Source organism: Sphingomonas liriopis (assembly GCF_024211255.1).
Taxonomy (GTDB): domain Bacteria; phylum Pseudomonadota; class Alphaproteobacteria; order Sphingomonadales; family Sphingomonadaceae; genus Sphingomonas; species Sphingomonas liriopis.
Map to the genome: position 1 here is coordinate 54,651 of NZ_JAMLDY010000009.1, position 110,508 is coordinate 165,158.

At 68.7% G+C, this 110,508-nt stretch carries 115 protein-coding genes, 1 tRNA gene and 1 pseudogene (2 of these 117 running past the window's edge); 76 read left to right on the top strand and 41 right to left on the bottom strand.

Features of this window, described 5'->3' with window-relative positions; genetic code table 11:
* The 3 genes in view from fliF to M9979_RS08920 are tightly spaced (at most 3 nt apart) and all read right to left on the bottom strand, a layout consistent with a single transcriptional unit that may run on beyond the window.
* A protein-coding gene (fliF, locus tag M9979_RS08910; RefSeq protein WP_254289002.1) for a flagellar basal-body MS-ring/collar protein FliF crosses the window boundary here: on the bottom strand, positions 1 to 100 show its 5' portion. Its footprint begins 1,589 nt before the window's first position; the window shows 100 of its 1,689 coding nt (coding positions 1-100); it begins with the start codon at positions 98 to 100; the stop codon falls past the left edge of the window.
* Positions 101 to 103: 3 nt separating this feature from the next.
* On the bottom strand, positions 104 to 472 hold the full coding sequence (fliE, locus tag M9979_RS08915) for a flagellar hook-basal body complex protein FliE (RefSeq protein WP_254289003.1): 369 nt from the start codon (positions 470 to 472) through the stop codon (positions 104 to 106).
* Positions 469 to 1,779, bottom strand: a complete 1,311-nt coding sequence (locus M9979_RS08920) for a sigma-54 interaction domain-containing protein (protein WP_254289004.1) — start codon at positions 1,777 to 1,779, stop codon at positions 469 to 471. Before M9979_RS08920 ends, fliE begins: the two co-directional genes overlap by 4 nt.
* A 274-nt stretch (positions 1,780 to 2,053) precedes the next feature.
* On the opposite strand from M9979_RS08920, the gene M9979_RS08925 reads away from it, so the two are divergent.
* The 3 genes from M9979_RS08925 to M9979_RS08935 all read left to right on the top strand — a co-directional run bounded on the left by M9979_RS08925 (position 2,054) and on the right by M9979_RS08935 (position 4,859).
* Positions 2,054 to 2,905 carry a flagellin N-terminal helical domain-containing protein gene (locus M9979_RS08925; RefSeq protein ID WP_254289005.1) on the top strand — a complete coding sequence of 284 codons (852 nt, stop codon included), beginning with the start codon at positions 2,054 to 2,056 and terminating at the stop codon, positions 2,903 to 2,905.
* A gap of 156 nt (positions 2,906 to 3,061) precedes the next feature.
* A complete protein-coding gene (locus M9979_RS08930) occupies positions 3,062 to 3,925 on the top strand; it encodes a flagellin N-terminal helical domain-containing protein (RefSeq protein WP_254289006.1) in 864 nt (287 codons plus the stop codon).
* 70 nt (positions 3,926 to 3,995) lie between these two features.
* Positions 3,996 to 4,859, top strand: a complete 864-nt coding sequence (locus M9979_RS08935) for a flagellin N-terminal helical domain-containing protein (RefSeq protein ID WP_254289007.1) — start codon at positions 3,996 to 3,998, stop codon at positions 4,857 to 4,859.
* Positions 4,860 to 5,133: 274 nt separating this feature from the next.
* Here M9979_RS08935 and M9979_RS08940 read toward each other — a convergent pair whose 3' ends face one another.
* Positions 5,134 to 6,057, bottom strand: coding sequence for an L-threonylcarbamoyladenylate synthase (locus tag M9979_RS08940; protein ID WP_254289008.1), 924 nt, complete (start codon positions 6,055 to 6,057; stop codon positions 5,134 to 5,136).
* Between the two features lie 36 nt (positions 6,058 to 6,093).
* On the opposite strand from M9979_RS08940, the gene M9979_RS08945 reads away from it, so the two are divergent.
* Both M9979_RS08945 and M9979_RS08950 read left to right on the top strand, forming a co-directional pair.
* Entirely contained in the window at positions 6,094 to 7,812 is a 1,719-nt protein-coding gene (locus M9979_RS08945; RefSeq protein ID WP_422921819.1) for an acyl-CoA dehydrogenase family protein, read from the top strand.
* A gap of 157 nt (positions 7,813 to 7,969) precedes the next feature.
* Entirely contained in the window at positions 7,970 to 8,788 is an 819-nt protein-coding gene (locus M9979_RS08950; protein WP_254289009.1) for an arylamine N-acetyltransferase family protein, read from the top strand.
* Between the two features lie 137 nt (positions 8,789 to 8,925).
* On the opposite strand, the gene M9979_RS08955 is transcribed toward M9979_RS08950, so the two are convergent.
* Together M9979_RS08955 and M9979_RS08960 are read right to left on the bottom strand one after the other, a co-directional pair.
* Positions 8,926 to 9,282: a GntR family transcriptional regulator gene (locus tag M9979_RS08955; RefSeq protein ID WP_254289010.1), complete on the bottom strand. Its 357-nt coding sequence runs from the start codon at positions 9,280 to 9,282 to the stop codon at positions 8,926 to 8,928.
* A 61-nt stretch (positions 9,283 to 9,343) separates the two neighbouring features.
* Positions 9,344 to 9,913 carry a nitroreductase family protein gene (locus tag M9979_RS08960; protein ID WP_254289011.1) on the bottom strand — a complete coding sequence of 190 codons (570 nt, stop codon included), beginning with the start codon at positions 9,911 to 9,913 and terminating at the stop codon, positions 9,344 to 9,346.
* A 116-nt stretch (positions 9,914 to 10,029) separates the two neighbouring features.
* Here M9979_RS08960 and M9979_RS08965 point away from each other — a divergent pair, with 116 nt between their 5' ends.
* Positions 10,030 to 11,622, top strand: coding sequence for a peptide MFS transporter (locus M9979_RS08965; protein ID WP_254289012.1), 1,593 nt, complete (start codon positions 10,030 to 10,032; stop codon positions 11,620 to 11,622).
* 132 nt (positions 11,623 to 11,754) lie between these two features.
* Here the strand turns inward: M9979_RS08965 and M9979_RS08970 are convergent.
* Positions 11,755 to 12,972: pseudogene (locus M9979_RS08970) on the bottom strand (dicarboxylate/amino acid:cation symporter); the annotation flags it as partial.
* Between the two features lie 58 nt (positions 12,973 to 13,030).
* Between M9979_RS08970 and glmM the strand changes: the two are divergent.
* From glmM to M9979_RS09005, 7 genes are all read left to right on the top strand, one after another.
* On the top strand, positions 13,031 to 14,371 hold the full coding sequence (glmM, locus tag M9979_RS08975) for a phosphoglucosamine mutase (protein ID WP_254289014.1): 1,341 nt from the start codon (positions 13,031 to 13,033) through the stop codon (positions 14,369 to 14,371).
* Entirely contained in the window at positions 14,371 to 14,595 is a 225-nt protein-coding gene (locus tag M9979_RS08980; RefSeq protein ID WP_254289015.1) for a DUF1272 domain-containing protein, read from the top strand. The genes glmM and M9979_RS08980 overlap by 1 nt, the downstream gene beginning before the upstream one ends.
* A 308-nt stretch (positions 14,596 to 14,903) precedes the next feature.
* Entirely contained in the window at positions 14,904 to 15,683 is a 780-nt protein-coding gene (gene thiD, locus M9979_RS08985; protein ID WP_277998477.1) for a bifunctional hydroxymethylpyrimidine kinase/phosphomethylpyrimidine kinase, read from the top strand.
* On the top strand, positions 15,671 to 16,339 hold the full coding sequence (locus M9979_RS08990) for a ribonuclease HII (RefSeq protein ID WP_254289016.1): 669 nt from the start codon (positions 15,671 to 15,673) through the stop codon (positions 16,337 to 16,339). The genes thiD and M9979_RS08990 overlap by 13 nt, the downstream gene beginning before the upstream one ends.
* Positions 16,340 to 16,514: 175 nt before the next feature.
* A complete protein-coding gene (locus M9979_RS08995) occupies positions 16,515 to 17,645 on the top strand; it encodes a site-specific DNA-methyltransferase (protein WP_277998486.1) in 1,131 nt (376 codons plus the stop codon).
* 141 nt (positions 17,646 to 17,786) lie between these two features.
* On the top strand, positions 17,787 to 18,836 hold the full coding sequence (gene folP, locus M9979_RS09000; protein ID WP_254289017.1) for a dihydropteroate synthase: 1,050 nt from the start codon (positions 17,787 to 17,789) through the stop codon (positions 18,834 to 18,836).
* A gap of 71 nt (positions 18,837 to 18,907) precedes the next feature.
* Positions 18,908 to 19,792, top strand: coding sequence for a bestrophin family protein (locus M9979_RS09005; RefSeq protein WP_254289018.1), 885 nt, complete (start codon positions 18,908 to 18,910; stop codon positions 19,790 to 19,792).
* A 1-nt stretch (position 19,793) separates the two neighbouring features.
* Here M9979_RS09005 and M9979_RS09010 read toward each other — a convergent pair whose 3' ends face one another.
* A complete protein-coding gene (locus M9979_RS09010; RefSeq protein ID WP_254289019.1) occupies positions 19,794 to 20,537 on the bottom strand; it encodes an SDR family NAD(P)-dependent oxidoreductase in 744 nt (247 codons plus the stop codon).
* Between the two features lie 114 nt (positions 20,538 to 20,651).
* Between M9979_RS09010 and M9979_RS09015 the strand changes: the two genes are divergently transcribed.
* On the top strand, positions 20,652 to 20,987 hold the full coding sequence (locus M9979_RS09015; RefSeq protein WP_254289020.1) for a PilZ domain-containing protein: 336 nt from the start codon (positions 20,652 to 20,654) through the stop codon (positions 20,985 to 20,987).
* 4 nt (positions 20,988 to 20,991) lie between these two features.
* On the opposite strand, the gene M9979_RS09020 is transcribed toward M9979_RS09015, so the two are convergent.
* Positions 20,992 to 22,410 (bottom strand): sigma-54-dependent transcriptional regulator, encoded by a 1,419-nt coding sequence (locus M9979_RS09020; protein WP_254289021.1) that lies wholly within the window; start codon positions 22,408 to 22,410, stop codon positions 20,992 to 20,994.
* A 152-nt stretch (positions 22,411 to 22,562) separates the two neighbouring features.
* Here M9979_RS09020 and M9979_RS09025 point away from each other — a divergent pair, with 152 nt between their 5' ends.
* From M9979_RS09025 to M9979_RS09060, 8 genes are all read left to right on the top strand, one after another.
* A complete protein-coding gene (locus M9979_RS09025; protein ID WP_254289022.1) occupies positions 22,563 to 22,688 on the top strand; it encodes an aa3-type cytochrome c oxidase subunit IV in 126 nt (41 codons plus the stop codon).
* 13 nt (positions 22,689 to 22,701) lie between these two features.
* Positions 22,702 to 23,823: an NAD(P) transhydrogenase subunit alpha gene (locus M9979_RS09030; protein WP_254289023.1), complete on the top strand. Its 1,122-nt coding sequence runs from the start codon at positions 22,702 to 22,704 to the stop codon at positions 23,821 to 23,823.
* A 2-nt stretch (positions 23,824 to 23,825) separates the two neighbouring features.
* Positions 23,826 to 24,071 carry a type II toxin-antitoxin system HicA family toxin gene (locus M9979_RS09035; RefSeq protein ID WP_254289024.1) on the top strand — a complete coding sequence of 82 codons (246 nt, stop codon included), beginning with the start codon at positions 23,826 to 23,828 and terminating at the stop codon, positions 24,069 to 24,071.
* A complete protein-coding gene (locus tag M9979_RS09040; RefSeq protein ID WP_254289025.1) occupies positions 24,068 to 24,283 on the top strand; it encodes a type II toxin-antitoxin system HicB family antitoxin in 216 nt (71 codons plus the stop codon). Before M9979_RS09035 ends, M9979_RS09040 begins: the two co-directional genes overlap by 4 nt.
* An 11-nt stretch (positions 24,284 to 24,294) precedes the next feature.
* Complete coding sequence (locus M9979_RS09045) at positions 24,295 to 24,594, top strand: NAD(P) transhydrogenase subunit alpha part 2 (RefSeq protein ID WP_254289026.1); 300 nt, start codon at positions 24,295 to 24,297, stop codon at positions 24,592 to 24,594.
* A gap of 39 nt (positions 24,595 to 24,633) precedes the next feature.
* Positions 24,634 to 26,151, top strand: coding sequence for an NAD(P)(+) transhydrogenase (Re/Si-specific) subunit beta (locus M9979_RS09050; protein ID WP_254289027.1), 1,518 nt, complete (start codon positions 24,634 to 24,636; stop codon positions 26,149 to 26,151).
* 136 nt (positions 26,152 to 26,287) lie between these two features.
* The gene (locus tag M9979_RS09055) at positions 26,288 to 27,304 is read left to right on the top strand and encodes a MarR family winged helix-turn-helix transcriptional regulator (RefSeq protein ID WP_254289028.1); all 1,017 of its coding nucleotides are present in this window, start codon (positions 26,288 to 26,290) and stop codon (positions 27,302 to 27,304) included.
* 53 nt (positions 27,305 to 27,357) lie between these two features.
* Positions 27,358 to 27,433, top strand: a tRNA-Val gene (locus M9979_RS09060).
* Positions 27,434 to 27,446: 13 nt separating this feature from the next.
* On the opposite strand, the gene M9979_RS09065 is transcribed toward M9979_RS09060, so the two are convergent.
* Both M9979_RS09065 and M9979_RS09070 read right to left on the bottom strand, forming a co-directional pair.
* A complete protein-coding gene (locus M9979_RS09065; RefSeq protein WP_254289029.1) occupies positions 27,447 to 28,175 on the bottom strand; it encodes a hypothetical protein in 729 nt (242 codons plus the stop codon).
* Positions 28,176 to 28,179: 4 nt separating this feature from the next.
* Positions 28,180 to 29,391 carry a toxic anion resistance protein gene (locus M9979_RS09070; protein ID WP_254289030.1) on the bottom strand — a complete coding sequence of 404 codons (1,212 nt, stop codon included), beginning with the start codon at positions 29,389 to 29,391 and terminating at the stop codon, positions 28,180 to 28,182.
* Positions 29,392 to 29,525: 134 nt separating this feature from the next.
* Here M9979_RS09070 and M9979_RS09075 point away from each other — a divergent pair, with 134 nt between their 5' ends.
* The 3 genes from M9979_RS09075 (at position 29,526) to typA (ending at position 32,023) form a co-directional block, all read left to right on the top strand.
* Complete coding sequence (locus M9979_RS09075; protein WP_254289031.1) at positions 29,526 to 29,816, top strand: antitoxin; 291 nt, start codon at positions 29,526 to 29,528, stop codon at positions 29,814 to 29,816.
* A gap of 5 nt (positions 29,817 to 29,821) precedes the next feature.
* Positions 29,822 to 30,109 carry a type II toxin-antitoxin system RelE/ParE family toxin gene (locus M9979_RS09080; RefSeq protein ID WP_340689060.1) on the top strand — a complete coding sequence of 96 codons (288 nt, stop codon included), beginning with the start codon at positions 29,822 to 29,824 and terminating at the stop codon, positions 30,107 to 30,109.
* A 69-nt stretch (positions 30,110 to 30,178) separates the two neighbouring features.
* Entirely contained in the window at positions 30,179 to 32,023 is a 1,845-nt protein-coding gene (typA, locus tag M9979_RS09085; RefSeq protein WP_254289033.1) for a translational GTPase TypA, read from the top strand.
* Between the two features lie 432 nt (positions 32,024 to 32,455).
* Here the strand turns inward: typA and M9979_RS09090 are convergent, their stop codons facing one another.
* Positions 32,456 to 34,771 carry a TonB-dependent receptor gene (locus tag M9979_RS09090; RefSeq protein ID WP_254289114.1) on the bottom strand — a complete coding sequence of 772 codons (2,316 nt, stop codon included), beginning with the start codon at positions 34,769 to 34,771 and terminating at the stop codon, positions 32,456 to 32,458.
* A 485-nt stretch (positions 34,772 to 35,256) separates the two neighbouring features.
* Here M9979_RS09090 and M9979_RS09095 point away from each other — a divergent pair, with 485 nt between their 5' ends.
* Entirely contained in the window at positions 35,257 to 35,610 is a 354-nt protein-coding gene (locus M9979_RS09095) for a hypothetical protein (RefSeq protein ID WP_422921829.1), read from the top strand.
* Positions 35,611 to 35,706: 96 nt separating this feature from the next.
* Positions 35,707 to 35,982, top strand: a complete 276-nt coding sequence (locus M9979_RS09100; protein WP_254289035.1) for a DUF3297 family protein — start codon at positions 35,707 to 35,709, stop codon at positions 35,980 to 35,982.
* 355 nt (positions 35,983 to 36,337) lie between these two features.
* Here M9979_RS09100 and M9979_RS09105 read toward each other — a convergent pair whose 3' ends face one another.
* From M9979_RS09105 to M9979_RS09125, 5 genes are all read right to left on the bottom strand, one after another.
* Positions 36,338 to 37,144, bottom strand: a complete 807-nt coding sequence (locus M9979_RS09105) for a hypothetical protein (protein ID WP_254289036.1) — start codon at positions 37,142 to 37,144, stop codon at positions 36,338 to 36,340.
* Complete coding sequence (locus M9979_RS09110) at positions 37,141 to 37,890, bottom strand: hypothetical protein (protein ID WP_254289037.1); 750 nt, start codon at positions 37,888 to 37,890, stop codon at positions 37,141 to 37,143. The genes M9979_RS09105 and M9979_RS09110 overlap by 4 nt, the downstream gene beginning before the upstream one ends.
* A gap of 20 nt (positions 37,891 to 37,910) precedes the next feature.
* Positions 37,911 to 38,324, bottom strand: coding sequence for an ArsR/SmtB family transcription factor (locus M9979_RS09115; RefSeq protein ID WP_254289038.1), 414 nt, complete (start codon positions 38,322 to 38,324; stop codon positions 37,911 to 37,913).
* 416 nt (positions 38,325 to 38,740) lie between these two features.
* Entirely contained in the window at positions 38,741 to 40,597 is a 1,857-nt protein-coding gene (locus M9979_RS09120; RefSeq protein WP_254289039.1) for an ABC-F family ATP-binding cassette domain-containing protein, read from the bottom strand.
* Positions 40,598 to 40,799: 202 nt separating this feature from the next.
* The gene (locus tag M9979_RS09125; RefSeq protein ID WP_254289040.1) at positions 40,800 to 41,363 is read right to left on the bottom strand and encodes a helix-turn-helix domain-containing protein; all 564 of its coding nucleotides are present in this window, start codon (positions 41,361 to 41,363) and stop codon (positions 40,800 to 40,802) included.
* An 85-nt stretch (positions 41,364 to 41,448) separates the two neighbouring features.
* Here M9979_RS09125 and M9979_RS09130 point away from each other — a divergent pair, with 85 nt between their 5' ends.
* From M9979_RS09130 to M9979_RS09145, 4 genes are all read left to right on the top strand, one after another.
* Positions 41,449 to 41,880, top strand: a complete 432-nt coding sequence (locus tag M9979_RS09130) for a DUF6456 domain-containing protein (RefSeq protein WP_254289041.1) — start codon at positions 41,449 to 41,451, stop codon at positions 41,878 to 41,880.
* A 35-nt stretch (positions 41,881 to 41,915) separates the two neighbouring features.
* The gene (gene dapF / locus M9979_RS09135; RefSeq protein WP_254289042.1) at positions 41,916 to 42,860 is read left to right on the top strand and encodes a diaminopimelate epimerase; all 945 of its coding nucleotides are present in this window, start codon (positions 41,916 to 41,918) and stop codon (positions 42,858 to 42,860) included.
* 85 nt (positions 42,861 to 42,945) lie between these two features.
* Positions 42,946 to 43,146 carry a hypothetical protein gene (locus M9979_RS09140; protein ID WP_254289043.1) on the top strand — a complete coding sequence of 67 codons (201 nt, stop codon included), beginning with the start codon at positions 42,946 to 42,948 and terminating at the stop codon, positions 43,144 to 43,146.
* 49 nt (positions 43,147 to 43,195) lie between these two features.
* Entirely contained in the window at positions 43,196 to 43,486 is a 291-nt protein-coding gene (locus M9979_RS09145) for a hypothetical protein (protein ID WP_254289044.1), read from the top strand.
* 342 nt (positions 43,487 to 43,828) lie between these two features.
* Here the strand turns inward: M9979_RS09145 and M9979_RS09150 are convergent, their stop codons facing one another.
* Positions 43,829 to 44,527, bottom strand: a complete 699-nt coding sequence (locus M9979_RS09150; protein ID WP_254289045.1) for a PAS domain-containing protein — start codon at positions 44,525 to 44,527, stop codon at positions 43,829 to 43,831.
* Positions 44,528 to 44,903: 376 nt separating this feature from the next.
* On the opposite strand from M9979_RS09150, the gene M9979_RS09155 reads away from it, so the two are divergent.
* The 19 genes from M9979_RS09155 (at position 44,904) to M9979_RS09245 (ending at position 62,878) form a co-directional block, all read left to right on the top strand.
* A complete protein-coding gene (locus M9979_RS09155) occupies positions 44,904 to 45,458 on the top strand; it encodes a hypothetical protein (RefSeq protein WP_254289046.1) in 555 nt (184 codons plus the stop codon).
* Entirely contained in the window at positions 45,455 to 46,783 is a 1,329-nt protein-coding gene (locus M9979_RS09160) for a DNA-packaging protein (RefSeq protein WP_254289047.1), read from the top strand. Before M9979_RS09155 ends, M9979_RS09160 begins: the two co-directional genes overlap by 4 nt.
* Before the next feature lie 582 nt (positions 46,784 to 47,365).
* On the top strand, positions 47,366 to 48,469 hold the full coding sequence (locus M9979_RS09165; RefSeq protein WP_254289048.1) for a phage portal protein: 1,104 nt from the start codon (positions 47,366 to 47,368) through the stop codon (positions 48,467 to 48,469).
* Complete coding sequence (locus M9979_RS09170) at positions 48,466 to 48,783, top strand: DUF6127 family protein (protein ID WP_254289049.1); 318 nt, start codon at positions 48,466 to 48,468, stop codon at positions 48,781 to 48,783. Before M9979_RS09165 ends, M9979_RS09170 begins: the two co-directional genes overlap by 4 nt.
* Complete coding sequence (locus M9979_RS09175) at positions 48,780 to 49,139, top strand: HK97 family phage prohead protease (RefSeq protein ID WP_254289115.1); 360 nt, start codon at positions 48,780 to 48,782, stop codon at positions 49,137 to 49,139. The genes M9979_RS09170 and M9979_RS09175 overlap by 4 nt, the downstream gene beginning before the upstream one ends.
* A 102-nt stretch (positions 49,140 to 49,241) precedes the next feature.
* Positions 49,242 to 50,249 carry a phage major capsid protein gene (locus tag M9979_RS09180; protein ID WP_254289050.1) on the top strand — a complete coding sequence of 336 codons (1,008 nt, stop codon included), beginning with the start codon at positions 49,242 to 49,244 and terminating at the stop codon, positions 50,247 to 50,249.
* Between the two features lie 64 nt (positions 50,250 to 50,313).
* Positions 50,314 to 50,805 (top strand): head-tail connector protein, encoded by a 492-nt coding sequence (locus M9979_RS09185; RefSeq protein ID WP_254289051.1) that lies wholly within the window; start codon positions 50,314 to 50,316, stop codon positions 50,803 to 50,805.
* The gene (gp17, locus tag M9979_RS09190; RefSeq protein ID WP_254289052.1) at positions 50,802 to 51,185 is read left to right on the top strand and encodes a tail completion protein gp17; all 384 of its coding nucleotides are present in this window, start codon (positions 50,802 to 50,804) and stop codon (positions 51,183 to 51,185) included. The genes M9979_RS09185 and gp17 overlap by 4 nt, the downstream gene beginning before the upstream one ends.
* 13 nt (positions 51,186 to 51,198) lie before the next feature.
* The gene (locus tag M9979_RS09195; RefSeq protein ID WP_254289053.1) at positions 51,199 to 51,606 is read left to right on the top strand and encodes a phage major tail protein, TP901-1 family; all 408 of its coding nucleotides are present in this window, start codon (positions 51,199 to 51,201) and stop codon (positions 51,604 to 51,606) included.
* Positions 51,603 to 51,917, top strand: coding sequence for a gene transfer agent family protein (locus M9979_RS09200; RefSeq protein ID WP_254289054.1), 315 nt, complete (start codon positions 51,603 to 51,605; stop codon positions 51,915 to 51,917). The genes M9979_RS09195 and M9979_RS09200 overlap by 4 nt, the downstream gene beginning before the upstream one ends.
* Positions 51,914 to 52,117, top strand: coding sequence for a phage tail assembly chaperone (locus M9979_RS09205; protein ID WP_254289055.1), 204 nt, complete (start codon positions 51,914 to 51,916; stop codon positions 52,115 to 52,117). Before M9979_RS09200 ends, M9979_RS09205 begins: the two co-directional genes overlap by 4 nt.
* Positions 52,110 to 52,655: a tail tape measure protein gene (locus M9979_RS09210; protein ID WP_254289056.1), complete on the top strand. Its 546-nt coding sequence runs from the start codon at positions 52,110 to 52,112 to the stop codon at positions 52,653 to 52,655. Before M9979_RS09205 ends, M9979_RS09210 begins: the two co-directional genes overlap by 8 nt.
* Positions 52,656 to 53,632: 977 nt before the next feature.
* Complete coding sequence (locus M9979_RS09215; RefSeq protein WP_254289057.1) at positions 53,633 to 55,897, top strand: DUF2460 domain-containing protein; 2,265 nt, start codon at positions 53,633 to 53,635, stop codon at positions 55,895 to 55,897.
* Positions 55,894 to 56,691: a DUF2163 domain-containing protein gene (locus M9979_RS09220; RefSeq protein ID WP_254289058.1), complete on the top strand. Its 798-nt coding sequence runs from the start codon at positions 55,894 to 55,896 to the stop codon at positions 56,689 to 56,691. The genes M9979_RS09215 and M9979_RS09220 overlap by 4 nt, the downstream gene beginning before the upstream one ends.
* 103 nt (positions 56,692 to 56,794) lie before the next feature.
* Positions 56,795 to 57,178, top strand: a complete 384-nt coding sequence (locus M9979_RS09225) for a peptidoglycan endopeptidase (protein WP_254289059.1) — start codon at positions 56,795 to 56,797, stop codon at positions 57,176 to 57,178.
* Positions 57,178 to 59,292, top strand: coding sequence for a phage tail protein (locus tag M9979_RS09230; protein WP_254289060.1), 2,115 nt, complete (start codon positions 57,178 to 57,180; stop codon positions 59,290 to 59,292). Before M9979_RS09225 ends, M9979_RS09230 begins: the two co-directional genes overlap by 1 nt.
* Positions 59,293 to 59,306: 14 nt before the next feature.
* Entirely contained in the window at positions 59,307 to 59,810 is a 504-nt protein-coding gene (locus M9979_RS09235; protein WP_254289061.1) for a DUF2793 domain-containing protein, read from the top strand.
* A gap of 110 nt (positions 59,811 to 59,920) precedes the next feature.
* Positions 59,921 to 61,042, top strand: coding sequence for an OmpA family protein (locus M9979_RS09240; protein WP_254289062.1), 1,122 nt, complete (start codon positions 59,921 to 59,923; stop codon positions 61,040 to 61,042).
* A gap of 531 nt (positions 61,043 to 61,573) precedes the next feature.
* The gene (locus M9979_RS09245; RefSeq protein ID WP_254289063.1) at positions 61,574 to 62,878 is read left to right on the top strand and encodes a UDP-glucose dehydrogenase family protein; all 1,305 of its coding nucleotides are present in this window, start codon (positions 61,574 to 61,576) and stop codon (positions 62,876 to 62,878) included.
* Here the strand turns inward: M9979_RS09245 and ygfZ are convergent.
* Positions 62,857 to 63,585 (bottom strand): CAF17-like 4Fe-4S cluster assembly/insertion protein YgfZ, encoded by a 729-nt coding sequence (gene ygfZ, locus M9979_RS09250; protein WP_254289064.1) that lies wholly within the window; start codon positions 63,583 to 63,585, stop codon positions 62,857 to 62,859. The genes M9979_RS09245 and ygfZ overlap by 22 nt on opposite strands.
* 74 nt (positions 63,586 to 63,659) lie before the next feature.
* On the opposite strand from ygfZ, the gene pyrC reads away from it, so the two are divergent.
* Positions 63,660 to 64,697: a dihydroorotase gene (pyrC, locus tag M9979_RS09255; protein ID WP_254289065.1), complete on the top strand. Its 1,038-nt coding sequence runs from the start codon at positions 63,660 to 63,662 to the stop codon at positions 64,695 to 64,697.
* Between the two features lies 1 nt (position 64,698).
* On the opposite strand, the gene M9979_RS09260 is transcribed toward pyrC, so the two are convergent.
* A complete protein-coding gene (locus tag M9979_RS09260; RefSeq protein WP_254289066.1) occupies positions 64,699 to 66,288 on the bottom strand; it encodes a cisplatin damage response ATP-dependent DNA ligase in 1,590 nt (529 codons plus the stop codon).
* A 50-nt stretch (positions 66,289 to 66,338) separates the two neighbouring features.
* On the opposite strand from M9979_RS09260, the gene M9979_RS09265 reads away from it, so the two are divergent.
* The gene (locus M9979_RS09265) at positions 66,339 to 67,214 is read left to right on the top strand and encodes a metallophosphoesterase (RefSeq protein WP_254289067.1); all 876 of its coding nucleotides are present in this window, start codon (positions 66,339 to 66,341) and stop codon (positions 67,212 to 67,214) included.
* Here the strand turns inward: M9979_RS09265 and M9979_RS09270 are convergent.
* From M9979_RS09270 to M9979_RS09285, 4 genes are all read right to left on the bottom strand, one after another.
* Positions 67,195 to 67,380 (bottom strand): DUF1328 family protein, encoded by a 186-nt coding sequence (locus tag M9979_RS09270; protein ID WP_254289068.1) that lies wholly within the window; start codon positions 67,378 to 67,380, stop codon positions 67,195 to 67,197. The genes M9979_RS09265 and M9979_RS09270 overlap by 20 nt on opposite strands.
* A gap of 59 nt (positions 67,381 to 67,439) precedes the next feature.
* The gene (locus M9979_RS09275) at positions 67,440 to 67,931 is read right to left on the bottom strand and encodes a Dps family protein (protein ID WP_254289069.1); all 492 of its coding nucleotides are present in this window, start codon (positions 67,929 to 67,931) and stop codon (positions 67,440 to 67,442) included.
* Positions 67,932 to 68,028: 97 nt separating this feature from the next.
* Positions 68,029 to 68,595 carry a TMEM165/GDT1 family protein gene (locus M9979_RS09280; RefSeq protein WP_254289070.1) on the bottom strand — a complete coding sequence of 189 codons (567 nt, stop codon included), beginning with the start codon at positions 68,593 to 68,595 and terminating at the stop codon, positions 68,029 to 68,031.
* 537 nt (positions 68,596 to 69,132) lie between these two features.
* Positions 69,133 to 69,468, bottom strand: coding sequence for a hypothetical protein (locus tag M9979_RS09285; protein ID WP_254289071.1), 336 nt, complete (start codon positions 69,466 to 69,468; stop codon positions 69,133 to 69,135).
* Between the two features lie 178 nt (positions 69,469 to 69,646).
* Here M9979_RS09285 and rpmG point away from each other — a divergent pair, with 178 nt between their 5' ends.
* Complete coding sequence (gene rpmG, locus M9979_RS09290; RefSeq protein WP_254289072.1) at positions 69,647 to 69,814, top strand: 50S ribosomal protein L33; 168 nt, start codon at positions 69,647 to 69,649, stop codon at positions 69,812 to 69,814.
* Between the two features lie 332 nt (positions 69,815 to 70,146).
* Positions 70,147 to 70,857, top strand: a complete 711-nt coding sequence (locus M9979_RS17230) for a methyl-accepting chemotaxis protein (protein WP_277998478.1) — start codon at positions 70,147 to 70,149, stop codon at positions 70,855 to 70,857.
* A 367-nt stretch (positions 70,858 to 71,224) separates the two neighbouring features.
* Here M9979_RS17230 and M9979_RS09305 read toward each other — a convergent pair whose 3' ends face one another.
* On the bottom strand, positions 71,225 to 71,587 hold the full coding sequence (locus M9979_RS09305; protein WP_254289116.1) for a response regulator: 363 nt from the start codon (positions 71,585 to 71,587) through the stop codon (positions 71,225 to 71,227).
* A 39-nt stretch (positions 71,588 to 71,626) separates the two neighbouring features.
* Between M9979_RS09305 and M9979_RS09310 the strand changes: the two genes are divergently transcribed.
* The 4 genes from M9979_RS09310 (at position 71,627) to M9979_RS09325 (ending at position 74,469) form a co-directional block, all read left to right on the top strand.
* A complete protein-coding gene (locus M9979_RS09310) occupies positions 71,627 to 71,902 on the top strand; it encodes a DUF3572 domain-containing protein (RefSeq protein ID WP_254289073.1) in 276 nt (91 codons plus the stop codon).
* Positions 71,899 to 72,522, top strand: a complete 624-nt coding sequence (locus M9979_RS09315) for an HAD family hydrolase (protein WP_254289074.1) — start codon at positions 71,899 to 71,901, stop codon at positions 72,520 to 72,522. The genes M9979_RS09310 and M9979_RS09315 overlap by 4 nt, the downstream gene beginning before the upstream one ends.
* 110 nt (positions 72,523 to 72,632) lie before the next feature.
* Complete coding sequence (locus tag M9979_RS09320; RefSeq protein ID WP_254289075.1) at positions 72,633 to 73,097, top strand: RidA family protein; 465 nt, start codon at positions 72,633 to 72,635, stop codon at positions 73,095 to 73,097.
* A 235-nt stretch (positions 73,098 to 73,332) separates the two neighbouring features.
* On the top strand, positions 73,333 to 74,469 hold the full coding sequence (locus tag M9979_RS09325) for a GNAT family N-acetyltransferase (protein WP_254289076.1): 1,137 nt from the start codon (positions 73,333 to 73,335) through the stop codon (positions 74,467 to 74,469).
* Here M9979_RS09325 and M9979_RS09330 read toward each other — a convergent pair.
* Entirely contained in the window at positions 74,450 to 76,066 is a 1,617-nt protein-coding gene (locus M9979_RS09330; RefSeq protein ID WP_254289077.1) for a hypothetical protein, read from the bottom strand. The genes M9979_RS09325 and M9979_RS09330 overlap by 20 nt on opposite strands.
* 229 nt (positions 76,067 to 76,295) lie before the next feature.
* Positions 76,296 to 77,513 carry an argininosuccinate synthase gene (locus M9979_RS09335; RefSeq protein ID WP_179507859.1) on the bottom strand — a complete coding sequence of 406 codons (1,218 nt, stop codon included), beginning with the start codon at positions 77,511 to 77,513 and terminating at the stop codon, positions 76,296 to 76,298.
* 151 nt (positions 77,514 to 77,664) lie between these two features.
* Between M9979_RS09335 and M9979_RS09340 the strand changes: the two genes are divergently transcribed.
* The gene (locus M9979_RS09340) at positions 77,665 to 78,066 is read left to right on the top strand and encodes an EF-hand domain-containing protein (RefSeq protein WP_254289078.1); all 402 of its coding nucleotides are present in this window, start codon (positions 77,665 to 77,667) and stop codon (positions 78,064 to 78,066) included.
* Positions 78,067 to 78,279: 213 nt separating this feature from the next.
* On the opposite strand, the gene M9979_RS09345 is transcribed toward M9979_RS09340, so the two are convergent.
* From M9979_RS09345 to M9979_RS09355, 3 genes are read right to left on the bottom strand one after another with little or no spacing between them, the layout of a single operon-like run.
* Entirely contained in the window at positions 78,280 to 79,509 is a 1,230-nt protein-coding gene (locus M9979_RS09345; RefSeq protein ID WP_254289079.1) for an SAM-dependent methyltransferase, read from the bottom strand.
* A 17-nt stretch (positions 79,510 to 79,526) separates the two neighbouring features.
* The gene (locus M9979_RS09350; protein ID WP_254289080.1) at positions 79,527 to 80,273 is read right to left on the bottom strand and encodes a molybdopterin-dependent oxidoreductase; all 747 of its coding nucleotides are present in this window, start codon (positions 80,271 to 80,273) and stop codon (positions 79,527 to 79,529) included.
* Positions 80,270 to 80,977 carry a cytochrome b/b6 domain-containing protein gene (locus M9979_RS09355; protein ID WP_254289081.1) on the bottom strand — a complete coding sequence of 236 codons (708 nt, stop codon included), beginning with the start codon at positions 80,975 to 80,977 and terminating at the stop codon, positions 80,270 to 80,272. The genes M9979_RS09350 and M9979_RS09355 overlap by 4 nt, the downstream gene beginning before the upstream one ends.
* Before the next feature lie 26 nt (positions 80,978 to 81,003).
* Here M9979_RS09355 and M9979_RS09360 point away from each other — a divergent pair, with 26 nt between their 5' ends.
* Together M9979_RS09360 and M9979_RS09365 are read left to right on the top strand one after the other, a co-directional pair.
* Entirely contained in the window at positions 81,004 to 81,621 is a 618-nt protein-coding gene (locus tag M9979_RS09360; protein ID WP_254289082.1) for a flavin reductase family protein, read from the top strand.
* Positions 81,622 to 81,697: 76 nt separating this feature from the next.
* Complete coding sequence (locus M9979_RS09365; protein ID WP_254289083.1) at positions 81,698 to 82,405, top strand: FadR/GntR family transcriptional regulator; 708 nt, start codon at positions 81,698 to 81,700, stop codon at positions 82,403 to 82,405.
* Between the two features lie 11 nt (positions 82,406 to 82,416).
* Here M9979_RS09365 and M9979_RS09370 read toward each other — a convergent pair whose 3' ends face one another.
* A complete protein-coding gene (locus M9979_RS09370; RefSeq protein ID WP_254289084.1) occupies positions 82,417 to 84,558 on the bottom strand; it encodes an AsmA family protein in 2,142 nt (713 codons plus the stop codon).
* Positions 84,559 to 84,718: 160 nt separating this feature from the next.
* On the opposite strand from M9979_RS09370, the gene rpmI reads away from it, so the two are divergent.
* The 5 genes from rpmI (at position 84,719) to pheT (ending at position 89,602) form a co-directional block, all read left to right on the top strand.
* Positions 84,719 to 84,922 (top strand): 50S ribosomal protein L35, encoded by a 204-nt coding sequence (gene rpmI, locus M9979_RS09375; RefSeq protein ID WP_017977259.1) that lies wholly within the window; start codon positions 84,719 to 84,721, stop codon positions 84,920 to 84,922.
* 12 nt (positions 84,923 to 84,934) lie between these two features.
* Positions 84,935 to 85,300: a 50S ribosomal protein L20 gene (rplT, locus tag M9979_RS09380; protein ID WP_037532450.1), complete on the top strand. Its 366-nt coding sequence runs from the start codon at positions 84,935 to 84,937 to the stop codon at positions 85,298 to 85,300.
* A gap of 266 nt (positions 85,301 to 85,566) precedes the next feature.
* Positions 85,567 to 85,875 (top strand): GIY-YIG nuclease family protein, encoded by a 309-nt coding sequence (locus tag M9979_RS09385; protein WP_254289085.1) that lies wholly within the window; start codon positions 85,567 to 85,569, stop codon positions 85,873 to 85,875.
* Between the two features lie 13 nt (positions 85,876 to 85,888).
* The gene (gene pheS / locus M9979_RS09390) at positions 85,889 to 87,007 is read left to right on the top strand and encodes a phenylalanine--tRNA ligase subunit alpha (protein ID WP_254289086.1); all 1,119 of its coding nucleotides are present in this window, start codon (positions 85,889 to 85,891) and stop codon (positions 87,005 to 87,007) included.
* A gap of 141 nt (positions 87,008 to 87,148) precedes the next feature.
* Positions 87,149 to 89,602 carry a phenylalanine--tRNA ligase subunit beta gene (gene pheT / locus M9979_RS09395; protein ID WP_254289087.1) on the top strand — a complete coding sequence of 818 codons (2,454 nt, stop codon included), beginning with the start codon at positions 87,149 to 87,151 and terminating at the stop codon, positions 89,600 to 89,602.
* Between the two features lie 139 nt (positions 89,603 to 89,741).
* Here the strand turns inward: pheT and M9979_RS09400 are convergent, their stop codons facing one another.
* Entirely contained in the window at positions 89,742 to 90,452 is a 711-nt protein-coding gene (locus tag M9979_RS09400; RefSeq protein WP_254289088.1) for a murein L,D-transpeptidase catalytic domain family protein, read from the bottom strand.
* 208 nt (positions 90,453 to 90,660) lie between these two features.
* On the opposite strand from M9979_RS09400, the gene M9979_RS09405 reads away from it, so the two are divergent.
* The 3 genes from M9979_RS09405 (at position 90,661) to M9979_RS09415 (ending at position 93,931) form a co-directional block, all read left to right on the top strand.
* Positions 90,661 to 91,251: a L,D-transpeptidase family protein gene (locus M9979_RS09405; protein ID WP_254289089.1), complete on the top strand. Its 591-nt coding sequence runs from the start codon at positions 90,661 to 90,663 to the stop codon at positions 91,249 to 91,251.
* 40 nt (positions 91,252 to 91,291) lie between these two features.
* A complete protein-coding gene (locus tag M9979_RS09410; RefSeq protein ID WP_254289117.1) occupies positions 91,292 to 92,167 on the top strand; it encodes an aldose 1-epimerase family protein in 876 nt (291 codons plus the stop codon).
* Positions 92,168 to 92,404: 237 nt separating this feature from the next.
* Positions 92,405 to 93,931 carry a peptide chain release factor 3 gene (locus M9979_RS09415; protein WP_254289090.1) on the top strand — a complete coding sequence of 509 codons (1,527 nt, stop codon included), beginning with the start codon at positions 92,405 to 92,407 and terminating at the stop codon, positions 93,929 to 93,931.
* Between the two features lie 276 nt (positions 93,932 to 94,207).
* On the opposite strand, the gene M9979_RS09420 is transcribed toward M9979_RS09415, so the two are convergent.
* Complete coding sequence (locus tag M9979_RS09420) at positions 94,208 to 95,470, bottom strand: spinster family MFS transporter (protein WP_254289091.1); 1,263 nt, start codon at positions 95,468 to 95,470, stop codon at positions 94,208 to 94,210.
* 190 nt (positions 95,471 to 95,660) lie between these two features.
* On the bottom strand, positions 95,661 to 98,036 hold the full coding sequence (locus M9979_RS09425) for a TonB-dependent receptor (RefSeq protein ID WP_254289092.1): 2,376 nt from the start codon (positions 98,034 to 98,036) through the stop codon (positions 95,661 to 95,663).
* A gap of 114 nt (positions 98,037 to 98,150) precedes the next feature.
* On the opposite strand from M9979_RS09425, the gene M9979_RS09430 reads away from it, so the two are divergent.
* The gene (locus M9979_RS09430) at positions 98,151 to 98,795 is read left to right on the top strand and encodes a TetR/AcrR family transcriptional regulator (protein WP_254289093.1); all 645 of its coding nucleotides are present in this window, start codon (positions 98,151 to 98,153) and stop codon (positions 98,793 to 98,795) included.
* Between the two features lie 260 nt (positions 98,796 to 99,055).
* On the opposite strand, the gene M9979_RS09435 is transcribed toward M9979_RS09430, so the two are convergent.
* The 5 genes from M9979_RS09435 to rpmF all read right to left on the bottom strand — a co-directional run bounded on the left by M9979_RS09435 (position 99,056) and on the right by rpmF (position 102,048).
* A complete protein-coding gene (locus M9979_RS09435; RefSeq protein WP_254289094.1) occupies positions 99,056 to 99,397 on the bottom strand; it encodes a MerR family transcriptional regulator in 342 nt (113 codons plus the stop codon).
* 5 nt (positions 99,398 to 99,402) lie between these two features.
* Positions 99,403 to 99,705 (bottom strand): integration host factor subunit alpha, encoded by a 303-nt coding sequence (locus M9979_RS09440; protein ID WP_254289095.1) that lies wholly within the window; start codon positions 99,703 to 99,705, stop codon positions 99,403 to 99,405.
* Positions 99,706 to 99,840: 135 nt separating this feature from the next.
* Positions 99,841 to 100,809, bottom strand: a complete 969-nt coding sequence (locus M9979_RS09445; protein ID WP_254289096.1) for a beta-ketoacyl-ACP synthase III — start codon at positions 100,807 to 100,809, stop codon at positions 99,841 to 99,843.
* On the bottom strand, positions 100,806 to 101,837 hold the full coding sequence (gene plsX, locus M9979_RS09450; protein WP_254289097.1) for a phosphate acyltransferase PlsX: 1,032 nt from the start codon (positions 101,835 to 101,837) through the stop codon (positions 100,806 to 100,808). The genes M9979_RS09445 and plsX overlap by 4 nt, the downstream gene beginning before the upstream one ends.
* 31 nt (positions 101,838 to 101,868) lie before the next feature.
* Complete coding sequence (gene rpmF / locus M9979_RS09455) at positions 101,869 to 102,048, bottom strand: 50S ribosomal protein L32 (RefSeq protein WP_254289098.1); 180 nt, start codon at positions 102,046 to 102,048, stop codon at positions 101,869 to 101,871.
* Between the two features lie 203 nt (positions 102,049 to 102,251).
* Between rpmF and M9979_RS09460 the strand changes: the two genes are divergently transcribed.
* Positions 102,252 to 102,692 carry an MAPEG family protein gene (locus M9979_RS09460; protein WP_254289099.1) on the top strand — a complete coding sequence of 147 codons (441 nt, stop codon included), beginning with the start codon at positions 102,252 to 102,254 and terminating at the stop codon, positions 102,690 to 102,692.
* Positions 102,693 to 102,748: 56 nt separating this feature from the next.
* On the opposite strand, the gene M9979_RS09465 is transcribed toward M9979_RS09460, so the two are convergent.
* Entirely contained in the window at positions 102,749 to 103,423 is a 675-nt protein-coding gene (locus M9979_RS09465; protein WP_277998479.1) for an MBL fold metallo-hydrolase, read from the bottom strand.
* Positions 103,424 to 103,503: 80 nt separating this feature from the next.
* Here M9979_RS09465 and pabB point away from each other — a divergent pair, with 80 nt between their 5' ends.
* The 4 genes from pabB to msrA all read left to right on the top strand — a co-directional run bounded on the left by pabB (position 103,504) and on the right by msrA (position 107,664).
* Positions 103,504 to 105,297, top strand: coding sequence for an aminodeoxychorismate synthase component I (gene pabB / locus M9979_RS09470; RefSeq protein ID WP_254289100.1), 1,794 nt, complete (start codon positions 103,504 to 103,506; stop codon positions 105,295 to 105,297).
* Between the two features lie 37 nt (positions 105,298 to 105,334).
* Entirely contained in the window at positions 105,335 to 106,534 is a 1,200-nt protein-coding gene (locus tag M9979_RS09475; RefSeq protein ID WP_254289101.1) for a pyridoxal phosphate-dependent aminotransferase, read from the top strand.
* Positions 106,535 to 106,825: 291 nt separating this feature from the next.
* On the top strand, positions 106,826 to 106,972 hold the full coding sequence (locus M9979_RS09480; protein WP_254289102.1) for a hypothetical protein: 147 nt from the start codon (positions 106,826 to 106,828) through the stop codon (positions 106,970 to 106,972).
* Between the two features lie 38 nt (positions 106,973 to 107,010).
* A complete protein-coding gene (msrA, locus tag M9979_RS09485) occupies positions 107,011 to 107,664 on the top strand; it encodes a peptide-methionine (S)-S-oxide reductase MsrA (protein ID WP_254289103.1) in 654 nt (217 codons plus the stop codon).
* A 189-nt stretch (positions 107,665 to 107,853) separates the two neighbouring features.
* Here msrA and pdeM read toward each other — a convergent pair whose 3' ends face one another.
* A complete protein-coding gene (gene pdeM / locus M9979_RS09490) occupies positions 107,854 to 108,516 on the bottom strand; it encodes a ligase-associated DNA damage response endonuclease PdeM (protein ID WP_254289119.1) in 663 nt (220 codons plus the stop codon).
* A gap of 150 nt (positions 108,517 to 108,666) precedes the next feature.
* Here pdeM and M9979_RS09495 point away from each other — a divergent pair, with 150 nt between their 5' ends.
* On the top strand, positions 108,667 to 110,508 hold the 5' portion of the coding sequence (locus M9979_RS09495; RefSeq protein ID WP_254289104.1) for a potassium transporter Kup. It continues 93 nt past the right edge of the window; the window shows 1,842 of its 1,935 coding nt (coding positions 1-1,842); its start codon is at positions 108,667 to 108,669; its stop codon lies beyond the right edge, outside the window.

Sequence of the window (110,508 nt, forward strand, 5' to 3'; positions counted from 1 at the left end):
GCACCGCGGGCTGCGCGAGGACGCCCTTGATCTGGAGCAGCGGGTTGGCGAACTTCTCGGGGAGGGCCGAGGGCGATGTGGTGGCGAGGGCGGTGCTCATCGATTATACCGGCATGCTCATGATGTCCTTGTAGGCGGACAGCAATTTGTTGCGGACCTGCAGCGTCGCTTCGAACCCGACACTGGCCTGCTGGCGGGCCAGCATGACCTTGGCGATATCGACCGTCTCGCCGCGTTCGTAGCTCTCGGACAAGGCGGAGGCCTTGTTCTGGCTGGAATTGACGTCCTTCAGCGCGTCCTGCAGCGTATCGGCGAAGCTGGTCGGCTTCGTCGTGCCGGTCGCGTTGGTCGCGGCGGCGCCGTCGCTGGCACCGGCACGGGCGAGCGACTGGTTGCGTTCGAGGATCTGGGCGCGCAGCTGCATCACCCGGTCGACGCTCATCGCGCCGCCGACGCCGGAGACGCCGCTCATGCCGAGGCTACCATGCTAAACGGGCGGGCGAGATCGTCGCCCTGCTCGCGTGCCTTGGCGAGGCGATAGCGCAGCGTGCGCTCCGAGATGCCGAGGCGGCGCGCGGTCTCGACGCGGCTGCCACCGCACGCGGCGAGCGTTTCGCGGATCGCCTGGAATTCGCTCATCTGCACGACGTTGCCCAAGGTGGCGGGCTCGGTCGCGGCAGGGGCCGCCTGCGGAAACAGCGGCGTCACCGGTGCGCTCTCGCGGGCGAAGGTGAAGCTGATCGGGCGATCGAAGACGATGTGGCTCGCCTCGATCGTCTCGCCACCGGCGAACAGCAGCGCGCGCTGGATGACGTTTTCGAGCTCGCGGACGTTGCCCGGCCAGTCGTGGCGCATCAGCTGATCGACCGCCTCGACCGTCGGCCACGGCACCACCGCACGCGTGCCGGCATGGCGCAGGATCATCGTCGCGGCGAGCGCGGGGATATCCTGCGGACGCTCGGCGAGCGGCTTGGTGCTGAGCGGGAAGACCGACAGGCGGTAGTAAAGATCGGCGCGGAAGCGGCCCGCGGCGACTTCGCCCTGCAGGTCGCGGTTGGCGCAGGCGACGACGCGGACGTCGATCTTCTGCGGCACGGATGCGCCGATCGGCACGACCTCGCGCTCCTGCAGCACGCGCAGCAGCTTGGCCTGCAGTTGCAGCGGCATCTCGGCGATCTCGTCGAGCAGGATGGTGCCGCCGTCGGCGGCGCGGAAGAAGCCTTCGCCCCCCGAGGAGGCACCAGTGAACGCGCCCTTCTGGTGACCGAACAGCAGCGCCTCGAGCATCGTCTCGGGCAGCGCGGCGCAGTTGATCGCGACGAACGGGCCGTTCCGTCGCGGCGAATTGTTGTGGATCGCGCGCGCCAGCACCTCCTTGCCGGTGCCGGTCGGCCCGTTGATGAGCACGGTGATGTCCGCCTGCGCGACGCGCTCGGCGAGCGCCAGCAGCGCGAGGGACTCGGGGTCGGCCGCGGTCGGCATGTCGGGACCGGCGACGAGCGCGCGGGCGAAGCCGTTGCCGACTGCCGCATCCTCGGGCCCGAAGGCGATGCGCGCCGGGTTGCCGCCCTGCGACGGCACGACGTGGCGCCCTTCGCTGCCGATGATGACGGTGCGTGCGGGCGCCGGCGGCGCCTCGCCCTCGGCGACGAGGAACAGGTCCGCTGGGCTGGGCTGGCCCGTCTCGAACGAGCCGACGCCGAAGCCCTGGGCACGAAGCCCCGACACGAGCGCATATTTGCGCTGCACGACCGCAGCGGAAGGAAAAATCGAACGCATGGCTATCCCCCAAGGATGAGCCTGGAATGCGGCAACAACGGTAAACGCGGCGTTAAAACGGTTGCCGCCCGGCAAAATATTTCCGGGCGCCCGCTCCCACGCGGATCGCGCGCGCGCGGGTCCGCCCGTGCTCCCGTGCGAGGGGCGGGGGACAAGCCGGGCCGAAACGAACTTTTTGTCCTAAAGCTGTTCCGGCGGCGGCCGTTACTCCTCCTGACGGCTCGGCCTTCCTCCACGGGGGCGGCGGGATGGCCGTAGCTTTTTGGAGGAACCCATGACTGTCATCGGCACCAATGTCGCATCGCTGCGCGCCGCCAATGCATCCAACTCGGCGAATGCCGCGCTCTCGACATCGATGCAGCGCCTGTCGACCGGCAGCCGCATCAACTCCGCCAAGGACGATGCCGCCGGCCTCGCCATCTCGGACACGATGACCGCGCAGATCCGCGGCATGAACCAGGGCATCCGCAACGCCAACGACGGCATCGCGATGGCGCAGACGGCCGAAGGCGCGCTGGGCGAAGTCAACAACATGCTGCAGCGCGTCCGCGAACTGACCGTGCAGGCGACCAGCGGCACCTACAGCGCCGACAACAAGACCAACCTGCAGGCCGAAGTGACCGCGCTCAAGACGCAGATCACCTCGACGCTCGCCAACACGCAGTTCAACGGCAACAAGCTGTTCGACGGCAGCGCCGGCGCCGCCGGCGTGGTGAAGATCCAGGCGGGCGCCAACGCCGCCGACTCGATCAACCTGACGCTGACCAAGCTGACCGACAATGCGACGATCACCGCGGTCGCCGGTGCCGCGGGCCCGCCCGCGATCACCGGCATCGACCTCACCGCCAACGACAACTCGGCGCTGGCCGTGGTCGATGCGGCGCTGAAGACGGTCAGCAACACCCGCGCCAGCCTGGGTGCGGCGCAGAACCAGCTGCAGTCGGCGGTCAACAACCTGACCACCAACTCGACCAACCTCACCTCGGCGAAGAGCCAGATCATGGACGCCGATTTCTCGGCCGAAACGACCGCGCTCGCCAAGTCGCAGATCCTGAGCCAGGCCTCGACCGCGATGCTCGCCCAGGCGAACCAGAGCCAGCAGGGCGTCCTGAAGCTGCTCCAGTAATCCGCGTGAACCGGCGGCGCCCCGGAAGGGCGCTGCCGGGAACGACCCGACGTTTCGGCTAAAGCCGGGCGCCTTCCGGTCGTTTCAACATCTGGCGGCTCGGCCTTTCGCCCAGGGGGGCGGCGGTGAGGTGCCATAACATCAAAGGAAACCAACATGACTGTTATCGGCACCAACGTCGCATCGCTGCGTGCAGCCAATGCGTCCACCTCCGCCAATCAGGCGCTGTCCACGTCGATGGAGCGCCTGTCGACCGGCAGCCGCATCAACTCCGCGAAGGACGACGCCGCCGGGCTCGCCATTTCGGACACGATGACCGCGCAGATCCGCGGCATGAACCAGGGCATCCGCAACGCCAACGACGGCATCGCGATGGCGCAGACGGCCGAAGGCGCGCTGGGCGAAGTCAACAACATGCTGCAGCGCGTCCGCGAGCTGACCGTGCAGGCGACCAGCGGCACCTACAGCGCCGACAACAAGACCAACCTGCAGGCCGAAGTGACCGCGCTCAGCGCGCAGATCACCTCGACGCTCGCCAATACGCAGTTCAACGGCAACAAGCTGTTCGACGCGTCGGCCGGCACCGTCACCGCCGCCGTCGCCGGCCCGCCCGCGGTCGCCGCCTACAGCACGATCAAGATCCAGGCGGGCGCCAATGCCGCCGATACGATCAACCTCAAGCTCAACAAGCTGACCGACGATGCGACGATCACGGCCGCGACCGGGATCGACCTGACGACCGCGACCAACACCGCGCTCGGCACCGTCGATGCCGCGCTGAAGACGGTCAGCAACTATCGCGCCGGCCTCGGTGCGGCGCAGAACCAGATGCAGTCGGCGGTCAACAACCTGACCACCAACGCGACCAACCTCACCTCGGCGAAGAGCCAGATCATGGACGCCGATTTCTCGGCCGAAACGACCGCGCTCGCCAAGGCACAGATCCTGAGCCAGGCCTCGACCGCGATGCTCGCCCAGGCGAACCAGAGCCAGCAGGGCGTCCTGAAGCTCCTCCAGTAATCCGCCACCTCGCGTCCCGCCGTCCGACGGCGACGGGACGCGGCCTTCCCCAGCCTCGAAGGAACCCATCATGACTGTCATCGGCACCAACGTCTCGTCGCTGCGGGCGGCCAACGCCTCCACCTCGGCCAACATGGCCCTGTCCACCTCGATGGAGCGCCTGTCGACCGGCAGCCGCATCAACTCGGCCAAGGACGACGCCGCCGGCCTCGCCATCTCGGACACGATGACCGCGCAGATCCGCGGCATGAACCAGGGCATCCGCAACGCCAACGACGGCATCGCGATGGCGCAGACGGCCGAAGGCGCGCTGGGCGAAGTCAACAACATGCTGCAGCGTGTCCGCGAGCTGACCGTGCAGGCGACCAGCGGAACCTACAGTGCCGACAACAAGACCAACCTGCAGGCGGAAGTCGCGGCACTGACGTCGCAGATCACCTCGACGCTCGCCAACACGCAGTTCAACGGCAACAAGCTGTTCGACGCCACCGCCGGCACCGTCACCGCCGCCGTCGCCGGCCCGCCTGCGGTCGCCGCCTACAGCACGATCAAGATCCAGGCCGGCGCCAACGCGACCGACACGATCAACCTCAAGCTCAACAAGCTGACCGACGATTCGACGATCACCGCCGCGACCGCGATCGACCTGACCAGCGCGACCAACACCGCGCTCGGGACCGTCGATGCGGCGCTGAAGACGGTCAGCACCTATCGCGCCAACCTCGGCGCGTCGCAGAACCAGATGCAGTCGGCGGTCAACAATTTGACCACCAACGCCACCAACCTGACCGCCGCGAAGAGCCAGATCATGGACGCCGATTTCTCGGCCGAAACGACCGCGCTCGCCAAGGCACAGATCCTGAGCCAGGCGTCGACCGCAATGCTCGCCCAGGCGAACCAGAGCCAGCAGGGCGTCCTGAAGCTCCTCCAGTAACCGCTTTCTCAAGACCGGTGTCGGCACCGCCCCCCCAAGGGTGCCGGCATCCAGCTCTTCCCCCAAGGTCGAGCGCAACCGAGCCCCGGTGGTCGAAAGACCGCCGGGGCTTTTTGTTGGGTCCGCCCGGAAGCCGTGGAAGGGCAGGGCGCCCCCACCCCCCACCACCGTTCGCCCTGAGCCTGTCGAAGGGCAGAGTGCCACCCGCATAGCGCTCGCCCGTGGAACGCGGTGCTTCGACAGGCTCAGCGCGAACGGCCGAATGATACCCGCCCTACCGATGCGCCGCGCGGCGCAGTCGGTCGTTGATCGCCTCGCCCAGCCCCACGTCGGGGATCGGCGCCACCGCGATCCGCGCGCGGTCGCTGGCATCGGCGCGATGCAGCGCATCGAACACTCGCGCCGCCGCCTCGCGCAGGTCGCCCGACGCCGACAGCATGTCGTCCCCCGTTATCGGGCCATGACCGATCAGCCATTCGTCGCCCTGCGCCGCGGTCGCGTTCAGCCGCAGCGGCTTGGCGGGCGCATAATGCGTCGCCAACTGCCCCGGTGCGGTGATCGCGGACTCCTTTATATGGGGCACCGTCGCGAACGGCAGCTCGGCCGCGGTGATCGGCCCCGGCCGCAGGATCGTCCGCCCCGCCACGATCGTCGATTCGAGTCCCGCATCGGTCGCGCCATCGTCGATGATGAGCGGCACCCGTATGCCAAGACTGGAGGCGACATGCCAGGCTCGCGTCGGACTGATCCCGTTGCTCGCATTCGCGGACGGCGCCGCGAGCGGCCGCCCGACCGCGGCAAGCAGCGCCTGCATCGCGCGATGCCGCGGCACGCGCAGCGCGACCGTCGCCAGCCCGGCGGTGACCAGCGACGCGATTCCTGCGTCGTCGCGCAATGGCAGCACCAGCGTCAGCGGCCCCGGCCAGAAGCGCGCCGCCAGCACCCGCGCATCGTCGTCGAACATCGCCAGTGCCTCGGCAGCGGCGGCATCGGCGACATGGACGATCAGGGGGTTGAAGCTCGGCCGCCCCTTCGCCGCGTAGATTCCCGCCACCGCGTCGGCGTTGCCGGCGTCGGCGGCAAGGCCATAGACCGTCTCGGTCGGCACCGCGACGCATTCGCCGCGGGTGATTCGCATCGCCGCCTCGGCGATCGCGGCCATGCCGTAGGGTAAGATGCGCGGGTTTGGATCGGCCATCCGAACGGCCTATATCGCAACCAGTTTCAGGAGAGAATGATGCCCTTCACCGCCGCCGTGGCCGACCAGCGTTTCGTGCTCGAACATGTCGTCCGCATCGACGAACTCGCTGCGACCGATCGCTTCGCCGCCGCCAGTCCCGACGTGATCGATGCGGTGCTCGACGGCGTCGGCCAGTTCGCATCGGGCGAATGGGCGCCGCTCAACCGCGAGGGCGACACCGTCGGCGCGAAATGGTCGCCGGACGGCGTCCATATGCCGGCAAGCTTTATCAAGGCGTACAAGGATTACGTCGAGGGCGGCTGGGGCACGATCGGCGTGCCGGAGGATTTCGGCGGCCAGGGCCTGCCCTTCGCGATCCAGACCGCGGTGCTCGATACGCTGGGCAGCGCCAACATGGGCTTCGCGCTCTGCCCGACGCTGACCGTCGGCGCGATCGAGGCACTGATCCATCACGGCACCCCCGAACAGCAGGCGCAATATCTGCCGCATCTCGCCACCGGCGCGTGGACGGGCACGATGAACCTCACCGAGCCGCAGGCGGGCAGCGACGTCGGCGCGCTCCGCGCCACCGCCAAGCCGCTGGGCGACGGGAAGTGGTCGATCAAGGGCACGAAGATCTACATTTCGTTCGGCGATCACGACATGGCGGACAATATCGTCCACCTCGTCCTCGCGCGCACCCCCGACGCGCCGGCCGGCACGCGCGGCATCAGCCTGTTCCTGGTCCCGAAGTTCCGCCTGAACGCCGACGGCACGCCGGGCGACTTCAACGATGTCCGCGTCGTGTCGATCGAGCACAAGATGGGCCTCCACGCCTCGCCGACCTGCGTGCTGAGCTTCGGCGACCACGACGATTGCGTCGGCGAACTGATCGGCGCCGAACATGGCGGCATGCGCGCGATGTTCACGATGATGAACAACGCCCGCCTCAACGTCGGGCTGCAGGGCGTGCAGATCGCCGAGGGCGCGACGCAGCAGGCGGTCGGCTATGCGCTCGAACGCGTTCAGTCGGCGCGCGCCGGCTCGCCCGACAAGGAGCCGGTGCGCATCGTCGATCACCCCGACGTCCGTCGCATGCTGCTACGGATGAAGGCACAGACGCAGGCGGCGCGCGCGCTCGTCTATTACGCCGCGGGGCAGGTCGATCGCGCCGGCCTCGGCGACGGCGCGGCGAAGAACCGGCTCGAGGTCGTGACCCCGCTCGCCAAGGCGCACGGCACCGACATCGGCAACGAAGTCGCCAGCCTCGGCATCCAGGTCCACGGCGGCATGGGGTACGTCGAGGAAACCGGCGCCGCCCAGTACTTCCGCGACGCGCGCATCACCCCGATCTACGAAGGCACCAACGGCATCCAGGCCGCCGACCTCGTCGGCCGCAAGCTGTCCCTCGACAACGGCGGCGCCTTCGCTGCCTTGGTCGCCGACATGCGCGCCGAGGCGGCGCATCCCGACCTCGTCGCGCTGATCGACACGGTCGACGCGATCGCCCACCGCCTCGCCACCGCGGACGCCGACGACAGGCTCGCGGCGAGCTATCCGTTCCTGACGATGACCTCGGTCGCGGTCTGCGGCTGGCTGATGGAACGCGAGGGCCGCTATGCGACGGGCGACGAGACGTTCGCGGTGGTCAAGCGCGCCGCGGTACGCTTCTACCTCGACCAGATCGTGCCCGAAGCGCTCGGGCTGAAGGCGGCAGCGACCGCCAGCGCCGAGGTGCTGTACGCGGTGCCGGCAGAGGCATTCGCGGCATAAATTCCTCCCCGGCACGGGGAGGGGGACCGCCAGCCGCAGGCTGGTGGTGGAGGGGGGCTTTCCCAAATGGTATGCTATGGGGAAGCCCCCCTCCGTCACCGCTGCGCGGTGCCACCTCCCCGTCCCGGGGAGGAGTTTTGCCTCCCAAGGACCCACGATGTTCGACCTCGACGCCTATCTCGCCCGTATCGGCCTGCCCGCGCGCGTCACGCCCGACGCGGAGGGGCTCGGCCGGCTCCAGCGCGAACATCGCCTGTCGATCCCGTTCGAGAACCTCGACGTTCGCCTCGGCCGCGGCATCGCCATCGATTCGGCGGGCGTCTTCGCCAAGCTCGTCGTCGCACGGCGCGGCGGCTATTGCTTCGAACACAACCGATTGTTCCTCGACGCGCTGGCCGCGCTCGGGTTTCAGGCGCGGCCGCTGCTCGCGCGCGTCTGGCTCGGCGCGACGACGGTGCCGCCGCTCACCCATACGTTCAGCCTGGTGACGATCGACGGACAGGAATGGATCGCCGATGCGGGTTTCGGCGCCAGCTATGCCCCCGTCCTGCCGCTCGTCGAGGGTGCCGAAGCGCAGGCGCCCGACGGCGCCCGCTTTCGCTTGCGCCGCGATGCGGACCACGGCTGGATGCTCGAACGCGACGGCGATGCCGGTTCGACCGACGGGCGCGGCGCGGGCGCCGGCTGGCAACCGCAATACAGTTTCCACGAGACGCCGGTGTTCGACGCCGACCTCGCGCTGTCCAATCACTGGACCTCCACCGCGCCCGACAGCCGCTTCACGCAGCTGACCATCGCCAGCATCGTCCTGCCGCACGGCCTCGCCGGCCTCACCGACCGCCGCTACCACCGCCGTGCCGGCGACGCGACGACGGTCGCGGAGATCACCGATCCGCGCGTCTATCGCATGCGCCTGTCGCTGATGTTCGGCATCGACCTCACCGCAGACGAGATCGCGACACTGGGCCTGTTCTAGGGCGGAATGCCCCGCTTCCACCCGTTCGCCCCGAGCCTGTCGAAGGGCAGGTGAGACTCACTCGTACTTCGACAGGCTCAGCGCGAACGGAATGGATAAGTCTTTACCGTAGAAGAAGATTGGTCCGCGTGAAAACCTTACGCCCGCTCGCGCTCCAGCAGGTCGGCGGCGTCGAGGCCGAGCAGCTCGATATACCCCCGGATGCGCGGCCATTGCGTCTCGACGAAGTTCGCCCGTTCCGCCGCGCGCAGCTTTTCGGACGCGCCGGGCAGCACGAACATGCCGACGCCGCGTCGCACCTCGACATAGCCGTCGTCCTGAAAGCTCTGGTACGCCTTGGCGACGGTCAGCGGGTTGGCGCCGTGTTCCGCCGCGAAGGCGCGCACCGAGGGAAGCTGGTCGCCCGCGCGGTAATCGCCGCGCAGGATGCCGGCGGCGATGGTGCCACGCAGCCGGATATAGACCGGGCTGTCCTCGGTGCTCAATGCTGTCATGCTGGTTTAATACAGCAACGGACGAAAAGGTCCATGGCCTGACGAACGGTCGATCTCCGACTTAGGGCCAATACGAGACGATCCGTGCCATGTCCGGGCGGGGCCGTTCGTCGAGCGGCCGGCCGGGGGTGCCGAGAAACATGAAACCGGCGATCCGCTCGGGCGCCGCGCCGAACGAATCGCGCACCGTTTCCGAAAAGGCGGGCCAGCCGGTCAGCCAGCCGCCCGCGAACCCCATCGCATGCGCGGCGTGGAGCAGGTTCATTGCCGCCGCGCCCACCGACAATTCCTGTTCCCACAGCGGGATATGGCTGGTCGTCACCGGCGAGGACAGCACGACGACCAGCGCCGGCGCCTGCCGCGCGAACTGGTCGAGCGAGTCGATCTCGGCGCGCGCCGCCTGCGGCCGTTCGGCGCGATAGGCATCGACGATCAGCTGCGACAGCCGATCGCGGTCGTCGACCACGACGAAGCGCCACGGCGCGAGCTTGCCGTGATCGGGGGTGCGCGCGGCGATCCCCAGCATCTGCGCCAGCTGGTCCGCATCGGGTCCCGGCGCGACCAGATCGCGCGGCTTGCCCGAGCGGCGCGTGGCGAGCAGCGAAAGCGGCGTGGTGGTGTCGTTGAACATGGACGCGCACATAGGCGGCGTGCGCCGATATTTACAGCCGGGGATGAGCCGCTACGGTGCCCGGCATCCGCCGCCCGACGGGTGTGCGACATAATCGGCTGGAGAGAAAAAACCTTATGGCCAATGTATCGGCGAGCGGAGGCGGCGTACCGGCCCACGCGCGCACCGTCCTCGGACACCCGCTAGGGCTGTTCATGCTGTTCTTTGCGGAGATGTGGGAGCGGTTTTCCTATTACGGGATGCGCGCCATCCTGGTCTTCTACCTCACCAAGCATTTCCTGTTCGGCGAACAGCCCGCCTTCGCGATCTACGGCGCCTATACCTCGCTCGTCTACATCACGCCGATCATCGGCGGCTATATCGCCGACCGCTATCTGGGACCGCGCAAAGCGGTGCTGGCGGGCGGCGTGTTGATCACCATCGGCCATCTGCTGATCGCCGCGGTCGAGGCGCCGCAGGGCGTGCAGGGCAGCGCCCTGAACGGCTTCTACCTCGCACTCGCCTTCATCATCGTCGGCACCGGGTTCCTGAAGGCCAATATCTCGGTGCTGGTCGGCAAGCTCTACCGCCGCGACGACACCCGTCGCGACGGCGCCTTCTCGATCTTCTACATGGGGATCAATACCGGCGCGTTCCTCGGCCCGCTGCTGATCGGCTATCTCGGCGAGCGGATGGGCTGGTCGTACGGCTTCGGCGCCGCCGGGATCGGCATGGCGCTCGGCCTCGTCGTCTTCGTGCTGTTCCGGCGCGAGCTGTACGACGTCGGCGAACCGCCGGTGCCCGCGACGCTCAAGGCGCGCACGCCGATCGGCCTGCCGGTCGAATGGGCGATCTATGCCGGCGCGGGCGTGATGATCCTGCTGTCGTGGTGGCTGGTGCGCAACCAGGGCGCGGTCGGCACGCTGCTGATCGCCGGGTCGGCGCTGACCATCGGCTATATCCTGATGACCGCCTTCCGCCGCCTGCCCAGGGTCGAGCGGCACCGCATCTTCGCCGCCCTGTTCCTGATCGCGTTGTCGCCCTTGTTCTGGGCCTTGTTCGAACAGGCGGGCTCGTCGCTCAACCTCTACACCGACCAGTCGGTCGACCGCAGCGTCTTCGGCTGGGTGATGCCGGCATCGTGGTTCCAGTCGGTCAATTCCTTCTTCATCATCACGCTGGCGCCGCTGTTCGGCCTGCTGTGGACCGCGATGGGCAAGCGCGGGATCGAACCGTCGGCGCCGTTCAAGTTCGGCATCGGCCTCGTCCTCGTCGGTGCGGGCTTCTTCGCGCTGATCCTCGGCGCGCCGGCCACCGGGCTGACCCCGGCGATCTTCGTCATCCTGCTCTACATGCTGCATTCGATGGGCGAATTGTGCTTCTCGCCGATCGGCCTGTCGTCGATGACGCGCCTGTCGGTGGCGAGCATGACCGGGCTGATGATGGGCACCTGGTTCCTCGCCACCGCGGCGGGCAATTTCATCGCTAGCCTGATCGCGCAGGCTACGGGGGGCGAAGGTGCTGGCCCGGCGCAGGTACTCGCGGTCTACGGCCGGATCGGCTGGTTCGCGATGGGCGTCGGGGTCGTCGTGCTGGTGCTCGCGCCGTTCGTCACGAAGCTGATGCACCTCGACACGATCGGCGAACCCGACCACGCGCTGGCGGGGGAGCATGCGATCGGCGAGCCTGCGGCGGCGGGTGTGGACACGCGAAGCGAGCGCAGACCCTAAACTCCTCCCCGGCACGGGGAGGTGGCAGCCGCAGGCTGACGGAGGGGGGCTTCCACGCAATGCATCGCCTGAGGAAGCCCCCCTCCACCACCGCTGCGCGGCGGTCCCCCTCCCCGTGCCGGGGAGGATCTAGTCCCGCCGTCCCACCACGCTGGTCACCGCGACGTCCATCGTTACATTCCCCACCGTCCGGAACAGGTCCGGCACCGTCTCCACCGCGACCAGCAGCCCCAGCGCCTCGATCGGCACGCCCATCGCGAACGCCACCGGCGCGACGCTGGCGAAGAAGCTGATCGTGCCGGGCAGCGACACCGACCCCATCGTCGTGATCGCCGCGGTCGCCACGCCGGCCGCGAGCTGCCCCGGCCCGATCGGCACCCCCAGCCAGTGCGCGACGTACAGTGCCACGGCGAGGTTCATCGCTGGGCTCGTCGCGCGAAAGATCGCCACCGCCACCGGCAGCACGATCCCCGCGGTCGCCGGCGCGACGCCGATCTCGCCCGATCCCTTGAGCATCGCCGGCAAGGACGCGAGCGACGACTGCGTGCTGATCGCCACCGCCTGCGCCGGCGCCACCGCCTTCGCGAATTTGCGCAGCGGCACCCCGCCCGCGAACCGCGCCACCGGATAACCCGCCAGCAGCACGATGAAGCCGATCGCCGACACCATCACGATATAGTGGACGAGCGCCCCGAACGCCGCCGCTCCGGTGCGCGCGCCGACCCCGTATGCCAGCGCGAAGATCCCGATCGGCGCGAGCTTCAGCACCCAGCCGATGATGACCAGCATCGCATCGACGATCGCCTGGAACAGGTCGGTCAGCCGTTTGCGCGGCGCCTCCTCCAGCCGCGTGATCGCAAAGGCGAAGGCGAGCGTGAACACGGTCAGCGGCAGGAACGCATCCCCCGCCGCCGCGCCGACGACGTTGGTCGGCACGATCGAATTGAAGAAATCGGCGAGCGTCGGCACCTTGCCCAGCGGCGCCGCCCCAGTCAGCGCCCCGCGCAACGCCGCCGACCAGTCCGCGGGCAGCGGCCACAGGTCGAGGAGCAGCGGCATCACCGCCGCCGACATCAGCGTCGTGCACCACAGTACCACGACGAACAGCACGACGGCGCGCCCCGCGATCCGCCCGGCGCGCGCGGCCTCCGCGGTCGCGGCGATGCCGGTGACCAGCAGCCCGACGATCAGCGGCACGATCACCATCTGCAACCCGTGCAGCCACGCCTCGCCGATCGGCTGCGTCACGCTGGTCGCCGCCAGCGCCCAATCCTTGTCCGCGGCCACCGCCACGATGCCCAATGCGATGCCGACGACGAGCGCCAGCAGAATACGTGTGGCTTGCGACATCGGGTTCCTTGCGCCAACGAACGGGGACGAGGCGGCATAGCGGAACGGAACGCGCGCGATGGCAAGGAAATATTTCGGCACCGACGGGATTCGCGGCGCGACCAACGCGGGTGCGATGACCGCGAGCATGGCGATGAAGGTCGGCATGGCGGCCGGCGCCTATTTCCAGCGCGGCGACCACAAGCACCGCGTGCTGATCGGCAAGGACACGCGCCTGTCGGGCTATATGCTCGAATCGGCGCTGGTCGCGGGCTTCACCAGCGTCGGCATGGACGTCATCATGGTCGGCCCGCTGCCGACCCCGGCGATCGCGATGCTGACCCAGTCGATGCGCGCAGACATCGGCGTGATGATCTCCGCCAGCCACAATCCCTTCGCCGACAACGGCATCAAATTGTTCGGTCCCGACGGCTACAAACTGTCCGACGAGGCCGAGCTGACGATCGAGCAATTGATCGAAAGCGACGTCCCGCTCGCCCCCTCGGCGCAGATCGGCCGCGCGCGCCGCATCGACGACGCGCAGGGTCGCTACATCCACTTCGCCAAGGCGACCTTCCCCGAAAACCTGCGCCTCGACGGCCTGCGCGTGGTGATCGATTGCGCCAACGGCGCCGCGTACAAGGTCGCGCCCTCCGCTTTGTGGGAACTCGGCGCCGACGTCGTCGCGATCGGCGTCACGCCGAACGGCACCAACATCAACGACGGCGTCGGCTCGACCGCGCCGCAGACGCTGTCGGAAACGGTCGTCGCGGCGGGTGCCGATATCGGCATCGCGCTCGATGGCGACGCCGACCGGCTCATCATCGTCGACGAACAGGGCAAGGTGGTCGACGGCGACCAGCTGATGGCGACGATCGCCGCCGGCTGGGCGCGCGCCGGGCGGCTGGCGGGCGGCGGGCTGGTCGCGACGGTCATGTCCAACCTCGGCCTCGAACGCCATCTGTCGGCGCAGGGGCTGGGCCTTGTCCGCACCGCGGTCGGCGACCGCTACGTCCTCGAAAAGATGCGCAGCTCGGGCTACAACGTCGGTGGCGAACAGTCGGGGCATATCATTCTGTCCGACTATGGCACTACCGGCGACGGCCTCGTCGCCGCGCTGCAGGTGCTCGCCGAGCTGAAGCGCGCCGGCGCGCCGGCGAGCGAGGTGCTCCACCGCTTCGAGCCGCTGCCGCAACTGCTCAAGAACGTCCGCTTCGCCGGCGGCGAGCCGCTGGAACACGAGGCGGTCAAGGCGACGATCGCCGCGGCCGAGGCGGAGCTGTCGGGCACCGGCCGCCTCGTCATCCGCCCGTCGGGCACCGAACCGGTGATCCGCGTGATGGCCGAAGGCGACGACGCGCGCCAGGTCGAGACCCTGGTCGATCGCATCTGCGACGCCGTGCGCCAGGCCGCCGCCTGATGCTGGAGATGCGCCCCGACTGCGAGCGCTGCGGCGCCGACCTTCCCGCCGACGCGCCCGGCGCGTTCATCTGCAGCCACGAATGCACCTTCTGCGCGGAATGCGCCGACGCGCTCGACGAACGCTGCCCCAATTGCGCCGGCGAACTCCTCGACCGCCCGACACGCGTGGGCAAGACGCTGAAGGCGAACCCCGCCTCGACGGAGCGGCGATTCCAGAGCTGAAGAAGAATATTCGCGCGAAGACGCGAAGACGCAAAGATGGCGCGCCTGCGGCAGCTTTATATCTCCCAACAAGCCGTCTCCGATGCGGCACGAGGAGAGAGCTGCCGCAGCCACGAACGAAACCTCTTCGCGTCGTCGCGCCTTCGCGTGAATCAACCTTCTGTCCTACACCCCCCGATCTATGGCATGGCCGCAAGCATGGCGTCCAAGACCAGCCACCCCCACCGCACCATCGAAACCGCACCCCCGCACACGGGGCGTTTCCGAACGCGACGTACCGTCCACTTCGTCCACTTCCGGCGCGAATCATGATCCCCCGCGTGCTCATCGTCGCCGGGTCCGATTCGGGCGGCGGCGCCGGGATCCAGGCGGATATCAAGACCGTCACGATGCTCGGCGGCCACGCCATGACCGCGGTCACCGCGATCACCGCGCAGAACACGCTCGGCGTGCAGGCGGTGCATCCCGTCCCTACCGACATCGTCGTCGCGCAGATGCGCTCCTGCATCGATGATATCGGCGTCGACGCGGTTAAGATCGGCATGATCGGCTCGGCCGAAACCGCGCAGGCGGTCGCCGACGTGCTCGATACGCTCGACGTGCCGGTCGTCTTCGATCCGGTGATGGTCGCCACCAGCGGCTCCGTCCTCGCCGACGCCGCGACGATCGCCGCGTTCGAACGGCTCATCCGCCGCGCCACGCTGGTCACGCCAAATCTGCCCGAACTCGCCGCGCTCGGCGGCGAGGCGGCGCTGCGGGCGAGCGGCGCGGCGCTGCTGGTCAAGGGCGGCCATGCCGAGGGCGATGTCGTCGAGGACCGGCTGGTCGCCGACGACGGCGCCATCACGATCTGGACGCATCCGCGCATCGTCACCCGCCACAGCCACGGCACCGGCTGTACGCTCGCCAGCGGGATCGCCACCGGCCTCGCCGCCGGCCTGCCGCTCGCCGACGCGGTCGGGCGGGCCATCGCCTATGTGCAGGCGGCGCTTGCCGTCGCCCCCGGCCTGGGGGCAGGGCACGGGCCGATGGGGCATGCGCTCGGCCGCGTGCCGTTCGCCGATGGGAAGGCCGCATGCCCGGACTGAAGCACGAGAAAGCCTGCCTGCCCCCCGTCGCCGGGGTGGACGAGGCCGGCCGCGGCCCCCTCGCCGGGCCGGTGGTCGCCGCCGCGGTGGTGCTGCCGGCCAAGGGCACGCCGCGCGGCATCGACGATTCGAAGAAGCTCTCGGCGTCCGAACGCGCGCGCCTGTGCGGACTGATCCAAAGCCGCGCCGTCTTCGGCATCGGCATCGTCGAGGCCGCGGAGATCGACACGCTCAACATCCATTGGGCGACGATGAAGGCGATGACGCTCGCGGTCGATGCACTGGTGGCGAAGCTCGGCTGCGATCCCGGCCATGTGCTGGTCGACGGCAACCGCCTGCCACGCTGGTCCTATCCGGCGACCGCGATCGTCAGCGGCGACGCGCACAGCCTGTCGATCGCCGCCGCCTCGGTCGTCGCCAAGCATACCCGCGATACGCTGATGCTCGACCACGCCGCGGTCCATCCGCAATACCATTGGCATTCGAACAAGGGCTATGGCTGCAGGCACCATCTCGCCGCGCTGCTCGAGCACGGCCCGACCCCGATTCACCGGCGCAGCTTTGCCCCCGTCGCCGCCGCCTTCGCCCGAATCACGCCCGCCGCCGCCGATGGACCGCTGTTCGCGGCGGCCGACGTTCACCATTTTCGCGGATGAGTCTTTCGCGCCACACCCCCAGCGCTGGGGGAGGCAGGTGAATCCGCCTCCCCATATCTTGCGCGCGACTCGTCCCGTCGCACGGCGTTAACCCGATGTTGAGGCTTATCGTTAACCAATGCACGCTTGACGCGAGTCCGGTGTTTCGCGCGAATAAGCGGGCAAGGGGGACATGATGCCAGTTATCGACAAGGTCAGACCGCGATCCGCGGTGCGCGCGACGATGCCGGCGGCGCTGCCGCTCGACAGCATCATCCGCGGCGACTGCATCGCGGCGATGCGTGCGCTGCCCGACAAGTCGGTCGACATGGTCTTCGCCGACCCGCCCTATAACCTGCAACTGGGCGGCGAACTGTTCCGTCCCGACGGCAGCCACGTCGACGCGGTCACCGACGATTGGGACAAGTTCGACACCTTCGCTGCCTACGACGCCTTCACCCGCGCCTGGCTGGCGGAGGCGCACCGTATCCTGAAGGACGACGGCACGATCTGGGTGATCGGCAGCTATCACAACATCTTCCGCGTCGGCGCGGCGGTGCAGGACCTAGGCTATTGGATCCTCAACGACATCGTCTGGCGCAAGGCCAATCCGATGCCCAATTTCCGCGGCACCCGCTTCACCAACGCGCACGAGACGCTGATCTGGGCGTCGAAGGGCGAGGGCGCGAAATACACGTTCAATTATCGCTCGATGAAGACGCTCAACGACGAATTGCAGATGCGATCGGATTGGGAATTCCCGATCTGCGGCGGCGGTGAGCGGTTGAAGAAGGGCGGCATCAAGGTCCATCCGACGCAGAAGCCCGAGGCGTTGCTGTACCGCATCCTGCTCGCCTGCACCAAGCCGGGCGACGTCGTGGTCGATCCCTTCTTCGGCACCGGCACCACCGGCGCGGTGGCGAAGCGGCTCGGCCGCCGCTGGATCGGCATCGAGCGCGAGGGCGATTACATCGACGCCGCGGAAGAGCGCATCGCCGCGGCGCTGCCGCTCGACGAATCGGCGCTGTCGACGATGCAGTCGCCCCGCCAGCAGCCCAAGGTCGCGTTCGGCGTGCTGGTCGAGAACGGCTACCTCACCCCCGGCGCGGTGCTGACCGACACCAAGCGCCGCTTCCGCGTCACGGTGCGCGCCGACGGCAGCCTGCTGTCCGACTGCGGCGCGACAGGGTCGATCCACAAACTGGGCGCCAGCCTGCAGGGTGCGCCAGCGTGCAACGGCTGGACCTTCTGGCACCACGAGGCGGCGGGGAAATTGCAGCCAATCGACACGCTGCGCCAGACGTACCTGCTCGCGACGCAACCGTAACCGCTCCCCTCCCTGCAAGGGAGGGGCCGGGGGTGGGTGGCGTGCTCGCGATACGGTTGGTCTTTCGTCAATGGGCGCCGTACCACCCGGCCTCCACCCACCCCCAGCCCCTCCCTTGCAGGGAGGGGGGAAGAGCCGTCGATGCACCTCCGCCCCGTCCAGTTCGTCGACACCCCCGTCACCCACCCCGACGACACCGTCGCGCGGCTCGCCGGCGGCCTGCAATGGTTCGCTGCCTATGAGGTGATCGAGGACGGCCACCGCCACACCATCCCCGTCACCGACGTCGCCACCCTCGGCGACCGTGCCGTTCGCCTCCACGCCGCGATCACCGCCCCCCGGCCGGCGCTCCAGCTCGGCGAGCGGACGCTCCGCCTCGACCAGCCACTGGTCGCGGGCATCCTCAACGTCACGCCGGACAGCTTTTCCGATGGCGGCCAACACAGCGACGACCCGGCCGCCGCCGCGGCGGCCGGCGTCGACATGGCCGCGGCCGGCGCGGCGCTGATCGACCTCGGTGGCGAATCGACCCGCCCCGGCGCGGCGCAGGTATGGGAGGGCGACGAGATCGCCCGGGTCGTCCCCGTCATCGAACGCCTTGCGCGCAGCGGCACGCCCGTCTCGATCGACACCCGCAAGGCGGCGGTGATGGAGGCGGCGCACGCCGCCGGCGCGCATGTCGTCAACGACGTCTCGGCGCTGCTGTGGGACGATCGCGCGCTCGACGTGATGGCCAGGGCGCGCTGCCCCGTCATCCTGATGCACTCGCCCGATCCGAAGGAGGGCGGCCATGCCCGCACCGGCTATCGCGACGTGCTGACCGAGGTGTTCGACTGGCTGGAGGCGCGTATCGCCGCGGTCGTCGCAGCAGGCGTCGATCGCAGCCGCATCGTCGTCGATCCCGGCATCGGCTTCGGCAAATCGCTTGCCGAGAACCTCGCGCTCGTCAACGGCCTCGCACTCTTCCACGGCCTCGGCTGCCCGATCATGCTCGGCGCCAGCCGCAAGCGGATGATCGGCGCGCTCGACAACGAGGCGCCGGTGACGGCACGGCTCGGCGGCAGCCTGGCGCTGGCGCTGAAGGGCGCGGAAGCCGGCGTGCAATTGCTGCGCGTCCACGACGTCGCCGCCACCGTTCAGGCGATGAAGGTCTGGCGCGGCCTGCGCGATCGCGCGCTGGTCGGTGGCTGACGCGTAACATTGCGTTGCAGCATTTCGATAAGTGATGCGTTCGGTCCGCTTCGACCCCATCTGGACACGCTATGATCGTCGCATCCACCCCCCGCCTCACCCGCATCGTCTCGGAAGTCTGGAAGCCGCTGCTGATCCTGTTCATCTGGGACGTGATCGTCACGGTCACCTACTATCTGCTGCCGTTCAAGGCGCCGTCGTTGCCGCTGACGCTGTTCGGCACGGTGCTGGCGCTGCTGATCGGCTTCCGCGACAATTCCGCGTATCAGCGCTGGTGGGAAGGGCGCGTGCTGTGGGGCGCGATGATCAACGCCTCGCGCAGCCTCAGCCGCGAAGCGCGCAACTTCCTGCCCGTGGGTGAGGCGCACGACCTTCGGCGCACGATCGTGCTGCGCCAGATCGCCTATGTGAATGCGCTGCGCTGTCAGTTGCGCCGCCAGCCGGTCGACGAGCCGGTGCTGCACTATCTGTCGCGCGGCGAGGCGGAGCCGGCGTTGTCGCGGACCAATATCGCCAACGGCCTGCTCGACGGCACCGGCCGGCGCATCGACGATGCGCGCCGTGCCGGCTGGATCGACACCATCCTGCAATCGCGGATGGAATCGACGATGGTGGATATCGCCAACGCGCAAGGCGGGATGGAGCGGCTCAAGAACACGCCGCTGCCCAACCAGTACCGCTTCTTCCCGACGCTGTTCACCCACATCTTCTGCATCCTGCTACCGATCGGGCTGGTCGAGACGCTGGGCTTCGCGACGCCGCTCGGTTCGACGATGGCGGGGCTGATGTTCCTGGCGGTGCTGCAGATCGGCGACGATCTGGTCGATCCCTTTGCCAACACCGTCCACGACGTGCCGCTGACCGCGATGTGCCGGACGATCGAGATCGACCTGCTCCAGTCGATCGGCGATGCCGCACCGGACCCCGTCGTCCCGCACAAGGGCGTGCTGTGGTAGGCTAGAGCGTGTAGCCGCCGTCGCTGACGAGGCAGGCGCCGGTGACCAGCGCCGCGGCGTCGGACAGCAGAAAGGCGATCTGCGCCGCGATTTCGTCCGCCTTGGCATAGCGGCCGAGCGGTGTCGCCAGCGCGGCGAGTTCGACGAAGGCCGCATCGCGGCCGATCGCAGCGGCGCGGTCGGCGAACATCGGGACGGCATCCCAGACCGGTGTCTCCACCCCGGCCGGCGCGATCGCGTTGACGCGGATGCGGCGCGCCGCGGCCTCCTTCGCGGCGACCTTGACGAGGTGGATCAGCGCCGCCTTCGACGCGCCATAGGCCGCGACGCCCGCCTCCGGCTTGATCCCCGCCGCCGAAGCGGTCGCGACGATCGCGCCGCCGTCCGCCATCGCCCGCAGCGCGGCGCGCAGCGTCAGGAACGCGCCGTCGAGGTTGATCGACAGGATGCGCCGCCATTGCGCGAACGGCAGGTCGGCGATCGGCCCCGCGCCCGCCACCCCGGCATTGATCACCGCGCCGTTCAGCCCGGCGAGGAACGACGCCGCGCCCTCCCAGAACGCCTCGTCGGAAACGTCGCCGGGCAGCAGGTCGAGCGTGCACGGCAAGGCGATCCGCGCCAGCGCCGCCGCATCGCAATCGACCAGCACCAGCCGCGTCGCGCCGCGTTCGGCCAGATGCGTGGCGGTGGCGAGGCCGATGCCGGACGCGGCACCGGTGACGAGGATGTGGCGGTCGGTGAACATGACGCCCGGCAATAGCACGCCGTCGCGTGGTTAACGATCCGTTGGCGTCGAATGCGATGGAACGACGACAGCCCTTCCACCCTTTTACCCGGCAAATCCAGATCGGGAGGATGCATGCCGGATCGTTATGGGAAGGGCAGGGCGTCGCGCCGCGACGGCGTACGGCACAAGGTGTTCGTACCGACGACGATGACGGTCCACCTCGCCCGCGAACGCGTCCATCTGCTCGATCTGTCGGCGCATGGCGCGCTGATCCATGCCGCCGCGCCCCCTCCCAAAGGAATGTCGATCCGGATCGAATGCGCCGGCCGGCTGCGGCGGGCGCGGGTGATGTGGGCGGGGGCGACGCGCTTCGGCGTGGCGTTCACGCTGTCGCTGAGCGACGATCAGCTCGCCGCGGCGCTGGCCGAACAACAGCGTGCTGCTTCGGCGCACGGCACCGCCGCCTGACCGCTCAGGCGGCGTTGTCGATGCCGAGCTCGCCCAGCTTGCGATAGAGCGTCGAACGGCCGATCCCCAGCCGTCGCGCGACCTCGGTCATCCGGCCGCGGTAATGACCGATGGCGAGGCGGATGACGTCGGCCTCGATATCGTCGAGCGGGCGCAGATTGCCGTCGGGGCGGAACAGCGTGATGCCGCCGCCCGACGCCGCGGGCGATCCGGTCGGCCCGGTGCGCCGGTCGCCCAGCGCCGCGATCTGCGGGAAATCGGCACGGGTCAGCGCCGCGCCCTCGCACAGCACCGCCGCGCGGAAGAGTGCGTTCTGCAGCTGGCGGACGTTGCCCGGCCAATCGTATTGCACCAGCAACGCCAGCGCATCGTCGGTGATCCCGAGCGGCCTGAGGCCCGGCTGCTGCGCGATCCGCGCCAGCAGATGACGGGCGAGCGCGGGCACGTCGCCGAGGCGCTCGCGCAGCGGCGGGATCGTCACCTGCACGACGTTCAATCGGTAATAGAGGTCCTCGCGGAACCGCCCGGCCTCGACCTCCTCGAGCAGTTTCTTGTTGGTCGCGGCGATGACGCGCACGTCCACCTCGCGGGCATGGCGCGCGCCGATCGGCTGGATCTCGCCCGATTGCAGCACGCGCAGCAATTTGACCTGCGTCTCGAGCGGCATTTCGCCGATCTCGTCGAGCAGGATGGTGCCGCCGTCGGCGTCGGCGAAACGCCCGATCTTCCGTTCGAACGCGCCGGTGAACGCGCCCTTTTCATGCCCGAACAGTTCGGATTCGACGAGGTTCGCAGGGATCGCGCCGCAATTGACGGTGACCATCGCCTTCTTGGAACGGGGGCTGGCGGCATGGATCGCATCGGCGACCACTTCCTTGCCGACGCCGCTCTCGCCCTCGACCAGCACCGGCACGCGCGCGCGCGCCGCCTTGGCCGCGATGGCGAGCGCGGCGCGAAAATCGGGCGACGATCCGACGATCTCGTCGAACGCGAGCAGCGCCGGGATCTTCTCGGTCAGGGGCCGCAATTCCCCCACCGCGGTGCCCGCGACCGCCGCTTCCAGCGCGGCAAGCAGCCGTTCGGGGGCGAGCGGCTTGACCAGGAAATCGGTGGCGCCGGCGCGCATCGCGGCGACCGCATGCACGACCGATCCGTTGGCGGTGAGCATCAGGATGGGCAGCGCCGGGCGGCGTTCGCGCAGCTCGGCGATCAGCGGCGCGGCATCGGCATCGGGCGCCCAATGGTCGAGCAGGATCGCATCCAGCTGCATCCCGTCCTGCGTGCCCAGTTGCGCCAGCGCCATCTCGCCATCGGCGGCGAAGATCGATCGCCAGCCGGCGCGCGCGGCGAGAGCCGACACCAGCCGGCGCTGCGCAGGTTCGTCGTCGATCAGCAGAAGCAGGCGCTGGCCGTTGCGCGTCATGGTGTTTCCCGTCCCGGTTCGGGGCACCTGATACAGTGCGCCGGTAAAGGCAGGCTTAAGCGCACCCCCACGTCGCCTGCCTTGACGGATGCGACGCTTTACGGGCAGGTATCCCGCGCAAGGGGCGCCATGCGCCATGGGCAAGGGGTTGGATGATGGCCGGCAACGGTGACTTGAAGGCGCACGAGGCGACCTATACGAGCGTCACGAAGATGCTGTTCTGGGGCGCGATCGCCTGCGCGGTGATCGCCGCGCTGGTGATCTGGCTGATCGCCTGAGCCCGCCCGTCCGATGAAGATCGCCGTCCTCAAGGAACATGCAGACGGCGAGCGGCGCGTGGCCGCCACGCCGGAAACCGCCAGGAAATTCATCGCGCTCGGCGCGACCGTCGCGGTCGAAGCGGGGGCGGGCCTCGCCGCCACCTATGCCGACCAGGCCTATGCCGATGCCGGCGCGAGCGTCGCGGATCGTGCGACGACGCTGGCGGGCGCGGACATCGTGCTCGGCGTGCAGGGCCCTGATCCCGCCAGCCTGACCGGTGCGGCATCCGGCGCGTGGATCGTCGCCGGCCTCAACCCCTTCGGGGATCGCGCCCGCGTCGATGCCTATGCCGCCGCCGGTTACGAGGCGCTGGCGATGGAGTTCATGCCGCGCATCACCCGCGCGCAGTCGATGGATATCCTGTCGTCGCAGTCGAACCTCGCCGGTTACAAGGCGGTGCTCGACGCGGCATCCGAATATGGCCGCGCCTTCCCGATGATGATGACCGCGGCGGGTACGGTCAGCGCCGCCAAGGCGTTCGTGATGGGCGTCGGCGTCGCCGGGCTGCAGGCGATCGCCACCGCGCGGCGTCTCGGCGCACAGGTCTCCGCCACCGACGTGCGCTCGGCGACCAAGGAGCAGATCCAGAGCCTCGGCGCCAAGCCGATCTTCGTCGAGAATGTCGCCGGCATCGAGGGCGAAGGCTCGGGCGGCTACGCCGGCGAGATGAGCGACGAATACAAGGCGGCGCAGGCCGAGCTGGTGTCGGCGCATATCGCCAAGCAGGACATCGTCATCACCACCGCGCTGATCCCCGGCCGCCCCGCACCGCGTCTCATCAGCGACGCGCAGGTCGCCAGCATGAAGCCGGGCAGCGTCATCATCGACCTCGCGGTCGAACAGGGCGGCAACGTCGAGGGCGCGGTCGCGGGCGAGATCGTCGAGCGCCACGGCGTCAAGATCGTCGGCCACCGCAACGTCGCCAGCCGCCTCCCCGCCGACGCCTCCGCGCTGTTCAGCCGCAACCTCTACAATTTCCTGTCGACCTTCTGGGACAAGGACGCCGGCCGCCCGGTGCTCGACGAAGAGATCGGCGACGCGGTGCGGCTGACCCAGGGCGGGCAGGTCGTCAACACCCGGCTGCTCGGATAAGAGTGGATGCCGATGCGCTTCTCGAACGCATGCGGCAGGTGCCGCGCGACTGGCGCATCGCCGATATCGAGAGGCTGTGTCGCGCCTTCGGCATCGCTTGCACGCCGCCTCGTCAGGGATCACATTACAAAGTGAAGCATCCGGCGATCCCGTTGATCCTGACGATTCCCGCGCATCGGCCGATCAAGCCGGTCTATGTTCGGGAGCTGGTGAAGTTCGTCGATGCGGTTCGGGAGCAGCAGCCATGAACCCGCATGATTACGAGGTCGATATCGTTCCGTTGAGCGACGACGACGGCGGTGGGTTCGCGGCCGTGGTTCCCGAATTGCCGGGATGCCGCTCTGATGGCGACACGCCGCAGCAGGCGCTCGACAACGCTTATGATGCGGTGCGTTGCTGGCTCGAAGCGGCGGAAGAGATGGGGCGTCCCGCTCCGCAACCGCGACGCCTGGCCGCCTGAAGGGAAAACTGATGGACTTCGTTGCGATCCTGTCGATCTTCGTGATGGCGTGTTTCGTCGGCTATTACGTCGTCTGGTCGGTGACGCCGGCGCTGCATACGCCGCTGATGGCGGTGACCAACGCGATCTCGTCGGTCATCATCGTCGGCGCGCTGATCGCCGGCGCGGCGGCGGGAAGCGCCTCATCGAAATGGCTCGGCCTGCTCGGCGTGGTGCTTGCCAGCATCAACATCTTCGGCGGGTTTGCGGTCACCAGCCGGATGCTCGCGATGTACAAGAAGAAGGACCGGCCGGCGCCGGCGAAGCACTGACGCGCGCGCTGCGCCGTCGCACGTTGATCTGGGGGTAGGATGGAACACGCAACCGCAGGCAGCTCGTTCGCTGCGCTTGCCTATCTGGTCGCCGGGGTGTGCTTCATCCTCGCGCTGCGCGGCCTGTCGTCGCCGACGTTGAGCCAGCGCGGCAACCGCTTCGGCATGATCGGCATGACGATCGCGGTGGTGACGACGCTGGTGACGCATGTGCCGATGCAGGCCGTGGGTCTGGTGCTGACCGGCCCGTCCGGCGTCGTCTCCGCGACCGGGCCGTTGTTCGCGCGCATCGACTTCGTCACCGTTCTCGAAATCCTCGCCGCGATCGGTATCGGCGCGGTGATCGGCATCACCACCGCGCGCCGCATCGCGATGACCGACATGCCGCAGCTCGTTGCGGCGTTCCACAGCCTCGTCGGCCTCGCCGCGGTTCTGGTCGCCTGCGCCGCCTTCCTCAATCCGATCGCCTTCGGCATCGCCGACATGGTGATCCCGATGATCGGCCAGCCGTTCGCCGCGATCCATGGCGTCAGCCGGATCGAGATGGGCCTCGGCGTCGCGATCGGCGCGATCACCTTTTCCGGCAGCGTCATCGCCTTCCTGAAGCTCAACGGCAACATGGGCGGCAAGCCGATCATGCTGCCCGGGCGCCACGTCATCAACCTCGCGGTGCTCGCCGCGATCCTGCTGCTGATCGCCTATTTCACGCAGGACCAGTCGGCGTGGATCTTCTGGACGATCACGATCCTCAGCTTCGCGATCGGCTTCCTGCTCATCATCCCGATCGGCGGCGCGGACATGCCGGTCGTGGTCAGCATGCTGAACAGCTATTCGGGCTGGGCGGCGGCGGCGATGGGGTTCACGTTGCACAATTCGGCGATGATTATCACCGGCGCATTGGTCGGCTCGTCGGGCGCCATCCTTAGCTACATCATGTGCCGCGCGATGAATCGCAGCTTCATCAGCGTCATCGCCGGCGGCTTCGGCGCGGTCGCCGATACCAGCGGCGGCGGCGACAAGATCGACCGCCCGTGGAAGCGCGGCAGCGCGGAGGACGCCGCCTTCCTGATGAGCCAGGCCGAACAGGTCGTCATCGTGCCGGGCTACGGCATGGCGGTCGCACAGGCGCAGCATGTGCTGCGCGAGATGGCCGACAAGCTGAAAGAGCACGGCGTCCGCGTCAAATATGCGATCCACCCCGTCGCTGGCCGCATGCCGGGGCATATGAACGTGCTGCTCGCCGAAGCGAACGTGCCGTATGACGAGGTGTTCGAGCTGGAGGACATCAATTCCGAATTCGCGCAGACCGACGTCGCCTTCGTCATCGGCGCCAACGACGTCACCAATCCCGCGGCGAAGACCGACAAGACCTCGCCGATCTACGGCATGCCGGTGCTCGACGTCGAAAAGGCGAAGACGGTACTGTTCATCAAGCGATCGATGGGCGGTGTCGGCTATGCCGGCGTCGACAACGACGTCTTCTACATGGACAATACGATGATGCTGCTCGCCGATGCCAAGAAGATGGTCGAGGACATCGTCAAGTCGCTGGATTGATCGCGCATGCCGGGCACGCGCGAATACCTCCATTGCGGAGGTAATATGGTCCGCCAGCCGCCCAAACCGTCGCGGATGCCGCGGAAATGGAGGTGACTGGACGCGATCTGGCGGGCCGTCCGCTTATCCTGCGGCCATGGGGAATGCGACGTTTACCGATCATGGGGCCGACCGCGGCGGGCGCCGCTGTTATGCCACGCCGGGCCATGCAATGCTGTTGATCGCCGATCCGGGCGCCGCGCCCGATGCCGAACGGGCGATCGCCGAAGCTGGCGGGCGGTTGTTGCAGCGGATCGCGTGGCGCGAGGCGGCGGCGCTGTTGCCGCAGGTGGCGACGTCTCCCGTCGTGCTGATCGACACGACCGCCGTCGCGATCCCGACGCTGGACGCGGTGTTGCCGGCGATCCGGCGTTTCCTCGTCCAGGCGGATGCGGCGGCGGTGGTGCTGTTGACCCCCGACCGGATCGATATCGTCGCCGGCTATCTGATCGACGGACAGGCCGACCTATTGTGCGAACCGACTTCGGCGCAGGTGACCGCGGCGCTGGCCTCCGCGGCCGCGCGGAACCGGCCGCCGACGCTGCACGACAGCGTGTCCGAACGGGTCCAGACCGAGCGCGAACCGTTCCGCCATCCGGGGCACGACAGCGACGAGGAGCGCCTGCGCCGGCTGATCGAGGGGATGGCGCAGATCTCGCGCTATGCCGCCGACCTGACGCGTGGCGGCACGGTCTCCGGGTCGCACGACCTGGCGGATCGCCGCCGCGCCTTCCACGGCGAGCCCGCCGCGTCGGGCCATGGCGTGACCGCGCCGGAAGTCCGCCGGCTGATCCACCTGCGCCAGCTGCGCGGCAAGTTCTTCGGCCAGTTCATCGGTGAGGGGCTGTTCGAGGATCCCGCATGGGACATGCTGCTCGACCTGTTCGCCGCCGAGCTGGAGGGGATCCGCGTCAGCGTCTCCAGCCTCTGCATCGCCGCCGCCGTCGCGCCGACCACCGCGCTGCGCTGGATCACGCGGATGACCGAGATGGGGCTGTTCATCCGTCACCCCGATCCCGTCGATCGCCGCCGCGCCTTCATGGCGCTGTCGCCCCGCGCCAGCGAGGCGATGCGCGCCTATATGCTCGCCGCGCGCAAGACGGAGGCGGGATGACCCCCCTTGCGGAAGGCCGCGCGCTTTGGCAGGGCAGTCGGCATCCCGAGAGGGGGCGCTTAGCTCAGCTGGTAGAGCGGCTCGTTTACACCGAGTAGGTCGGCGGTTCGAACCCGTCAGCGCCCACCACATCGACGCTGCGTCAGCGGTCGCCCGTCTCGTCGCGGTACTTCATTTCCAGGAACCGTCCGCGCGTCGACAGGCTGTCGAGGTCGTTCTGCGCCAGCCGCGCGGTCATGTCGGCGATCTCCTGTTCGATCAGCTGCAAGCCGGCGACCAGTTCCGCATCGGGGGTACGGCCGTTGCGCTCAACGCGGCGCAGCGGTTCGGGAACGCGCGCATAATCGTTGACGAACGCGGGCAGCTGCTCGCCGATCAGGCGGCGGACCTCATACGCCTCTTCCTCGCGCCCCTCCAGCCGGCCGAGCTGCGGCGACAGCGTCTCCAACCGCGTGCCGATCCGGTCGACCATCCCGCGTGCCGGCGCGGGGAGGGCGGGGCGCTGCGCCTCGAGCCAGCGTTCGGTCTTGGCGGGCAGCGACTTGATATCGACCTCGCGCAGCGCCTTTTCGCTCGGTGCGCGCGCCGCGGGGGCGATGGCGATCGCGATCGTCACCGCCGCCATCAGCAACAGCACGGCGAGCCCGCCGAACAGCCCGAGCGGGATCACCATGCCCGCGACGCCCGCGGCGATCAGGATGATCGCATTGACCGCGAAGATGAAGGCGAGGCGGGCGCCGACGCTGGTCGCCTTGCGCTTCAGCCGTTTGCCGTGCGCGCGATACTGCGCGCCCATCTGCCCACGGTAATCCTCGCTGATCCGCGCCATCGTGGCACGCGCGCGTTCGATCTGCTGGTCGACCTCGGTCATGCGCTCACACCGATTCCAGGCGATACTGGTCGCCGCTAGGACCCTTCAGCGCGCCCTGCGCGGAGCCTTCGGCGCGCGCGATATAGCCCTTCGACTTCTCGACCTCGTTTCCCAGCGTGGTGACGGTCGTCTTCATCGAATCGAGCGCCTTCAGCTTGAACGTGTCGATCGCGTCCATCGTGTCGTAGATGTTCTGAAACGCGCGCTGCAGCGTCTCCAGCGGAATAGTCGAAGCAGCGGCCTGTTCGTGGATCGCCGCGGTGTTCGAACGCAGCAGCTTGCCGGTCGAATCGATGATGTTGGCGGTCGTCGTGTTGAGCTGGGTGATGCTTTCGAGCACCAATTTCTGGTTGGTCAGCGCCTGCGCGACGGTGACGGCGGTACGCAGCGCCGCGACCGTGGTGGTGCTGGCGCGATCGACACCCTTCACCAGCTCGACGTTGTTCTTCTTGACCAGATCCAGCGCGAGGTAGCCCTGCACCGTCACCGCCATCTGCGTCAGCAGATCCTGCGTGCGCTGGCGGGTATAGAACAGCGCGGTCTCGCGGATCGCCTTCGCCTTGGCGGGGTCGGTATGGTCGAGTTCGTTGGCCTTGTCTTCGAGGCGTGCGTCCATCGCCTTGCTGAGATGGATCATCTGTTCGAGCCGCCCCATCGCGCTCCACAGATTGGCGCGCTCGGTATCGATCGCGGCATTGTCCATCAGCAGCTCGTCCTTGCCGCCGGCCAGGTTCTTAAGGATCGAGCTGATATGCGTCTGCGACGACTGATAGCTGTCGAAATAGTCGCGCATCTTCGACCCGAAGGGGATGATGCCGAAGATCTTCTTTGGCCCCGACAGCGCACCCTTGCGACCGGGATCGAGGTCCTCGATCACCCGGCGCAGCTGCGCGAGGTCGGCGCCGACGCCGGTATCCTTGTCCATCGCGCGGATCGGGCGGTCGAGGAAACGGTTCGACTGGCCCGCCGCCTCGCGGATTTCCTTCGCTCCCATCGCGGTGATCGCATCGACGCGGCGCCCGAATTCGGGACTGTTGACGTCCTCCGCCACCAGCTCGGCGACGAACGTGTCGACGCGGCTTTCGAGCTGCGTCTTCTTGGCGTCGTCGATCGGCACGAGTCCGGCCGCCTTGGTCGGCGCCACCGTCGGCACGGGGTCGGGCGGCGTGAGCACCAGATCCTTCTCGGGCGTCAGCGTCGGGGCGGAAGTGGCCATGGTCGTTCCTCTTGCAACGGCGTCAGTGTGGCGAGGATGCGGGCGCCGTTCAACTGTCTTGTGCATATAAGACAGTGGCGATCGGTGACAATGGCGGGCCGACTTGCTATGTCCGTCGTGGACGGAGACGCAGCATGAACGACATGGCGAAGGGGATGTGGGCAAAGGTGACCTCGTCGGCCCTCGGCCAATCGGTCGAACTGCCAGAGGGTTTCCGCTTCGACGGTGACGAAGTCCGCATCACGCGGGAAGGCGACCGTATCGTGCTGGAACCGGCCGAGGATATGGCGATCGAATGGTCCGACGAAGAGCTCCATCGTCTGGCGCAAGCGGGTCTGGACAGTGGCTCCGACGCACCGTGGGACGGTGAGGCGATCAAGCGCGCGGGACGCCAACGCTTGCTGACGCGAAGGAACGGCCACTGAGTCGGATCGTCCGCACTCCCCAAGCGCGGCGCGACCTGGACGTCATGTACGATTATATCGCCGATCGCGACCCGGTGGCGGCAGATGCGCTGGTCGATCGGATCGAGCGGAAGCTCGGCCTGCTCGCCGACAATCCCCGGCTCGGCCCATCTCGCATCGGCGCAGTCGGCGGTCTTCGAACCTTCACCGTTCCGCCGTATCTTTTGCTCTATCAGCCGATTCGCAGCGGGATCCGGCTCGTCCGCGTGCTTCATGGCGCGCGTGATATCGGTGCTGCGCTCGACGCGGACTGAACCCTTCCCGCGGCGCAACATTTCGGCTATGGGGCGCGCAATCCAAGCTCCATCTTATCAGGAATTCCCATGAGCCTCCGCAACGTGGCGATCATCGCGCACGTCGACCACGGCAAGACCACGCTCGTCGACCAGCTGTTCCGCCAGTCCGGCACGTTCCGCGACAACCAGCGCGTCGAAGAGCGTGCGATGGATTCGAACGACCTCGAGAAGGAGCGCGGGATCACCATTCTCGCCAAGCCGACCTCGGTCGATTGGACGCCCCCGGGCAGCAACGAGAGCATCCGCATCAACATCGTCGATACGCCGGGCCACGCCGACTTCGGCGGCGAGGTGGAGCGGATCCTGAGCATGGTCGACGGCGTCGTCCTGCTGGTCGATTCGTCGGAAGGCGCGATGCCACAGACGAAGTTCGTGACCGGCAAGGCGCTGGCGCTGGGCCTGAAGCCGATCGTCGTCGTCAACAAGGTCGATCGCCCCGACGCGCGCATCCAAGAGGTGCTCGACGAGGTGTTCGACCTGTTCGTGTCGCTGGACGCCAACGACGAACAGCTCGATTTTCCGGTGCTCTATGCGAGCGGTAGGAACGGCTATGCCTCGACCGACATGGACGCGCGCGAAGGCACGCTGATCCCGATGTTCGAGACGATCGTCAGCCACGTGCCGGCACCCAAGGTCGAAGTGGAGGACGTGCCGTTCACCTTCCTCGTCACGCTGCTCGACCGCGACAACTTCCTCGGCCGCATCCTGACCGGCCGCGTCAATTCGGGCACGGTGCGGACCAACCAGCCGATCCACGCGCTCGACAACGACGGCAACATCGTCGAGACGGGCCGCGCGTCCAAGATCATGTCGTTCCGCGGCCTCGACCGCGTGCCGGTCGATGAGGCCAAGGCGGGCGACATCATCAGCCTCGCCGGCCTGACCATCGCCACCGTCGCCAACACGATCGCCGACACCACGGTCAGCGAGCCGCTGCACGCGCAGCCGATCGATCCGCCGACGCTGTCGATGCGCTTCGCGGTCAACGATTCGCCGATGGCGGGGCGCGAGGGCACCAAGGTGACCAGCCGCATGATCCGCGACCGCCTGTTCCGCGAAGCCGAATCGAACGTCGCCGTGAAGGTGACCGAGGCGTCGGACCGCGACAGCTTCGAAGTCGCGGGCCGAGGCGAATTGCAGCTCGGCGTGCTGATCGAGACGATGCGCCGCGAGGGGTTCGAGCTGGGCATCAGCCGCCCGCGCGTGCTGTTCGGCGAGGACGAGAACGGCAACAAGACCGAGCCCTATGAAACCGTCATCATCGACGTCGACGACGAGCATTCGGGCACGGTTGTCGAGAAGATGAACCTGCGCAAGGCCGAACTGACCGACATGCGTCCGTCGACCGGCGGCAAGACGCGCATCACCTTCTCCGCGCCGTCGCGCGGCATGATCGGCTATCATGGCGAGTTCCTGTCGGACACGCGCGGTACCGGCATCATGAACCGCCTGTTCGAGAAGTACGGCCCCCACAAGGGCAAGATCGAAGGCCGCAAGAACGGCGTGCTGATCTCGAACGGCGCCGGTGAAGCCAACAGCTATGCGCTGGGTCCGCTGGAAGAGCGCGGCATCCTGTTCGTCGGCCATGGCGAGGCGCTGTACGAGGGCATGATCGTCGGCGAGAACGCCAAGCCGGACGACCTCGAGGTCAATCCGATGAAGACCAAGGCGCTGACCAACTTCCGCGCCAGCGGCGGCAAGGACGATCAGGTCCGCCTGACCCCGCCGAAGCGTGCGACGCTGGAGCAGGCGATCGCCTATATCGACGACGACGAGATGGTCGAAGTAACGCCGAAGTCGATCCGCCTGCGCAAGCGCCACCTCGATCCGCACGAGCGCAAGAAGGCGTCGCGGGCTAAGATGGCTGCGTAAGCCACCGGTTCACGGTTGGGAGGGGCGTCCGAGCGATCGGGCGCCCCTTTTTCGTGCGTGGCGTCGGAGGGCGTGCTTTGTTCTCTCGTCCGTCATTGCGAGCGTAAGCGAAGCAATCCAGGGCGTCCTGATCCGACTCCGAATTGCTTCGCTGCGCTCGCAATGGCGAAGACCGCATAGGATGGCCTACTGCGCAAGTGATTGATTTAATCTAATAAAACGGCATGGGCTTTCCTATCGCCCTCCGCCGTATTACGCCGCAACTGCATCACTCGCTCTTTCTCATTGTCGCCTAAATCGAAACGATCACTCTCGATGGTTTTCATCAAGGTGTCTATGTTGTCCATCTTCGGGCGTGGTGGATCGCGCAGACGAAAAGGGCGGCATCATCGCTGACGCCGCCCCATCGTGTAACCGATCGCTCGAACCCCCTTAGCGGAAGCGACCGCTCAGCGAGACGCCGATGATCCGTGGTTCGTTGAAGACGGCGGCCGTGTAGTTTTCGATGACGCCCTTCAGGTTCTTTTCGTTGGTGATGTTGCGGGCGAAGGCCGCCACTTCGTAGGCGTCGTCGGGACTGGTGTAGCCGATTTTCAGGCCCCCTTCGAAATTGCCGTCGGCGTAGAATTCGCGCGTCTTGTAGAGCACGAAATTGGTGTAGCCCTGCACGTTCCAGTCGGTCGCGGCGAAGACCTTGCCACCGTTCGCCAGCGGTACGTCGTAGCGCGCGGTGGCATCGAGGTTCCAGCGCGGCGCGTTGGGCAGCGGGTTGCCGTCGATCTGCGCGAACAGACCGCCGCGGATCGTCGGGTCCTGTACGGTGCAGACCACGACCCCATTCAGCGCGCAGACCTGCGCATAGACGCGCGTGTCCTTGATCTTCGACGCCAGCGCGCTCGCGCCCAGGATCAAAGTCAGGTTGCGGACGGGACGGAACTCGCTGTCGATCTCGACGCCCCAGGCGCGCGCCTTGTCGGCGTTGAACAGCACGCCGTTGCCGTTGACGTCGTTGCCGTTCAGCTGGATGTCCTTCACCGTATAGGTGAACAGCGACGAATTGAGGCGCAGGCGGCCGTCGAGGAAGATGCCCTTGGCACCGATCTCGTACGAGGTGATCGTCTCGCTGTCGGCGGTGGTGAAGGGCGAGTTGAACACCGCCGAGCGCCCCTGGATCGTCGGCCCGCGGAAACCGCGCGCGACGCGGGCGTAGACGCTGTTCGAGGGATCGATCGTGTAGAGCGCCGAGACGTCCCAGCTCGGCTCCTTGCCCTCGAGCCGCACCGACGTGGGGGCGGTGGCAGGGTTGGGGTTGAGCCGGCGAAACTGGTCGACCGTGCCGGTGACGTCGAAGACGGGCTTGACCAGCGTCGTCCGCTTGATGTCCTGCGTATAGCGCGCGCCGCCGGTGATGGTGAAGTCCGGCGTGACCTTGAAGCTCGCCTGACCGAATGCCGCCCAGCTGGTGTTGATGTCGCGCAGGCGCACCCAGTTGTTCGGGTTGCGCGCCGCGGTGGTCAGGAAATAGGAGCGCTGGTAGAATTCGGTGGTGTCGTTCTGGCGGAAATAGAAGCCGCCGACCTGCCATGTGAAACGCTGGTCCGCGGCCGAGGCGAGGCGGACTTCCTGCGTATACTGGCCGAGCGCGCGGATGTTGCCCTGGCTCTGGCCGAAGCCGTTGGCGACGCCGTTCACCGGGAAGTAGGCACCGGCACCGCCGTCGGTATCGCCGCGGCTGTAGCCCGAGGTCGTCTCGTACGCGTTGATCGAGGTGAGCGTGACCGGGCCGAAGTCGTAGGCGGCGTTCACCGAGCCGCCGTAGGTGTCGTAATCCTGCGGGTTGTCGTTGCCCTCGTCGAGCGCGATGGCGTCGCGCGGTTCGGCGGAGACCGAATTGGAGCCCTTCTTGAGCGCGGCGCGGTGGAAGATCGTCGAGGTGCCGTGATAGCCGCGGGCATGGGCGGAGACGTTGACCGAAAACGCCTCGGTCGGGGTCAGCAGCAGCTGCACGCGCGCGTCGCGCTCGTCGAAGCCGCCCATCGCGTTCTTCTGCGGCGTGCGGGTGCCGTCCTGGCTGGTCCCGGCGAAGCGGTTGTCGACCCAGTCGTTGCGATGCTGGATCAGCCCCGACAGGCGGATCGCGACCTTGTCCTGCACCAGCGGGCCGCCGACGCCGGCGTCATAGGTGAAGGTGCCGAGCTCGCCCGCCGACGCGGCGACGCGACCCTGCCAGGTCTGGCTCGGGCGGATCGTGTCGAACTTGATGATGCCGGCGGTCGTGTTGCGGCCGAACAAGGAACCCTGCGGCCCGCGCAAGACCTCGACCTGATTGACGTCATAGACGGGATTGGACTTCAGGACCACATGTTCGAGGACGACGTCGTCCTGGATGATCGATACTGGCTGGCTGGCGCCCAGGTAGAAGTCGATGTTGCCCAGACCGCGGATGTAGAAGCGCGGGAAGATGCGGCCGGTGGTGGTCTCGACATAGAGGCCGGGGACGCGGCCGGAGAGTGCGAGGATGTCCTCGCCGCCCGCCTGGAAGGCGCGCAGGTCGCTGCCGCCGACGACGGCGACCGACAGCGGCACGCGCTGGAGATTTTCCGAGCGACGTTCGGCGGTGACGACGATGTCGCCGAGATCGGCGGCGTCGTCCTGCGGCGCGGTGGCGGCGGGCGCCGCGTCGGTCGCGGGCGTGGCGGTTTGGGCGAAGGCCGGCGCGGCGAGGCCGGTGGCGCCGAGCAGCAGCATGGTCTTGAACAGGCGAGTGGTCACGGATGTCCCCTTTGGATGACGCATGGGGAACGGCCGCCGGGACGGACGCGCGGGCATTCCCGTGCACGATCCGCCGGTCGCATGATGACCGCCCCCCGGCGAACCGGCCGATAGCCGCGGATTGTGTCTGATTCGTGAATGGATTGCGGCGGGGTGGGGGGGCTCGGACCCTCCCTTCGTCACCCCGGACTTGTTCCGGGGTCCACTCCGCGGCGGGGCAAATGGCTTATGCGGATAGCGATACGCCTGCGGCGCGGTGGACCCCGGAACAAGTCCGGGGTGACGAAGGGGGTGGGGAGAGGGGGGACATCATCGCGGCGTCGTGCACGGCTAAACACCTGATGAACGTCGCATTCCGCATCGGTTCAGAGCGAATCGCCTATTCCGCATGCAACACGCTTGGAATGTCGTGCGTTTTGCCCGGGCGTTGTGATGAGGAGTTCGGCGTCATGAATGCGTTGATGAAGAAGGCAGGTCTGGGAATTGCCCTCGCCGCCACCGCGCTGACCGCGGCGGCGCCGGCGGAGGCGCAGCGCTGGGGCGGCTATCGCCACCATCGCGGCGGCGGCGACGTCGCGGCGGGCGCGCTGCTCGGCGGGATCGTCGGGCTGGGGATCGGAGCGGCGGTCGCGAGCAGCAACCGCGACCGTTACTACGACCGCGGCTATTATTACGATGCGCCGCCGCCGCGCGTCGTCTATCGCGACCGCTATTACGCGCCGCCGCCCCCGCCGCCGCGGGTGGTCGTGCGCGAGCGTTATTACGATTACGGATCGCGCTACGGCGACGGTTACGGATATGGCTACGGCTACTGAGCCGTCGGACAGTTTCGTCGGGAAGGCGGCGTGGGGCTTCGGCTCCGCGCCGCTTTTTCGTAGCGGGGCGGGAGCGTTGGCGTTAAGCGCAGCGGCATGACCGATACGCCCCCCGACCGCCTGTCGACCGATCCCGCCAGCCCCTATTTCGACCAGCCCGCGCTGGAACGCGGCATCGGCATCCGCTTCAAGGGCGTCGAGCGCAAGGACGTCGAGGAATACGACCGTCCCGCGGGCTGGATCCGCGTCGCGCTGGGCAAGAAGGTCGATCGCCATGGCCGGCCGCTGACGCTGAAGCTGTCGGGTGAGGTCGAGGCGTGGTTCGAACGGCCGGCCGCCGGTGCGGCGGGCGAGGACGACGCCGAGGGTTGAGGGTCGGCCCTTCAGCTGCTGCCCAGCCGGGCGACCCCCGCAGACGTTAGCAATTGACAAAGCAATGTCGTGGCATCACATATCCATCGTGATCGGGCTCTGCCGGATACGCCGAAGCTCCCTCACCAGGGTTTTGGTCCCGGCTCGTGTCGTCAGCAGCCACCATACAGCCCTCACGGGTCTGTCTCGGGTGGCTTCGGCCTCGGTTAGCTGCCGGGTTTTGAGCGACGGAGATCGCAAGGCTAATCAACCTTTTGATAGGTTGGCTTGCAGAGATCATGCAATGGCGGTGACCACTCATATATGACTATGTACGGTGAAGCGGGAACGACAAGCTGTTCCCGCTTCATTGTCCTCACCCTTCCTTGAAGTCGTCGTTGATCCTCATATTGAGGTGAGTCGCCTGCGGGCTTACCACCTGTGTGCTGCCGTCGCAGAGGTGGAACAGCTTTGTCGCAAGACCATTGTCGGCCGTCAGGTCGAATTCAAACCGGGCGGCGACGGGCGCGCCGAACCGGAATGCGGCCTTGAGATCGCACGAGTAGGTGTCGGTGCAGCGCCGCACCGGATGCCGGTCGCTATTCACCGTCGGCACGAATTGCAGATTGTGGACCTTCAGGCCGCGTCCACCGCGCTGCACCGTCACCTCCTTGTCGACCTTGGCGCCGAGATCGCTCGCGTCGCGATGGTAGATCTGCCGGAAGCGTGCGGCGAGGGCCTTGCTCGGCGTGTTGCGGGGCGGCAGCAGGAGCCTGCGTTCGCGGCAGGCCGCCAATCCCCGCGTGAAGCAGCGGGACGCCTCGTCGCGGAAATAATCCTGGACCAGCGTTGCCATGGGTTTGGCGGCGGCCGTGTTGTTGCGCCATTCCGAGGGAACCGGGACGCGGCGCAGCGCGGGGAAGAACGCCTCCGTTTCCAACTCCGCCGCGTCGGCGTCGAGGGCACTGATCAGCACCGAGGTCAGCCGCACCTGACCGCGGGCCGTTGCCCGGTTCGCCGCGCACAGCGTCTGTCGGGCGAGGCGTTCGAAATAGCCGGCGGTCACCGTGTCGTCGGGCTTCACGACGACGGCATCGATGCCGGTCGAGCGCAGCGTCGGCGCAAGCCGATCGACGACCTTGGGGTGGATGCCGCTGAAGACGGCGAGGCCGCGATCGATCACCGCGCCCCTGAACGTTCCAGCATGGCAAGGACGAGGTCGGCGGGAATGCTGATCCTGGCCAGTTCGTCACGACTGAGCAGATCGATGCCCTGCATGAAGGACGGACGATCACCGGAACGGGTGGCGGGACGGCGTGACGGCTCGCCGGATGGATCGAGCCGCCCGGCCGGAGCGGGAGCGGCGCGATCGAACGTCAGCCGCTCGACGGCGACGCCCGTGCGCCGACACCAGTTCTGGATCGCGTGATAGACCGCGGCACGCGAGGGGCGCGGTTCCCCCGATGGAGCCAGCGCCAGGTCGTCGGGCTCGATCGGCCAGGCGCCTGCGGGGGGCGGCGTATCGTGGCGCACGTCCCGCACTTCGGGATTGCCCGCCGCATTGAACACGACGTACCGGACATCCCCCTCGGCCAGCGCCGTCTGGAATCCCCGCCAGATGTCGCCCCAGAATTGCGGGACGTCGATCCGGTGGGAGCCGGCGTCGGTGCGGTCGTCATAGGACGTCTCGAGCTCGTCGTCGGCAATACCCACGGTCCTGTCCACCGGTGCGGCGCCGCCGCCCCGCCCCTTCATCGGCACGAGGCGAACCGAACCGCCCAGATGGCGCTGGATATAGCGTTTGAGGCCCAGCCCGCTTTCGTTCAGCACGGCCTTGGTGTCCGGCGTCAGCCGCATGCCGAGACGCGAGATGAGCAGCGGACGCCTGGCGCTGTCCCATTCGGCCAGCACTTCGCGCTCGATCTCCATGTTGGCGTCCTGTTGCGAAGTCATCCCGTCGCCTTGCCCCCGTGCGCCGTCCGATGCGCCGGACCGCTGTCGCTACTGTCGCGCAAATCGGCGGAAGGGCAAGGGTCTTTGCCGCAGGGATCCGATCCGCCGGCGTCCGTCCGCCCCACCGCTCCCCAGCGGCCGGCGATGGCGTCGAGATAGCGACCGGCGGCATCGAGCGAGCCCGGGCGGTAGGTGTAATGGGTTTCGCGGCCGGTGCGGGTGACGGTGACGAGGCCGGCGTCTTCGAGGATGCGCAGATGCTTGGTGACGGCCTGGCGGGTCATGCCGGCGTTGGCGGACAGGCGCGCGATCGGGCGGGCGGTGCCGCTGCGCAGGGTGACGAGCAGCGCGAGCCGGGTGGGGTCGGCGAGGGCGGCGAACAAATGCGCGGCCTGGACGGGTTTGGGCATCGGTGGCGTCGGGGGCATCGGGTGGCAACTCCGGGGTTGCGTTTGTGGCAACCGAATGGTTGCGTGGTGGGCAACCGGAATGTTGCTTATCCCAACGGACAAGGGAATTGGCAACTGTTGAGTTGCCGGGGCGTTTTTTGCGCTGTTCGTCATGCCGGACTCGTTCCGGCATCCACGGCGCCGCGTATCCCCTCGGCCGTTGGGTATGCCGCGGGGTGGACCCCGGAACAAGTCCGGGGTGACGGAGGAGTTGGATCAATGGCAACCCCGCTTCCACCGTCGTCACCCCAGCGAACGCTGGGGTCTTGTGTTTGGGAAGCGTGATGCGCGCCGCGAAAAGACCCCAGCGTTCGCTGGGGTGACGTGTGTTGTGGAAGGGCAGGCGGAAGGAGACGTCAGGGCGCGATTTGCCCCCCTTACGCCGCCTCCAGCGCCTCGGTCGCCTCGAGCCATGTCGCCTCCGCCGCTTCGATCTGCGCCTGCACGTCGGCGCGGCGTTTCATCAGGTCGCTCATCGCCAGCTTCGCGTAGCGGGGTTCGGCGGTCTTTGGGTCGAACATGGCGCGGTCGATGGCGTTGCGGTCGGTGGTGAGTCTGGCGATCTCCGCTTCGCACTCGCGGATCGCCTTGCGGCGGGCCTTGTCGGCGTCGCGGTCGATCGGCTTGGCCTTGTCCTTCTTGGCTGCCGATTTGCCCTTTGCCTCGGGCTGTTTGTCGCCGGCGAGGACGAAGGCGATGTAATCGTCGAGGCTGCCGTCGAACTCCTTCGCGGTGCCGTTGTCGACCAGCACGAGGCGGTCGGCGGTCATCTCCAGCATGTGGCGGTCGTGGCTGACGAGCACGACGGCACCGGTGTAGGAATTGAGCGCCTGGATCAAAGCCTCGCGCGCGTCGACGTCGAGGTGGTTGGTCGGTTCGTCGAGGATCAGCATGTGCGGCGCGTCGCGGGTGATGAGCGCCAGCGCGAGGCGTGCCTTTTCGCCGCCCGACATCTTGCCGACCTTGCCGACCGCCTTGTCGCCCGAGAAGCCGAAGCGGCCGAGCTGCGCGCGCACCGCGGCGGGGCTGGCGCCGCGCATGATGCGGGTCATGTGTTCCAAGGGCGTGTCGTCGGCGTCGAGCTCTTCCACCTGATATTGGGTGAAATAGCCGACCTTCATTTTACCGGATGCGTTCATTTCGCCGTCGAGCGGCGCCAGCTGCGCGGCGAGCAGGCGGGCGAGCGTGGTCTTGCCGTTGCCGTTGCGGCCCAGCAGCGCGACGCGGTCGTCGGGGTCGAGGCGCATGTTGAGACGCTTGAGGATCGGCGTTTCGCTATAGCCGACGCTCGCCATGTCGAGGGTGATGAGCGGCGGGCGCAGTTCCGACGGGTCCGGGAAGTCGAACGACAGCGAGGGATCGTTGGCGAGTTCGGCGATCGGCTGCATCTTCGCCAGCATCTTCTGCCGGCTCTGCGCCTGTTTGGCGGTCGAGGCGCGCGCCGAATTGCGCGCGACGTAATCCTGCAGCTTGGCGCGCTGGATATCCTGGTTCGCCTTGGCGGCGGCGAGCTGCGCCATGCGTTCGGCGCGCTGGCGTTCGAAGCTGTCGTAGCCGCCCGGGTACAGCGTGATCTTGCCGTTCTGGAGGTGGAGGATGTGGTCGACGACGTTGTTGAGGAAGTCGCGTTCGTGGCTGACGACGACGATCGTCGCCTTGTAACTCACGAGGAAATCCTCGAGCCACATCACGGCTTCGAGATCGAGGTGGTTCGAGGGTTCGTCGAGGAGCAGCAGGTCGGGCTGCGAGAAGAGCAGCGCGGCGAGCGCGACGCGCATCTTCCAGCCGCCCGAGAAGCTGTCGAGGGGGCGCTGCTGCATGTCCTCGTCGAAGCCGAGGCCCAAGAGGATCTGCGCGGCGCGCATCGGGGCGGTGTAGGCGTCGATCGCGATGAGGCGTTCGTAGACGTCGCCGAGGCGGTCGTGGTCCTCGGTGGTTTCCGATTCGAGCATCAGCGCGGCGCGTTCGGTGTCGGCGGCGAGCACGGTGTCGAAGGGGGTGGCGGTGCCGGAGGGGGCTTCCTGCGCGATATAGCCGAGGCGGGCGCCGCGCGGCATGTCGGCGGTGCCGTCGTCGGGTTCGAGCATGCCGGCGATGACGCGGACGAGCGTCGACTTGCCGGCGCCGTTGCGGCCGATCAGCCCGACGCGGCTGCCGGGGGGCAGCGCCGCGGATGCGCCGTCGAGGATCGTGCGGCCGCCGAGGCGCACGGTGATGCCGTTGAGGTTGAGCATGCGCGGGCCTGTAGCAGATGTTGCGGTGCAGCTAAAGCGGGGGGTGTTTGGGGGGGCGTCGTTCCGAAGAAGGGTGATTCACGCGAAGGCGCGAAGGCGCGAAGAGGTTGGCCCGGGCGGCGCCGTTTTTGCGCTTTTCGGAGGAGCGCCGACGATCGCCTGCGGCGCTGTCCTCTTCGCGTCTTCGCGTCTTTGCGTGAATCTACAACGTGCGGATCAAACGGGACGTCTGCGCTAACCAGGGCGGTGAGACGACGGAGGTCGGGCGGGCGCCGGGGATGAGCGGCAGCAGGAGGAGGGTGTCGCCGTCGAGGCCGATGAGGCGGGCGAAGAGGAAGCGGCCGGCGGGGACGGGGAGGAGGACGTCGCGGTTGAGCGCCTGCGCGAAGGTGCTGGGCGTGCGCAGGTCGCACCAGATCGCGTCGCCGGCGCGATAGTCGCCGACGCTGCCGGTGACGGTGATCGCGATGCCGCCCGCGGTCGGTTGCGGCGGGACCAGCGTCAGCGCCGCGCGCGGGGCGTGCGCGCCGTCGGCGTCGAGCGTCGCGGCGACGGGCAGCGTGGCGCGGTCGGGGAGGGTGACGAGGTCGGCGGGGGCGACCTCCAGCGCGGCGGCGATGCGGTTGAGCCAGGCGACCGAGACGGTGCGCGTGCCCGTCTCCAGCCGGCCAATCGTCTGCGCGGTCGTCGGGGGGACGCAGCGTAACGCGACGTCTTCGAGGGTGAGGCGCTTGGCGCGGCGTACTTCGCGGATGGCGGTTATCATCGGGGTGTCCTAACCGGTGCGGTTATTTCTCTGTCCTACACCCGTGACGTTATGGCAAGCCCCCTGCCGAATCGAGGAGGGTGGCATGCGCGAACTGGTGGAACGGAAGACGGGCGTCGGGCGGAGCGTGACGGTGAACGTGGGCGAGTCGCCCTTAGGGTGGCTGCGCGCGCGCGGGCTGGTCGATGCGCGGCAGTTCGAGGCGGGGGAGCGGCTGCGCGGCGATTACGAGACGGCGTCGCTGGGGCCGCGGGTGACGATGCGCTGGGCGGCGCGGGTCGACGGCGGGGCGGGCGAGGGGCTCGACCCGACGACCGCGCAGATCGCGGCGAAGCGGCGCTTCGATGCGGCGCTGGGCGCGGCAGGGAGCGGGCTCGCCGATATCGCGTGGCGGGTGATCTGCGCGGGCGAGGGGCTGCCGGTGGCGGAGAAGGGGCTGGGCTGGCCGGCGCGCGCAGGAAAGCTGGTGCTGACGCTGGCGCTCGACCGGCTGGCGGATCATTATCGTTTGCCCTAGGGACGGGAACATAAGCGGTCCAAGAGGCGGGTGACGTGCGGTTCGATTTCGTGAAATGCCATGGGTCGGGCAACGACTTTCCGCTGATCGACGCGCGCGGGCTCGATCTCGCCGAGGCGCAATGGGCGGTGGTGGCGCGGGCGCTGGCCGACCGGCGCGGGCCGGTGGGGGGCGACGGGTTGCTGCTGCTCGGGCGGGGCACGGACGGTGCCGCGTTTTCGATGGCGATGTACAATTCGGATGGCAGCCAGGCGGAGACGTGCCTCAACGGCTTGCGCTGCGTCGCGCGGATGGGGTTCGAGGCGCTGGGGATCGACGCGGCGCGGGTACGGCTGAAGACGTCGTTCGCCGACGTGGTGCGCGATGGCGAGGTGGCGCCGGGGATCTATACGGTGCGCGAGACGGCGGGGCCGGCTGGGCTCGACGTCGCCGCCTGGCCGCTGCACGGCGCGGGGGAACGGATCGTCGAGGCGGTGGTGGCGCCGCTCGGCAGCGCGCGGGCGTTCACCGCGGTGGCGATGCCCAATCCGCATCTGGTGACCTTCGTCGATAGCGTCGACGAGGCGGAGCTGGTGGCGATCGGCGAGGCGTGCGAGGCGGCGCCGGACTGGTTGCCGAACCGCGCCAACGTGTCGTTCGCCGAGGTGCGTGGGGACGATCTGTTCGTGCGGACGTTCGAGCGCGGGGTGGGGCTGACCGACAGCTGCGGGAGCGCGATGGCGGCGTCGAGCTTCGCCGCCTGCCTGACCGGGCGGCTGGCGTATGACGCGCCGATCACCGTGTTCAACAAGGGCGGGCTGGTACGTGCGCGGGTGAGCCAAGACGCGATGGTCAGCCTGTCGGGCAATGCGACGTGGGAGTGGCATGGCTCGGTCGCGGTCGATCTGGAGACGGGGATGGCGGGCGACCTGATCGTCGCAGCCCACGCCGATGCCGAGATCGCCGCCTGGGCGCGGCTGGCGGAGGCGGCGAGCCGCTAGCGACCAGCGCAGGCCGAACCCATATCACATGCGAGGGCGGCCGGTCGGCCGTATCCTCCGGTACGCTTTTTCGGACAATGACGACATGCGCGACGACACCAGCTATTTCTACGACCGGGCGGAAACCGAGCTCGAGCTGGCGCAGCGCGCCGTTCATCCGCTGGCGGTGCGCGCGCATTACATCATCGCCAACCATTATCTCGACCGTTGCTACGGCAGCGCGGAAGAGGGCGTCGGCGCTCCCGAGGCTCCGCCCGCCGCGGACGATGCCGGGTCCACCGGCTGAGGTGAACCGTTGCCCGACCCGTTCGTTGACGCGACGGACGAGGGCCAGAATGACGGACACGGTCGGCACCAACGGCTGGAGCGGCGACGAGGCCGACCTGGAGGGTCGGCAGGGCGCGAAACTGTATCCGGTCGGCAAGGCGCTGCGCGCGACCTACGACGCCGACAATCACGCGACGCTGGGCAAGGACGTGACCGTCCTGATGCTCGATCTGGCGCAGGTGCCGTTCGAACCGCATGAGTTCGAACCGATCCTCCCGCCGCTGCGCCCGCCGCCGCGGCCGGGGTGGCTGGCGCGGATGCGGTTGGCGATCCGGCGGTCGCGGCGGGCTGGGGGGTGAGGGCTGGGCGGTTGCGTGTTTAGCGCCGTGAGTCTCACCTGCCCTTCGACAGGCTCGGGGCGAACGGTGGGGAGAGGGCGGCCTTTGAGGGCGGATCGACGAAGAGAAGGGTGTTTCGCGCGGAGGCGCGGAGGACGCGGAGATGGCGTGCCTGTTGCGGCAGCTGTATTCTCTATCGGGCCGTGGCGATGACAGGACCACGCTTGCCTCACGCGAGACACCTCCGCGTCCTCCGCGCCTCTGCGCGAACATCTTTTCTTTTTAAAAGGCAGGCTGGTGCCGTGAGAATCACCTGCCCTTCGACAGGCTCAGGGCGAACGGTGGGTGGGGGCGGCCTTTGCGTCAGGCGATGACGCGGGTGTCCTGGACGATGGTGACGAGGGCGCCGAAGATCGCCTCGATCATCGCCAGTGCGCGCGGCGAGAGGCGGATGGGGGTGGCGGGCTGGATCGGGCCGTCGATCTCGCTTTCGACGAAGCCGGCGGTGACCAGCGCGAGCAGCCAGCGACGGGTGAGCGGCCAGGCGACGTCGATGCCGAGCGCGATCTGACCGGCGGTCAGCGCGCGCGCCTCCGCCTCGGCGACATAGGTGCGCAGCAGGATCTCGGTCGCGGGATTGCCGATCAGCGAATCGCCGAAAGCGCGCTTGCCGCCGTCGAGCGCCTGGATCAGCAGCCGCGCCATCTGCCAGTGCGCCTTGACCGTCGAGGGTTCTTCGCCCTGCGGCAACGGGCGGCAGGTGACGACGAGGCGGGTGCAGTCGCCCGCGCCGAGCCGCGAGACGTGCAGGTTGACCCAGATCGCGCGGCCCTGCGCGTCGCGATGGCGGATCGTCGCGGCCTTCATGTCGCCGCTGTCCCACGCGCCGGTCAGGAAGGCGGCAAGCGCGGCGCGATCGGCGGGATGGGTGACGTCGGCAACCGGGCGTCCGCGCGCCGCATCGCGCGGCATGCCGAGCAGCGCCGCATAGGCCGCGTCGATATCCGCGATCCGGCCGTCGCGTCCGATCAGGCCGTGGGCGGTCGGTCCTGCTATGGGCATGGCGTTCGACATCCGTGACAAGCGTTGCAGCCGGCGCCCCGACCGATCCGCCGGAGGGGACCGGGCGATACATCGATCCGTCCCGATCGATCGATAGCTGTCCACGGCATCCGACGTGTCGTTACGCGACCGCAAAAGTCATGTGGTGGGGACCGGCGATTGTCCACCGGTTTACACGCATGCAGTCCGAATAGCATGCGACAGCAACGAACGGGCAACGAAGATAACCCATATGGTACAAAACGCTTGACAGCGTGACACTGTTTGGGTACATAACGGGAACGCTGAAGAATTGCGAGTCGGGCCGGGGGCGGTCGGGGTGAAGGCCCTGGTCGCTGCCGGCCCGCGGTGTCTGGGGCAGCAGCAGGGGGCGGGGATGAGCGAGGATGGGGCCAAAGGCGTTGGAGACGATCGTGCCGCCAGCGTGGCCTATATCGATCCGGGAACACCCGACCGGCACGAGCCGAAGAAGTGGGTGCGGTGGAATGCCGCCATGCGCGACGAATTCTTCGACCATCTCGCCGGCAGCTGCAACGTGGCGGCATCGGCGGCGGCGATCGGGCTGCGCCCGTCGCAGGTGCATCACCGTCGCCGCACCAACAAGGCGTTCGCCGAGATGTGGGAGGCGGCGATCGAGGCCGGCTACCAGCTGCTCGAGACGCGGCTGATCGGTTATGTGCTGGCGGGTGGCGGGGATACGATCGCGCCGGACGATGCCCATGCGCTGGGGCCGCTGCACTGGGAAGGCGCGATCAAGCTGTTCACCATCCACAAGGCGCGGCGCGAGGGGCGGGGGCGTCCCTGCGGGCCCGTGCCGGGCGTGGCGACGCGCGAACAGGCCGACAAGGTGATCCTCGCCAAACTCGCGGCGCTGGCGGCCCGGGGGCGGGTGGCGGCGATCACCGACCAGCGTGAGGGAGGCGACGCATGACGGGACGCCGCATCGACGTGATCGCGGCGCTGGCCGCGTTGCCCGAAGCCGAGCGCGGCCGGTTCATCCGATCGTTGAAGCCCCCGGTGCAGCGGGAGCTGGCCGAGCGCTGGGACGGTGGCTGGGCGCAGGCGGGGCAGGTGGCGCCGGCGGGCGAGGCGTGGCGGGTGTGGCTGATCCGAGCCGGGCGCGGCTTCGGCAAGACGCGCGCTGGCGCCGAATGGGTGACGGCGATCGCCGCCGCGCAAAAAGATGCACAGATCGCGCTGGTCGGCGCGACCGAGGCCGACGTGCGGCGGGTGATGATCGAGGGGCCGAGCGGGCTGCGCGCGGTCGCCAAGACGGGGCAGACGCCGCGCTATACGACGAGCCGCGGCGAGGTGCGCTGGCCCAATGGCGCGGTGGCGCGGGTCTATTCGGCGGACGTGCCCGACCAGCTGCGCGGGCCCGAGCATGACGCCGCCTGGTGCGACGAGCTGGCCAAGTGGCGGCGCGGCGACGCGGCATGGGACAATCTGATGATGGGGCTGCGCCGGGGTGCGCATCCGCGCGTGCTGGTGACGACGACGCCGCGGCCGACCAACCTGATGAAGCGGGTGATGCGGATGCGCGGGCTGGTCGAGACGCGCGGGCGGACGCGCGACAATCCGTTCCTGCCGGCGATGTTCGTCGACGATGTCGAGGATAGCTATGGCGGCACCGCGCTGGGGCGGCAGGAGCTGGAGGGCGAGCTGATCGAGGATCTGGCGGGCGCCCTGTGGTCGCGCGCGTTGCTGGAGGCGTGCCGGGGCGACGTGCCCGACGATCTGGTGCGGGTGGTGGTCGGGGTCGATCCGCCGGCCGGGACGATCGACGGCGAGGGCGGCGATGCGTGCGGGATCGTCGCGGTCGGGCTGGACGGCGACGGTATCGCGCATGTGCTGGCGGATGCGAGCGTCGCGGCGGTGTCGCCCGAGGGCTGGGCGAAGGCGGTCGCGAATTGCGCCGCGCACCATCGCGCCGATCGCGTGGTGGCGGAGGCCAACCAGGGCGGCGCGATGGTGCGATCGGTGCTGCTGGCGGCGGACGTGACGCTGCCGGTGACGCTGGTGCGCGCGAGCCGCGGCAAGGTGGCGCGCGCCGAACCGGTGGCGACGCTCTACGCGCGGGGGCGGGTGCGGCATGCCGGGCGCTTCGTCGCGCTGGAGGACGAGATGTGCGGGCTGGTTGCCGGCGGGGCGTATCAGGGGCCGGGGCGGTCTCCCGATCGGGCGGATGCCTTGGTCTGGGCGCTGAGCGAGCTGATGCTCGGGCGGCGGGGGAAGGCCGGGGTGCGGGGGTTGTAAGCCGGTTTTTCGCGTGGGTTTGAAGAAGGTTGTTTCGCGCGGAGGCGCGGAGAAGAAGGGTTTTATCGCGCGAAGGCGCGAAGACGCGAAGGTGTCGTGCTGTTTGGTCGGTGGTTCGCGTTCCTCCTGATTTCGTCATCCCGGCGAACGCCGGGACCCATGGATTCGAGGCGTTCGCGTTGGCGCTGCATCGGGCGTCGGGCGTCCATGGGTCCCGGCGTTCGCCGGGATGACGGATGGGGGATGACGGATGGGGGTGGCGGGGGGTGACCTCTTCGCGTCTTCGCGTCTTCGCGTGAATCAAATCGGCGGTAGAGCGTCCCCTGGCGGTTTCGCGTGGGTCATATCGGCGGGACGGCGTGGGGCGGCGTCCCCTCCCTTACCGTTCGTCATCCCCGCGGAGGCGGGGATCCATAATCACGGCGCGGGCGGCGCCATCCCATCATGTGGCGACTATGGATCCCCGCCTTCGCGGGGATGACGAGGCACTGGTGGGGAGGGCGGGGGTCACGGCGCGGGGGCGTCGCGCCCATCGGGGTGCGCAGGGCTGGACCCGCGGCGCGTTATCATCGGGAGAGCATCATGCGGTTGTTTGGGTGGAAGGCGCCGCGCGAGGGCGGGCGGCCGGCGTTGTCGCGTGGCGGGGCGGGCGTCGCGCTGGGGGAGTGGCCGCGGTCGTACGAGGCGCAGGTGCGCGACGGCTTTGCGGGCAATGCGATCGCGCAGCGCGCGGTGAAGCTGGTCGCGGAGAGCGTCGCGGGCGCGCCGGTCAGCGCCAGCGCGCCGGGGCTCGCGGCGCTGGTCGCGGCGCGGTCGGGCGGGCAGGTGCTGCTGGAAAGCGTGGCAGCGCAGCTGCTGTTGCATGGCAATGCCTATGTGCAGGTGCTGCGCGATGCGGAGGGGGGCGTGGGGGCGCTGTATGCCTTGCGGCCCGAGCGGGTGAGCGTCGAGGTGGATGCGGGCGGGTGGCCGACGGCGTACCTGTACCGCGTCGGCGAGCGGCGGACGCGGCTGGATGCCGAGGGGCCGCGGCCCGACGTGGTGCATATCCGCAGCTTCAATCCGGTCGACGACCATTATGGCATGGGCTGCCTCGGCGCGGCATCGGGGGCGGTCGCGGTCCACAATGCCGCCGGGCGCTGGAACAAGGCGCTGCTCGACAATGCGGCGCGGCCGTCGGGGGCGCTGGTCTACGATCCCGGCGATGGCGCGGCGCTGAGCGCGGAGCAGTTCGAGCGGCTGAAGGCGGAGATGGAGGCGGGATTCGCGGGTGCGGGCAATGCCGGGCGGCCGATGCTGCTGGAGGGCGGGCTCAGGTGGCAGGCGCTCTCGCTCAGCCCCGCCGACATGGACTTCGTCGGGCTGAAGGCGGCGGCGGCGCGCGAGATCGCGCTGGCGTTCGGCGTGCCGCCGATGCTGCTCGGGCTGCCCGGGGATGCGACCTATGCCAATTATCGCGAGGCGAACCGGGCGTTGTGGCGGCTGACCGTGCTGCCGCTGGCGGGGGCGATCCTGACCGCGTTGGCGCAGGGGTTGGGCGGGTGGTTCGAGGGCGCGGCGCTGTCGGTCGATCTCGATCGGGTGCCGGCGCTCGCCGAGGATCGTGAGCGATTGTGGGCGAGCGTGGCGGCGGCGGACTTCCTGTCGGTCGAGGAGAAGCGCGCGAGGATGGGGATCGGGGCATGAGCGGGCCGGAGAACAGCGGCGTCCTGGCGGAGCTGATGGCGCAGGCGGCGCGCGAGGGGGCGGACCTGGCGACGATGCGCGCGGTGGCGGAGGAGGCGGGCGAGCTGTCGGCGACGCGGGCGCTGACCCGGCTGGGGCTGGCCGACGAGGACGCGCGGGCGGACCTCGCCGAACTGCGCGAGCTGCTGGGGGCGTGGCGCGATGCCAAGCGATCGGTGTGGAAGGCGGCGGCAGGGTGGGTCGTGCGGCTGGCGGGGGCGCTGCTGTTGACCGGCTTGGCGGTGAAGCTGGGGTTCGGCGCGTGGCTGAAGTGAGGTTCGCCGGTTACGCCGCGCTGTTCGACCGGGTCGACCGGGCGGGGGACGTGATCCGCGCGGGGGCTTTTGCCGGGGCGGGCGCGGTGGCGTTGCTGTGGCAGCATCGCGGGGCGGCGGTCGGGCGGGTATCGGTGGCCGAGGACCGCCACGGCTTGCGGGTCGAAGGCGTGGTCGACGATCCGCGGGTCGCGGCGCTGGTGGCGGCGCGGGCGCTCGATGGACTGTCGGTGGGGTATCGGCCGCTGGTGGTGCGGCAGGGGGCGCGGCGGGAGTTGCTGCGCGTGGCGCTGGTCGAGGTCAGCCTGGTGAGCGTGCCGATGCAGCCGCTGGCGCGGATCGAGCGGCTGGGGTGAGTGGGGGCTTCCACGCAGGACACCGCCTGCGGAAGCCCCCCTCCGTCAGCGCTGCGCGCTGCCACCTCCCCGTGCCGGGGAGGATCTTTTTCAACGAGGAGAATGGGTGTGGACGTGATCGAACGGCCGGCGCTGGATGGCGCGCGTGGGGAAAAGACCGACGGGGCCTTTGCGGGTTTCGTGCGGGCGGGGACGACGCTGGAGATGAAGGCGTTCACCGGCGTCAGCGGCGATGCGGGCGGCTATGCGGTGCCGCGCGAGATCGATGCGACGATTTCGCGCGTGCTGACCGGGCTGTCGCCGATCCGCAGCATCGCGCAGGTGGTGAAAGTGGGGTCGGCGGGGTATCGCAAGCTCATCACCACGGGTGGAACGCCGTCGGGCTGGGCAGCGGAGACGGCGGCGCGGCCGGAGACCGCGAGCCCGGTGTTCGCCGAGCTGGTGCCGCCGATGGGCGAGCTCTACGCCAATCCGTCGGCGAGCCAGGCGATGCTCGACGATGCGGCGTTCGATGTCGAGGAATGGCTGGCAGGCGAGATCGCGGCCGAGTTCGCCAAGGCGGAAGGCGCGGCGTTCGTCGGTGGCAACGGGGTGAATCGCCCGAAGGGGTTCCTGAGCGGGCCGGTGTCGACCGCGAAGGACGGGACGCGGGCGCTGGGGACGCTGCAATATCTGCCCTCCGGCGCGGCGAGCGATTTCGGAGCCGCGCCGGACGAGCGGCTGCTCGATCTGGTGCATTCCCTGCGCGCGCCGTACCGGCAGGGGGCGTGCTTCGTGATGAACTCCGCCACGCTGGCGCGGATCCGCAAGTTCAAGAGCAATGACGGCATGCCGCTGTGGCAGCCGAGCCTCGCGGCGGGGCAGCCGGCGACCCTGCTCGGCTATCCGGTGGTCGAGGCGGAGGACATGCCCGATATCGCCGCCAATGCGCTCGGCATCGCCTTCGGCAATTTCACCGCGGGCTATCTGATCGCCGAGCGTGCCGAGACCGCGATCCTGCGCGATCCGTACAGCAACAAGCCGTTCGTCGGCTTCTACGCAACCAAGCGGATCGGCGGGTGCGTCGCCGACAGCGAGGCGATCAAGCTGATGAAGTTCGCCACCGCGTGATGGCGCGGCGCCCCCGCCGGGCGGGCGGCGGGGGCGCCCTTTCTCTTCTCGAAAGGACATGCGGATGGATGGGGCGGCGATGCCGGCCGCGGCGATCGCCGGGGCGGCGGGGGCGGCGGCGACATATCTGCGGATGGCGGCGGCGGACGCGGTGCTGGCACGAGCGGCGGGCGCCGCGCTGGCGCTGGCGGAGGCGTTCTGCGGCCAGTGGCTGATCGTGCGCGAGACCGAGGAGGTCGTCGCGGGAACGCGGGGGTGGCAGCGGCTGGCGGTGGTGCCGGTGCGCAGCATCGTCGCGCCGGCGGGCGATCTGGCGGTCGATATCACCGCCGACGGGATCGGCTGGGTGCGCGGCGCCGGGGCGGTGACGGTGCGGTACAGCGCGGGGGTGGCGGCGACGTGGGAGGCGCTGCCGGCGCCGGTCGCGCAGGGCGTGGTGCTGCTCGCGGCGCATCTATTCGAGCATCGCGAGGGCGGGGCGTCGCCGCCGGCAGCGGTCGCGGCGCTGTGGCGACCGTATCGGCGGATGCGGCTGAGCCCCGAGGTGCGGACATGAGCGCGGGGGAGGTGTTGCGCGCCGCGCTGCTGGCGCATCTGGGTGGCGTCGTACGGGTATTCGATGCGCCGCCGCTGCGCGCGTCGATGCCGCAGGTGGTGCTGGACGATCCGGTGCTGGCGGCGGCGGATGCGGCGGGGGTGCGCGGGCGGGTGGGGACGATCGCGGTCGGCTATGCCGATGACGGCGAGAGCCCCGTCCGACTGCGCGCGCTGATCGCGGTGGTCGAGGCGGCGATGGATGGCGTGCCCGCCGATCTGGGCGGCGGCGGGTGGCGGCTGGCGACGCTGCGGCTGACGCGCAGCCGCTTGTGGCGCGGCAAGAGCGATCGCTGGGTGGCGATGAGCGAGTTCGCGGTGCGGATGTACCGCATCAATTAGGGGAGACACGGGCATGGCGGTGGAACGGGGCAGCGCATTCCTGCTCAAGGTCGGCGACGGCGCGCAGGTGCCGGCGTTCGCGACGGTGGCGGGGCTGCGCACGACGCAATTGAGCGTCAAGGGCGAGGCGGTGGTGGTGACCACCAAGGATTCGGGCGGCTGGCGGCAGTTGCTGTCGGGTGCGGGGGTGCGCAGCGTCAGCGTGTCGGGGGCGGGGGTATTCACCGGCTCCGCCGCGGAGGCGCGGATCAAGGGAAACGCGCTGTCGGGCGTTCTCGACGATTACCGGCTGAGCTTCGAGAGCGGCGACAGCATGACCGGGCGGTTCCTGGTGACGCGACTGGACTATGCCGGCGATTTCAACGGGGAGCGGTCGTACACGTTGAGCCTGGAGAGTTCCGGGCCGGTGGTGGCGGCGTGAGCGGCGCGGCGAATCCCGCACGGGGCGAGTGCGCGCTGCGGGTCGACGGGTGCGAGCTCGTGCTGCGGCCGTCGTTCCAGGCGCTCGTCGCGGCGGAGCAGGAGCTGGGGTCGCTGTTCGACCTCGTCGCGCGGGCGGCGGAGGGGAAGCTGGGGCTGGGCGAGCTGGCGGCGCTGTTCTGGCATTGCCTGCGCGACATCCCTGAGGGGATGACGCGCGAGACGCTGGGCGAGGCACTGATCGGGGTGGGGCTGGCGAAGCTGACGCCGGTGCTGCGCGGGGTGCTGCAGCAGATCCTGGCGGGGCGGTGAGCGGCTTTGCCGAGGGCGCGGTGCGGCTGGCGGGGTTCGCAGGGGCGGTGCTGGGGTGGAGCCCCGACGCCTTCTGGCGGGCGACGCCGGCCGAGCTGGCGGCGGTGGTGGGGGCGGCGAGCGACGGCGGTGTGGGGGCGGTGACGCCGCCCGATGCCGCGACGCTGGCGGCGATGCGGGAGGCGTTTCCGGATGGATGAGGTGGAGCGGATGGTGGTCGGCGTGCGCGCCGACACCGCGGGGTTCGCGCGCGAGGTCGAAACGATGCGCGCGACGCTGGAAGGGGGCCTCGGCGCCGGGGCGGAGCGGGCGGCGCGGTCGATCGAGGGGGCGCTACTGCGCGCGGTGCGGACGGGCAAGTTCGGCTTTGACGATCTGAAGGCGGTGGCGCTGGGGGTACTGGCGGATATCGCCAAGGCGGCGGTGCATGCCGGCGTCGGCGCGGTGACCGGCGGGGGCGGGTCGCTGAGCGGGGCGCTCGCCGGGCTGGTCGGGCTGCCGGGGCGGGCGACCGGCGGGCCGGTGGCGCCGGGGCGCGGCTATGTCGTCGGCGAGCGCGGGCCGGAGCTGTTCGTGCCGACCGCGAGCGGGCGGGTCGAGACGGGCGTGCCGGCGGCGGGGGCGCGGGACGTGCGGGTGTCGATCACCGTGCATGCCGGGGCGGGGGAAGCGCCGGCGGCGATGGAGCGGTCGAGCCGGCAGGTCGCGCGCGCGGTGCGGGCGGCGCTGGAGGGGTAGGTCTGCGGGGGCTTGGAGCGAGATCGCGCGAAGGCCGCGACGAAGAAGGTGTTTTTCGCGCGAAGACGCGAAGGCGCAAAGAGGTTGGGGCGAGAGGTGGCCTTCATCCTCTTCGTCATGCCGGACTTGTTCCGGCATCCACCGTTCCGCGGGCGTTGGGGTTTTGCGGCCCGGTTGATCCCGGAAGACGCCGGCGTTTATCTTGCCTAGGCCGGATCGACATTCAGCGGTGTAGAGACGTTCCGCCCGCTTTGGCGGGCAGGGCTATTGCATATGAGTGACGGGTCGGCGGCTCCCCAATTCCTTCGTCACCCCGGACGTGTTCCGGGGTCCATGGTTCGGCGAACTCGTCGTTTCGAGGCTCTTTTTCCACGCTTGCGGCACGGTGGACCCCGGAACAAGTCCGGGGTGACGAACTATTCCAGGCTACCGGTTCGTCACGCGGCCATATGCGATAGCCCTGTCGTGGCGGGGGGAGGACGTATCGTCGTTCACCCGTCTGAATGTCGATCGATCCCAGGCTAGCAAGCTCGTGTTCCCGCGCAGGGAGGAACCCAGGGTCAAGCAGAACCACGTGTGATTGTCCGCGAAACCCTGGGCTCCCGCCTGCGCGGGAGCACGACCCGGGGTGACGGGCGGCTCGTGGTGGTGGCGTGAGCCTCGCTGACGGGGCGGGATGAGGAGCGTGCGTGAAGACGTGATGCTTGTTTTTATCCGTCATCCCGACGGAAGTCGGGACCGATGGTGTCGGTGTGGTCGATGGCGGGAGCCAACGCGGCGTTGCGAGTCCATGGGTCCCGACTTTCGTCGGGATGACGAAGGGGGAGCGTCGTGCCTCTTCTTTGCGTCTTCGCGTCTTCGCGTGAGCAATCATTTTCTGCTTCGGCCGGCTCTTCGCTGGCGGCGGGTGTGGGGAAGCCCTCCTCCGCCGGCTTCGCCGGTCCCCTCCCTTGCCGGAGCGTTTCTGGAGAAACATCATGGCGCATTGGTTGTGTTCGCGGCGCGAGCAGCAGGAGGCGGGGGTCGTCTCGCGGTTCGATCCGCGGTTCTGGACGGTCAATTTTCCGCGGCCGATGATGGCGGCGGTGACCAATCCGGCGGCCGATGCGCTGCGGGTCGATGCCGTCTTCTACAAGCATGACGATCTGGCCGGGCTGATCTGGGAGGCGGAGGACCGGTTCGATCATCCGTTGCTCAAGTATGAAACGGCGCGGGATTTTCGCGACTGCCGGTTGCGGTTTCGCTGGCGGTCGGCGGGGGTGAAGCCGCTGGATGCGGTCAACGGGCCGACGCTGACGATCGAGGGGCGCGATGCCGCCGGCGCCGCGCGCGCCTGGTACGTGCGATTGTGGAATTATGCGGTCGGCACGCCGGAGGATGCGGTGGTGACGCTGGACTTTGCGGCGCTGGCGGGCGGGTTCCTGTTGCCGGGAGAGGCGGACCCGGTGTGGGCGGGGGACGTCGACCGGATGTTCGTGTCGCTGGTCGCGCCGGACTATGACGGCAGCGCCGCGCCCCTGCCGGCCGCGCGGGAGGGGTGGGTCGAGCTGACCGGCGTCGCCTGCAACGGGCCGGGATCGGTGATCGGGATCGGCGATGCGGTGCTGCCCGAGCACGGCTTCGCCATCGCGAGCGGCTATGACGACAGCTACAATCTGACGCCGGCGCGGTTGCTGCGCAACGCGCTGCACCTGGGGTATCGCGGCGCGATCACGCATTACGTGGGGATGAGCCATTATTTCCGGCTCGATGCGCTGTACGGTGGGTTCTACGTGGGCCTCACCGGCGGCGTGCTCAACGTCGCGTGCGTGGCGTGGCATCGCGACTTCGCGGGGCGGGCGCGGAGCCTCGGCTATGACGTCATCTGGTCGCTGAGCTACGAATTGTTCGACGCGCATTGCTGGAACGACTGGAAGCAGCGTGCCGCCGATGGCGCGCCGGCGCAGACCGGGTGGGAACCGCCATCGACCTTGCTGTCGCCGTGTCATGACGGGGCGATGGGGTATCTGAGACAGGTCGCCGCCGCGTTCGTCGGGATCGGGGTGGGCGCCGGGCTGGCGGCGAAGTTCCAGGTCGGTGAGCCGTGGTGGTGGACGATGCCCGACGGGCGGCCGTGCCTGTACGATGCGGCGGCGGTGGCGGCATTCGCGCCGGTGGCGATCCCGACCGTGCGCGCGGCCATGGATGCCGCGCAGCGCGCGACGATGGATCGCGCGGGTGCGGCGCTGGCGGCATCGACCACGGCGCTGGCGGGGTGGGTCAAGGCGGCGTTTGCCGGGTGCGAGACGTATCTGCTGACCTATCTGCCGACGGTGCTCGATGCGGCGGCGCCTGAATTGAAGCGGGCGAACATGCCGGTGGGGTGGGCGTATCCCGCCTTCGATGTGCTGCAGCTGGAGGATTACGACTGGGTGACCGAGGGCGATACCGCCTCGACCGCGCGCGGGGTCGCGGCGGCGCAGGCGCGGCTCGGCTATCCGGTGGCGCGGCAGCAGTATCTGTCGGGGTTCGTGCTGCGCCCCGACCAGGCGGCGCAATGGAGCCGGATCGAGGCGGCGGCGCAGACCGCGCGGGCGCGCGGCGTGGCGGCGGTGGTGCTGTGGGCGCTGCCGCAGGTGATGCGCGATGGCTTCGTCCATTTCGAGGGGGATGAGAGCGTGCAGGATTATGACGACGTGCTGTTCCCGTTGGCGCTGGGGCGCGAGGCGGAGGTGGCGCCGGCGTTCTCGACCGCGATCCTGACCGCGGCGGGCGGGGCGGAACAGCGCAGCGCCGGCTGGGCGGAGGCGCGGACGAGCTACGACGTCGGGCCGGGCGTGCGATCGGAGGCGGATATCGCGACGCTGCTCGCCTTCTTCCGCGCGCGAATGGGGCCGGCGCGGGCGTTCCGGCTGCGCGATCCGTTCGACGCCAGCGGCAGCGACGAGGGAATCGGCGTCGGCGACGGGACGCAGCGGCGGTTCGAACTGGTCAAACATTATGGCGCGAGCGTGCGGCGGATCGTGCGGCCGGTGGCGGGCAGCGTGCGCGTGGCGGTGGCGGGCGTTCCGACGCAGGGGTTCGTGGTGGAGGCAGACGGCGTCGTCGTGCTGGACGCGGCGCCCGCCGTGGGCGCGGAGGTGAGCGCGAGCTTCGGCTTCGACGTCGTCGTGCGCTTCGCCGAGGACCGGTTGCGGGTGGCGCGGTCGACCTTCCTCGCGGGCGAGGCCGTGTCGGTGCCGCTGATCGAGGTGCGGACGTGAGCGCGCTGGCCTGCATTGCGCTGTGCTGGCGGGTCGAGCGGCGCGACGGGGTGGCGATCGGGCTGACGACGCACGACCGCGACCTCGTCATCGACGGGCTGGTGCATCGTGCGGCGCCGGGGATGACGCCGTCGGCGATCGAGCGGTCGGCGGATCTGGAGGCGGATACGATGGACGTGCGCGGCGCGCTGACCAGCGCGGCGATCGGCGAGGGCGATCTGCTCGCCGGACGCTGGGACGGCGCGCGGGTGCGACTGTTCGCGGCGGACTGGGAGAGCGGGGCGGTGATCGCCGAGCTGGGCGAGGGGCGGATCGGCGCGGTCGAGCTGACCGAGCAGGGCTTTGCCGCCGAGCTGGCGGGGACGGGCGCGGCGCTCGACCGGCCGGTGGTCGAGGAGACGTCCGCCGAATGCCGCACCGAGCTGGGCGACCGGCGCTGCCGGGTGGCGATGGCGGGGCGGCGGCGGTTTGCGCGGGTGCTCGCGGTGGCGGAGCGGGTGGTGACGCTGGATGCCGTCGAGCCGGTGGCGGGGGCCTATGCGGGCGGGTTGCTGCGCTGGTTCGGGGGCCAGAACGGCGGGCTGGTGCAGGCGATCGACGCGTCGGCGGGGGCGAGCGTGACGCTGCGCGGGGTGCCGGCGTTCGGCGTCGCGGCGGGGACGCTGGTCGAGCTGGTCGAGGGGTGCGACAAGAGTTTCGCGACCTGCGGCGCGCGATTCGGCAATGCGACGAACTTTCGCGGCGAGCCGCATCTGCCGGGGATCGACCTGCTGACGCGCTATCCCGGTGGGTGAGGCGTGGCACTCACCCTCACCCTTCGCCGCCTTCGGCGTCTTTTCCCTCTCCCAACGGAAGAGGGAAGGAGCGGCGCAGCCGCGGGAGGGTGAGGGCGAGGCGGTGGCCAAGGCCGCACTGGCGTTGGTCGGGGCGCCGTTCCGGTTGCACGGGCGTGAGGCGGCGCATGGGCTCGATTGCATCGGGGTGATCGCGGCGGCCTTGCAGGCGGCTGGTTGGCGGGGTGAGGTGCCGACTGGCTATGCGCTGCGTGGTGGCGATCCCGCGGCGGTGGCGGCGCGCTTCGATGTGGCGCTGGCGCGCTGCGACGGCACCGTGGCGGGGGACGTGCTGCTGTTTCGGGTCGGGCCGGGGCAGCTGCATGGCGCGGTGCGGACGGCGGCGGGGTTCGTCCATGCCGATGCCGGCTTGCGGCGGGTGGTGGAGCGGCCGGGCGCGGCGGACTGGCCGCTCGTCGGGGCGTGGCGTTTCGAGGGGAGGGGCTGATGGCGACGCTGGTGCTGGGCACGGTGGGGCGGGTGATCGGCGGGCCGATCGGCGGCGCGCTGGGGGCGCTCGCCGGACAGGCGATCGACGGGCGGTTGTTCCGCGGCGCGGCGCGCGAGGGACCGCGGCTGACCGAGCTGGCGGTGCAGACGTCGAGCTATGGCACGCCGATCCCCAAATTGTTCGGGACGATCCGGGTGGCGGGGACGGTGATCTGGTCGACCGACCTGATCGAGACGCGCACCACCAGCCGCAGCGGCAAGGGCCAGCCGGGGACCAACAGCTACAGCTATTCGGCGAGCTTCGCTGTGGCGCTGTCGGCGCGGCCGATCCGGGGCGTGGGGCGGATCTGGGCGGAGGGCAAGCTGCTGCGCGGTGCTGCGGGAGACTGGAAGAACCGGACGGGGTTCCGGCTGCACCTGGGTACCGAGGATCAGGCGGTCGATCCGCTGATCGCCTCCGCGGTCGGGGCGACGCCGGCGTATCGCGGGCTCGCCTATGCGGTGTTCGAGGGGATGCAGCTGGCGGATTACGGCAACCGCATCCCGTCGCTGACCTTCGAGGTGGCGGCGGATGCCGGGCCGGTGGCGAGCGGTGCGATCGCGGCGATGCTGGCGGACGAGGTGACGGGCGGCGGTGGCGTGGCGCTCGGTGGCTTTGCGGCGTCGGGAGCGAGCGTGCGCGGCGTGCTGGAGACGCTGGCGGCGATCGACGGCGGCTGGTGGCAGCCCGACGGGCACCGGCTGGTGCGGCGGAGCGATGCGGGCGCGGCGGTGGCCGTGACCGATCGGGGTGCGCGGCGGCGGACGGTGGCGGCGCTGGCGAGCGCGCCGCGCGAGGTCGCGGTGGCGCATCACGATCCGGCGCGCGACTATCAGATCGGCGTGCAGCGGGTGCGGCGGCCGGGGGCGGGCGAGCGGGTCGACCGCGTCGAACTGCCCGCGGTGCTCGACGCGGCGACCGCCAAGGGGATCGCGGCGGCGCTGGTCGCGCATAGCGAAGCGGAGCGGACGCGGCGGCAGGTGACGCTGGGGCCGGAGGGGATGGCCATCGCGCCGGGCGGAATCGTGCGCGTCGGCGACGAGGCGGGGCGCTGGCGGGTGGCGCGGGTCGCGGTCGCGGGACCGGCGACGACGCTCGATCTCGTACCGCTGGCCGCGATGCCGGTGACCGCGGGGGCGAGCAGCGGGCAGGTCGCGGCGGCGGCGGACGTGCCGGTCGGCGCGACGCGGCTGGTCGTCGCCGAGCTGCCGGGACTGGAGGATGCGCCGCTATCCGGGCCGCGGATCAGCGTGATCGCCGCGGGTGCGGGCGCGGGATGGCGGCAGGCGGCGCTGCTCTACAGCCTGGACGACGGGGCGAGCTGGATCGGCGCGGGCGGGACCGCGGCGGCGGCGGCGATCGGGCGGGTCGAGGTGGCGCCGGTCGCCGCCTCGCCATGGCTGGTCGATCGGCGCAGCAGGGTCGTGATCGTGCTGGAGCATGCCGCGATGGCGCTGCACGATGCCGATGCGGCGATGCTGGCGGGCGGCGCGAACCTGGCGCTGGTCGGCGACGAATTGCTCCAGTTCGGGCGGGCGGAACCGCTCGGCGCGGGGCGCTGGGCACTGTCGGGATTGTACCGCGGCCTGCGCGGAACCGAGGGCGCGATCGGCGGGCAGCAGGCGGGGGATCGCTTCGCGCTGGTCGAACGCGATGCGGTGGCGGCGATCGACCTGCCGGTGAGCGCGATCGGGCGGGCGGTGCGCGTGCTGGCGAGCGGGGTCGGCGACACGGTCGAACCGGCGGCGGCGATCGTCACGGTGACCGGCGCCTCGGTCGCGCCGCCCGCGCCGGTACATGGCGCGGCGCGGGTGCAGGCGGATGGCAGCATCGCGATTCGCTGGACGCGGCGGAGCCGGGCCGGATGGGATTGGGTCGATTCGCGCGACGCGCCGCTCGCCGAGGAGACGGAGGCGTACCGCGTCGTGATCGAGCAGGCGGATGGATCCGAACGGACGGTCGAGGTGACCGAACCGGGGCTGGTGCTGGCGGCCGGCGACAGCGCCCGAGCGGTGCGGATCGTGCAGCGCGGTACGCTGGCGCCGTCGGTTCCCCTGCGATTCTTGCTGTGACGATGGAGTGGACGATGACCGACCAGACGACTGCGCGATGGGCGATGCCGCTGCTGGCGCCGGGGCAAGCGGGCAAGGAGCTGACCCATAACGAGGCGCTGGCGCTGCTCGACATGCTGGTGCAGCCCGCGGTGGAGGCGGTGGGAACCGATGTTCCGCCAACCGCGCCGGTGGCGGGGCGATGCTGGATCGTCGGCTCCGCACCCACCGGGGCCTGGGCGGGGCACGCTGGTGCGCTGGCCGGCTGGACCGACGGCGGCTGGCGGTTCGTCGCCCCGGTGGAAGGGCTTGCCGCCTGGTGCATTTCATCAGCGAAACCAGTCGCTTATCGAAACGGGGTGTGGCAGGAAGGTGACGTCGTCGCGGCCCGCGTCGTCGTCGCCGGGCGACAGGTCGTCGGTCCGCAGGCGGGTGCGATCGCCACGCCGGCGGGGGGCGACGTAGTGGACGCACAGGTCCGTACGGCGGTGGCAGAGATCCTCGCGGCGCTGCGCCAGCACGGGCTGATCGCCGCCTGATCGGTGTGATATCCTTGCAACAGGTCCGGCTTTTGTGCGCTTGCGTGGAAACCAACGCTCAGATAGTGAGTTTGCGCTGTCCGTAGTGACACTCAAGAAAGGGGATTTCTATGCGGAAGCTTGCCGTCGTTCTGGCACTGGCCTCCACCGCGCTCGCCACTCCCGCCCTCGCCCGCGACAAGTCGTGGTACGTTGGCGTCGAAGGCGGCGCGATGATCGTCGAAGACATCGATTATGACATTGGCGCCACCGCCAAAGCCGCAACGGTCGATCATGACTATGGTTACGACGTCGATGGCGTCATCGGCTACGATTTCGGCGGATTCCGCGTCGAGACCGAAGTCGGTTATCGCAGCGCGACCGTCGATGGCTATCGGTCGACCCTCACCACGCCGCGTTACACCTCGACCGGTGCGATCGCAGCGACCCCGGCCGGCAGCTACGACTATGCCGGTGGCCGTACCTCGGCGCTCAGCTTCATGCTGAACGGCCTGCTCGACTTCGGCGACGATGACGGCATCCAGGGCTTCGTCGGCGGCGGTGTCGGCGTCGCTCGCGTCAAGGCGAACTACGCGCTCAACACCCGCGGCAACTTCGTCGACGATTCGGACACCGTGTTCGCCTGGCAGGGCCTGGCGGGCATTCGTGCGCCGCTGACCGACCATGTCGACGCGACGCTGAAGTATCGCTTCTTCAACGCCGACAACGTCAAGCTGGTCGACGTGACCAACCGTACCTTCGACGGCCGGTTCCGTTCGCACAGCATCCTGGGCGGCCTGACCTACAACTTCGGTTCGCCGACCCCGCCGCCGCCGCCGCCGGCTCCGGAACCCGTTCCGGTTCCCCCGCCTGCTCCGGCTCCCGTCGCCGAGCCGCCGGTCTGCTCGCCTGGTCCGTTCATCGTGTTCTTCGAATGGGACAAGTCGGACATCACGCCGGAAGCCGGTTCGATCCTCGACAACGCCGTCAGCCAGTACCAGAGCTGCGGCAATGCGCAGGTCATGCTGGCCGGTCACGCCGACAAGTCGGGTTCGGCCAAGTACAACGTCGGTCTGTCGCAGCGTCGCGCGGACTCGGTAAAGGCTTACCTGACGCAGCATGCCATCCCCGATGGCGTGATCTCGACCGAAGCGTTCGGCGAAAGCCGCCCGCGCGTCGAGACGGCCGATGGCGTCCGCGAGGTCCAGAACCGTCGCGTGGAAGTCACCTACGGTCCGGGCGCTGGTCAGTAAGACCAGTCCCACCGTTGGGAATACGATCGGGGAGGTCGGCGCGAGCCGGCCTCCCCTTTCGTTTGTGTGGTGTTCGGTGGGTCGGCGGTCGGACGCTTTTGCCCGGGTTGCCGGAGGGATCGACCTTCGATGCCTGTGGCACCGTATCGAAGAAGAAGATGTGTTCGCGCGGAGGCGCGGAGGACGCGGAGGTGTTGCGCCTGCCGCGTCGGCGGCGCTCCCTTTCAAGCTTTGGAGATGACAGGGTTACGCTTCCCCAAGCGATACACCTCCGCGTCCTCCGCGCCTCCGCGTGAATCATTCTTCTTCGTGTGACGAACGTCCCAAGATGATGTGATTTCGACCTAGCGGTCGGATTATCTTGGAGCTTCGCGCCCCGCCGCGGAGTGGACCCCGGAACAAGTCCGGGGTGACGGAGGAAGAGGGCGGCGGTTCGGGTGCCCCATCTGCAAGCCGCCGGGCTGGCATTCGGCCTCTGTTGGGCTAGAGAGCGGCCGTTCGGGGGTCGTCCCCTTCGCCAAGAGGTAATCGATGCGTATCACGATGATCGGTTCGGGCTATGTCGGCCTGGTGTCGGGCGCCTGTTTCGCCGATTTCGGCCATGACGTGATCTGCGTCGACAAGGACGAGGGCAAGATCGCCGCGCTGAAGGCGGGGCGGATGCCGATCTACGAACCCGGGCTCGATACGCTGGTCGCGAGCAATGTCGCGGCGGGGCGGCTGACCTTCACCACCGATCTGACCGCGTCGGTCGCGGGCGCGGATGCGATCTTCATCGCGGTGGGCACGCCGTCGCGGCGCGGCGATGGCCACGCCGACCTGTCCTATGTCTTCGCCGCGACCGAGGAGATCGCCGCGGCGGTCACCGGCCCGACCGTCGTCGTCACCAAATCGACCGTGCCGGTCGGCACCGGCGACAAGGTCGAGGCGATCCTGCGCGAGAAGCGACCCGAGGTGGACGTACAGGTCGTCTCCAATCCCGAATTCCTGCGCGAGGGCGCGGCGATCGGCGACTTCAAGCGCCCCGACCGGATCGTCATCGGCACCGACGACGAGGGCGCGAAGCGGGTGATGCGCGGCGTCTATCGCCCGCTGTACCTCAACGAATCGCCTATCCTGTTCGTCGGCAGGCGGACGAGCGAACTCATCAAATATGCCGCGAACGCGTTCCTCGCGACCAAGATCACCTTCATCAACGAGATCGCGGACCTGTGCGAGGCGGTCGGCGCCAACGTCCAGGACGTCAGCCGCGGCATCGGTCTCGACAACCGCATCGGCAAGAAATTCCTGCATGCGGGGCCGGGCTATGGCGGGTCGTGCTTCCCCAAGGACACGCTGGCGCTGCTCAAGACCGCCGAGGATTTCGAGAGCCCGGTGCATATCGTCGAGGCGGTGGTGAAGGTGAACGACAGCCGCAAGCGCGCGATGGGGCGCAAGGTATTGCACGCGCTCGGCGAGGGCGACCCGCGCGGCAAGACGGTCGCGCTGCTCGGCCTGACGTTCAAGCCCAACACCGACGACATGCGCGATGCGCCGTCGATCGCGATCGCGCAGGCGCTGCTCGACGCGGGGGTCGTGGTGCGCGCCTATGACCCCGAGGGGATGGAACCCGCGCAGCGGATGATGCCCGACCTCACCTATTGCCACGACGCCTATGAGGCGGCGATCGGCGCGGATGCGGTGGTGATCGTCACCGAATGGGATGCGTTTCGCGCGCTCGACCTCGGCAAGCTGAAGGGCGCGATGGCGGCGCCGGTGCTGGTCGACCTGCGCAACGTCTATCGCCGCGACGAGGTCGAGGGCGCGGGTTTCGCCTATACCGCCGTCGGGCGCTGATCCTCGGCGAGCGCCGCCTGCAGCCAGGCGGGACGGAGCGCGTCGCCGAGCGATTCGACACGGCGATGCTCGATCATGAGCCCGAGCTCGGGATAGGTCGCACGGGTACGGTCGCCGGGTTCGCCGAGCGGGGCGACGACGAGGCGGCGATTGACCTTGGCGCGGTGGTGCATCCGCGCGGTATTCTCCTGACCGATATAGCAGCCCTTGGCGAAGCTGACGCCGCCCAGCTCGCGTGCGTTGCATTCGAGCCAGAGCGTCTCGCCACTGCCGAGCTCGCCGACGCCCTCGGTGACGCCGAGCGACAGGCGGCGCGCGTGCCAGCCCTCCGCCGGAGCGGACGGCGCGGCGATCCAGCGGCGGCCGAGATCGGCGAGGCGCGGATCTGGAACGCCGTCCCCGCCGTCTCGCGACCAATGGACGGCGAGGCCGTCGTCCACCGCGATGCGGATCGCGCGGCGCAGGCGGTAGAGCGACAGGCGGCGGCTCAGCGCCTCGGCTTGCGTCGCCTCGCAATCGAGCAGCAGGTCGTCGCCGTCGGCCCAAACGAGGAAATCGAACAATGCCTTGCCCTGCGGGGTCAGCAGCGCCGTCCAGACCGGCAGCGCGCCGGTCACGTCGTTGGTGACGAGGCCCTGGAGGAAGCCGCGGACATCCTCCCCGGACAGGCGGACGATGGCGCGATCGGCGAGCGTGGTGGCGTGCATGGCGATGCACCTAGGCGTGCGCGTGCGTTTTCCAAGGGTGGCGGCGTCGTGACCGCGGCGATAGGAGGGCGGGCATGACCGATCGCCTGACCATCCGCCGCCCCGACGACTGGCACGTCCACCTGCGCGACGGCGCGATGCTGCAGGCGGTGGCGGGGCACACCGCGCGCCAGTTCGGCCGGGCGATCGTGATGCCCAATCTGACGCCGCCGGTGACGAGCGTAGCGGCGGCCGAGGCCTATCGCGGCCGGATCATGGCGGCGCTGGGCGAGGGGGTGGATTTCACGCCGCTGATGACCTGCTACCTGACCGACGATGCCGATCCCGCCGAGATCGCCGCGGGGCATGCGGCGGGGGTGTTCACCGCGTGTAAGCTGTATCCCGCGCATGCCACGACCAATTCGGCGCATGGCGTCACCGATATCCGCCGGCTGACCGGGGTGCTCGAGACGTTGCAGCGGATCGGCATGCCGCTGCTGATCCACGGCGAAGTGACCGACAAGGCCATCGACATCTTCGATCGCGAGGCGGTGTTCGTCGAGCGCGTGCTGACGCCGCTGACCCGCGACTATCCGGGCCTCAGGATCGTGCTCGAGCATATCACCACGGCCGAAGCCGCAGCGTTCGTGGCGGAGGCGGATCATCCGATCGCGGCGACGATCACGCCGCAGCATCTGCTCATCAATCGCAACGCGATCTTCGACGGTGGACTGCGCCCGCATGCCTATTGCCTGCCGGTGCTGAAGCGCGAGACGCACCGGCTGGCGGTGCGGCGCGCGGCGGTGTCGGGCTCCCCGCGCTTCTTCCTTGGCACCGATAGTGCGCCGCATGTCGTCGGCGCGAAGGAATCGGGCTGCGGCTGTGCCGGCATCTTCAACGCGCCGTTCGCGCTGGAGGCCTATCTCCGCGTGTTCGACGAAGAAGGCGCGCTCGACCGGTTCGAAGGCTTCGCGTCGGAACATGGCGCGCGGTTCTACGGCCGGCCGCTGAATGAGGGCACGGTGACGCTGGTGCGCGACGCGGTGGCCGTGCCCGACCGGATCGGCACGGGCGAGACGGCGGTGGTGCCGTTCATGGCCGGCGAGACGATCGGCTGGCGGTTCGACGGGTAGGTCAGGTCACGAGGCGGCGCAGCGTCTCGACCTGGTCGGCTTCCGCCGCGGGTTTGTCGGTCCTGATCCGCGCGATGCGGGGGAAGCGCATCGCGACGCCCGATTTGTGCCGGGTCGAGGCGTGGATCGAATCGAACGCGACCTCCAGCACCAGCGTCTTCTCGACCTCGCGCACCGGGCCGAAGCGGGCAAGCGTGTGGCGGCGGACGAAGCCGTCGAGCATCTTCAGTTCCTCGTCGGTGATCCCCGAATAGGCCTTGCCGACGGGGAGCAGTTCGCCGTCTGCGGTCCAGCAGCCGAAGGTATAATCGCTGTAATAGGACGAGCGCCGGCCGCTGCCGCGCTGCGCGTACATCATCACGCAATCGGCGGTCAGCGGATCGCGCTTCCATTTATACCACAGGCCGGCGCGGCGGCCGCCGACGTAAGGACTGTCGCGGCGCTTGAGCATGACGCCTTCGATCGCGGCGTCGCGTGCGCCGGCGCGGATCGCCTCCAGCTCGGTGAAGCTGTCCGCCGCGATCACCTGGCTGATGTCGAAGCGGTCGGGATCGAGGCGGGGGACGAACGCCTCCAGCCGGGCGCGGCGCTGCGTCCAGGGGAGGGTGCGCAGATCCTCGGTCCCGTCGATCAGCAGGTCGTAGAGGCGGACGAAGGCGGGATAATCGGCGAGCATCTTCGCCGACACGGTCTTGCGCCCGAGCCGCTGCTGGAGCGCGTTGAAGCTCGCTGCCCCCCCTTCTTCGAGGCTGCCTCCCTGCGCGTCGCCCCTGACCAGCAGTTCGCCATCGACGGTGCCCGGGGTGGTGAAGGCGGCGGCGACATCGGGGAAGCTGCCGGTGACGTCGTCGCCGGTGCGGCTGTACAGGCGCGTCTGCCCTGCGACATGGACGATCTGGACGCGGATGCCGTCCCATTTCCATTCCGCGGCATAATCGGCGAGATCGACCTGCGCATCCTCCAGCCCGTGCGCGAGCATGAACGGGCGGAAGACGGGGACGTCGGCGGGCGTCGGCTGCGCGCCGGTGCCCGCGCCCCAGGCGAACAGGCTGGCGTAGGGCGGGGCGAGGCCGTGCCACACCTCCTCGACCGCATCGACGTCGAGCCCGAACGCCTGCGCCAGCGCGGTCTTGGCGAGCCGTGCGGAGACGCCGATGCGGAGCGCCCCGGTGGCCATCTTGAGCAGCGCGAACCGTTCCTCGGCATCGAGCCGGTCGAGCATCGCGGCGAGCACCGCGGGCGCGTCGGTGCGCGACAGGTGGCGCAGCGCATCGACCGCGGCGCTGATCGACAGCGGTTCGGCGACCGGTGCCGGAATCGGCGCGGGCCAGAGCAATGCCACGGTCTCGGCGGTGTCGCCGACGTAATCGCGGCTCATTCGGAACAGCACGGGATCGACGCGCGCCTCGATCAGCGCGCGGATCTGCGCCGGCTTGACGCCGGGCAGGTCGAGATCGCCGGTCAGCGCCGCCATCGCCCAGCCGCGATCGGGGTCGGGCGTGGCGAGCAGATAATCGACGATCAGCTTCAGCTTCGCGTTGCGGCCGCGGGTGTAGATGAGCGAATCGAGAAGCGCGGCGAAGGCGTGCATGGACGGGCAAACGCATGGCGCGTTCGTTACGCTCCCGCTAGACCGGCACGATGACGCGGACGATGCGGTGGGTCGGGCTGGTGGCGCTGGCGGGCATCGCGATGCTCGGCGTGCTGCTGGTCGTCGGCTATCGCGAGGCGATCGGCGATCCCGTCGTGCGGCGCGGGGCGATCGACTTGCCCGACTGGCCGGCGGGGGCGGCCCCGGTGAGCGTCGCGCTGTTGAGCGATATCCACATCGGCAATGTTGCAATGGACGAGGCCCGGCTGACGCGGATCGTCGCGCAGGTGAAGGCGCGGCGGCCCGATCTGGTGCTGCTGGCGGGCGATTTCGTCGTCGGGCATGCGGCCGGGAGCAGCGGCCGGCTGGCGCGCCGCCTCATCGGGCCGTTGTCACGGCTGCGCGCGCCGCTCGGCGTGTTCGCGGTGCTCGGCAACCACGATCACTGGACGGGGGCCGGTGCGGTGACGCGGGCGCTTGCCGAGGCGGGGATCGCGACGCTGTCCAACCGCGCGGTGCGGCGGGGACCGGTGACGATCGTCGGGATCGACGATGCGTTCAGCGACCATGCCGATCCGCGCCTTGCCTTGCTGAGCGCCGATGGGCTGGGTGGCGCGCGCATCGTCGTCACCCATTCGCCCGACGCGATCCCGTTGCTGCCACAAGGCGCCGCGCGGCTGGTATTGGCGGGGCATACGCATTGCGGGCAGATCGTCTGGCCGAACGGCCGCGCGCTGGCGACACGCAGCCCGTTCAACGGCAGGCGGCTGTTCGATCCGCGCTATCGCTGCGGTATCGTCCGCGATTCCCGTCGGACGGTGATCGTCACCGCCGGCTTGGGCAGCGGCACCGCCCCGGTCAGGCTGGGCGCACCGCCGGACTGGTGGCTGGTGACGCTCGGGCCCGTCAGTCGATCGCGTCCTTGACCGTCTTGCCCGCCACCAGGCTGATGACGAGGAAAAGCAGGAACAAGGCGATCGCGATAAAGAACAGGATCTTGGCGATCCCGACGAACGCGCCGCCGATACCCCCGAACCCGAGCAGCCCGAGCACGAGGCCGATGACGAGGAAGGTGAGGGCGAGTTTCAGCATGGCGGGGTCCTTCTATGGTCGTCCGTCAACCATGGAAGGACCCGTGCAGTTCCGCGGGTTCAGCCCTTGCGGCTCGCCTCGAACAGGAACCAGGCGCGCTCTTCGGCCTGATCGGTCCATTCGTCGACGATGCCGCTGGTGGCATTGTCCTTCGCCTCCTCGGCAGCGTCCTTCACGGTGCGGAACGCCTCGATGAGCTTGAGATTGTCCTCGCGCAGTTCGGCGAGCATCGCATGCGCATCGACGAAATCGGCATCGTTGTCGGCGATCGTCTGGCGACGGCTGATGTCGCCGATCGAGCGCAGCGTGACGTTGCCGGTCTTGCGCACGCGCTCGGCGATCGCGTCGGTGACGCCGAGGATCTGCGCCGCCTGATCGTCGAGCAACAGGTGATAGTCGCGGAAATGCGGGCCCGAGACATGCCAGTGGAAGTTCTTGGTCTTGAGATAGAGCGCGTAGCAATCCGCCAGCGACGCATTGAGCGCGTCGGCGACCGAACGCGTGTTGCTGAGGTCGGTCGGGGTGTTCAGCGCCGGATTGATGTCGGCCATGGGGGCAGCTCCTGGAAAAGGGTCGTTGCGCTAACGATCCGATACCCGAAACGCTCCGCGATCCCACGCCATTTTGCCGGCCAGTCTGATCGGTGCGCTAAATCAGCCGCAACGCTCCCAGCCCCAGCCAAAAGGCCGCGCCGACGAACAGCGCACCGATGATCCGGCGCAGGCTTTTGAGCGGCAGCGCGGTCCAGCCCGCCTCGCCGAGCACCGCCGCCGGCACGATCACGACGAGCGATCCCAGCGTCGCACCGACCGCCGCCAGCCAGAACAGCTCGACCCGTGCGGCGAGTGCGAGCACGATGAACTGCACGCCGTCGCCGAAGGCAAGGATGAACAGTCCGGCGAAGCTGGTGACGATCGCGCCCAGCCGCCAGCCGTCGAGGCGATCGGGCACCTTGACCGGAAAGGCCGCGCCGACGCCCTGGAACAGCAGCGCGAGCGCGAGGAACAGCTGTTTCGCCTCGGGTGTCAGCCTTGGTGCGATCAGCAGGCTGGCAGCGGCGGCGAGCAGCCCGGCGGCGAGCAGGGCGAGCGCCGCCATCGCGATCACCAGCCCCGGCGCGCGATAGCGGTCGGCGAGGATCGCGGCGAGCCACGCCGGCCGGTCGCCGACCTGCGCGAGGGCCGCGGCGACGAGCGCCGCCATGAGGGCGTCCATTTATTCGGCGGTCCTGTGGTGCGGTGATGCTGGTGCGGTGCGCGCGATATTCGGTTCAGCCATGAGAGAGCGAGGCCTTGGCACAACCGTCGGCGCCACCCCGGCGAAGGCCGGGGTCCAGGCGCGATGGCCGTGGTCCGTCATCGCGACGCTCGCCCCGCTGGACCCCGGCCTTCGCGAGGCCTCTGCGAAAGGCCGCACCCTTTCAGTGCTTCCGCGCAGGCGGGAGCCCAGAGCCAAGCACAACAACGGCTTATGGGATGCGTGACTCCTGGGCTCCCGCCTGCGCGGGAGCACGGATAGGGTTTCGCAGAGGCCTCGCCTTCGCCGGGGTGGGAGGTGTGTTGCCGGCGTCGCGTTTCGGACGCTTCCGTGTTCCGGTGAGGTTCGTCGGCCCTTCCTCGCGGCAGACCCCAGCGTTCGCTGGGGTGACGGGTGGAGGGGGACGGAAGGGGCGGCCATGGAAGGGGCGACCGCGAGGAATGGCACCGGCCCCTGCATAAAGTCTCGGGATTCGGCAGACGGCATCACGCGATACTAACTCGCCAGCCGCACCGAACAGGCGGCGGCGAAGGCGTCGCAGGCGCGGACGTCCTGTCGTTCGCACGCGACGGCGTCGCCCAGCACCGACAGCCAGCCATGGACCAGCGCGCCATGTTCGCCGCGCGACAGCGCCGAATCGACGAAATGCGCGACGGTGACCGCGGGGTTGAGGCCGTTGCGGTGCGCGATCAGCCGGATCTGGTTGATGTCGGGCTTCAGGTCGCGGGCGCAGGTATAGGGCGCCTTCACGTCGATCGCCGCGATTCGCGCGGCGAGGTCCGCGCGTACCGCCTCCAGCATGATCGCCTCCCGATTCGCCTGTCGCGCCATGAACCCCTCCACCCGTCTTTTCGCGCGCAGCGTGCGCCCATAATGGTAAACGGACGGTTATGGCGCGCGCATCGCCGCGGCCGAGGTTGACTTCGCCGCCCGCTTCGGCCATGCGCCGCGGCTGATCGAGCGGCGGCGTTGGTGCTGCCGCTCTCCTTGTTTTCAGGATTTGGGGCTCATGGCCAAGCCGACTACCGTCAAGATCAAGCTCGTCAGCACCGCCGACACCGGCTTCTTCTACGTCACCAAGAAGAACCCGCGCACGAAGACCGAGAAGCTGAGCTTCAGCAAGTACGATCCGGTCGTGCGCAAGCATGTCGAGTTCAAGGAAACCAAGATCAAGTAATCGTCGGGGCGGCGCCTCCGCCGCCCGATGTTTACCAGGGATCGGCGAAAAGCCGCCGGCGCCGTCGTGCGCCGGCGGCTTTTCGCGTTGCCGCCGCGCAGGGCCGCGCGCCTTGTTCGCGGCATGGTTCGGACACATTGCGTTCATCTTCGCTTGGCATAGCGGCGGCCGGTGGCCGGATCCTTCGGCCGCCCTGTATCGCGTCACTACGGGCTGGGGGCGGCATTCCCATGAGGGGGGTGTCGCCCTTGGTTTTTCCCGTGCGAAGCATGTCCGATCTTAACCAAAGTTAGATTGCGCCTGGCGAAACCGCTGCATATGTGTCGGGCAACATGGCGAAATTCCTCATCGGTTCGGCCGCGGACGCGGGTCCCAGCGCGAGCTATTGCGTGGCTGCCTGGGCGGCGGTGTGCCGATCCGAAGCGGTGGTCGAATTCGACATGGATGGCCACATCACCTGGGCCAACGACCATTTCCTCGCACTGATCGGCTATCGGCTGGACGAGGTGATCGGCCGGCATCACCGCTTCATCTGTCCCGCCGACGTGGTGAACGCGCCCGCCTATCGGGATTTCTGGGCGGCATTGCGCCGTGGCGATTTTATGAGCGGCGAATTCCGGCGCTGTCGCAAGGACGGCGGATCGGTGTGGATGCAGGCGACCTACAACCCGATCTTCGACGGCAGCGGCACGCCGATGCGCGTGCTCAAGATCGCCACCGACATCACCCGCCAGGTCGAGCTGGAACAGCAGGCGCAGGCGCTGCTCGACGAAAGCCGCCGCCATCAGCAGGCGCTGGAGGACCGCACCGGCACGCTGGAGGGGACGATGACCGAATTGGGCGCCATCGTCGATTCGATCCGCCAGATCGCGCAACAGACCAACCTGCTCGCGCTCAACGCCGCGATCGAGGCGGCGCGGGCGGGCGAGGCCGGGCAGGGATTCGCGGTGGTCGCGGCCGAGGTGAAGAAACTCGCCGGCGACACCCGCCTCGCCACCGAACGCGCGAGTGCGATGGTGGCGCAACGTACCGGGGCGGGGTGAGGGGGGCTGTCTCGAGAAGGATGGAGACCCAATGTGCTTCGACAGGCTCACCACGAACGGGGGAAGTAAAGCGCGGCACGATCGGGGGAGTCGGAACCATGCAACCCACCGTTCGCCCTGGTGAACAGGTGAAACATCCGGGGGATGTTTCACCTGTTCACTGTCGAAGGGCAGATGAGACTCACCGTACTTCGACAAGCTCAGCACGAACGGCGCGCGCGTTTGTACCGAGCCGCACGGAACCACGCCGCCCTCCGCCACGTTATTCTTCAGCTTGCAGCATCCGGCCCTTCTGGGGGCAGGGGAATTGGAAGCTCGCGACGCCCTGTCGATGCTCCGTCATCGGCAGGGCGTCTTCGCGTGGGGCTCACACCAGCGCGTTCACCGCATCCATGAAGCGCGCGAGGCTGATCGGCTTCGACACGTACGACCGCGCGCCTGCCGCACGGATGCGCTCCTCGTCGTCGCGCCCCGCATAGGCCGTCACCGCCATCACCGGGATCGTCCGCAGCTGTTCGTCCGCCATCAGCTCGACGATCAGCTCGAACCCGGTGACGTGCGGCATCTGGATGTCCATCACGATCAGGTCGGGGCCGAAGTCGCGCGCCCGCGCCACCGCCTCGCGCCCGTCGCGCACCGGCTCGGCGACGAAGTCGTGCGCCCGCAGCAGGTCACAAAACAGCTTCAGATTGAGTTCGTTGTCCTCGACAACGAGCACCCGCTTCGCCACTTGGGTCACCGATCCTTCCTCGAACCCGGACGATAGGCAATGCGCGCGCGCGATACAAACATCCCCGACGCCGATGTGCTCGGGCTGCAGGCGCTGGTCTGGACGATCGGCGACGCGACCCGCGCTGACCGGCTGATCGGCGTCACCGGCCTGTTCCCCGACGACTTGCGTACCCGCGCCGGCGAGCCGGCGGTGCTTGCCGCGGTCTTCGCCTATCTCGAAAGCTACGAACCCGATCTGATCGCCTGCGCCGATGCGCTGGGCGTTGCCCCGGAGGCGCTGGTCGCCGCCCATCATGTGCTGGACAACCGATGAAGCCGCTGCTGATCTCCGACTGCGACGAGGTATTGTTGCACATGGTCAAGCATTTCGGCGTCTGGGTACGCGAGGCGCACGACATGGATTTTACCCCCGACGGCGCCGATTTCGCCAATAGCCTGCGCCATCGCGAGACCGGCGTCGTGCCGAGCCGCGACGATATGTGGGGCATGCTCGGCGGTTTCTTCCCGAGCGAGATGCATCGCCAGACGCTGGTGCCGCACGCCGCCGAGGCGCTGGCGCGGCTGGCGGAGCAGGCGGATATCGTCATCCTCACCAATCTGACCGACGCCTGCCGCACCGCGCGGATCGAACAGCTCGCGGCGTTCGGCATCGACCATCGCGTCGAATGCAACCAGGGCGGCAAGGGCGGCCCCGTTGCGCGGCTGGTGGCAGAGTACGGCGCGTCCGTGACGGTGTTCGTCGACGACCTTGCCGTCCATCACGAATCGGTGTCGCGCCACGCGCCGGGCGTCCACCGCCTGCACATGGTGTCGGAGCCGACGCTGGCGCCGAACGTGCCGCCAGCCGGGCATGCCCATGCGCGCATCGACGACTGGCGCGAGGCGGCGGACTGGATCGCGGCGCGGTTCGATGCAGGGGCGCCGGCCGCCTGACCCTTTCTCCGTCACTCAGCGAACGCGGGGATGACCAATGGGGGACGGGTTTTCGCGCCCGCACCGATCCTCTACAGCCACACCGACCCCATCCGACGAAGGACCCCAGCATGACCACGCACGTCGACCGCAAGCTCGAGGAACTCGGCCTGACGCTTCCCGAAGCGGCCGCGCCCGTCGCCGCCTATGTGCCGGTGGTCGAGGCGGGCGGGCTGCTCCACCTGTCGGGGCAGCTGCCGTTCAAGGACGGACAGCTCGTCACCGGCCGGCTCGGCGACGGCGTGTCGCTGGAAGAGGGACAGGAGGCCGCCAAGCTGTGCGGGCTGATGATCGTCGCGCAGGTCAAGAAGCATCTCGGCGGCGACCTGTCGCGGGTGAAGCGGATCGTGAAGCTCGGCGTGTTCGTCAACAGTCACGGCGACTTCACCGACCAGCCCAAGGTCGCCAACGGCGCGTCGGAGCTGATGGTCGCGCTGTTCGGCGACGCCGGCAAGCATGCGCGCAGCGCGGTCGGCGTGCCGGTGCTGCCGCTCGGTGCCGCGGTCGAGATCGACGCGATCATCGAACTGGCGTGAGGCGTGGGGGGTGGGTAGCCCAACTCCCTTCGTCACCCCGGACGTGTTCCGGGGTCCATCGTGCCGCAAGCGTAAGGTTTGAAGCGAAAGGCCTACGCCTCGCCGCGGAGTGGACCCCGGAACAAGTCCGGGGTGACGGATACCTTGGGGCTGAGCGACGCGAGCCTCATCCCCCCTCCGCAAGCCCCCGCAGACCCCCTATATCGGCGGCGATGACCCATCCGACCTTCGCCGCATGACCGCGCTCGCCGCCCGCCTCGTCGACGGCGTCCGCGCCATCCCGGCCGACCAGTGGGACGCCTGCGCCGGTACCGGCAATCCGTTCGTAGCCCACGCTTTCCTCGCCGCGCTCGAGGAATCGGGCAGCGTCGGCGGGCGATCGGGGTGGCAGCCGATCCCGATCGTCGTCGACGGCGCCGACGGCGCGCCCGTCGCCATCGCACCGGCCTATGCCAAGAGCCACAGCCAGGGCGAATATGTCTTCGACCATGCCTGGGCCGATGCGTGGGAGCGCGCGGGCGGCGCCTATTATCCCAAGCTGCAGGTCGCCGCGCCGTTCAGCCCGGTGCCGGGTCCGCGCCTGCTGCTGCGCGATCCCGATGCCGGCGCATCGCTGATCGCCGCGCTGGAAGCGGTGACCGACCAGCATAGTCTGTCCTCCGCGCACGCCACCTTCGTCGCGCCCGACCAGCTGCCGCTGTTCGAACAGGCCGGCTGGCTGATCCGCGAGGGCACGCAATTCCACTGGGCGAACGACGGCTACGCCAGCTTCGACGACTTTCTGGGCGCACTCGCCAGCCGCAAGCGCAAGGCGATCCGCAAGGAACGCGCCGCCGCGGTCGAAGGGCTGGAAATCCGCCACCTCACCGGGCCCGACATCCTGCCGGAACATTGGGACGCCTTCTGGACCTTCTATCAGGACACCGGCAGCCGCAAATGGGGCCAGCCCTATCTCAAGCGGTCCTTCTTCCCGCTGCTGGGCGAGGCGATGGGGGACAAGGTGCTGCTCATCCTCGCCGAGCGGGACGGGGTGCCGATCGCCGGTGCGCTCAACCTGATCGGCGGCGACACGCTGTACGGCCGCTATTGGGGCTGCACCGAGGAGGTGCCCTTCCTCCATTTCGAGCTCTGCTATTACCAGGCGATCGACGCCGCGATCGCGCGCGGGCTGAAGACGGTCGAGGCGGGCGCGCAGGGCGAGCACAAGCTCGCGCGCGGCTATGTGCCCGTACCGACGTGGTCGGCGCATTACATCCCCGATGCGGGCTTCCGCCGCGCGGTCGGCGACTTCCTGATGCGCGAGCGTGCCGCGGTCGAGCACGAACACGCCTACCTCACCGAACTCGCGCCGTTCAGGAAGGGCGGGGGATGATCCGCGGCCGACGCAGCGGCAGCAGCGCGGGGTCGAGCACGACGCGCGGCGGCGTGCGATCGTCGATGCGGAAGAGGACGTCGCGCCCGCTCCGCCAGATCGGCGTCAGCCCGGTGAGGAACTCAGGCCCGACCGGCGGCGGGTTGATAAGCCAGACGTAATCGAACGCCTGCCGCGGCAGGAAGGCGAGCGAGACCTTCAACGGCCGCCACCATTCGCCGCGACAGCGCCGGTCGGTGACCAGCTGCGACGGATCGTGCGCGAAGGCACCCGCGGGCGTGTAGCGGACGGTGAGCAGCTGCCCGCCCGCCATCGACCATTGGTCGTTGGCATAGGCGAGCTTGCGTTCGAGCGCGAGGCCCGCGACATGCTCGAGCCGCGAATAGGTCCAGGTGTCCTGGCACGCTCGCCCGACCATCGTCAGCAGCCGCCCGCCCTCCGGCACATGGTCGAGCGCCGCGAGCGTGCGGTCGTAATCCCTGCCGAACTGCCAGAAGCTGATCGTCGTCCCCACCAGCCGCGCGCCGAAGAAGGCGAGGCCGAGCGCCGCCAGCGTCGAGGCGCCGCGGAACGACAGCCCGCGCCGCGGCCGGAGCGCGATCAGCGCGATGCCCAGCGCATAGGGCGCGAGCCGCATGTCGGCATAGGCCGACCCGAACACGATCCGCGGCAGCAGCACGAAAATCGCGCTGAGGAACAGCGCCGACAGCAGCAGGTTGCGCGAATATTCGACGCGGTCGTCGCGCACGCCCTTCAGCAGGATGACGAACAATACGGTGACCGAGGCGAGGTCGAACGCCATCCAGCGGTCGCGCAGCACCATGATGACCCAGCCGACCTTGGCGCGCCAGTTGAACCAGTCCATCGTCTTGCCGGTGACGTGATCGCCCGAGCGCCACAGCACCATCATCGCGAACGGCAGCGCGAGCGGCAGGCAGCCGATGCCCGCGCGTACCCAGCTTTCCAGCCAGTGGCCGCTCCGCCGGTCCTTGCGCCGGTCGTGCTCGCGGATCATCTCGGCGGAGAAGGCGAGGATGCCGAGCACCCCCCAGCCGAAGGTGTGGCAGACCCACAAGGCACACGACAGCGGCACGAACAGCACCGCGCGCAGCTGCACGCGCCCCAGCCGCCCCATGCGCAGCCACAGCGCGAACAGGTTGAGCGCCAGTGCCATCGACAGCGCGAAATTCACGAAGCCGAACTGGAAGGGGTAGCAATAGGCGAGCGGCAACGCGAACAGCGCGGTCGCCGGGATGCGGCCATGCACCTCGCGCGCGATCCACAGCAGCCCCGACGCGGTGAGCGCGGGGATCGCCATGACGATCAGCTTGACCGCCAGCTCGAGTCCGAAGATCGGCGCCAGCGGCTCGATCAGCAGGTCGACGCCGAGGTTGCCGATCATCGCCCAGCGGAAATCGTACCAGTCGGCGAGCCAGCGATGCGCGCCGTCGTCGAGCTGGACGCGGTAGCGCCCCATATGGCCGGGCAGATCGACCAGCGGCGGCACCGTCGGCCAGACGAGCGGGATCATCGTCGCGATCACCACCGCCACGACGAACGCCCGCGTTTGCCACCAGTGCAGCCTGTGCCCCTGCATCACCCGGCCTTAGGGGGTGCGGGCGCCGTCCGGCAAGTAGTGTCGTGCCCGCTGCGACGATCGTGCGGCGAACGGAAGGGGTAGGAGCCGGAACCTCGCCACACACGATCCGTCACCCCGGACTTGTTCCGGGGTCCACGCGTCCGCAAGCGCAGGATTCGAGCCTCTATGGGTACGCCCAGCCGCGAAGTGGACCCCGGAACAAGTCCGGGGTGACGGAGGAAATAATTTAGGCGTCGCGCCGCCCCAGCAACCGCAGGCGCAGCGCGTTCAGCTTGATGAACCCCGCGGCGTCGCGCTGGTCGTAGGCGCCCTGATCGTCCTCGAACGTCACGACCTTTTCCGAATAGAGCGAATTGGGCGACTTGCGGCCGACGATATACACGCCGCCCTTATACAGCTTCAGCCGCACCGTGCCCGACACCTTCGCCTGGCTGTGGTCGATCGCCGCCTGCAGCATCTCGCGCTCGGGGCTGAACCAGAAACCGTTGTAGACCAGTTCGGCATAACGCGGCGCCAGCTCGTCCTTCAGATGCGCAGCGCCACGATCGAGCGTGATCTGCTCGATGCCGCGATGCGCGAGGTGATAGATGGTGCCACCCGGCGTCTCGTACATGCCGCGGCTCTTCATGCCGACGAAGCGGTTCTCGACGAGGTCGAGCCGGCCGATGCCGTGGCGACGACCCAGTTCGTTCAATTTGGTCAGCAGCGTCGCCGGGCTGGTCGCCTCGCCGTTCAGCGCGACGCCGTCGCCGCGCTCGAAATCGATCGTGATGTATTCGGGCGCGTCGGGCGCGTCCTCGGGGTTCACCGTGCGTGAATAGACGTAGTCGGGGACCTCCTGCCACGGATCCTCGAGCACCTTGCCCTCCGAGGAGGTGTGCAACAGGTTCGCGTCGGTCGAGAAGGGCGATTCGCCGCGCTTGTCCTTGGCGACGGGGATCTGGTGCTGTTCGGCGAATTCGATCAGGCGCGTGCGGCTGGTGAGGTCCCATTCGCGCCACGGCGCGATCACCTTGATGTCGGGCGCGAGCGCGTAATAGCCGAGTTCGAAGCGGACCTGGTCGTTGCCCTTGCCGGTCGCGCCGTGGCTGACCGCGTCGGCGCCGACCTGGCGCGCGATCTCGATCTGGCGCTTGGCGATCAGCGGCCGCGCGATCGACGTGCCGAGCAGGTACAGCCCCTCGTACAGCGCGTTCGAGCGCATCATCGGGAAGACGTAATCCGCCACGAATTCCTCGCGCAGATCGTCGATGAAGATATGCTCCGGCTTGACGCCCGCCATCTGCGCCTTCTGGCGCGCCGGCTCCAGCTCCTCGCCCTGGCCGAGGTCGGCGGTGAAGGTCACCACCTCGCAATTGTACGTCTGTTGCAGCCATTTCAGGATCACGCTCGTATCCAGCCCGCCCGAATAGGCGAGGACGACGCGGTTGATCTGATCGGTCACGGCAGGTTCCTTGGGCTAGGAAGAGATTGGGGCCAGCAATGGATGGCCGCGCCCCTAGGCCCCTGCGCGCGCCCGCGCAACGGTTCGCGTTCACCGCGGGTTTAAGCGTCGCCCGCTATCCGCGGCGGCCAAACCATCTTTCGGAGACGTCATGTTCCGTCGCTCGCTCAGCCTCCTGCCCCTTTTGCTGCTCGCCACGCCTGCGCTCGCAGCGGACAAGGTCGATCCCAAGATCAAGGCGGATTTCGACAAGACCGACACCAACCACGACGGTTTCCTGACCCGCGCCGAGGTCGACGCCCGCGTCGCGCGGATGGACGTCGGCAAGGCCAAGATGCCCGCGGGCAAGGCCAAGGCGATCGCCGGCGCCTGGTTCAATACCGCCGACGCCAACCATGACGGCAAGGTGTCGCCGGCGGAGATGCAGGGCCTCTTCCGCGCGCTCGCCTCGCGCTACGACACCAACCACGACGGCGTCATCAGCCTCGACGAACGCGCCGCCGCGCGCGCGGCGGTGTTGGGTGGAGCAGGGGCGGGGCCGGTGGGACGGTAAGGACAAGGCTTCCCCACCCCACCGTCACCCCGGACTTGTTCCGGGGTCCACCGGGCCGCGGGCGTATCGCTTCCCGCTTGAGCTGGTCACCTCGCCGCAGAGTGGACCCCGGAACAAGGGACCCCATCAAAGTAATACTTTGATGGGACCCAAGTCCGGGGTGACGAAGGAAAATTGGAACGCGCTTGGGCCATTCGCGCCCAACGAACAGGCCTACACCCCCCGCAACGCCCGCTCGCCCTCGATCATGTAATCGCGCGTGATCGGCAGTTCGGCACGGCTGCGGCTGAACTGGATCTGGAAATTGACCAGTCCGCCATGCTCGAACGCCTGCGCCGCGCCGGCGAGGTAGAAGGTCCACATCCGGTAGAAGCGTTCGTCGTACAGCGCGACGATCGCGTCCTTCGCCGCCAGGGTCCGCCGATACCATTCGTGCAGCGTATAGGCGTAGTGCAGCCGCAGCACCTCGACGTCGGTGAGGAACAGCTTCAGTCCCTCGAACGCCGCGATCGTCTCCGACAGCGCGGGATTGTAGCCGCCGGGGAAGATGTATTTGGTCGTCCAGTCGTCGGTGACGCTCGGCGGGCCGAGCCGCCCGATCGTATGGATCAGCGCGACGCCGTCGGGGGTCAGCAGGTCGCGGCACTTGCGGAAATAGGTGCGGTATTGCGGCGGGCCGACATGCTCGAACATGCCGACCGATACGATGCGGTCGAATTGCCCCTCGACACGGCGATAGTCGATCAGCTCGAACCTGACCTTATCGGCGACGCCCGCCGCGGCGGCCCGCTCGCGCGCGATCTTCAGCTGTTCCTCGGACAGCGTGACGCCGAGCACCTCCACGCCGAAATGCTTGTTGAGGTACAGCGCCATGCCGCCCCAGCCGCAGCCGATGTCGAGCACGCGCATCCCCGGCCGGATCGCCAGCTTCGCGGCGATATGCGCCAGCTTGTCGTCCTGCGCCTGTTCGAGGGTATTGCCGGGATCGGTGTAATAGGCGCAGCTATACTGTTTGTCGGCGTCGAGGAACAGATCGTAGAGCCGCGCCGACAGGTCGTAATGGTGCGCGACGTTCTGCTTCGATCGCCGCTCCATGTTGATCCGGTCGAGCCGGTGCTTGACCGCACCGATGCCGCGGACGAGCGCGGAGGGCTGGAGCGCCTGCTGCCCGTTCTCCCAAGCGTCGTTGCGCTTCATCAGCGTGACGAGGCCCATGATGTCGTCGCCATCGACGGTCAGCCGCCCGTCCATGTACAGCTCGCCCGCCGCCAGCGCCGGGTTGCGGACGATGCGCGCCGCGACGCCGCGGTCGGCAAAGCGGATGGTGATATGGCCGTATTCGGCATCGGGGGTGCCGAAGGTCGTGGGCGGCTTGCCGGGGCGGTGGAGGGTCAATTGGCCACGCGTCACGGCGCGGCTGAGGAACATGTCGATCAGCGCCATGTGCGCTGCATAATCCGCTAGATGCCGGCATACCAATCGTAATCGACATTGTCCTCCCAATAGCCGCCCTTACCCTTGCCGATGCCGTCCAGGCTGGCGACCGCGTCGATGCCGGTCACGTATTTGGCGTGCTTGTAGCCCAATTGCCGCTCGACGCGCAGGCGGACGGGCGCGCCGTGCGGCACGGTCAGCCGCGCGCCGTTCATCTTCAATGCCAGGATCGTCTGCGGGTGAAAGGCGTCGATCGTGTCGATCGATTCGTAATAGGGCTGGCCGTTGTACAGATCGGCGCAGGTGAACACGACGTAGCGCGCGCTGCCCCGCATCCCCGCCGCCTTCAGCACCGTGCCCAGCATCGGCCCCTGCCACTGGCCGATCGCGCTCCACCCCTCGACGCAATCGTGGCGGGTGATCTGCGACCGCGCCGGCATCGACGCGAGCTGGTCGAGGGAAAGCGACAGCGGCCGGTCGACCAGCCCGCCGATGCGCAGGCGGTAATCGGCGAACCCGTTCGCGACCATCGCCGCATAGCCGGGCGTGCCGGGATCGCGCGTGCCGTTCGCGCGGAACACCGGCGACATCTGTTCGCGGGTGAATTCGGGTGCCAGCGCCGCGCGGTCCATCAGCGCGCGCTGCAGCCCGCGGTGCATGTCCTCGCCCGAAAACAGGATCCTGCGCGCCTGCGGGATGGCCGCGACCTTGTCGCACCCGGCGAGCAGCAGGCCGGCACCGCCGACGATCAGGTTGCGTCGCGCAACTATCATGACCGCGGCACCTTCCACTTGCCCGACAGCATCGAGCGCAATTCGTTGCCGGCGCCCGCCAGGATGACGAGCGCGATATGGATGACGATGAAGCCGCCGATCAGCGCGGCGGTGACGAAATGGATCGAGCGCGCCGACTGCCGCCCGCCGAACACCTCCAGCAGCCACGGCCACGCCGCGTTCATGCCGGGCGACAGCGCGAGGCCGGTCAGGATCATCGCCGGCAATGCGACGAAGATCGTCAGGATATAGCTCCATTTCTGCAACGAATTGTACGCCCCCGGATCGTTCGCGTCGTGGAATCGGAAGTTCCAGTGATCGCGCACGTCCTGCGCCAGATGCGTGGGGCTGACGTCGGCGCGACGCAGCCGCAGCCGCGTCGCGAAATGGCGGTTGAGCAGGCTGACGATCATATAGCCCAGCAGACCGAAGGCGAAGACGAGCGCGAACAGCAGGTGCCAGCGCCGCGAGATCGCGAGATTGTAGCTCGCCGGTATGGTGATCCACGCCGGAAAGCGCGGCAGCTGCGCCCAGGCATGGTCGAAGTTCGCGCCATAGCGCCCCCAGTACAACCGCGGATGCGCGTTGGAGATGCCGAGCCCGCTGCCCAGCAGCACGAACACCGCCACCGCATTCACCCAATGCCACAGCCGCGTCGCGAGCCGGTGGCGGCGGATGACCGGATCGGAAACGCTTGGGTCCATGTCGCGTCTGTAGCAGTTAAGCGGCCATGACCGCATCGCATTTCTACGAACCCGCCGCCGGCCACCGCTTGCCCCACGACCCCCTCAACGCGATCGTCGCGCCGCGGCCGATCGGCTGGATCGGCAGCGTATCAGGCAACGGCGTGCGCAATCTCGCGCCCTACAGCTTCTTCAACCTCGTCAACTACACCCCGCCGCTGATCGCCTTTTCGTCGATGGGGTGGAAGGACAGCGTCGCCAACATCGCGGAGACGGGCGAGTTCGTCTGGAACCTCGCCACCCGCGACCTCGCCGAGGCGATGAACGCGACCTCCGCCAGCGTCGCCGCCGACGTCGACGAATATGCGCTGGCGGGAATCGACACCTTGCCGTCGCGCCTCGTCGCGCCGCCGCGCGTGGCGGCGAGCCCGGTGAGCTTCGAGTGCAAGCTGACCCGGATCGTCCGCCTCACCGACCGTCACGGCGCCGAACTCGACCAGTATCTGGTGATCGGCGAGGCGATCGGCATCCACATCGATCCGGCGATGCTGGAGGACGGTGTCTACCAGACCGCCCGCGCGCGCCCGATCCTGCGCGGCGGCGGCCCGGCGGACTATTTCGCCGTCGAGGAAGAGCAGCTGTTCCGCATGCGCCGTCCGCAATAGTCCCCCGGAGAGATGGCCGGGCTTCCCATCGGCGCGCCCGCGCCCTAGTCGTTGGGCTAACGACGGGGAGAGCGGCATGGCGAAGGGCGAACGGCGGGAACCGTCCCACACGCTGATCGCCCGCGATCTCGGCATCGCCATCGTCACCGGCCGCCATCCGCCGGGCAGCGTCATCCCCGGCGAGATCGACATCGCGGCCACCCGCGGCGTGTCGCGCAGCGTGGTGCGCGAGGCGCTGCGCATGCTGTCCGCCAAGGGGCTGGTCGAAAGCCGCCCCAAATCGGGGACGCGGGTGCGCGAGCGCGCACAGTGGAATCTGCTCGATCCCGACCTGCTCGCCTGGATGTTCGAGGGCGAAGCGCCCGCCTCCTTCGTGCGCAGCCTGTTCCAGCTGCGCATGATCGTCGAACCCGCCGCGGCGGAGATGGCGGCGGCGCTGCGCAGCGCCGACCAGCTGTTGCGGATGAACGCCGCGCTCGACGCGATGCAAGCGCACGGCCTCGACACCGCCGACGGACAGGCGGCGGATCAGGCGTTCCACAACACGATCCTCGAAGCGACCAACAACGAACTGCTCGTCAGCCTGTCGGGCAGCATCGGCGCGGCGGTACGCTGGACGACGATCTTCAAGTTCCGCGGTCGCGCCCGACCGCGCGATCCGATGCCGCAACACCGCCACCTGTACGACGCCATCGCCGGCCAGGATTCCGCCGCCGCGCGCGATGCGACGATCGTGCTGCTGCAACAGGCGCACGAGGATACCGAGCGGCTGCTGAAAGGCTAAGGCACCCGCGTTCAGAAGATTCCGAGGAACTTCTTGCGCTGTTCCTTCTTTTCGCCGCCGCTCGCCTTGCCGTCCTCTTCCTTCGCGGTCGTGCCGCGGCCGACGTCATCTCGGGGCGCGCCCTTGGTCGTGCGCTGCGCCTTGGCGGTGGCGCCGGCGAGCACCGGGCCGCACGCCGCCGACTTGGCATCGCCGACATCGACGAAGGCGAGTATGCCCGCGATCGGCGTGCCCACGATCGCAAGGCCCAGCCCCGCACCGGCGCGCGCGAGCAGCTGGTCGCTGACGACGTTCAGCTTGGGCGCCGCGAAATACCCGCCGATCCCCACCGGCGACTGGCCGGAGAACAGGCTGAACTTCTTGCCGTCGGCGCGGAAGGCGAGGTCGACACCCTCGCTACGGAAGCTGAAGCCGCCGCGCCCGACGATGACGTTCTTGGTCGTGTCGATCAGGATCGGGTCCGCGGCGGCGACGCCGTTGCGGACGGTGAAACCGATCAGCCCGCAATTGACCTCGACCGGCTTCTTCAACTTGTCCTCGAACATCTTCTGCACGAACGTGCCGAGGTCGAGCTCGGACAATTGGACGTTGCGCGTCCACAATTGCCCCTGCGGCATGACGAAGGCGATGCGCCCGCCCGCGGTGCTCAGCGAATCGTGGATCGTGTCGCCGCGCCCCTTCAGCTGGATGCGCCCGCGGATCGTGCCGGTCGTCCCCGATTCGGCGACACCATAGCCGGCGAGCAGCCGTCCCATCGGCGTCGGCGCGAGGCGGATGTCGTAGCTGGCGGCACTGGGGCGCTGCCGCGTGTCGAAGACGACATCGCTCGCGACATTGCCGCGCGCCATCGCGAAGGTGAGCGGCGACAGCGCCAGCCGGCCATGGTCCAGCGCCAGCGTCACGTCGACGTCGCTGATCGGCACGTTGCGCGACCGCACCACGCCGACCGTCCATTTGAGGTTCGCGTCGAAGCGCTGCATCGTCGCAATCGGCAGCGCGGCGTCGGGCAGCAGCCGCTGCGGCGCGGCGCCGGTCGCGGCGGCGGCGGCGACCGCGCCCTTGGCGGCGACGATATCGGGATTGTAGCCGATGAACGGCGCGGCATCGATGATGTCGAGGCTCTTCGTCGCCAGCACCGAATCGAGGTGCAGCCGCTCGCCGTTGGTGATCGTCAGCGTGCCGGCGAGGTCGGTCGCGCCCGCCACCCCGCGCAAGTGCGTGAAGCGATAGCGCTCGCCATCCTTCACCATCTGCCCGCGCAGGCGATAGGTGCGCGTATTGGGCAGCGCGACGCCGATGATGCCGAGCAGTTCGGCCATGTTGCGCCCGCGCGCCGCGACCTGCAGCGGCACGCGCTCGATATCGGCGATCGACGGCAGCGTGCCGGCGACGTCGATGACGTTGTGTACCGCGCGCATCCGCGCGACGAGCTGATTCTGCCCGCGGTTGGCGGTCGCATCGGGGGTCAGCAGCCGCGCGGTGACGGTGAAGGGCGCGCTGCGCACCCGGCCCGTGCCGGTCAGCCCGACCGCCTTGCCGATCCGCGCGTCGGTCGAGCGGATGTCGTCGATCTTGAGGTCGGCGAGCAATTGCATCCGAGGGTCGAGGTAGCGCACGGTGGTGCCGCGCACGGTCGCGACGTCGATGCGCGGGAATTCCAGCGGCTTGCCGCCCTTCTTGTTGCTGAACGTCCAGCTGTTGGTGGTATGCGCCGTGTTCCACTCCAGATCGACCGCGCCATCGACGAGGTCGAGCCAGTAGAGCCGCCGCTTGCCCCAGATCAGCGACAGCGGCGCGATGCGCGTGTCGATTCGCTCCGCCTGGAACAGATACGGCTTGGTCGCCCAGGCCGGGTTGGCGATCGTCATCTTCTCGGCGACGAACTTGATTCGCAGCGGCGCGAAATACAGCTGGAAATCGCCCGCCACGGTGACCGGCCGGTGCGTCTGCCCGCCGACGAATCGCTCGAAGGGATGTTTGAGGAAGCGGCCCTTGGTGATGTAGAGCACCAGCCAGATCGCGACGATCAGTCCGACGAGGCCCAGCAGCACGTTGCGCGCGATACGCCACGCCCGGCGACGGCGGATCGGCGCGGCGGGTGAGGCGGGCGGCGCGGGCGCGGTCTCCGGGGTGGTCGTCGTCGGCGTGTCCATGGGGCGATGAAGCGCATGCGCCTCGTTCCGGTTCCGCATCGGTTGCGTTTCGCGTGGCGGTTCGCTAAGGGGCCCGCTTCCCGAGCGAGGCGCTACAGGACTGCCCGGCCATCAAGGGCTGCCGCGGCTGTCCATGCCTTCTCACAGCGAAAGGACCAAAATGCCCAAGCTCAAGACGAAAAGCGGCGTCAAGAAGCGCTTCAAGCTCACCGCCAGTGGATTGCTGAAGCACGGCGTCGCCGGCAAGCGCCACCGCCTGATCTCCCACAACTCCAAGTACATCCGCCAGAACCGCGGCACCAAGGTGCTGTCGAAGGCCGACACCGCGACGGTGAAGGCCTGGGCGCCGTACGGCCTCAAGTAAGGACATCAGGACATGGCACGCGTCAAACGGGGTGTAACCACCCGCGCCAAGCACAAGCGGATCCTCGAACAGGCGAAGGGCTATTACGGCCGCCGCAAGAACACGATCCGCATCGCCCGCCAGGCCGTCGAAAAGGCCGGCCAGTATGCGTATCGCGACCGCAAGGTAAAGAAGCGGACCTTCCGCGGCCTGTGGATCCAGCGTATCAACGCCGGCGTCCGCGCCGAGGGCCTGACCTATTCGCAGTTCATGCACGGCCTGAAGCTCGCCGGCGTCCAGCTCGACCGCAAGGTCCTCGCCGACATCGCGATGCACGAAGGCGCCGCGTTCAGCGCGATCATCGCGCAGGCGAAGGCGGCGCTGCCCCAGGCCGCGTAAGCGACCGGACGCATGTGACGGAAAGGGGCGTCGGTGGGCAACCACCGGCGCCTTTTTCGTGTGTGGGGCGGGCACGTTCCCCCTCTCTCGTCATCCCGGCGAACGCCGGGACCCATGGACACGACCGGCCCGCGGTGGCGTGCTCCGCCTGCCAAACGATCGCATCGGCACGCCGGCTGGTCGGCCAGCGATGACCTGCTACCATCGGCGTATCGTATCCATGGGTCCCGGCGTTCCCCGGGATGACGAAAGAGGGGCAGTACCAAATGCGCGATATCTTCCAGCCCTGCCTCTACATCCTCGCCAGCCGCCGCCACGGTACGCTCTACATCGGCGTCACCTCCAACCTTCTCGTGCGTGTCATGCAGCATCGTGAGGGGTTGATCCCCGGCTTCACCAAGGCATACGGCGTGCGCAGTCTCGTCTGGTACGAGGTGCACGACACGATGGAGGCCGCTATCGTCCGTGAGAAGCGGCTGAAGGACTGGCGGCGCGCGTGGAAGATCGATCTGATCGAAACGCAGAACGAAGACTGGGCCGACCTTGCCGTCGGATTGGGACTGCCCCGCCTGTGAAAGAGAGCGATACGTGAGCGAAGACCTCGATACCCTGCGCGACCATCTGCTGACCGCCATTCCCGCCGCGGCGAGCCCCGAGGCGCTCGAGGCGCTGCGCGTCGAGGCGCTCGGCAAGCAGGGCAGCGTCACGCAGTTGCTCAAGACATTGGGCAAGATGACCCCCGAACAGCGCCAGTCGGACGGCCCGCGCATCAACGGCCTGCGCGAGGCGGTCGCCGACGCCATTGCCACCCGCAAGGCGAGCCTCGACCGCGCCGCGCTCGACGCGCGGCTCGCGAGCGAGACGCTCGACATGACGCTGCCCGCTGAGGCGCCGCTCGCCGGCACCGTCCATCCGGTCAGCCAGGTGATGGACGAACTCGCCGAGATCTTCGCCGACCTGGGTTTCGCGGTCGCGACGGGGCCGGAGATCGAGACCGACTGGCACAATTTCACCGCGCTCAACATCCCGGAGACGCATCCGGCGCGCGCGATGCACGACACCTTCTACCTGCAACAGGGTCTCGATGCGAAGGCCGGGGGCACGTTCGACGAGCGCGCCACCTTCTCGCTGCTGCGCACGCATACCTCGCCGGTGCAGATCCGCACGATGCTGCAGCAGCAACCGCCGATCCGCATCATCGCGCCCGGCCGCACCTATCGTTCGGACAGCGACGCGACGCATACGCCGATGTTCCATCAGGTCGAGGGGCTGGTGATCGACAAGGGGATCACGCTCGGCCACCTCAAATGGACGCTGGAGACGTTCCTGAAGGCGTTCTTCGAGCGCGACGACATCGTCCTGCGCCTGCGCCCGAGCTATTTCCCCTTCACCGAACCCTCGGCGGAGGTCGACGTCGGTTACACGATCGAGAAGGGCAAGCGCGTCATCGGCGGGTCAGGCGGCGGCTGGATGGAGGTGCTCGGCTCCGGCATGGTCCACCCGAAGGTCATCGCGGCGTGCGGTCTCGATCCCGAGGAATGGCAGGGTTTCGCCTTCGGCTGCGGCATCGATCGCCTCGCGATGCTCAAATACGGCATGGACGACCTGCGCCCGTTCTTCGACGGCGATATCCGCTGGTTGAAGCATTACGGCTTCTCGGCGTTGGACGTCCCGACGCTGTCGGGCGGGGTCGGCGCAGGCGCGTGATCCCGCCCCCCATCCGTCATCCCGGCGAACGCCGGGACCCACGGATAGGATGAGCATGATGGCGGGTGCAGGCGGACGTCACGAACCGCCCGCATCCATGGGTCCCGGCGTTCGCCGGGATGACGAAGGTCTGGAATCGCTATGAAGTTCACTTTGTCCTGGCTCCGCGAGCACCTCGACACCGACGCGGACCTCGACGTCATCGTCGAGACGCTGACCCGCATCGGGCTGGAGGTGGAGGGCGTCCACAATCCCGGCGATGCGCTGAAGGCGTTCCGCGTCGCCGAGGTGCTCACCGCCGAACGCCATCCGCAGGCGGACAAGCTGCAGGTCCTCTCCGTCGATGCCGGCGACGGGGCGCTGCAGGTCGTCTGCGGTGCGCCCAATGCGCGCGCGGGGCTGATCGGCGTGTTCGGGCCGCCGGGTGCCTACGTCCCCGGCCTCGACGTGACACTCAAGGTCGCCGCGATCCGCGGTGTCGAATCGAACGGCATGATGTGCTCGACGCGCGAGCTCGAACTCGGCGAGGATCACGACGGGATCATCGAACTGCCCGCCGATGCGCCGGTCGGCACGCCCTTCCCGGACTATGCCGGGCTCAACGACGCGGTGATCGACATCAGCGTCACCCCCAACCGCCAGGACTGCATGGGCGTCCGCGGCATCGCCCGCGACCTCGCCGCGGCGGGGCTGGGGACGTTGAAGCCGCTCACGGTACCCAGGTCCCCCGTTCGCCCTGAGCCTGTCGAAGGGCACCTCTCCACAAGCGTCACGCCTGCGGAGAGAGGGGCTTCGACAAGCTCAGCCCGAACGGATGTGGTACCGGTTGAAGCCCCCGACGTCCGCACCGACGACCCCGCCGGCTGCCCCGCCTTCTACGCGCAGAACGTCAGCGGCGTCGCCAACGGCGAATCGCCCGAATGGCTCCGCCGCCGCCTGACCGCGATCGGGCAGAAGCCGATCAGCGCGCTGGTCGACATCACCAATTACGTCTCGATCGACCTCGGGCGCCCCTTGCACGTCTACGACCGCGCCACGCTGTCTGGCGGCCTCGTCGCCCGCAAGGCTGAGGACGGCGAACAGGTCCTCGCGCTCAACGGCAAGACCTACACGCTCGACGCGACGATGACCGTCATCGCCGACGATGCACAGGTTCACGACATCGCCGGCATCATGGGCGGCGAGCATTCCGGCGTCTCGGCGGACACCACCGACGTGCTGATCGAATGCGCCTATTTCGATCCCGACCATATCGCGCGCACCGGCCAGAAGCTGCTGCTGACCAGCGACGCGCGCCAGCGGTTCGAGCGCGGCGTCGATCCCGCCTTCCTCGACGACGGCCTCGCCATCGCGACGCGGCTGGTGCTCGACCTGTGCGGTGGCACGCCCTCGCCGGTCACCCGCGCCGGCGAACCGCCGCTGGCGCCGCGCGTCCACGCCTACGACCCTGCCAAGGCGGAGACGCTGGGCGGCCTCGCCGTCCCCGCCGACCGCCAGCGCGCGATCCTGGAGTCGCTTGGCTTCGTGGTCGGCGATGACTGGCAGGTCACCGTGCCGACGTGGCGCCGCGACGTGGACGGTGCCGCCGACCTCGTCGAGGAGGTGATCCGCATCGAGGGGATCGACAAGGTCGCGCCCGTGCCGTTGCCGCGCACCCCCGGCGTGGCCAAGCCGACCGCCACCCCCGAACAGAAGCTCGAACGCCGCGTCCGCCGCGCCGCCGCCGCGCGTGGCCTCGACGAGGCGGTGACGTGGAGCTTCCTGTCGGAGGCGCAGGCGGCGCCCTTCGGCGGCGGCGCGTGGAGCCTCGCCAACCCGATCAGCGAGGACCTGAAGGTCATGCGCCCCTCGCTGCTCCCCGGCCTGCTCTCGGCGACCGCGCGCAACCTCAAGCGCGGCGTCACCGCGGTGCGGCTGTTCGAAGTCGGCCGCCGCTACCTCGCCGAGGCGGAGCGGCCGACGGTCGGCGTCGTCCTCGCCGGCAACCGCCGCGAGCGCGGCTGGCGCGAGGGCAAGGGCGCCGGCTTCGACGCCTACGACGCCAAGGCCGAGGCGCTGGCGCTGCTCGCCGCCGCGGGTGCGCCGGTCGACAACCTCCAAGTGATGGGCGAGGCGGGAGACGCCTGGCATCCCGGGCAGAGCGGTACGCTGCGCCTCGGCTCCAAGACGGTGCTCGCGCGCTTCGGCATGCTGCACCCCAGCCTGCTCAAGGCGTTCGACCTCGACGGCGCGGTCGCCGCGGTGGAGGTCTACCTCGACGCGCTGCCCGCCAGGCGTGCCTCGGGCTTCATGCGCCCGGCGTTCGCGCCGCCCGCGCTGCAATCGGTGCGCCGCGACTTCGCCTTCCTCGTCCCCGCGGGCGTCAGCGCCGACGCGCTGGTCCGCGCGGTGCGCGGCGCGGACAAGGCTGCGATCGTCGCCGCGCGCGTGTTCGACGTCTTCACCGGCGTCGGCGTCGAGGACGGCCACGCCTCGGTCGCGGTCGAGGTGACGCTGCAGCCGATCGACAAGAGCTTCACCGATGCGGATCTGAAGGCGCTCGCCGACAAGGTCGTCGCGGCGGCGGCGAAGCAGGGCGCGAGCCTGCGGGGGTAGGGCACGCCAAACAACCGTCATCCCAGCGCAAGCTGGGATCTCCCCGTTGGCGGGTGTATCGCTCTCCACACGGAGACCCCAGCGTACGCTGGGGTGACGATGTCTAGGATTAGCCCTCCCCGGCGGGGAGGGTCAGCCCTCACACCTTCGCGGAAAAGATCATCCGCCCGGACCCGAGCTGGTCGAACACGCGTGCGAGGTCGCTCTCGCCGACCGCGAAACAGCCCTGGCTGCGCCCCAGCATGCCGTGCGTGCGCAGCATGTCGCGGTTCGCATACCAGGCCGAATGCACCACGATCGCCCGCGCCAGCGCATTGTCGTTGGTCGGATCGAGCCCGATCAGCCGCTGCGAGCGGCCATGCTTGCCGACGTAATAGTCCGCGGTGACGAACGCACCCTGCGAGGTGGCGTTGGAATTGGGCTCGTTGGAAAACCGCTTGAGGAAACCGGTATGCGCCGGGTCCGAGCCGCTGCCATGCGCGACGAGGAACGACTGGCTGCGCCCCGAGACGAGGTCGACGATGTGGAAACGCGCCTCCGACGAGGCGGCGGCCATGTCGGCGATCGCGATCCGGTCGCGGCGTGCGACGCGGCGGCCGTGCGTGTCGAGCGCGGCGAGCGCCTGGCGCATCAGGTCGGGACGCACGACGCGCGGCGAGGTCATCGGACGTGCCGCGACCATCGGCCGGGGGGCGGGCAACGGCGGCTCGCTGAGCGGACGCAGGTCGCGCTGCGTCAGCCGCCGCGTCGCCGCGGAGACGGTGCCGGGCATCGCCAGCGTCGCCGCCATCACCGCCGCATTCTTCAACAGGGCGCGCCGATCGCGCACGCTATCATGCTCGTTTTGCATCGAAATGTTTTAAGCCCCGGTTTGAACCCGCTGCTCATCATATAGCAGCTTCGGACTTAATTTTCTGCCACCCCGCGGCCCCGGTCGGCGTTCCGGTTGCACGGTTGGCCGCGGCTCCGGCTCGATTTGTCCCGAATCATCCGCGGCACCAGCGGCGGAGTCGCGCGTTGTGACGGGTGAAGGGGGGCGGACGAGAAAGGGCAAGACCATGCAGCATTGGCTCATCCTGGCGGGCGCCGCGGTCCTCGCCATCGCGCCGGCCCCGGCCGTCGCCGCCGCGTCCGACGCGCTCGCCCCCGAAGTGACCACGCTGGCGCCCAACCGCTTCCTGTGGAACGACAGCGCGTCGCTGGAGCCGGTGAGCATCGTCATCTCGATCCCCGACCAGAAGGCCTATGTCTACCGCGGCGAGGTGCTTATCGCCGCCTCCACCGTCTCGACGGGCAAGGACGGCAAGGACACGCCGCTCGGGGTCTTTCCGATCCTGCAGAAGTCGGAAAAGCACAAGAGCAACCTGTACGACAGCGCGCCGATGCCGTTCATGCAGCGGCTGACCTGGGACGGCGTCGCGATCCACGCCGGCATGAACCCCGGCTTCCCCGCCTCGCACGGCTGCATCCGCGTGCCGACCGAATTCGCCAAGCGGCTGTTCGCGGTGACGACGCGTGGCACGCCGGTGCTCGTCACCGACGCCTCCGCCGCGGAGGGCTGGGTGCCGCCGACCCCGGAGGACGCGCGCGCGATGCAGCTCGAGACGGCGAGCGCCAATGCGATGCAGCTGGAAACGGCGTCGCGCTGATGCGCTTGCGATCGGATCGCAGGTGACGCAGGACACCGGCATGACCGACCTCGTCACCATCCATTCCGACCGCCTCAGCGCAGCGATCAACCCTTTGGGCGCGGAGCTGACGCATCTGCGCGACGCAGAGGGGCACGAGCTGATGACCAACGCCGATCCGGCGTTCTGGACCGGCCATGCGCCGATCCTGTTCCCGGTGGTCGGCATGCCGTTTCGCGAGACGATCCGCATCGACGGCCGCGCCTATCCGATGAAGAAGCATGGCTTCGCGCGCGGCTCGCTGTTCGAAGTCGTCGCGACGGCCGACGACAGCGTCACCTTCGCACTGACCGACAGCGAAGAGACCCGCGCGGCCTACCCCTTCGCCTTCCGCCTCGAGATCGCCTACCGGATCGAGGGCGCGACGCTGCACATAGCAGCGACGGTCGCCAACCCCGCTGATGTGGCCCTGCCGGCGAGCTTCGGCTTCCACCCCGCCTTCGCCTGGCCATTGCCCTATGGGCAGGACCGGGCCGTGCACCGCATCCGTTTCGACGCCGACGAACCCGCGGAATTGCGTACCATCGCCGCCGACGGCACGATCGCGGCGGCGCGCAAGCCCTCGCCGTTGCAGGGCCGCGAACTGCTCCTGCGCGACGACCTCTTCGCCACCGACGCGCTGGTGTGGGACGACGTCCGCTCCGATGCGGTCACCTATGGCGCGCCCGACGGCCCGCAATTGCACATCGCCTTTCCCGACACGCCGATGCTCGGCATCTGGACCAAGCCCGGCGCTGCCTATGTCTGCGTCGAACCCTGGCACGGCATCGCCGATCCCGAAGGCTATACCGGCGAGTTTCGCGACAAGCCCGGCGTGTTCGAAGTCGCGCCCGGCGGCGAGAAACGCATCGCGATGCGCGTGACGCTGGAGCAATAGGGCACCACCGCCCCATCCGTCATCCCGGCGAACGCCGGGACCCATGGCGGCAGTCAAGCCGATGACGACGCGCCGACGCCGATGGCGCGCTGTCCATGGGTCCCGGCGTTCGCCGGGATGACGAAGGGGAGCGGGGACGCCGCAACCCTCTGTCCTATCCGCCGCCGATCTGGCAAAGCGCCGCCATCCCTCATCGCGCTTGCCGCCGCAGGCCGCGCCATCCAGAGATTTGCCTTAGTGACCTCCCCCCGCCGCACCTTCGCGATCATCTCCCACCCCGACGCGGGCAAGACGACGCTGACCGAAAAGCTGCTCTATTTCGGCGGCGCGATCCATCTTGCCGGCGAAGTGAAGGCCCGTGGCCAGAACCGCCGCGCGCGGTCGGACTGGATGAAGATCGAGCAGCAGCGCGGCATTTCGGTCACCTCGTCGGTGATGACCTTCGAACGCGACGGCATCACCTTCAACCTGCTCGACACCCCGGGCCACGAGGACTTCAGCGAGGACACCTATCGCACGCTGACCGCGGTCGATTCGGCGGTGATGGTGATCGACGCCGCCAAGGGCATCGAGCCGCAGACGCGCAAATTGTTCGAGGTCTGCCGGCTGCGCTCCGTCCCGATCATCACCTTCGTCAATAAGGTCGATCGCGAAGGCCGCCCGATCTTCGAGCTGCTCGACGAGATCGCCGACATGCTGGCGCTCGACGTCGCGCCGATGAGCTGGCCGGTCGGCATGGGCGGCGAATTCGAGGGCGTGCTCGACCTCGTCACCAACACGATCAGCCGCCCCGAAGGCGACAGCCGCGCCTTCCTGGGCAAGACCGAGGCGGACCCCAAGCTGTCCGAACGCTGGGCGGAGGAGATCGAGCTGGCGCAGGCGGGCTACCCGGAGTTCGATGCCGAGGCCTATCGCAACGGCGATCTGACCCCGGTCTATTTCGGCTCTGCGCTCAAGGATTTCGGTGTTGCCGAGCTGATCGGCGCGCTTGCCGAACACGCCCCGCCGCCGCGCGCGCAGCCCGCCGAGCCGGCACCCGTCAGCCCCGACAATGACGAGGTCACCGGCTTCGTGTTCAAGGTGCAGGCGAACATGGACCCCAACCATCGCGACCGCATCGCCTTCATGCGATTGTGCTCGGGGACGTTCAAGCGCGGCATGAAGCTCACGCCGACGGGCCACGGCAAGCCGATCGCGGTCCATTCGCCGATCCTGTTCTTCGCGCAGAACCGCGAGCTCGCCGACGAGGCCTTCCCCGGCGACATCATCGGCATCCCCAACCACGGCACATTGCGCGTCGGCGATACCCTGTCGGAGCGCGCCGATGTGCGCTTCACCGGCCTGCCCAATTTCGCCCCCGAAATCCTGCGCCGCGTCCAGCTGAAGGACCCGACCAAGACCAAGCAGTTGCGGAAAGCGCTCGACGACATGGCCGAGGAGGGGGTGACGCAGGTCTTCTATCCCGAGATCGGCTCCAACTGGATCATCGGCGTCGTCGGACAGCTCCAGCTCGAAGTGCTGCTCAGCCGGCTCGACGCGGAATACAAGGTCGCGGCGGGGCTGGAGCCGGCGCCGTTCGAGACCGCGCGCTGGGTGTCGGCGGAGAACCCGTCCGACCTCAAGGACTTCATGGACCTCAACCGCTCGGCGATGGCCAAGGACCGCGACGGCAACCCCGTCTTCCTCGCCAAGAGCGCATGGGAGGTGAACTACATCGCCGACCGCTACAGCAAGGTGCGATTCGCCGCGACGCGCGAGCGATAGGACGACGAAGGGCGTAAGTCGTTGGACAGCAGGGTAAAAGTGCCGCCCCCTGTCCTACACCACAGTGGGTCGTTAGGCCTGTCCCCCCACACCCTTCGTCATCCCCGCGAAGGCGGGGATCCATACTGGCTGACCTGCAGGCTCCATCGCCAGCCGCAGTGATTATGGATTCCCGCCTCCGCGGGAATGACGGGGGAGGGCTCTTTCAACCGTTGGCATAATTTCGGAAACGATCGATCTGGATCGTTTTCCTCAAGGTGTCCAACTTGTCCAGGTTCATCCCACCCAGTCGCGCCGCAGCGGCTTGACCGCCAGCAGCATCAACCCCGCCGCGACCAGATAGAAACCCAGCGCATAGAGCGTCGCATAGCGCAGCGCGTCCGTCCCGTGCACCGCTGTCATCGCGTCGGACAGTCGCCCCATCACCAGCGACCCCAGCCCCAGCCCGATCAGGTTGTTGATGAACAGGAAGCTCGCCGAGGCGGTGGCGCGCATCGGTGGTGGCACCAGATGCTGGACCGCGGTGGTCACCGGCCCCAGCCACAGGATATTGAGCCCGTGCGGGATCAGGAACAGGAACCACGACCATGTCGGCGACCCGCTGGTGAGGCCGGCGGCGAACAGCGGCACGGTGACGAGCCAGGCGATCGCCGGCAGCTTGGCATAGACGCCGCGATCCGTGCCCCCTAGCCGGTCGGCGAGCCAGCCGCCCGCGAACACGCCGATCGTGCCGCCGATCAGCAGCAGCGACCCGATGTACTGCGACGCGGTCAGCAGCGTGAACCCGAACGACCGGATCAGCACCGACGGCACCCAGAAGGCGAGGCCATAGCCGCACAGCGAGCTGAACGCCGCGGCGAACGCCATCAGCCAGAAGCTCGGCTTGGCGGCGAGGATGGCGAACACCGCCGATACCTTCACCCGCTCGGCCCGCACCGCGGCGGGATCGAACGCACCGCGCACCGGCTCCCGGACGACCAGCCGGAAGAGGGGGGCGAGGACGATCCCGGCGATCCCGACGATGACGAACGCCCAGCGCCAGTCGACGCTGCTCGCCAGCAGGCCGCCGAGCAACGCCCCCGCCGCCAGTCCGATCGGAATGCCCAGCGAATAGATCGACAGCGCCCGCGCGCGCTGATGCGGCGGGAAATAGTCGGCGATCATCGCATAGGACGGCGCGACCCCGCCCGCCTCGCCGACGCCGACGCCCAGCCGGAACGCGAAGAACTGCCAGAAACCGGTGGCGAGCCCGCACAGCGCTGTGAAGCCGCTCCACACCGTCAGGCTGATCGTGATGACCCAGCTGCGGCTGGTCCGGTCGGCGACCAGCGCCAGCGGAATCGCCAGCGTCGAATAGAGCAGCGCAAAGGCGATCCCGCCGAGCGCCCCCAATTGCGTATCGGTAAGGTGTAGCTCCGCCTTGATCGGCGCGACGAGGATGCCGAGGATCTGCCGGTCGAGGAAGTTGAACGTGTAGACCAGCAACAGCATCGCAAGCACGAGCGCGCGATAGCGGGGGGTAGGGGGCACGGACGTCATCGTGCGGTGCTCATGCGCTCGTGTCCCACCCTGTCCCCACGCTTCCCGTCACCCCGGACTTGGTCCGGGGTCCACTCCGCGGCTTGGCGTGCGACCAGAGGCTCCAGCGTCGCGCTTGCGGCAGGGTGGACCCCGGAACAAGTCCGGGGTGACGGAGGAAATGGGGCGCCGGGTGTATTCACCTCCACGATCAGAACTTCGCCCCGACGCTGACGAACACCTGCCGCGGGTTGCCGTAGAAGGCGGTGGCGATGCCCTCCTTGCCGAGCGTCGAGGAATAGCCGCCCGCCGCGTTGAGGATCGGCACGCCCGCGACGGTGCTTGCGATATACTGATAGCCGCTCGTCTTGTAGCGCTTGTCGGTCAGGTTCTTGCCATAAACGCCGATCGAATAGCGCCGTCCCTCGCCGAACGCATAGGTGATGCCGGCATCGAGCAACGTATAGCGCGGCTGGTCGAGGAACGGGCTCGCCGTCTCGAACTGGTGCGTCAGGCTGCGGTAGGAGACGGTCGAATTGGCGGTCACCAGCCCTTCGCCGACGGGCAGGTTGCCGGTCAGGATGCCCGACGCGGTCCATTTCGGCGTGTTCTGGAAGACGCGGACGTTGGCCACGTCGACCCCGGTCGGGCCGATGAAGTTGCGGTAGCGCGCATCGATATAGCCGAGCGTACCGGTCAACGACACCGACGAGCCGATCCCGGCGAAATCGCGGGCGAGGACGGCGTTGCTCTCCAGCTCGACGCCCTTGATCCGCGCTTTCGCGGCGTTGGTCGTGATGCCGCAGAAGCTCTGGACGCCGTTCTGCAGGCAGCCGACCGATCCCGGCACCTGCACGTCCTTGTAGTCGGCATAGAAGCCGGCGAGCGCCCAGGTCAGCCGCTTGTCGAACGCCGATCCCTTGTAGCCCGCTTCATAGCTGGTTACGGTTTCTGGATCGAACGACAGGTAGTTGTAGATGTCCTGATAGGTGCGGCCCGCCGCGGGATTGCTGATCGGCGCCGACGTGCCCGAGCCGCGCGGATCGAAGCCGCCGCCCTTGAAGCCTTCGGAATAGGACAGGTAGAGCAAATGGTCCTCGGTCGGCTTGAAGCTGATCGAGGCGCGCGGGGTGAAGCGCCTGTAATTGGCCCGGCCCCGGAAATCGGTCGCCGGCGCCCCCACCGCAATCGGCGTGCCGCCGAATTCCGACGTCAGGCCGAAATAGCTCGCCTTGAACACATAGGATTTGCGCTCGTCCCAGGTGTAGCGGCCGCCGAGCGACAGGCTGAACTGCGGCGTGAAGTCGAAGGTGAAATCGCCATAGACCGACGACGTCTCGGTGCGCACGTCGCCGGCGGTATAGGCGTTGAAGCCCGGCAGCGTCGTCGACAGCAGCACGCCGAACCCGGTCGAGGCCTTGGCGCCGAGGTAGTAATAGCCGATCAGACCGTTGAGCCGGTCGGAATTGTAGAGCAGTTGGAATTCCTGGCTGGTCTGTTCGTTGCGGTAGATCGCGGGCACATCGACGTCGACCGCGGGCAGCGAATCGAAGTCGATGGGCGTGAAGCTGTCGTCCTTGCGCCACGCGCTGATGCTGCGCAGCGTCAGCTGGTCGGTCAGCTTGGCGTTGGCGGTCATCGACAGGCCGCCCGCCTTGATATCCTGCCGCGGGAAATTGAGCCCGGCGCGGGTGTCGAACACGTCGGCGAGCACCGGCGCACCGGATTGCAGGCCCGGGATCAGCCGGTGGCCGTTGCGCGGGTTACTCTTGTCGTGCGTATAGTCGCCGGTGATCCGCACGAACAGGCGCGTATCGGGCGTCTCGAACTCGACGGTGCCGCGGGCGGCCCAGATGTCCTTGTTGTAATTGTCGATGTTGAGGTTCGTGTTGCGCCCGAACCCGCCGCGGCTGAGCCGTGCGCCCGCGACGCCGACGCGGAGCAGGTCGCCGATCGGCAGCGAGGCGGCGACGATGCCGTCGGCCTGATCGTAGGAGCCGTAATTGGCCTTGATCCGCGTTTCGGGCACGCTCGGCAGCCGCTTGGTGACGTATTTCACCGCGCCGCCGATCGTGTTGCGGCCGTAGAGCGTCCCCTGCGGCCCGCGCAGCACCTCGATCCGGTCGACGTCGTAGATGTCGAGCACCGCGGCCTGCGGACGGTTGAGGTAGACGTCGTCGAGGTAGATGCCGATGCCCGCTTCGAACCCCGGCACGGGGTCCTGCTGGCCGACGCCGCGGATGAAGGCGGCGAGCGTCGAATTGCTGCCGCGCGCGGTCTTCAGCGTCGTGTTGGGCGTGACGTTCTGGATGTCGGTGAGGTCGACCGCGCCGAGCTTGTCGAGCTTGTCGGCGCTGAACGCGGTCACCGCGATCGGCACGCTAAGCAGCGATTCGGAGCGGCGGCGTGCGGTCACGAGGATGTCGCCATTCTCCTCCGGCGGGGTCGCGCTGGTGTCGGGCGTGGTCTCTGCGGCGGCGGTGCCGTCCTGCACCGGCGTGGCGACGGTCTGCGCGGTGGCGGGCGCGGCCAGCAAGGCCGCCGCGGCGACGCCGAGCATGAGGACCGTGGACGTGCGCTGCTTCATGGACTTCCCCTCCTGATGTGGCGCCCTGTCCGGTTGACCCGGGTTGTACGCCGTTGCACGACGCTATAGTGAAACCTGAACCAGGATTCAACTTGGGTTTTTGAGGGGGCGAGGATGGGCGAGGAGGCTGCGGGGGCGGATCGCGATACGGCGGTGGCCGGGGGTGGCGACAAGACGCCGCGGACCGAGCGCGGGCGGCGGACGCTGCGCGTGCTGCTCGATGCGGCGGCGGTGGAGTTCGGCGAGCGCGGCTTCCACGACGCGTCGATCAGCGGCATTACCCGCCGGGCCGGCGTCGCGCTCGGCAGCTTCTACACCTATTTCGATTCGAAGGATGCGGTGTTCCGCGCGCTGGTCACCGACATGTCGGCGCAGGTCCGCGACCACGTCGCCCCTGCGGTGCGCGCCGCGCCGGATGGTCTGGCGGCGGAACGTGCCGGTCTCGCGCAGTTCATCGGCTTCGTCCGCGATCACAAGGAAATCTACCGCATCATCGACGAGGCGGAGTTCGTCGATGCTGACAGCTTCCGCCGCCATTATGCCTCCACCGCCGAACGGATCGAGGCACGGCTGCGCGCGGCGGCGGCGCGCGGCGAGGTGCGCGGCGACGTGTCCGACGTCCATGCCTGGGCGGTGATGGGGATGAACGTGTTCCTGGGGCTGCGCTACGGCGTCTGGGCCGAGGACCGCGGCATCGACGATGTCGCGGACCAGGCGGCGGCGCTGCTGCGCGACGGGCTGGCGCCACGGAAAGGCTGAGCGGTGAGCGGCGATATTTCGCCGTCATGGAAGTGTCTGAAGAAAAGAGATATTTGTTCACGCGGAGGCGCGGAGGCGCGGAGGCGCGGAGGGCGCGGAGGTGTTTCGCCCGCTGCGCTTACGGTTTCCGATCACGTCTCGAGATGATCAGGGCTACGTAGCCCCATGCTGTGCATCTCCGCGGCCTTCGCGCCTCCGCGTGAATCATCCTATCCCGACACTGGATATCGACCGGGCCGGGACCCCAGGATTGATGAGGGTCAGCCCTGCTCGTCGCGAACGATCGCGTGTGCGAGTTCGTCGCGGATCGCGCGCAGCGCGATCATCAGCGAGGGGGCCTCGCCCTCCGCCCGCGTATCGGCGAGCAATTGCTGGACGCCGCGCACCGTATAGCCCTGCCGGTTGAGCAGGCCGTCGATGCGGCGGACCAGCGCGATATCCTCCGGCCGGTAATAGCGACGGTTGCCCGCCCGCACCACGGGACGCAGCTGGGGAAAGCGCGTTTCCCAATATCGCAAGATATGCTGGGGCAATCCGGTGTCCGCCGACACTTCCCCGATCGTCCTGAACGCCCCGCTCGCCTTGTGCGTGCCGGAGGCCATCCGGCTCAGCTGGCCGTCATGATGCGTTCGCGCATCATCTGACTGGCGCGAAAGGTGAGGACGCGGCGCGGCGCGATGGGAACCTCGACCCCGGTCTTCGGATTGCGGCCGATCCGTTCGCCCTTGTCGCGCAGGACGAAGGTGCCGAAGCCGGAGATCTTGACGTTCTCGCCACGCGACAGCGCCTCGCACATCTCGGCGAGGATCTGTTCGACGATCCTGGCCGAATCGGTGCGCGACAGACCGATCTGACGATGCAACGCCTCCGACAGATCTGCCCGCGTCAGCGTACCAGCGCTCGTCGTCATCAACACTTTCGCCCCCACCCCATCGGTTACGATCCCCACCAGAAGGTTACACCAGCGGCGTCGTGTCCGAAAGTGACTTTATCGGCATGGAAACCGGTGACTTAATGCCAAAACTACCCGAAATGGCGCAACGCGTCAAAAACGGACGACCGCCGCGCCCCAGGTAAAGCCGCCGCCCATCGCTTCCAGCACGACGATCTGGCCCTGGCGGATGCGACCGTCGCGCACCGCGACGTCGAGCGCCAGCGGCACCGAGGCGGCGGAGGTGTTGGCATGCTGGTCCACCGTGACCACCACCTTGGCCGGATCGAGTCCAAGCTTCCGGGCGGTGGCGTCCAGGATGCGGGCATTGGCCTGATGCGGCACGACCCAGTCCACCTGACCGGCGTCCAGCCCCGCCAGCACCAGCGTTTCGGTCATCACCGCGGCGAGGTTGACGACGGCGTGACGGAACACCTCGCGGCCCTTCATGCGCAGCTTGCCGACGGTGCCGGTGGTCGAGGGGCCACCATCGACATAGAGCAGGTCGTTGTGGCGGCCGTCGGCGTGGAGCCTGGTAGCGAGGATACCGCGGCCGGCGTCCGCGTCGCTTTCCTGCCCCTCGAGCACGATCGCGCCGGCGCCGTCGCCGAACAGGACCGCGGTGGTGCGATCGTCCCAGTCGAGGATGCGGCTGAACGTCTCGGCGCCGATCACCAGCGCGCGGCGGTGGATGCCGGTGCGCAGCATCGCATCGGCGACCTGCACCGCATAGAGGAAGCCTGAGCAGACCGCCGCGACGTCGAAGGCGACGCAATCGTCGATCCCGAGCATCGCCTGCACCTTGGTGGCGGTCGCCGGAAAGGTCTGGTCGGGCGTCGCGGTGGCCAGCACGATCAGGTCGATGTCGGCTGCGGCGATCCCCGCCGAGTCGAGCGCGGCGCGGCAGGCGTCGGCAGCCAGCGTCGAGGTCGTCTCGAGCGGGCCGGCGATGTGGCGGAAGCGGATGCCTGTGCGCTCGACGATCCAGGCGTCGCTGGTATCGAGCTGCTGTTCCAGGTCGGCGTTGGACACGCGCCGTTCGGGCAGCGCCGATCCGGTGCCGAGGACGACCGAGCGGATCATGCGGCCCTCTTCTCGAAATTGCCGAGGTCTTCGGCGATGCGGCGGGTGAGGTCGGCGCGCACCATCTTGGCGGCGTTGCCGATCGCGGTGGCGACGCCGCGTTCGTTGGCGCTGCCGTGGCTCTTCACGACGATGCCGTTGAGGCCGAGGAAGACCGCGCCATTGTGGTTGTTGGGGTCGAGATGGTCGCGCAGCAACTCGGTCGCAGGGCGCGAGATCAGGAAGCCGACCTTCGAACGCACCGACGAACTGAACGCGCGCTTGAGCAGATCGGCGACGAAGCGTGCGGTGCCTTCGGCGGTCTTGAGCGCGATATTGCCGGCGAAGCCGTCGCAGACGATGACGTCGTGGTTGCCGCGCGCCAGCTGGTTGCCCTCGACGAAGCCGGTGAAGGTCAGCGGCAGATGCGTCTGGCCGCGCAGCACCGCGGCGGCGTCGCGGATCTCGTCGGTGCCCTTCTGGTCCTCGCTGCCGATGTTGAGCAGAGCGACGCGGGGGCTGTCGAGGTCCATGATCGTGCGCGCATAGGCCGCGCCCATGACGGCGAACTGGACGAGATTGCGCGCGTCGACCTCTGTATTCGCACCCAGATCGAGCATGACGACGTCGTTGTCGCCGAGCGTAGGGAGCGGCGCGGCGAGCGCGGGGCGGTCGATACCGGGCAGCGTGCGCAGCGCGAGCTTCGCCATCGCCATCAGCGCGCCGGTGTTGCCGGACGAGACGGCGGCGCCGGCGCGGCCCTGCTTCACCAGATCGATGGCGATGCCCATCGATGTGGTCTTGGACCGGCGGATCGCCTGGCTCGGCTTGTCGCTCGACCCGACGGTCTCGGGCGCGTGGACGATCTCGCTATGCTGGCTGAGGTTCGGGTGAGTCTTGAGCTCTTCCCGCACCGCGGCCTCGTCGCCCACCAGGAAAAAGCGCATGCCCTCGAACCGCCGGCGTGCCGCGGCGACGCCGGCGAGCATCACCGCCAGCCCCTCGTCGCCGCCCATCGCATCGACGGCGATCCAGGAATTGTCGGGCATGCAGCGCTAATCCGAATGGGAGGGGAGGGGGTTAACCCTCGACCGAGACGATCTCGCGGCCGTTATAGTGGCCGCAAGCGGTGCACAGATTGTGCGGACGCTTCAGCTCGCCACAGTTCGGGCACTCCTGGAACGACGCGACGGTCAGCGAATCGTGACCGCGACGCATGCCGCGCTTGGAGGGAGAGGTCTTTCGCTTGGGGACGGCCATTTCGGCACCTTGTTCTAGAAATCGGCTTGACGGATATCGATGCGCCCTGCGGCACGTACCACGGTCGGCAAGGCGCCGCCGCGGGACGCCACCGACAACCGGACGCATCGCGAAGCGCGGGCCTATAGCGATTTCCCGCGCTGTTGCAAGCTTTGCCGGAGGGGCGCATCACGGCGCCGGCCCGACAGGGAGGGGCCGCATCGATGCTGCTACCCGTCACGCTCACCATCGCCGCCGCCGCGGGAATCGGCAATATCGCGCTCGCCATGCGCGTCGTGCCGATCCGGCTCAAGGACAAGGTCCTGTTCGGCGACAATGGCGATTCCCGACTGCTGGCGCGAACGCGGGCGCATGCGAACTTCGTCGAATATACGCCGTTCGTGCTGATCCTGATGGCGCTGATCGAGGCGGGCGGCGGATCGGCGCGCTGGCTGGGCATCGCCGGCGGCACGTTCGTCGCGGCGCGGATCGCCCATGCGGTCGGCATGGACCGCGCGACCTCCAACCCCTGGCGCGCCGCCGGCGCGCTGCTGACCTGGACGATCCTGCTGGCGCTGGCGGTGTGGGCGCTGGCGGTGGCGTATGGCTATGGCGCGGCGCCGGTGATCCGTGTGTTGCCGGTCGAAGGTTCGCCGATGGCCTAACGCTGCTGCACGCCCTGCGACATGGCAGCTTTACGGTTTGACGGAAACGAGCGCCCCTATTCCGCCAGTGCCTTGTCGCTGACGAACATGTTGTTGGCACGTTCGTGCGCGAAGGTGCTGGGATTGCCGTGGCCGGGGATGAAGGCGGTGTCGTCGCCCAAGGGCCACAGCTTGGTGACGATCGTTTCGATCAGCTGCTTGTGATTGCCGCCGGGCATGTCGCTGCGCCCGACCGAGCCCTGGAACAGCACGTCGCCGACCTGCGCGAATTTCGACGGCGCGTGGTGGAAGATGACGTGGCCCAATGTGTGGCCGGGCGTCTCGTAGACGTCGAGGCTAAGGTTGCCGACGGTGACCGTGTCGCCCTCGACCAGCCAGCGGTCGGGTTCGAACGTCACGCCGGTCATGCCGTAGTTGCGGCCGTCGTCGTCGAGGCGGGCGAGCCAGAAGCGGTCGGCCTCGTGCGGACCTTCGATCGGTACGCCGAGATCGGTGGCGAGCGTCTTCGCCTCGCCGGCGTGGTCGATATGGCCGTGGGTCAGCAGGATCTTCTCGACCGTGATCCCCGCCTGCGCGATCGCCGCCTTGATGCGGGGCAGGTCGCCGCCGGGGTCGACGACCGCGGCCTTCATCGTCTGCGTGCACCAGATCAGCGTGCAATTCTGCTGGAAGGGCGTCACCTGGACGATCGCGGCTTTCAGCGGCGCGGCTTGCGAGGGGGAAGTGGTCATGCCGCCCGAGATAGGCAGGCGGGGGCGGGCGGGCAATCGCCGCTTGCGCCCGGACGCGTGCGCCGTGCATTTGACAGGGGATGCTGACCGCGCCCTTCGTGCTGATCGACGATCTCCGTATCGAGGGGGCCCGTGCCGATGGGGCGGGCGCGCGGCTGTATGCCGATCCGGTCGAGATCGTCGTGGCGGAGCGGCCGGAGGAGGTCGCGCCGGCGCTGGCGCGGTTGCGCGGTGCGCGCGGGCGTGGACTGCAGGCGGCGGGATATCTGAGCTATGAGGCGGGGGCGGCGCTGATGCCGCGCGCGCTGCCGGCGCGGGCGGTGGACGGGCCGTTGCTGTGGTTCGGGCTGTTCGCCGGTCATCGTGCGCTGGCGGCGGCGGAGGTCGCGGCGCTGCTGCCCGATCCGGCGGGGGCGTGGGCAGCCGCGCCGGTGCCGCGGATCGAGCGCTATGTCTATGACGCGGCGCTGGCGCGGGTGCTGGCGCTGATCCGCGCGGGCGATATCTATCAGGCCAATCTGACGCTGCGCGCGGACGTCGCCTTCGCGGGCGATCCGCTGGCGCTGTACGCGCGGCTGCGGCGGGGTGCGCGGGCCGGGCATGGGGCGCTGGTGGCGACGGGCGAACGGCACCTGCTGTCGCTGTCGCCCGAGCTTTTCTTCGCGCTGGAGGGGGATCGGCTCACCTGCCGGCCGATGAAGGGCACCGCGACGCGTGGCGAGACGGCGCACGAGGATGCGGCGCGCGCCGCGGCGCTGCACGCCGATGCCAAGCAGCGCGCCGAGAACCTGATGATCGTCGACCTGATGCGCAACGATTTGTCGCGCGTCGCGGTGGCGGGCAGCGTCGCGGTGCCCGACCTGTTCACGATCGAGAGCTATCCGACCGTCCACCAGATGACCTCCACCGTCACCGCGACGCTGGCCGAGGGGCAGGATGCGATCGACGTGGTCGCGGCGCTGTTCCCCTGCGGATCGATCACCGGCGCGCCCAAGCAGCGCGCCATGGAGGTGATCGCCGAGGTCGAGGCTGCGCCGCGCGGCGCCTATACCGGGTCGATCGGCTGGATCGATGCGAACGGCGATGCGGGGTTCAACGTGGCGATCCGGACGCTCGCCGTGCCGAAAGGGGCCGAGGTCGCCGAGCTGGGGCTGGGATCGGGGATCGTCGCCGACAGCCGCGCCGACGAGGAATGGGCGGAATGCCTCGCCAAGGGGGCGTTCGTCACTGCCGGGCAGCGGCCGCTCGACCTGATCGAGACGATGGCGTTCGATCCCGAGGAGGGGATGGCGCTGCTCGAACGGCATCTGGCGCGGTTGACTGCGAGTGCGGAGGCGCTGGGGTTCCGGTTCGACCGGCATGCGGCGCGCAACGAATTGCAGGCGGCGACCTTTCGCCTGCGGGAGCGTGCGCGCATCCGGCTGCTGCTGGCGCAGAGTGGGGGAATCGCGATCGAGGTGGCACCGATGCCCGCGGTGTTCGACCGGCCGCTGACCGTCGCGGTGGTACCGCTGCCGGTCGCCGCGTCCGATTTCCGCCTGCGCCACAAGACCAGCGATCGCGGCTTCTACGATGCCGCGCGGGCCGCGGCGGGAACGGACGAGGTGGTATTCGTGGCGCCCGACGGCTGGCTGACCGAGGGGAGCTTCACCTCGTTGTTCGTGCCCGACCCCGCAGGACGCCTGCGGACACCGCCGTTGGCACTGGGGTTGGTGCCCGGCGTGCTGCGCTCACAATTGATCGATTCGGGGCGGGCGGTGGAAGCTAATCTGTCGCCGGACGACCTTGCCGGGCAATTTTTCGTCGGAAATGCGCTGCGCGGGTTGATCCCGGCTATGCTCGCGATTGCGAAAGAGCCTGCGCTGTCGCTATAGGCGCCCGCGTCCCGTCCGCCAGCAAGGCCCCAGACCCATGAAGCCCTCCGCCGCCCTCGGCCGTATCAGCCCGTCGCCGACGCTCGCCATCACCAGCCGCGTGCTCGAGCTGAAGCGCGCCGGCGTCGACGTGATCGGCCTCGGCGCGGGCGAACCCGATTTCGACACGCCCGATTTCGTGAAAGAAGCGGCGATCCAGGCGATCCGCGACGGCAAGACGAAGTACACCAACGTCGATGGCACGATCGAGCTGAAGCAGGCGATCGTCGCCAAGTTCGCGCGCGACAATGCCCTGACCTACACCACCGATCAGGTGACGGTGAACGTCGGCGGCAAGCATACCTTGTTCAACGCGATCGTCGCGAGCGTGAACCCGGGCGACGAGGTGGTGATCCCCGCGCCATACTGGGTGAGCTATCCCGACGTCGTCCAGTTCGCCGGTGGCACGCCGGTGTTCGCGATCGCCGGGCCGGAGCAGGATTACAAACTGTCTCCGCAAGCGCTCGACGCAGCGATCACCGAGAAGACGAAGTGGGTGATCCTCAATTCGCCGTCCAATCCCACAGGCGCGGCCTATACCGTCGACGAGCTGAAGGCGCTCGGTGCGGTGCTGGCGCGGCATCCGCACGTCTGGATCTTCGCCGACGATATGTACGAGCATATCGTCTATGACGATTTCCGCTTCGCGACGATCGCCGAGGTCTGTCCCGAGCTGTACGAGCGGACGCTGACGGTCAACGGCTGTTCCAAGGCCTACGCGATGACCGGCTGGCGGATCGGCTTCGCCGCGGGCGCGCCGTGGCTCATCAAGGCGATCGCCAAGCTGCAGTCGCAATCGACCAGCAACCCCTGCTCGATCGCGCAGGCCGCGGCGGTGGCGGCGCTCAACGGCCCGCAGGACTTCCTGAAGGAGCGCGCGCGCGCCTTCCAGGGGCGGCGCGATCTGGTGGTGGGGATGCTCAACGCGATTCCCGGCATGACCTGCCCGACGCCGGAGGGGGCGTTCTACGTCTATCCGTCGTTCGCCGAACTCATCGGCAAGACGACGCCGAACGGCCGCCGGATCGATAGCGACGAGGATTTCGTCGGCTATCTGCTCGACGACGCCAAGGTCGCGGCGGTGCAGGGCGCGGCGTTCGGTTTGTCGCCGGCGATGCGGATCAGTTACGCGACGTCGGACGACCTGCTGCGCGAGGCGTGCACGCGGATCCAGCAGGCGTGTGCGGATCTGAAGTAGCCGCCCGGCGGTCCTGACCGGGCGTTGCTCACTGTCGAAGGGCTGGCTTCCACAGGCTGTTTGGCTCGTGGAGATCAGGGCTTCGACAGGCTCAGCCCGAACGGCTGTTGGTTGGAAGGACCGGCTCCGGCCGCATCGGCCAAATCCTGACGGCTGATGAACGCGCCCGCCACGCGGCGTTAATGCAGCGTTTCTATAAACGGCATTGAGCCTGGAGGCCGGGAGGACGATCCCGGCATCCGAACGGGATGCGGCGACGTAGCTGCATTCGGACAGAGACAGAGGTGCGTCATGCGCAAGATGTTCAAGAGCGGCTTCTTCTGGCAGTTCGTCGGTGGCTTCGCCATCGGCGCGGTCGGGGTCGTCACGCTGCAGCCGGCGAGCGCGCAACCCGTGCCGCCGCTGCCCGCCGCGTCGGCGATCGTCGCGGCACGCTGACCCTTGGCGTCGGGGCGGTGCGCCACCATCTTGAGATCATGCTGAAAATCCTGTTGCCCATCGCCGGCCTGACCACCGCCGTGCTCGCCTCCACCGGGTTCGCGCAGGCCGAGCGTGCGGTGCCGATCCCCGTCGCCAAGGCCGACGTGCCCGCGGGCGCAGGGACGCAGACCGCGGTGTTCGCCGGTGGCTGCTTCTGGGGCATGGAGGCGGTGTTCGAACATGTGAAGGGCGTGCGGGCGGTCACCGCGGGCTATGCGGGCGGCAAGGCCGACACCGCGACCTACGATCAGGTGTCGACCGAGCGCACCGGCCATGCCGAGGCGGTGCGTGTCGTCTACGATCCGCGCGTCGTCAGCTATGCGACGCTGCTGCGCGTCTACTTCTCGATCGCTCACGACCCGACGCAGCTGAACCGGCAGGGGCCGGATAGCGGCCCAAGCTATCGTTCGGCGATCTTTCCGCAGGATGCGCGGCAGGCTGCGGTGGCGCGCGCCTATATCGCGCAGCTCGGCGCGGCGAAGAGCTTCGCGACGCCGATCGTGACGCGGGTCGAACAGGGCGGCTTCTTCCCGGCCGAGGCGTATCACCAGAATTTCTACGACCGGAACCCGACGCATCCGTATATCGTCCACTGGGACAAGCCCAAGGTCGCGGCGTTCAAGGCGGGGTTTCCAACGCTGTATCGGTGAGCGCAGGCGCACTGGCCACATATCCTCCGTCACCCCGAACGTGTTCCGGGGTCCACGGTGCGGCCGGCGTAACGGCTTGAGGCGCAATCATGCCGCCTGCGGCGCGGTGGACCCCGGAACACGTCCGGGGTGACGTGTTGCTTCTGGCAATGTCGTAGGCATCGATCACCATTACCGGTGATGAGGCGATCACGCCGCGATCGGGAAGCGCAGCAGTCTTTGTTCCACCGGCACCAACGCCTCGGCACCGCGGCCGACCGCCTTGGTCAGCGCGGGGTGGTCGACGTCGAGCCCGCCGGTCAGCGCGCCGAACGCGGGCAGCACGATCTTGCGCGCCGTCGCGACGAAGCAGCGGCGGGCGACCTGTTTGCCGCGGACGTGGATGCGCAATTTGGGGTGGAAATGGCCCGACAGTTCGGGGCGGGTCTCACAGGGATCGGCTTCGTGGCGCAGGATCAGACCGTCGACCTCCGCCTGTTCGACCGTGTCGCCGCCGCAGCGGTCCTTGATCGCGGGATCGTGGTTGCCGGTGATCCACGTCCAGCGCAGCGCTTGCGTCAGCGCGCGCAGACGAACCTGTGCCTCCGCGGGCAGGCGGTCGCAGCCGTCGCTGTCGTGGAAGCTGTCACCGAGGCACCACAGCTCCGCCGCGCCCGTCGTCGCGACCAGTCCGGCGAGATCGGCCAGCGTCGCCAGCGAATCGTAAGGGGGCAGCATCTGACCACGTGCGGCGAACCAGCTCGCTTTCTCGAAATGCAGATCGGCGACGAGCAGCGCGCGCCGCGCCGGCCACCACAAGGCCCCCTGGGGCAGGGCGCAGAGCGCATGACCACCGAACGAAAAGGGAACCATGACACGCGCCTTGCCCGCAAAGCCGGGCAGGATCAAGCGCGTCTTCAAGGACTTGTGCGGTGCAATGCAAATCCGCTTGCGTGGCCAACGGATAGGCGTAAAGCGCGCCGTCCTCCCGCCGGGAGGTCCTTTTCAGGGGTAGTCGCGCGCATGTCGCCCGTCGTCCAACCACCCGTTACCACCGCCCAGCCCCACCCCGCCCTGATCGGCCTGACCATCGGCGCGATCGGCGTCGTGTTCGGCGATATCGGCACCAGTCCGCTCTACGCCTTCCGCGAGGCGCTGGCGCAGTCGGCGGCGGACGGGATCGACGCAAGCGAGATCCTAGGCGTGCTCAGTCTCGCGCTGTGGACGCTGACGCTGATCGTCACGGTCAAATACGTCCTGTTCCTGATGCGCGCGGACAATCACGGCGAGGGCGGCGTGCTGGCGCTGGCGGCGCTGGCGCGGCGGTCGATCGGGATGCGCAGCCGGGTGGCACTGGTGCTGGGCGCGGCGGGGGCGGCGCTGTTCTACGGCGATGCGATCATCACGCCGTCGCTGTCCGTACTGTCGGCGATGGAGGGGCTCCGCACCATCCCGAGTGCTGCCAGGCTGTTCGACGAGGGCACGATCCGGGCACTGACGATCGGCATATTGATCGCGCTGTTCCTGATCCAGAAGCGCGGCACCGCGATCGTCGCTAGGCTGTTCGGGCCGGTGTGCATCGTCTGGTTCCTGACGATCGGGGGCCTCGGCATCTGGCATATCGCCGACGAGCTTTCGATCTTCCGCGTGCTGCTGCCGAGCTATGGCATCCGCTTCCTCGGCAGCCACGGCACGGTGGGACTGTTCGTGCTCGGTGCGGTGTTCCTGACCGTCACCGGCGCCGAGGCGCTGACCGCCGACATGGGGCATTTCGGCAAGAAGCCGATCCGCATCGCCTGGCTGGTCCTCGTCTTTCCGGCGCTGACGCTCAACTATCTGGGGCAGGGGGCGTTCGCGCTGTCGCATCTGGAGGCGGCGCAGCGTGCGGGGACGGCGTTCACCAACCAGGACTGGTTCTTCCTGATGGCGCCCGAATCGGTGCGCGGGCCGCTGATCGTGCTCGCCGGTTTCGCGACCGTCATCGCGAGCCAGGCGGTCATCACCGGCGCGTTTTCGCTGACGCAGCAGGCAGTGCAGCTGGGACTGTTGCCGCGGATGAAGCTGCGCCAGACGTCGGCCGATTTCGCGGGCCAGATCTACCTGCCGGCGATCAACTGGCTGTTGATGGTCGGCGTGCTGGTGCTCATCATCCAGTTCAAGACCTCGTCGGCGATGGCCGCCGCTTATGGCATCGCGGTGACGGGGACGATGGTGGTGACGAGCCTGCTCGGCTATCTGGTCGCGCGGCACGTCTGGCATTGGAAGCGGGCATGGGCGCTGGCCGCGGTGCTGCCGTTCCTCACCCTCGACCTCATCTTCTTCGGCGCCAACATCCTGCGCGTGGTCGAGGGGGGCTGGGTGCCGCTGGTGATCGCCGCCGCCATCGGCCTGCTGATCTACACCTGGGTGCGCGGCAAGGGCATCGTGCGCGCGTTCGAGGCGCGGCAGAGCATTCCGCTCGCCGACCTCGCCGCTGCGCTCGCCAAGCGGCCGCCGGAGCGGGTGCCGGGGACCGCGGTGTTCCTGACCGCCAATCCGCGCGCGGCGCCGGGCGCGCTGCTCCACAACCTCAAGCACAACAAGGTGCTGCACGAGCGCAATCTGGTGGTCAGCATCCGCACCACCGATCGGCCGGTGGTCGATGCCGAGCACCGCCGCACGGTGGAGCGGCTCGACGACAATTTCGAAAGCGTCGTGCTGAGCTACGGCTTCATGGAATCGCCCGACGTGCCGGCGGACCTGGGCGTCGGGGGCAAGACCGAGATGCGCAGCCTGGACGCGATGAAGACGAGCTTCTTCATCGGGCGCAATACGTTGAAGCCGGAGGCGGATGTGGGGATGCCGTTGTGGCAGGACCGCATCTTC

Coding starts and splice junctions, on each gene's coding strand:
- fliE (WP_254289003.1), bottom strand. CDS start 472: ATGAGCGGCGTCTCCGGCGTCGGCGGCGCGATGAGCGTCGACCGGGTG.
- M9979_RS08920 (WP_254289004.1), bottom strand. CDS start 1,779: ATGCGTTCGATTTTTCCTTCCGCTGCGGTCGTGCAGCGCAAATATGCG.
- M9979_RS08925 (WP_254289005.1), top strand. CDS start 2,054: ATGACTGTCATCGGCACCAATGTCGCATCGCTGCGCGCCGCCAATGCA.
- M9979_RS08930 (WP_254289006.1), top strand. CDS start 3,062: ATGACTGTTATCGGCACCAACGTCGCATCGCTGCGTGCAGCCAATGCG.
- M9979_RS08935 (WP_254289007.1), top strand. CDS start 3,996: ATGACTGTCATCGGCACCAACGTCTCGTCGCTGCGGGCGGCCAACGCC.
- M9979_RS08940 (WP_254289008.1), bottom strand. CDS start 6,057: ATGGCCGATCCAAACCCGCGCATCTTACCCTACGGCATGGCCGCGATC.
- M9979_RS08945 (WP_422921819.1), top strand. CDS start 6,094: ATGATGCCCTTCACCGCCGCCGTGGCCGACCAGCGTTTCGTGCTCGAA.
- M9979_RS08950 (WP_254289009.1), top strand. CDS start 7,970: ATGTTCGACCTCGACGCCTATCTCGCCCGTATCGGCCTGCCCGCGCGC.
- M9979_RS08955 (WP_254289010.1), bottom strand. CDS start 9,282: ATGACAGCATTGAGCACCGAGGACAGCCCGGTCTATATCCGGCTGCGT.
- M9979_RS08960 (WP_254289011.1), bottom strand. CDS start 9,913: ATGTTCAACGACACCACCACGCCGCTTTCGCTGCTCGCCACGCGCCGC.
- M9979_RS08965 (WP_254289012.1), top strand. CDS start 10,030: ATGGCCAATGTATCGGCGAGCGGAGGCGGCGTACCGGCCCACGCGCGC.
- glmM (WP_254289014.1), top strand. CDS start 13,031: ATGGCAAGGAAATATTTCGGCACCGACGGGATTCGCGGCGCGACCAAC.
- M9979_RS08980 (WP_254289015.1), top strand. CDS start 14,371: ATGCTGGAGATGCGCCCCGACTGCGAGCGCTGCGGCGCCGACCTTCCC.
- thiD (WP_277998477.1), top strand. CDS start 14,904: ATGATCCCCCGCGTGCTCATCGTCGCCGGGTCCGATTCGGGCGGCGGC.
- M9979_RS08990 (WP_254289016.1), top strand. CDS start 15,671: ATGCCCGGACTGAAGCACGAGAAAGCCTGCCTGCCCCCCGTCGCCGGG.
- M9979_RS08995 (WP_277998486.1), top strand. CDS start 16,515: ATGCCAGTTATCGACAAGGTCAGACCGCGATCCGCGGTGCGCGCGACG.
- folP (WP_254289017.1), top strand. CDS start 17,787: ATGCACCTCCGCCCCGTCCAGTTCGTCGACACCCCCGTCACCCACCCC.
- M9979_RS09005 (WP_254289018.1), top strand. CDS start 18,908: ATGATCGTCGCATCCACCCCCCGCCTCACCCGCATCGTCTCGGAAGTC.
- M9979_RS09010 (WP_254289019.1), bottom strand. CDS start 20,537: ATGTTCACCGACCGCCACATCCTCGTCACCGGTGCCGCGTCCGGCATC.
- M9979_RS09015 (WP_254289020.1), top strand. CDS start 20,652: ATGCCGGATCGTTATGGGAAGGGCAGGGCGTCGCGCCGCGACGGCGTA.
- M9979_RS09020 (WP_254289021.1), bottom strand. CDS start 22,410: ATGACGCGCAACGGCCAGCGCCTGCTTCTGCTGATCGACGACGAACCT.
- M9979_RS09025 (WP_254289022.1), top strand. CDS start 22,563: ATGATGGCCGGCAACGGTGACTTGAAGGCGCACGAGGCGACCTATACG.
- M9979_RS09030 (WP_254289023.1), top strand. CDS start 22,702: ATGAAGATCGCCGTCCTCAAGGAACATGCAGACGGCGAGCGGCGCGTG.
- M9979_RS09040 (WP_254289025.1), top strand. CDS start 24,068: ATGAACCCGCATGATTACGAGGTCGATATCGTTCCGTTGAGCGACGAC.
- M9979_RS09045 (WP_254289026.1), top strand. CDS start 24,295: ATGGACTTCGTTGCGATCCTGTCGATCTTCGTGATGGCGTGTTTCGTC.
- M9979_RS09050 (WP_254289027.1), top strand. CDS start 24,634: ATGGAACACGCAACCGCAGGCAGCTCGTTCGCTGCGCTTGCCTATCTG.
- M9979_RS09055 (WP_254289028.1), top strand. CDS start 26,288: ATGGGGAATGCGACGTTTACCGATCATGGGGCCGACCGCGGCGGGCGC.
- M9979_RS09065 (WP_254289029.1), bottom strand. CDS start 28,175: ATGACCGAGGTCGACCAGCAGATCGAACGCGCGCGTGCCACGATGGCG.
- M9979_RS09070 (WP_254289030.1), bottom strand. CDS start 29,391: ATGGCCACTTCCGCCCCGACGCTGACGCCCGAGAAGGATCTGGTGCTC.
- M9979_RS09075 (WP_254289031.1), top strand. CDS start 29,526: ATGAACGACATGGCGAAGGGGATGTGGGCAAAGGTGACCTCGTCGGCC.
- typA (WP_254289033.1), top strand. CDS start 30,179: ATGAGCCTCCGCAACGTGGCGATCATCGCGCACGTCGACCACGGCAAG.
- M9979_RS09090 (WP_254289114.1), bottom strand. CDS start 34,771: ATGCTGCTGCTCGGCGCCACCGGCCTCGCCGCGCCGGCCTTCGCCCAA.
- M9979_RS09095 (WP_422921829.1), top strand. CDS start 35,257: ATGAAGAAGGCAGGTCTGGGAATTGCCCTCGCCGCCACCGCGCTGACC.
- M9979_RS09100 (WP_254289035.1), top strand. CDS start 35,707: ATGACCGATACGCCCCCCGACCGCCTGTCGACCGATCCCGCCAGCCCC.
- M9979_RS09110 (WP_254289037.1), bottom strand. CDS start 37,890: ATGGAGATCGAGCGCGAAGTGCTGGCCGAATGGGACAGCGCCAGGCGT.
- M9979_RS09115 (WP_254289038.1), bottom strand. CDS start 38,324: ATGCCCAAACCCGTCCAGGCCGCGCATTTGTTCGCCGCCCTCGCCGAC.
- M9979_RS09120 (WP_254289039.1), bottom strand. CDS start 40,597: ATGCTCAACCTCAACGGCATCACCGTGCGCCTCGGCGGCCGCACGATC.
- M9979_RS09125 (WP_254289040.1), bottom strand. CDS start 41,363: ATGATAACCGCCATCCGCGAAGTACGCCGCGCCAAGCGCCTCACCCTC.
- M9979_RS09130 (WP_254289041.1), top strand. CDS start 41,449: ATGCGCGAACTGGTGGAACGGAAGACGGGCGTCGGGCGGAGCGTGACG.
- M9979_RS09140 (WP_254289043.1), top strand. CDS start 42,946: ATGCGCGACGACACCAGCTATTTCTACGACCGGGCGGAAACCGAGCTC.
- M9979_RS09145 (WP_254289044.1), top strand. CDS start 43,196: ATGACGGACACGGTCGGCACCAACGGCTGGAGCGGCGACGAGGCCGAC.
- M9979_RS09150 (WP_254289045.1), bottom strand. CDS start 44,527: ATGCCCATAGCAGGACCGACCGCCCACGGCCTGATCGGACGCGACGGC.
- M9979_RS09155 (WP_254289046.1), top strand. CDS start 44,904: ATGAGCGAGGATGGGGCCAAAGGCGTTGGAGACGATCGTGCCGCCAGC.
- M9979_RS09160 (WP_254289047.1), top strand. CDS start 45,455: ATGACGGGACGCCGCATCGACGTGATCGCGGCGCTGGCCGCGTTGCCC.
- M9979_RS09165 (WP_254289048.1), top strand. CDS start 47,366: ATGCGGTTGTTTGGGTGGAAGGCGCCGCGCGAGGGCGGGCGGCCGGCG.
- M9979_RS09170 (WP_254289049.1), top strand. CDS start 48,466: ATGAGCGGGCCGGAGAACAGCGGCGTCCTGGCGGAGCTGATGGCGCAG.
- M9979_RS09180 (WP_254289050.1), top strand. CDS start 49,242: ATGGGTGTGGACGTGATCGAACGGCCGGCGCTGGATGGCGCGCGTGGG.
- M9979_RS09185 (WP_254289051.1), top strand. CDS start 50,314: ATGGATGGGGCGGCGATGCCGGCCGCGGCGATCGCCGGGGCGGCGGGG.
- gp17 (WP_254289052.1), top strand. CDS start 50,802: ATGAGCGCGGGGGAGGTGTTGCGCGCCGCGCTGCTGGCGCATCTGGGT.
- M9979_RS09195 (WP_254289053.1), top strand. CDS start 51,199: ATGGCGGTGGAACGGGGCAGCGCATTCCTGCTCAAGGTCGGCGACGGC.
- M9979_RS09210 (WP_254289056.1), top strand. CDS start 52,110: ATGGATGAGGTGGAGCGGATGGTGGTCGGCGTGCGCGCCGACACCGCG.
- M9979_RS09215 (WP_254289057.1), top strand. CDS start 53,633: ATGGCGCATTGGTTGTGTTCGCGGCGCGAGCAGCAGGAGGCGGGGGTC.
- M9979_RS09230 (WP_254289060.1), top strand. CDS start 57,178: ATGGCGACGCTGGTGCTGGGCACGGTGGGGCGGGTGATCGGCGGGCCG.
- M9979_RS09235 (WP_254289061.1), top strand. CDS start 59,307: ATGACCGACCAGACGACTGCGCGATGGGCGATGCCGCTGCTGGCGCCG.
- M9979_RS09240 (WP_254289062.1), top strand. CDS start 59,921: ATGCGGAAGCTTGCCGTCGTTCTGGCACTGGCCTCCACCGCGCTCGCC.
- M9979_RS09245 (WP_254289063.1), top strand. CDS start 61,574: ATGCGTATCACGATGATCGGTTCGGGCTATGTCGGCCTGGTGTCGGGC.
- ygfZ (WP_254289064.1), bottom strand. CDS start 63,585: ATGCACGCCACCACGCTCGCCGATCGCGCCATCGTCCGCCTGTCCGGG.
- pyrC (WP_254289065.1), top strand. CDS start 63,660: ATGACCGATCGCCTGACCATCCGCCGCCCCGACGACTGGCACGTCCAC.
- M9979_RS09260 (WP_254289066.1), bottom strand. CDS start 66,288: ATGCACGCCTTCGCCGCGCTTCTCGATTCGCTCATCTACACCCGCGGC.
- M9979_RS09265 (WP_254289067.1), top strand. CDS start 66,339: ATGACGCGGACGATGCGGTGGGTCGGGCTGGTGGCGCTGGCGGGCATC.
- M9979_RS09270 (WP_254289068.1), bottom strand. CDS start 67,380: ATGCTGAAACTCGCCCTCACCTTCCTCGTCATCGGCCTCGTGCTCGGG.
- M9979_RS09275 (WP_254289069.1), bottom strand. CDS start 67,931: ATGGCCGACATCAATCCGGCGCTGAACACCCCGACCGACCTCAGCAAC.
- M9979_RS09280 (WP_254289070.1), bottom strand. CDS start 68,595: ATGGACGCCCTCATGGCGGCGCTCGTCGCCGCGGCCCTCGCGCAGGTC.
- M9979_RS09285 (WP_254289071.1), bottom strand. CDS start 69,468: ATGGCGCGACAGGCGAATCGGGAGGCGATCATGCTGGAGGCGGTACGC.
- rpmG (WP_254289072.1), top strand. CDS start 69,647: ATGGCCAAGCCGACTACCGTCAAGATCAAGCTCGTCAGCACCGCCGAC.
- M9979_RS17230 (WP_277998478.1), top strand. CDS start 70,147: ATGGCGAAATTCCTCATCGGTTCGGCCGCGGACGCGGGTCCCAGCGCG.
- M9979_RS09310 (WP_254289073.1), top strand. CDS start 71,627: ATGCGCGCGCGCGATACAAACATCCCCGACGCCGATGTGCTCGGGCTG.
- M9979_RS09315 (WP_254289074.1), top strand. CDS start 71,899: ATGAAGCCGCTGCTGATCTCCGACTGCGACGAGGTATTGTTGCACATG.
- M9979_RS09320 (WP_254289075.1), top strand. CDS start 72,633: ATGACCACGCACGTCGACCGCAAGCTCGAGGAACTCGGCCTGACGCTT.
- M9979_RS09325 (WP_254289076.1), top strand. CDS start 73,333: ATGACCGCGCTCGCCGCCCGCCTCGTCGACGGCGTCCGCGCCATCCCG.
- M9979_RS09330 (WP_254289077.1), bottom strand. CDS start 76,066: ATGCAGGGGCACAGGCTGCACTGGTGGCAAACGCGGGCGTTCGTCGTG.
- M9979_RS09340 (WP_254289078.1), top strand. CDS start 77,665: ATGTTCCGTCGCTCGCTCAGCCTCCTGCCCCTTTTGCTGCTCGCCACG.
- M9979_RS09345 (WP_254289079.1), bottom strand. CDS start 79,509: ATGGCGCTGATCGACATGTTCCTCAGCCGCGCCGTGACGCGTGGCCAA.
- M9979_RS09350 (WP_254289080.1), bottom strand. CDS start 80,273: ATGATAGTTGCGCGACGCAACCTGATCGTCGGCGGTGCCGGCCTGCTG.
- M9979_RS09355 (WP_254289081.1), bottom strand. CDS start 80,977: ATGGACCCAAGCGTTTCCGATCCGGTCATCCGCCGCCACCGGCTCGCG.
- M9979_RS09360 (WP_254289082.1), top strand. CDS start 81,004: ATGACCGCATCGCATTTCTACGAACCCGCCGCCGGCCACCGCTTGCCC.
- M9979_RS09365 (WP_254289083.1), top strand. CDS start 81,698: ATGGCGAAGGGCGAACGGCGGGAACCGTCCCACACGCTGATCGCCCGC.
- M9979_RS09370 (WP_254289084.1), bottom strand. CDS start 84,558: ATGGACACGCCGACGACGACCACCCCGGAGACCGCGCCCGCGCCGCCC.
- rpmI (WP_017977259.1), top strand. CDS start 84,719: ATGCCCAAGCTCAAGACGAAAAGCGGCGTCAAGAAGCGCTTCAAGCTC.
- rplT (WP_037532450.1), top strand. CDS start 84,935: ATGGCACGCGTCAAACGGGGTGTAACCACCCGCGCCAAGCACAAGCGG.
- M9979_RS09385 (WP_254289085.1), top strand. CDS start 85,567: ATGCGCGATATCTTCCAGCCCTGCCTCTACATCCTCGCCAGCCGCCGC.
- pheT (WP_254289087.1), top strand. CDS start 87,149: ATGAAGTTCACTTTGTCCTGGCTCCGCGAGCACCTCGACACCGACGCG.
- M9979_RS09400 (WP_254289088.1), bottom strand. CDS start 90,452: ATGCAAAACGAGCATGATAGCGTGCGCGATCGGCGCGCCCTGTTGAAG.
- M9979_RS09405 (WP_254289089.1), top strand. CDS start 90,661: ATGCAGCATTGGCTCATCCTGGCGGGCGCCGCGGTCCTCGCCATCGCG.
- M9979_RS09410 (WP_254289117.1), top strand. CDS start 91,292: ATGACCGACCTCGTCACCATCCATTCCGACCGCCTCAGCGCAGCGATC.
- M9979_RS09420 (WP_254289091.1), bottom strand. CDS start 95,470: ATGACGTCCGTGCCCCCTACCCCCCGCTATCGCGCGCTCGTGCTTGCG.
- M9979_RS09425 (WP_254289092.1), bottom strand. CDS start 98,036: ATGAAGCAGCGCACGTCCACGGTCCTCATGCTCGGCGTCGCCGCGGCG.
- M9979_RS09430 (WP_254289093.1), top strand. CDS start 98,151: ATGGGCGAGGAGGCTGCGGGGGCGGATCGCGATACGGCGGTGGCCGGG.
- M9979_RS09435 (WP_254289094.1), bottom strand. CDS start 99,397: ATGGCCTCCGGCACGCACAAGGCGAGCGGGGCGTTCAGGACGATCGGG.
- M9979_RS09440 (WP_254289095.1), bottom strand. CDS start 99,705: ATGACGACGAGCGCTGGTACGCTGACGCGGGCAGATCTGTCGGAGGCG.
- M9979_RS09445 (WP_254289096.1), bottom strand. CDS start 100,809: ATGATCCGCTCGGTCGTCCTCGGCACCGGATCGGCGCTGCCCGAACGG.
- plsX (WP_254289097.1), bottom strand. CDS start 101,837: ATGCCCGACAATTCCTGGATCGCCGTCGATGCGATGGGCGGCGACGAG.
- rpmF (WP_254289098.1), bottom strand. CDS start 102,048: ATGGCCGTCCCCAAGCGAAAGACCTCTCCCTCCAAGCGCGGCATGCGT.
- M9979_RS09460 (WP_254289099.1), top strand. CDS start 102,252: ATGCTGCTACCCGTCACGCTCACCATCGCCGCCGCCGCGGGAATCGGC.
- M9979_RS09465 (WP_277998479.1), bottom strand. CDS start 103,423: ATGACCACTTCCCCCTCGCAAGCCGCGCCGCTGAAAGCCGCGATCGTC.
- pabB (WP_254289100.1), top strand. CDS start 103,504: ATGCTGACCGCGCCCTTCGTGCTGATCGACGATCTCCGTATCGAGGGG.
- M9979_RS09475 (WP_254289101.1), top strand. CDS start 105,335: ATGAAGCCCTCCGCCGCCCTCGGCCGTATCAGCCCGTCGCCGACGCTC.
- M9979_RS09480 (WP_254289102.1), top strand. CDS start 106,826: ATGCGCAAGATGTTCAAGAGCGGCTTCTTCTGGCAGTTCGTCGGTGGC.
- msrA (WP_254289103.1), top strand. CDS start 107,011: ATGCTGAAAATCCTGTTGCCCATCGCCGGCCTGACCACCGCCGTGCTC.
- pdeM (WP_254289119.1), bottom strand. CDS start 108,516: ATGGTTCCCTTTTCGTTCGGTGGTCATGCGCTCTGCGCCCTGCCCCAG.